Origin of the sequence: Pectobacterium parvum, from assembly GCF_020971565.1 — a bacterium.
GTDB classification, from domain to species: domain Bacteria; phylum Pseudomonadota; class Gammaproteobacteria; order Enterobacterales; family Enterobacteriaceae; genus Pectobacterium; species Pectobacterium polare.
On the sequence record NZ_CP087392.1, the window covers coordinates 4,611,610 to 4,699,601 of the forward strand.

Consider the following 87,992-nt stretch of genomic DNA (forward strand, 5'->3'; position numbering starts at 1 on the left):
AGGAATCTGCCGCACGCCGAAAGTGACGATGTTCTGCCAGCGCGACAAGATACTCTAAATCCCGAATATTCATTATTATTCTCCTTATCATGATAGCTAACAGCGATAGATAGGATATCAATGAACGATAATCCCTATCAACATCCAAAATGAATAATATATCCCACCAAAGCGTATCTATTTATTTCTACAGGAATAAAACAATATTTTTACGATTTCGGTACCACTTGGGCATACCTACACACCTTCCGCCACGCTATAACAAGCAGACTGACATCTTCAAGCGATTTGGCAGCGACAGCATTTTGTGTGTATCAGCCAACGATACTCCCGCGATCGACACTGGGAAATCTGACCAGCAGGCAAAGTCATTAACGGTATGGGAATAAGCGGAGAGAAATATAGGATTCGAATAGTCAGGGGGATGATTCATAACGCCGCCGAGCGGTCATCGTACTGTTATGAATAATAGAAACGAGTATTTATAGGAACGACTAGCGATAAAAACGGGATAAGAGATAAAAACAGGCGCTGGCGATAATCATTGAATCGGTCAGTCGCGGTCGGTCGAATTGCATGAATAGGAATCTCATCCCTGAGACTCCTCCTTTTCAGAGCCGCCGTAAGTGACGTTGAAAGGCATTCCAATACCGTTACTCTTCGTCACCGCGTTGCGGCCTCTTTCTTCCTGAAATCTTGCGTGTCGCCTCAGCGTGCTACATCAGGGCGGACACCCAGCGTATGGCAAATCGCATAGCTCAGCTCCGCGCGGTTCAGCGTATAGAAATGGAAATCTTTTACGCCTTCGCGGCTGAGAATTTTCACCATATCCATGGCGATAGACGCCCCCACCATTTTGCGGGTTTCTGGATCGTTATCCAGACCGTCAAACATGCTCGTCATCCAGTTCGGCACGCGGACGTTGGTCATCGTGGCAAATTTTTGCAACTGCTTGAAGTTCGATACTGGCAGAATACCCGGCACAATTTCTACATCAATGCCCGTCGCTACACAGCGGTCACGGAACCGCAAATAGCTTTCTACGTCGAAAAAGAACTGTGTGATAGCGCGATTCGCGCCAGCATCAATTTTGTGTTTCAGGTTAATCAGGTCAGCCTGCGCGCTTTTCGCTTCAGGGTGTACTTCAGGATAGGCGGCAACGGAAATATCGAAATCACCGACTTCTTTCAACAGGGAAACCAGATCCGCCGCGTACATGTCCGGTTTGCCACCTTCAGGAGGCAAGTCGCCGCGCAGCGCGACAATATGGCGGATACCGCTCTCCCAGTAATCCTGAGCGATTTCACGCAGCTGTTCGCGTGAAGCATCGATGCAGGTCAGGTGAGGTGCCGCTTCCAGGCCGGTACGCTCTTTAATCGTTTTGATAATGCTGTGAGTACGGTCACGCTCGCCAGAGTTCGCCCCGTAAGTCACGGAAACAAACTTGGGTTTCAGGCTGCTCAGTCGATCAATAGAACTCCACAGGGTGTCTTCCATATCGCTGGTACGCGGCGGGAAAAATTCGAATGACACATTAATGCGTCCCTGTAATTCCGCCAGACTTTGATTCAGCGCTTCCCGCTGGTTTGCGTGAAAAAAGCTCATACCTGCTACCCCGTTGACCGTGACTGTTATTATCATTCGCTACACGTCTATACGTTTAGACGTCTATATAGAAAATGACGTAATCCGCTTAAAGAGTCAACGTTTTTCAGCACGACAAGCCGTGATGATTGCTCACGCTAAATGAAAAAAGTTCATGATGGGTTTCTCGCAAAAGTGCTGTCTCTTCATCACATTGTTATGTAGGTGCGGAGACGGTTTCGTGCGTCACAATATTGCTATTCCATGCTACTTCATCGCACACGCCCGACACGGGGCGGCTCACACGCCGCTCGCCCCGTGACCCCTGGCTTTCGGCGGGAATTATGCCGCTGACGCGGTACCTTCGTCGGTATCTGGCTTTACGGACCGCTTGCGACACGTTCCCGACGTGGCGCAAGCTTTCGCCGCGTCCTGCGGCTCATCCTAATCCAGCTATCTCCTCAGCATAATTTTTTACGCCGGATAACGGCAAAACCGTCTCTCAGGCTACATAAACGAAAGGGGGATACGCCGTCAGGCGCAGGGGAAATCGTGAAAATGTACGGTATGCCCTTCTTCTGTCGTCAGGAAAATAGCGTACTGCGGAGCTTCCAGGCTGACCTCAAATCCCGGAGCGAAACGCAGTGCGGACTGGTGATTGGTGCCGCGTATCGTGCTGAACGATATGCCTCGCCAGCTGCCGCTAGCAGGCCGATGCACGTGCCCCGCAGAAATATGACGCACATTGCCGAAACGGTGACACACTTGAGACAGCGCGTCTGCTGCCTCGGGTGCCAATCGAACGCTATCCAGCGCCGGAAGCCCGATCGACATCGGAGGGTGATGCAGGAACAGGAACACGTTCTTTCCTTCCGCGGCCTGAAGCTGTTGCTCCAGCCACGCCAGCCGCGCTGAACACAGCGTTCCGCCCACCTCACCAGCCTGCAACGAGTCCAGCAGAATGACGCAATCATCCCCCACGGGCGCGACGCTCTGCACAAACCCGTTTTCATCCACCAGCGTCGGGAACTGGGCTAAAAACGTCTCCCGGTCGTCGTGATTCCCCCTCGTCACACGCCAGGGAAGCTGTAGCTCGGACAGCGCCGAGGCCAGAAACGCATAGGATGCCGCACTGCCGTCATCGGACAGATCGCCGGAGATGACCACCAGATCGGCATCGCAATGGTGTGCGTTGATATCGGCAATCGCCGCTTTCAGTTGCTGTTCCGGGTCGCGACCATGCAAATTACCGCCTTGTGCGGTCAGATGGAGGTCGGAGAGTTGAATCAGTTTCATATGTATCCTCGGTTTCACTATCGACGCGCTATCGCCTGCCAGTACCGTTATGCCGACTGGCGGCGGATGAGCGGGGCAGCCACTTTTGCTCGACACGCAGGTTCTTGTACCTGAGACTGGCGTCGATCGAGCAACGCCAACGCCTGTGCCGCCATCGTTGCGGGATCCTGACGAAACGTCGTCAACGCATAGGCATCCCACCCCGCGGCCGGAATATCATCAAACCCGATGACCATGAGATCCTGCGGAACGGCAAGCCCACACTGCTTTGCGCGATCGATCACGCCGAACGCGACTAAATCGTTAACACAGAACACCGCATCTGGTCTGACGCTTTCCGGGAGCGAAAACAGCTTCTGCCCCACCGCCAGCCCATCGTCATAATCTGTATCAGTGCCGCGCACTACGGCCACGGGCAGCCCTAACGCGCATGCCTCCTCACAAAACGCCTGCTCGCGTTCAATAATATTGGGCGTTGCCGACGCCGCTCCAGCCAAAGCCAAACGCGTTCTGCCCGATGAGGCAAACAGCCGCGCAGCCATACGCGCGGCTGTGTCATTATCGATGTGTACGCTGTCACACGCCGGTTCGTGCCGCCCAATAACAATCAGCGGCTGGCCATTTAGCTGCGCCAGTTCGACAAATTCTTTTGGCGGCGAGCCGGAAAGCACAATCGTCGCTTCCGCACGGTGACCAAACAGAATCGAACGCGCGGCGGCCATCGCTTCCCGCACATGACCAGTATTGATGAGCACAGGAATCGAACCGCGTTGGATTAACGCCTGCGACAGCTCTGCAACCAAATTGGCGCGAAACCCAACCTCGGGGTGTGTCACCACCAGCCCAACCAGACGGCTGCTGTTCGCCAGCAGGCCGCGTGCCAGATCGTTAACCTGATAGCCTAGCTCCTGCGCCGCCGTCATCACTTTGGCGTAGGTGGCAGCCGACACGCTTGCGCCGGGGGTAAAACTGCGGGACACCGCCGAGCGCGATACACCAGCCCGACGAGCAACATCCTGTGCGCTAACGTAGCCCTGTTTACCTGCCGTCATTTCCCTATCCTTGCCATTACGTCGGCTTTCAAAAAACGCTCCACCACCAGCATGAACAGCACAGAAGGAATCAGCAGCACCAGCGCGGTAATGGAAGCGATCTGATAGTTACCGCCCGCCCCCGCGGTATAGAGCAGCAGTGGCATCATCTGCACATCCGGTGCGCCTACAAAATAGCTGCCGGTAAACTCATCCAGCGATTCGAGGAAAACGAAGATGGCCGATGCCATCAACCCCGGCATAGCCAGCGGCAGGGTGATATCGACAAAAGCACGCCACGGCCCGGCACCAATTGAACGCGCCGCCTGCTCCATTTCACGCCCCACTGCCGAGAACGCCGCCGAGGCGATCCAGACCGCAAAGACCAGACCATGAACCGTGTGAACCAGCACCACGCCCAGCAGCGTGCCGTTCAGCCCCCACTGATAGAACAGGCGAGCGATGTTGACGTACACCGTCAGATTCGGAAACGCCTGCGGTATCAGGAAGATCAGCAGTATCAGGCCACGGGCGGGCAGCGGTAAACGCGCCAGCGCATACCCCGCCGGAATCGCCAGCAGCAGCGAGGCCAGCACCGTGAACACCGCTACCATCACGCTATTCCCCAGCGCTTCCCAGGCCACGCCGCGCGGTGAAAACACCCGTTCCCAGAAGGCGAAGCCCCACTCATTGGGCAGCAGGTGAGGATAGAACCATTTTTCCGCCACCGACCACAGCAGGAGGTTAGCCAGGGGCCCAAAGATCAAGAAGATCAGTGTCCCCAGAATCAGCATTCTCGGGATCCACCACAGTACGTTCTTCATGCCTTCTCCCTCATATTCAGGCGGAGATAAATCACGGCAAACAAACCGGTCATCAGCAGGGAAATCACCCCCAACGCATTCGCCACGCCATAATCGCCGTAGGCGTTAATGCGGAAGGCAATGTTGGCGGTTAGCATCGTCGGCGACTGGGCATTGATCATCATCGGTACAGACAGCACCGACATCATGGTGACGAAAGAGAGAATGAGTCCGGTGAGCAGCGTTTGCCCAACCTGAGGCACTACAATTTCACACAGGATACGCAAGCGCGATGCGCCTAAGTTACGGGCGGACTCGATCATCGTGCGATCCAGCGATGCCATCGCGCCCGCGACCAGCAGCGCCACAAACGGCGTCTGTTTCCAGACGAAGGCAAACACGATACCGCGCCAGTCCAGCCAGTTGCTGGCGCTGGCCATATCGACAATGCCGAGCGTATCCAGAGCGCCATTCAACCAGCCGTTCTTGGCCAGAAACGTGCGTGAAATTTGCCCAGTCACGATAAACGGGATAAACAGCGGCCAGCGATAGACCCAGCGCAGCAGCGCCACCATGCGCGGACTTTCCCCCAGAGTCAGGTAGCCGCCGATCATGACGGACAGCAGGCCAATCAGCAGCGTCGCGAGGCTCACAATCAGTAAGGTAAACAGAATATCGGGCAGATAGAGCGTTAATGCCGTGACAAAGTTATCAATGCCCACGCCATTTTGACTGACAAAAGCGCCCCCAACCGACAGCCCCAGCGGCGTGATAAAACAGACAGCCACCACCGCCAGCGCGGGTAGCACAAGCGCGATACCCGCCAGTCGGGAAGAGAATTGGGATACTTGCAACATGAATGTCTCCGCGCTCTGGCTTCATCCCGCCAGAGCGCATGTGGTACTAGGTGTATATACCCTAAATAATTCGAGTTGCATGAAGGCGGCAACCGCACGAGTCCCCAGGAGCTTACTCAGGTAAGTGACTGGGGTGAGTAAGGGCGGCCAACGCACAAGCAGCTTGAAGTATGACGGGTATAATTACTTCGCCATCGCCTGCTCATAGGCGTTCAGGATCGCAGTGTGATAAGGCGCGATAGGGAACGTCTTGCCTTTGCTCGCCAGTTCATCAGGCGTCACATCCGTGAACAGACGCTGCCAGACAGCGGGCTTCAACTCTGCCTCAACGTACTTGGCATCGATCCCCGGATACCAGTTAAAGCGTTCCACAATCCCTTCGGCCTGCACTTTGGCGCTGGTTGCCAGTTCGACAAACTGTTTAGCCAGATCGCGGTTTGGTGCCTGCGCAGGGATGACATAGTGCATCGGCTGCCCCGGCATACCGGGCGCAGGAAGCAGCAATTTGAAATTGTCCGGCAGCTGTCCGCTCGCTTTCCAGGAATAGAACATGTCGACCCACACCGGTCCCATCGCGATTTCGCCGCGACTCAACATATCGAGCGTGCCAGCGTTGCCCGGCGTCAGCGTCACGTTCTTGTTAAAGGCTTTCAGGCGCTCAAACGCCGGTTGCCATTTCTGTGCTTCCGTGTCATCAAATGGTCCATTCATCAGCTTCTGGGCATCGCCGCCGTAAGCATAAATCCAGCCCATGACGAAGCTGACGCCCGATGCGCCACCCTTAATGCCGTTGTAGCCGAACATCTTCGGATTCGCGGCGGCCCACTGCTGGATTTCGTCATAGCTTTTAGGCGGATTCGCGACCATGCTGGGGTTATAGGCCAGCGCCGTCTGGCTGCTGAACATCGGCATAACGTAGCCTTTCACGTCCGTGCCCATGGCTTTATCCGCTGCGGCCATGCTGACCAGCTTGCCACTGGCGATATCATCGCGATATTTCAGCAGGTCACCCTTTTGCACCATCGGGCCGACAAATTTCTCGTGCACAACCGCCACATCGGTGTCCCAGACCTTGGCACCAGCGGCCTGCTGTGCATTGAAGCGCTCAAGAATTTTCTGCGACCCCGCATCACCCGGTCCGGTGCCGACGGCGCGAACTTTTACGCCGGGATGCTGTTTCTCAAACAGCGGCCCCAGATATTCATTGACATAGTCGACCATGTTTTGGTCACCCGCCGTCAACACCGTTAATTCCTGTGCCTGTACTGCCGCCAGCGGCGTACTCATCATCAGCGTTGCAGCAAAAATGCGTTTCATATCATTGGTCTCCAATTCAGGATCAGGCCGTCAGGCCGGGAAGCGGGGAATAAAGTGAAGTGGTATCCGGTACCGCCGTCGAAGATGTCGCCTCTTCTGCCAGCGGGAAAAGAAACAGCGCCTCGGCAGGGATCTGCACCGCAACCCGCTGCCCGATGGCAAAGGGATGCGACGCATGAACCTGTATCCGCCAGGTGCCGCTGGAAATCGTATGCAGCCAGTATCCGCCGGGGTAGCTTTGTGCTTGTACCGTGCCGTAGCGCATCAACATGCCGGGCTGGATGAGCGGGACGTCCGCCGGATCGTAAAGACAAGCGGCTTCCGCACGAAAACGCGCTTCTATCGCGCCGGGCGGTAGCGACGTATTCGCTGGCACCAGCGAATGACTCTCGGCATCACCGGGAATCATCAGCGTGTCGCCGTCATAGCGCGCTTCCAGCACAAGCCGATTTTCCGCACCCATAAACGCCGCGACAAACGAGCTGGCCGGATGGTGATACACCTCTTGCGGGCTACCCGCCTGCATGATGCGACCCTGATTCAAAATCACGATGCGATCCGCCATCACCATCGCTTCTTCGCGATCGTGCGTCACGTGGATCGCAGTCAATCCCAGCCGCTGTTGCAGCGCACGGATCTCATCACGCAGCTGTAGACGAATGCGGGCATCCAGATTGGAGAGCGGTTCGTCCAGCAGCAGAATATCGGGCCGTACCGCCAGTGCACGCCCCAAAGCAACTCGCTGGCGCTGTCCACCGGACAGTTCTGCGGGCTTACGGGCGCTCAGGCCCGTCAACCCAAGCATGGTTTCCAATTCCGCCACACGGCTGGCAATTTCCGCACGCGGGACGCGGCGCAAACGCAGTCCGTAAGCAATATGCTGTGCCACCGTCATGTGCGGCCACAGCGCATAGCTCTGAAACACCAGCGCCATTCCGCGTTTCTCTGGCGGCGCTTGCGTCATATCCTGTCCGTTAACGCGAATCGCCCCCGCTCGCGGTGACGAGAACCCAGCGACAGTACGCAGTAACGTTGTCTTGCCGCACCCTGACGAGCCGAGTAACGCCACGAATTCGCCCTGCGCAATCTCCAGATGGATATCATTCAATACGGCGGTCGTGCCGTATCCAACATGTAGGTGGTCGATGACAATGTGCGGGGCTGCCGCAGAGGAAGTTGTTTTTTGCACAGCTGTGCATTCCACGATAATAAAACAATGCGCTGATTGTGCGGTGACATCGTGTCAGTGGCGTGTTGTCACTGTGACATTTCAATGACACGACTGATGGGGAAGATAGCGGTGGAAATTTTTTAGCGAGAAGGGAAACGAGGGAATAGGTCTCTTGAGTATTGGCCATCTCCCCAAACGCGGAGACGGCCAACGGTAGGTTGCGCTTACAGCAGATTTACAGTAACTGCGCCAGACGGTTTAGGTCAGATTGAAGCGCACCAGCAGTGACATCACGCCCCGCGCCCGGCCCACGGATAACCAGCGGGTTATCCCGATACCAGCGGCTTTCGATCGCAAACACGTTATCACCCGGCAACAGCGAGGCCAGCGGATGATCGGGGCGAACCGCTTCAACGCCCACGCGCGCTTTACCATTGCTGTCAAAGCGTGCGACGTGACGCAGAACCAAGCCCATTTCCTGTGCCGCTTCCAGACGACGCAGCATTTGCTCGTTCAGCGAATCGCCATTCTCGAAGAAGTAATCGACAGAACCCTGCTCACAGCCCGGCGGTACCAGCGACTCAACCCGAACCTGACTCGGTTCGATGTCATAGCCCGCTTCACGCGCCAGAATCACCAACTTACGCATGACGTCCTGACCAGAGAGGTCAACACGCGGATCAGGTTCGGTCAGCCCCTGCTGGCAAGCCTGATCGACTAGTTCGGTGAACGGTACAGTGCCGTCAAACTGCAAGAACAGCCAGGAAAGCGTGCCGGAGAAAATCCCGCTAATCGCCAGAATACTGTCACCGCTTTCACGTAAATCACGGACGGCAAAGTTAACCGGTAAACCCGCACCGACGGTCGAGTTATACAACCAGTGACGATCCGTTTTCGCGAACGCGTCGCGGATCTGGCGATAGTTATTACCGCCGGATGCACCCGCTAGCTTGTTAGCGCTGATAACGTGGAAACCATAGCTGGCGAAATCCAGATACAGATCGGCGACCGATTCACTGGCGGTGACGTCCAACACCACCAAATCATCGAAGGGATGCGCACACATCCACAGGAACAGATCTTCACCATCCCGCTCTTGCGCTTCATTTTCGAAGAAAGCCAACGCGCGACTGGCATCCAGTCCGTCATAGTTCAACAGGCTACGCGTACTGTCCACCACGCCGGCCAGTACAAACTCAAAACCGGTACGTGCAGACAGATTGCTCTGCTCACGCGCAAACAGCTCCAGCCAGCGTGAACCAATATTCCCTTTGCCAAACAGCACTAATCCGATACGTTTTTCTGCCCGGAACAGCGAATGGTGCAGCCCACGGATCAAATGCTCCGTCGGACCAACACGTAGCACAGCAACCAGACTGATGCCATCATCGGCCTGGCGAACAAATTCAATCGGCTGATCTTTCAACTGCTGATAGAAACGGTGGCTGTGCAGCGGGTTTTTACCCACGCCTGCACCGACCATCGCGACCATCGCCAGCCGATCACGCTGGTTGAGCTCAACGGGTAACGCGGCCTGTGCCAGCAGTTGCAACGCGCTATCCACTACTTCGGAGGTGTAGCACAGTTGCAGCAGGTTACGATCCTGATGAACGCCGATCGCCAGCGGTTTCAGCTGCGCACGGTTCAGAAGCTGTTCGACTTCTTTTTGCAGCAGCACAAAATCGTGTTCAGAAGGAACCTGAACTTCAATCAGGCACACGTCATCATGGCTGGTGACAATTTTGGCACCCGTCCCCGAGGCCAGCACGCGTTCAATACGCGTCGACCCTTGCTCAGGCTGATAGCTGCAACGCAGTTGCAGATCAATATCGCTGCCGGAAACGGGCTGTAAGGTACGCGTATGTAAGACTGGTGCCGCCAGACGCGCCAGTTCACTGGCTTCATCCAGACGCAGCAGCGGCAACAGGCAAGCATCTTTCACTTTGCGCGGATCGGCGCTATATACCCCAGCGACGTCGCTCCAGATGGTCACACGCTCAACGCCCGCCAGCGCACCAATTTGTGTGGCGGAATAGTCACTGCCGTTGCGCCCCAGCAACACCGTTTCACCCGCGTCATTACGGCTGATAAAACCCGTTACCACTAAACGTTGCCCTGCGTGTTGCGTCAGATATTGCTGCAACAGCGGCCAGGAACGGCCTTCATCCACCTGCGGCTGCGCAGCACGTTCCGCACAGAGAAAATCGCGCGCATCCAACCAGGCGGCATTCATATCCCGATGATTCAGCACCGCGGACATCAGGCGAGCCGACCAGATTTCACCGTGCCCAACCACTTCGGCGTAGACGGCATCCGTCATCTTGCCATCCAGCAGCGCAGCCAAACGCTCCAGATCGCGGATAAACTGAGCGGTCAGCGCTTCTGCCTCTTGCGCAGGCAGCAGCCCGGCAATCAGTTCACTGTGGTAGCGACGTAATGCCTGCTGAACCTGATGCGCCGACAGACGGTCGCTTTGGCTCAGTTTCAACCAGCTAATCAGCTGGTTTGTGGTACTGCCTGCGGCAGATACCACCATCAAATCACCGGGGTGGCTATACTCCGCCATAATACCAGCTACGCGCAGGTAACACTTCACATCAGCCAGACTGCTGCCGCCAAACTTATGCAGCTGTCGGCCCGTTACCAATGGCGCTACTCCTAATGCACTCATTCTTACCTCTTGGCTGCGGCTTGAAACGCACGATCCAGATCGGCAACCAGATCATCGCCGTCTTCAATGCCGGTGGAAATACGCAGTAATGTTTCAGAGATACCCGCCGCGGCACGCGCTTCTGGCGCCATGCCGGCATGCGTCATCGTTGCCGCATGAGAGATGAGGCTTTCCACTCCGCCCAGCGATTCCGCCAGTGTGAACAGCTCCAGCGACGCCAGAAAACGGCGCAGCGTGTCTTCATCTCCATCCAGCTCAAAACTTAGCATAGCGCCAAAGCCAGATTGTTGACGGCGGGCAATATCATGGCCGGGATTGTTCGGCAGTGAAGGATGGTACAGCGCCTTCACCAGCGGCTGCGTCTGTAAGAATTCAACCACTTGTTGCGCATTACGCTGCGCGGCCGCCATACGTGGCGATAGGGTACGCAGGCCACGTAGCAGCAGATAGCTGTCAAACGCCGCGCCTGTAACACCAATATTGTTCGCCCACCAGGCCAGTTCAGTAATGGTATCGGCGTCTTTGGCGATCACCGCACCCGCCACCACGTCAGAGTGACCATTCAGGTACTTGGTACATGAATGCACCACCAGATCGGCACCCAACTCCAGCGGCTTCTGCAACGCCGGGCTCAGGAAGGTGTTATCCACCACGCTGACCGCACCCGCTTCACGCGCGGCCTGACAAATCGCGGCAATATCCACGACGCGCAGCAGCGGATTGCTCGGGCTTTCCACCAGCACCAGCTTCGGCTTTTCTGCCAATGCTGCGTTGAGTGCATCGGTGTCACTTTGATCGACAAATTTGACGCGAAACGCGCCGCGCTTGCTCAGGCTGTCAAACAGACGATAGCTGCCGCCGTAGCAATCATGCGGTGCCACCAGCAGATCGCCGGGACGCAGGAACACCGTGCAAACCAGCATAATCGCCGACATCCCGCTGCTCGTCATTACCGCACCCGCACCGCCTTCCAGTTCGGCAAGCGCACGCTGCACAACATCACGCGTGGGGTTACCTCGACGCGAATAGTCATGTGCGCGTGGCTGGTTGAATCCGGTAAAGTTATACGTGCTGGAAAGGTGAATGGGTGGGACGACGCAGCCATACTGCTCATCATCATTTAACCCGCTGCGGACTGCGATCGTTGCCTGTTTACGCGTCATCGGCTCATTTCCTGGCTGGAGGCTGAAAAGATAGGAACTTAAGAGTAAACGCAGTTTTAATAGACGTCAACACATCTAGACATCTAAACTTCTTTGCGTATAGATTGAGCATAAGCATAATAACCGCTAGAATTGTGGCATTTCATGACAGATGCTGTCTTCATTAGATTAATTTTTAAGGTATCCCATGGCTGAGTGGAACGGCGAGTATGTCAGCCCTTACGCTGAACACGGTAAAAAAAGCGAGCAAGTCAAGAAGATAACAGTATCTATCCCATTGAAAGTATTAAAAATACTAACTGATGAACGCACGCGTCGTCAGGTGAACAACCTGCGCCATGCCACCAACAGCGAACTGCTGTGCGAGGCGTTTCTGCACGCGTTCACAGGTCAACCGTTACCGAATGACGAAGACCTGCGTAAAGAACGCAGCGATGAAATTCCTGAAGCCGCGAAAATCATCATGCGTGAAATGGGTATCGACCCGGATACGTGGGAATACTGATCGCGCTTACGCTGTCAATTTTCTAGCTAACCCCGCCCTCTCCGGCGGGGTTTTGCTATGCAGTGCATCCCGCTCGACACATCATTAACCTCTACAACCTCTAATCTCCACCGCTCGCACGTCTTCCGAACGCTTCCTCTTTCATTCATATTGTGAATCGGGATTGCATTTAATTTGTTATGTTATAACATATCATTTTTAGCCTTTGACGGTGATATACCCGCATCATGACAGAGCTTCTCTCCACTAAACCCGTGTTGCTACAGCTTCACCATGTTTCCGTTGCCGATGCCAATCGCACACCGAGGCTCAGTGATATTTCTCTGTCCATGCAGGCTGGAGAGCGTTTGGCGCTGGTTGGGCCCAACGGCAGTGGTAAGTCCACGCTGCTACGCGTGTTAACCAGCGAACTCGGCGCGACAACGGGGTACATCCAGTTGAACGGTCAGCCGTTGAACACACTCAGCCGCCATGAGCGAGCAAAGCGCATCGCGATTCTGGCGCAGAACGATGCACCAGATCTGCGCTTGCGGGTCGCGGAATACGTCGCCTTAGGACGAATTCCACACCACGGATTCAGTACGCCTGCGCAGGATCGTCAACTCATCGAAGAAGCGCTGGACGATACTGGATTATTACCGCTGCGCCACCGCCTGCTGGGCACACTCTCCGGCGGGGAACGTCAACGCGCGGCACTGGCGCGTGCTTTTGCACAAACGCCGCAACTCCTGCTGCTGGATGAACCCACTAACCATCTCGATCCGTTAGCGCGTGCGCAGTTGCTGTCTCTCGTGCGGAAACGCGGTATTTCAACGCTGGCGGTGCTGCACGATCTGCCACTGATAACCCCCTTTGCCGACCGCGTCGCCGTTTTGCAGCAGGGAACGCTACTCCGCTGGGGAACGCCCGCACACGCGCTGAGCGCCGACTGTGTTAAATCCGTATTTGGGATGGAGAGCTTTACGGTGCCGCATCCGCTAAACGGCTCGCCCATCCGCATCTTTGAAGCCCCTGAACTGCACTAAGGAACCATGATGAAAATAACGCTTCTGTCTGGACTGCTGGCATTGACGTCGTGCTGGGCGCACGCCTCTGGTTTTCCGGTCACGGTCGACAGCTGTGGGCAACCGCTCACCTTCACCCAGCCGCCGCAGCGAGCCGTTATTCATGACCTAAACATGACGGAAATGGCGTTTGCGCTTGGGCTACAAAAAAATATCGTCGGGCTGACCGGGATCACCGGCTGGTATAAGGCGCCCCCAGACTTTATCAAGCAGCAGGGCACGATCCCTGAACTGGCAGCAAAATACCCAACGTTAGAAAACCTACTGGCCGTACACCCGGATTTCTTCTTTGCTGGGTGGAACTACGGCATGAAAGTGGGCGGCGAAGTCACCCCGCAATCGCTGAAAAAATACGGCATTCAGACGCTGGTACTCAGCGAAAGCTGCGTGTTCACCGATCAACAGCAACAGCGTCCACGTGCCAGCATGGATCTGCTCTACGGCGACATGCTGAAACTGGGGAAAATTTTCGGTAAGCAGGAACAGGCTCAGGAAAAAATTGACGGCTGGAAACAGCAGATTGCCGAACTGCAAACCCGCATTAGCAATCAGCCAAAGCAGAAGGTTTTTCTGTATGACTCTGGCGACGATAAGCCCTTTACCAGCGGGAAATTCGCCATGCCAACCGCCATCATTGAGGCTGCGGGGGGCAAGAACGTGATGGACGATATGGAAACGAGCTGGGCTTCCACCTCATGGGAAAGCGTGGCGGCTCGCGAACCCGATTTTATTATTTTGCTGGATTACCAGACGGGCAACGGTGCGGATGCGTTAAGGCGCTTTCTGGAATCACACCCTCTGATGAAATTCACCCCAGCCGTACAACATCATCGCTATCTAAAGCTGCAATATGCAGAGCTTACGCCGGGACCGGCGAATATCGCCGCTATTGATAAACTGGCACGCGCACTCTACCCGGACGCCTTTAAGTGAACCCAACGTCTTCACGTTATGCCGCGACCGTCGTTATCGCGCTGCTGATATTGGTTGGGCTGATGCTGTTAAATATTGCGACAGGCAGCACGACGATTCCCCTTACGCAGGTCGCCAGCGTACTGGGGCTATCATCGGCAGACGTCTCGCCGATGACGTCACGCATCATTCTGGAACTGCGCATTCCCCGCAGCCTGCTGGCAGCGCTGTGCGGTGCGGGCTTAGCGATGGTCGGGGCCTTTTTGCAAACGGCAACCCGCAACGATCTGGCCGACCCTTTTCTATTCGGCCTGTCTGCCGGAGCCTCGGCGGGTGCGGTCGCCGTCATCACCCGCTTTGGCGAGCAACTCGGTGACTGGGCGCTGCCGATGGCGGCCTTCTGTGGCGGCATTTTATCGGCCGTCGCCGTGACGGTGTTGTTCCTGCTGCAACAGGCGCGGGGTGCAGAGCGACTGATCATCTGCGGATTGGCGATCTCGTTTCTGTTCGGCGCCCTGACGAACTATCTGGTGTTTTCCGGCGATCAGCGGGCCGCCAGCTCGATTCTTTTCTGGTCACTGGGCGGGCTGGGTCTTGCCCGCTGGGATACATTACCGTTCGCGGTGTTCAGCGTCCTGCTGCTATTCGGCCTCACCGCTCTGCGCTGGCGTGCGCTCGACGCTCTGCTGGCGGGCGGACAAACGGCGGCCTCAATGGGCGTTAATCTGTCCCGCGTACGGGTGGAAATTTTTATCTGCTGCGCGTTCGCCACGTCGCTGTTAGTCGCGCTGACTGGCGTGATCGGTTTTATCGGCCTGATGATTCCTCATCTGGCTCGCCCGTTGAGTGGCGTATTGCACAAGAAGCTGCTGCCGCTGACCGCCGTACTGGGCGCGATACTGCTGTGCGGCGGCGATTGGCTCAGCCGACAGTTGCTGGCCCCCCAGGAATTGCCCCTCGGGATTATTACAGCGGGATTGGGCGGCATTTTCGTTCTGGGGATGCTGGTAAAACGTCAGCAGGGACACTGATACGCCAAAAACAACAAAGGCACCATTCGGTGCCTTTGCAGAAAGTTACTGTACCAATTGGCCAGTAGAACTTATTTTTTAGCGCCTGGTACGGAGAAACGCTTGTTGAAGCGGTCAACGCGGCCACCGGTTGCAACATCACGTTGTTTGCCAGTGTAGAACGGGTGGCATTCGCCACAAACGTCCAGGTTCAGGTCACGGCCCACAGTAGAATGGGTTTTAATCACGTTACCGCAAGAGCAAGTTACAGTAACTGCAGAATAATTCGGGTGAATACCTTTTTTCATGGGGAAACCTCAGTTAAGGCCGTGTCGCTATCCAGCCCTGTTCCGCCAGACACCACACGAAAGTTGTATAAGTAAGTTTCATTATGCAAATGGCATAATGGCGGCGGATCATACAGAATCCGTCACCCTGATGCAATCGCATCCACACATTATCCCTCGCAGCATGTACACTAGCGCCTTGCCTTATTTTCTGCCTGCGTCGCGCATGATACAAACCGCTCGGTTATGTCATTGATCGCCACGCAAATCACGTCGACTATCACGGAGAGGTTATGTCTGTCGCTCAGGTCGCTTTGCCCGTGCCATTGGCACGTACATTCGATTATTTGCTACCCGCAGGAGGCATCGCTCCGCAGGTCGGCGCACGCGTCAGCGTCTCCTTTGGTCACCGTAAAGCGATCGGCATTATTACCGCACTGAGCGACACCAGCGAACTTCCGCTTGAGCAATTAAAACCCGTGCATGACGTGCTGGACGAACAGCCGCTGTTCCCGCCCAGCCTGTGGCGTATTTTGCTGTGGGCAGTCGAGTACTATCACTACCCGATTGGCGAAGTACTGTTCCACGCGCTGCCGATACTACTGCGCCAGGGGAAACCCGCACACCGCGCACCGCTCTGGCAGTGGTTTGCCACCGAACAGGGCCGGGCGACACCGCTCAGCACGCTCAAACGCGCGGCAAAACAGCAGCAGGCGCTGGCGGCCTTACTCCAGTCGCCGCTTTATCGCCATCAGGTAAGCGAAATCGGGCTGACGGAGACAGCGTTGCAGGCGCTGCGTAGCAAAGGGCTGTGCGAATTACAGGCCGCAGAGCAAACGCTTCACGACTGGCGTCAAAGCTTTAGCATGGCAACCGACCGCCTGCGCCTGAATACCGAGCAGGCCACTGCTGTCGGCGCTATCCGCAGCGAAGATAACCACTTTGCCGCCTGGCTGCTCGCAGGCATCACGGGTTCAGGCAAAACTGAAGTCTATCTCAGCGTGCTGGAAAACGTACTGGCGCAGGGCAAGCAAGCGCTGGTATTAGTGCCGGAAATTGGCCTGACGCCGCAAACGATCGCCCGCTTTCGCGAACGATTTAACGCTCCGGTGGATGTGCTGCACTCGGCACTCAACGACAGCGAACGCCTCGCCGTCTGGCTACGCGCCCGCAGCGGTGAAGCTGCCATCGTCATCGGAACGCGGTCGGCGTTATTTACTCCCTTTGCCCGTTTAGGGCTAATTGTGATCGATGAAGAACACGACAGCTCCTACAAACAGCAGGAAGGCTGGCGCTATCACGCCCGTGATTTGGCGGTCTTCCGCGCCAGAGAAGAAGACATTCCCATCGTCATGGGAACGGCGACGCCCGCATTGGAAACGCTGTATAACGTCCAGATCGGCAAGTATCGACGCTTGAATCTGACCAAAAGAGCGGGCAATGCCGCGCTAGCCAAGCAGCACGTCATCGATCTGAAAGGGCTGCCGCTGACGGCCGGATTATCCCAACCGCTGATCACCCGCATCCGCCACCATCTGACGAACGATAATCAGGTTATTTTGTTCCTCAACCGGCGCGGGTTCGCGCCCGTGGTGATGTGCCACGAGTGTGGCTGGATTGCCGAGTGTCAGCGCTGCGATCACTATTATACTTACCACCAACATCAGAAGATGCTGCGCTGCCACCACTGCGACAGCCAGCGTCCGGTGCCACAGCAGTGCCCCAGCTGCGGTTCGACCAATATGGTGCCGGTCGGTCTGGGTACCGAGCAGTTGGAACAAAGTCTTGCGCCGATCTTTCCCGATGTCCCGATCACTCGCATCGATCGTGACACAACCAGCCGTAAAGGGGCGCTTGAGCAGCAGCTCTCGCAGGTCAGGCAGGGGGGCGCACGTCTTCTCATCGGCACACAGATGTTGGCGAAAGGACATCACTTTCCTGACGTGACGCTGGTGGCCTTGCTGGACGTGGACGGATCGCTGTTCTCTGCCGACTTCCGCGCAGCAGAACGTTTTGCGCAGCTCTACACTCAGGTGGCGGGTCGCGCAGGACGTGCGGGCAAGGCAGGCGAAGTGGCGCTACAAACTCACCACCCGGAACACCCACTATTACAAACGCTGCTGCAACAGGGCTACGATGCCTTTGCCAGCCAGGCGCTGACCGAACGGAAAAGCGTTTTTCTGCCGCCGTTTACCAGCCATATTCTCTTCCGCGCTGACGACCACGATAATCAGCAGGCCGCGTTATTCCTCCAGCAGTTGCGTAATTTGCTGGAAGCGAGCCCGCTGCGGGATGAATCACTCTGGCTGCTGGGCCCAGTGCCCGCTTTACAACCCAAACGCGCGGGACGCTTCCGCTGGCAGCTCTTGCTACAGCACCCCTCCAGAGCGCTATTGCAGAAACTGGTCAGAACATCACTGACGCTAATCGGCACGCTGCCGCAGGCGCGTAAAGTGAAATGGATGCTGGATGTCGACCCCACGGACGGTTAGCGTTTCCTGTTAGATCATTTCGGTTTCTTGCCACTCATTTTTTGCGATCGGCGTCGAGAACACGATATTCATCACACTTTCTGTGCAAATTAAGCAACAAAACCTGCGTTCAATCTGTTATCACTGTCTGCGCAGGCCATATGCTGAGCGCGGTGCCATTCAGTTGGCTGACTGCGCCGAAAAGCGGTACCCATTATCATAGAAAGTCGGTAGACAAGGGCGTTCTACTGACAGTCAGCGCCAGTTAACGCTGACGCGAGGAGAAAAGCGTTGAAGCAGAAGAAAGGCGTCACCACGGCGACGATGAAAGACGTGGCGGATGAAGCGGGTGTTTCCACCGCGACCGTATCCCGAACGTTAATGAACCCTGAGAAAGTCTCTGCGACCACCCGTAGGAAGGTCGAGCAGGCTGTCATCGCCGTTGGCTATTCGCCTCACGCCCTCAACAGGAATCTCAAGCGTAACGAATCGCGCACGATCCTGACGATCGTCCCGGATATCTGCGATCCTTATTTCTCCGAAATATTTCGTGGGATCGAGGAAGCAGCGGCCGAACACGGCTATCTGGTGTTGATTGGTGATTGCGCTCACCAGCATCAGAAAGAAAAAACCTTCGTCGACCTGATTATTACCAAGCAGATCGACGGCATGGTGTTACTCGGCTCCAATCTGCCGTTTGACGCAGGCCAGGAAGAGCAGCGTAATCTGCCACCGATGGTGATGGCGAATGAGTTCTCACCGGATCTGGCGCTGCCCACCGTGCATATCGATAACCTGACCGCCGCCTTTGAAGCCGTACATTACCTGTATCAGGCGGGTCATCAGCGCATCGCCTGCATTGCCGGCCCAGAGCACATGCATCTGAGTCAATATCGCCTCCAGGGATATATTCAGGCCCTGCGCCGCAACGGGATGCTTATCGATAACCAGTATATCTTTCGGGGCGATTTCACCTACGAAACCGGGATTAACGGCCTGATTGCGCTGATGCAACATCCTCAGCCGCCCAGTGCGATCTTCTGTCATAGCGACCTCATGGCACTGGGCGTGCTGGCGCAGGCCAGAAAGATGGGATTGGATATCCCGCGCGACCTTTCCGTCATCGGTTTCGACGATATCGAACAGGCGCAGTACAGCTGGCCCCCGCTGACTTCTGTCGCCCAACCGCGTTATCAGATCGGACGCGAAGCAATGCTGCTACTCTTAGAGCAGTTGCAAGGCAACACGGTACAAAGCGGTTCCCGTTTGTTGTCCAGTGAGCTGGTTATACGCGACAGCGTCACCGCGCCGAATTACGCCCGTAACAGGCTTTAAGACTTCAGGTGCTGGTCAAATATTTGAGGGTTCAGTAACATGACCCCCTAATTATATTATGCCCTAAATAATTCGGGTTGCAGGAAGGCGGCAAGCGAGGGAATCCCGATGAGCTTACTCAAGTAAGTGATTCGGGTGAGTGAACGCAGCCAACGCACAGGCAACTTGAAGTATGACGGGTATATTTACCTATCAATTCACAGCGAAACGACAGTGGCACAAAAAGACTACGTGAGCCGGGGACGTTCATCAGGAACGCGTCGGAAAACGACGAATAGCTGGAAAAAAAGCAACGCTTCAGGCGCGTCCAAAACAATGGTCGCACTCGCTGTTGCCGTTTTGGTCACCTTCGCAGGCGGTCTGTATTTTATCGCCCATAATAAACCCGACGATTCACCCGTCCTGCCGCATCAGAATGTGGGAAAAGGTAACGGACTGCCACCCAAGCCGGAAGAACGCTGGCGCTACATTAAAGAACTGGAAAACCGTCAGTTGGGCGTCACGACACCAACGGAACCTTCTGCGGGTGGCAAGATTCAATCGCCAGTGCAGTTGACGGACGAACAGCGCCAGCTCCTGGAACAGATGCAATCTGATATGCGCCGTCAGCCAACGCAGCTTTCCGAAGTGCCGTATAACGACCAGACGCAGGTTCCGCGCTCGCAGGTGACGATTAAGCCACCGACCCAATCTATGCAGCAGCAGCCAGTCGTGACGACGCAGCCCACCACGCGAGCGCCTGTAGTCACGCAAACGGCGCCTGTTGTTCCAAGACAAGACATTCCAAGACAAGAAGCACCAAAACAGGAAGCGCCGAAGCAACAGCCGGCTAAACAGCCTGAAACGCCAAAAGTCGAGAAAGTCCAACGCTGGGCGATTCAGTGTGGTTCCTTCAAAACCATGGACCCTGCCGAATCAGTGAGAGCACAGCTGGCGTTTGCCGGTATCGAAAGCCGCATCACCTCTAACGGCGGCTGGAACCGTATTATGCTGGGGCCTTATAACAACCGTGCTGCCGCAGATAGCATGCTCCAACGCCTTAAAGGCGCGGGCGCATCAAACTGTATTCCTCTTGCCAGCGGGGGTTGAAAAACCCCACGCTTTCCCCCAGCTATAAAATCAATGTGCCCCGAATCATGCGGGGATCTTTTTCTTCAAACGGGGACTGACTCGTGACAACAATTGTAAGCGTACGCCGCAACGGCCGGGTGGTCATTGGCGGTGATGGACAAGCCACTCTGGGCAACACCGTGATGAAAGGCAACGTGCGTAAAGTGCGTCGCCTCTACCATGACCGCGTCATCGCCGGTTTCGCAGGCGGTACGGCGGATGCCTTCACCCTTTTTGAGCTTTTTGAGCGCAAGCTGGAATTACATCAGGGTCATCTGGTGAAAGCTGCCGTCGAGCTGGCGAAAGACTGGCGTACCGACCGTATGCTACGCAAGCTGGAAGCCCTGTTAGCCGTTGCGGACGAAAATGCCTCGCTGATCATTACCGGTAATGGTGATGTCGTGCAGCCTGAAAACGATCTGATCGCGATTGGTTCCGGCGGTCCTTATGCACAGGCTGCCGCGCGTGCTTTACTGGAAAACACCGAGCTGGGTGCGCGTGATATCGTCGAGAAATCTCTGGGGATTGCTGGCGACATCTGTATCTACACCAATCAGTTCCACACGATAGAAGAATTAGCCTCCAAGGCGTAAGGATCAACTATGTCTGAAATGACCCCGCGCGAGATAGTCAGCGAGCTCGACAGCTATATCATCGGCCAGCATAAAGCGAAACGTGCCGTTTCCATCGCGCTGCGTAACCGCTGGCGCCGCATGCAGTTGGACGAAGCACTTCGTCATGAAGTGACGCCTAAAAATATTCTCATGATCGGCCCGACCGGCGTCGGTAAAACCGAAATCGCTCGCCGTCTGGCGAAGCTCGCCAACGCGCCGTTCATCAAAGTGGAAGCAACCAAATTCACCGAAGTCGGCTACGTGGGTAAGGAAGTTGACTCCATCATCCGCGATCTGACCGATTCCGCGATCAAAATGGTGCGCCATCAGTCGATTGAAAAAAATCGCTTCCGTGCGGAAGAGATGGCGGAAGACCGTATTCTGGACGTGTTGATTCCCCCCGCGAAAAACAACTGGGGACAGGCCGAAGGCACGCAGGAGCCATCAGCGACGCGTCAGGCATTCCGCAAGAAACTGCGTGAAGGCCAGTTGGACGACAAAGAGATCGAGATCGACCTCGCTGCCTCTCCCGTTGGCGTAGAGATCATGGCTCCGCCGGGCATGGAAGAAATGACCAACCAGCTCCAGTCCATGTTCCAGAATCTGGCAGGACAGAAGCAGAAAGCCCGTAAGGTCAAAATCAAAGACGCCTTCAAGCTGTTGATAGAAGAAGAAGCCGCCAAGCTGGTGAACCCGGAAGAGCTGAAGCAGCAGGCGATTGAAGCCGTTGAGCAGCACGGTATCGTGTTCATCGATGAGATCGACAAAATCTGTAAGCGTGGCGAAAGCTCCGGCCCGGATGTTTCCCGTGAAGGTGTTCAGCGCGACCTGCTGCCGCTGGTCGAAGGCTGCACCGTGTCCACCAAGCACGGCATGGTCAAAACCGACCACATCCTGTTTATCGCGTCCGGTGCGTTCCAGGTTGCCAGCCCGTCCGATCTGATTCCAGAATTGCAGGGGCGTCTGCCGATTCGCGTAGAGTTGCAGGCGCTGACGACGGAAGATTTCGAACGCATCCTGACGGAACCGAGTGCCTCGCTGACCGAGCAGTACAAAGCGCTGATGGCAACGGAAGGCGTGAATATTTCATTCACTGCCGATGGTATCCGCCGTATTGCCGAAGCAGCCTGGCAGGTCAACGAAAGCACCGAGAATATCGGCGCGCGTCGTCTACATACCGTGATGGAGCGTTTGATCGAAGACGTTTCTTACGACGCCAGCGAAATGAACGGTCAAAGCGTTACCATTGACGCAGATTACGTACGTAATCATCTGGATGAATTAGTAGCAGATGAAGATCTGAGTCGATTTATCTTATAATCCGTTTTCGCGGATCGCACGATTAACGATAAAGTGGGAGGCGTTGGCCTCCCACTTTTGTTTCTGACGCCGCCATCACTGACTTTTCTTGTTTATAAACGGATGATTCACACCAGTGAATCGTCAATAAAATTGAAGCACACCATGACCTTATCGACCCAGAGCAGCAAAACCAAAGCCTGGCTGGATAGCCTGCGTCCAAAAACGTTGCCATTAGCTTTTGCGTCCATCGTCACCGGCTCGGCGATCGCGAACTGGCATAGCAGCTTTAAACCGGGTGTAGCATTACTGGCGTTGTTAACCGCCGGACTGCTGCAAATCCTTTCCAATCTGGCAAACGACTATGGGGATGCGATGAAAGGCAGCGATACCGAGGAACGCATCGGGCCGTTGCGTGGCATCCAGACTGGGGCGATTACGCTGACACAGTTGCGCAATGTGCTGATGGTAACCGTAGCGCTCACCATCATTTCCGGCGTGAGTCTGGTGATTCTAGCGTGTGAAAAGCCCGCGGATATCTTTGGTTTCCTGATTCTGGGGCTGCTGGCGATTTTCGCCGCCATCACCTATACCGTTGGCAACAAACCCTACGGTTATATCGGACTCGGCGATATTTCGGTGCTGATCTTTTTCGGCTGGCTCAGCGTCGCGGGATCGTATTACCTGCAAACCGGCCATTTCGACAGCATCGTGATGCTGCCAGCAACGGCCTGCGGTCTGTTGGCGACGGCGGTTCTGAACATCAACAACCTGCGCGATATCGACAACGATCGCATTAGCGGAAAGAACACGTTGGCCGTACGTCTTGGGGCGGAAAAAGCGCGCTTCTACCACACGATGCTGCTGTTGCTGGCACCGGTTTGTCTCGGTCTGTTTGCGACGTTTTATCTGCACAGCCTGGCGGGCTGGCTCTTTATTCTGGCGCTCCCGTTGCTGATTCAGCAGGCACGCTATGTGCTGCGTGAAACCAGCGCATTCAGTATGCGTCCAATGCTGGAAAAAACGGTGAAAGGCGCGCTGCTAACCAACATTCTGTTCGCCGTTGGCGTGATATTGAGTTAGTGCGGGTAAAGTGAGCCCGGGCGAAAAGCGGTGCGTATTTACTGATACGCATCAAGTTAATATTTGATGATTTTGCCAACAGCCGCCAGAAAGGGATATACTCATGATTCCGGCGGCAAACAGACGTTAATCCTATGAAATACGATACTTCCGAACTGTGCGATATCTACCACGAAGAGGTGAATGTTGTTGAGCCTCTGTTCTCTAATTTTGGCGGGCGTACTTCATTTGGTGGCAAAATCACCACGGTGAAATGTTTTGAGGATAACGGCCTGCTGTTCGATCTCCTTGAAGAGAACGGCCTCGGGCGCGTGCTTCTGATCGATGGCGGGGGCTCCGTGCGCCGCGCGTTGATCAACGCGGAAATCGCCCGGCTGGCGACGCAAAACGAGTGGGAAGGCATTGTCGTTTATGGCGCGGTGCGTCAGGTTGACGATTTGGCTGAGCTGGATATCGGTATTCAGGCGATGGCGGCGATTCCGGTCGGTGCGGGTAGCGAAGGCATCGGCGAGAGCGATATTCGCGTCAACTTCGGTGGCGTCACCTTCTTCTCCGGTGACCATCTGTATGCCGATAATACCGGTATTATCTTGGCGGAAGACCCGCTGGATATTGAATAATATCGTTGAATTTCCGCGTTTTATTGCGGTTACATCAGCACGAAAAAGGGCGATAGACGCCCTTTTTTATTTGGCTCAATCGATAAGCCGTTCCTTCGTCTGAGCCAGCAAGTCTTATTAGACTTCTTCCATTTTGCCTAACAGCGCGCGCAGGCGCTCTTGCCATACCACTTGCTCTTCTTTCAACTGCTCGTTCTCGCGCACCAGCGCTTCACGTGAACCCGCTGCCGCCTGCACATCCTGCGACAGCGCGTTGTTCTGCTCTTTCAGCTCTTCAATTTCCATTTGCAACAGCGTGATGGTATCAATCGCCTGCTGAACTTTCGCTTCCAGCTTTTCAAACACTTCAAATGACATTCTTCAAACCCCTTTTAATCGCAACAAGGCAAAGATCGGTTAACGCTGGCTTTCGGACTCTGTAGCCAACACTCAACGGTGTCGCCATCCGCCCGTAAACATAATCCTGACCGCGGGACGGCTGGCAAGACAGACCATAGCGAAATTGTATGTAGCCAACCGCCACCTGTCTAGCGCACATCCCCCACTACGCGAGTGTGGCAGCTTTTCTTACGTAACACTATCAGTACAAACTGAAAAACAGGCAGTACAAACTGAAAAACGGACGGCCGAAACGGAAAAATGAGCGGCGTAAACTGAAAACGACGCCTGTTCGCTTCCCCATTACTCCTATTGTGTTAATAAATTTAACCTGAGCGTTACTATCAACTTTGGGCAAAAAACCACTGCGAGTCATTTTATAAGCGAATACGCTCATTTTCTTGACGCACAACACACATTTCAATTTCGATATTTCTCGTTTTCGAGCATTAACGATAAATTCACATCATAAATACATTTAAAACAGAGGATGCCCCCAACAGTATCCTTAGACCTACCACTCTGTACGTTACCCAGCAGGAAAAAAATATGAGCCAAGCAGAACGTTCAACGCTAAAAGGCCAGTGCATCGCCGAGTTTCTCGGCACTGGCCTGCTGATTTTCTTCGGTGTCGGCTGTGTCGCCGCCTTGAAACTGGCGGGAGCCAGCTTCGGACAGTGGGAGATCAGCATCATTTGGGGTTTAGGGGTTGCGATGGCAATCTACCTGACCGCCGCCATTTCCGGCGCTCACCTCAACCCAGCCGTCACTATCGCCCTGTGGCTGTTTGCCTGCTTCGATGGACGTAAGGTCGTGCCTTACATTCTGGCGCAGATTGCAGGGGCCTTTTGTGCCGCCGCACTGGTCTACTGTCTGTATCACAGTCTGTTCGTGGATTTTGAACAAGCCAACAATATGGTGCGCGGCAGCACGGAAAGCCTGAGTTTAGCGGGTATTTTCTCAACCTATCCGAACCCACACATTTCTGTCATGCAGGCGCTGCTGGTTGAAACCGTCATCACCGCTATCCTGATGTGTCTGATTCTGGCGCTGACCGATGATGGTAACGGTATCCCTCGCGGGCCACTCGCTCCCCTGCTGATCGGTATTTTGATTGCCGTTATCGGTGCGTCCATGGGGCCGCTGACTGGCTTCGCCCTTAACCCAGCGCGTGACTTTGGTCCTAAGCTGTTCGCTTTCCTGGCGGGCTGGGGCAACGTGGCCTTCACCGGCGCACGCGACATTCCTTACTTCCTGGTTCCCATCTTCGGCCCCATTATCGGTGCCTGTCTGGGTGCCTTCGGTTATCGCGCACTGATTGGCCGCAATCTGCCATGTGATGTGTGCGAACCCGAGGCAGAAACTACCACGCGTCGTGAAAGCCGTTAAACTTAACGCCACGACCATCCTATTTCACGGTTAATCATTACAGGATTGGATTTATGAACCCGGAAAAAAAATACATTGTCGCGCTCGACCAAGGCACAACTAGCTCCCGCGCCGTCGTACTGGATCACGACGCCAATATCATCAGCGTTTCACAGCGTGAATTCACCCAGATCTATCCAAAAGCAGGCTGGGTAGAGCACGACCCGATGGAGATTTGGGCATCACAAAGCTCAACGCTGAACGAAGTGTTGGCTAAAGCCGACATCAGCGCGGATGAAGTCGCGGGCATTGGTATCACCAACCAGCGTGAAACCACCGTCGTATGGGAAAAAGAAAGCGGCAAGCCGATTTATAACGCCATCGTCTGGCAGTGTCGTCGTACCGCTGAAATTTGCGAAAAGCTGAAGAAAGACGGTCTGGAAGAGTACGTTCGCAACACCACCGGTCTGGTGGTCGATCCCTACTTCTCTGGCACCAAGGTGAAATGGATTCTGGATCACGTTGAAGGCTCTCGTGAACGCGCCAAACGCGGCGAACTGCTGTTTGGTACCATCGATACCTGGCTGATTTGGAAAATGACGCAAGGACGTGTTCACGTCACGGATTACACCAACGCCTCCCGTACCATGCTGTTTAACATTCATACGTTGGAATGGGATACCCGCATGCTGGAAGCACTCGATATCCCGCGCGAAATACTGCCGGAAGTACGTGCTTCTTCAGAAATCTACGGCCAGACCAACATTGGCGGTAAAGGCGGTACGCGTATTCCTATCGCCGGTATCGCGGGTGACCAACAAGCGGCGCTGTACGGCCAGCTTTGCGTCAATCCGGGCATGGCAAAAAACACCTACGGCACGGGCTGCTTCCTGCTGATGAACACAGGTAAAGAAGCGGTGCTGTCCAAACACGGCCTGCTGACCACCATCGCCTGCGGTCCACGCGGTGAAGTCAACTACGCGCTGGAAGGCTCAGTGTTCGTTGGCGGTGCCTCCATCCAATGGCTGCGTGACGAGCTGAAGCTGATCGGCGACTCAATGGACTCTGAATACTTCGCGACAAAAGTGAAGGATTCTAACGGCGTCTATGTCGTCCCTGCGTTCACCGGTTTGGGTGCCCCCTACTGGGACCCGTATGCCCGTGGCGCAATCTTCGGTCTGACCCGTGGCGTGAATGCTAACCACATCATCCGCGCAACGCTGGAATCGATTGCCTTCCAGACCCGCGACGTTCTGGATGCCATGCAGGCGGACGCCAATACGCGCCTGAAAGCGCTGCGTGTCGACGGCGGTGCGGTCGCCAACAACTTCCTGATGCAGTTCCAGTCCGATATCCTCGGCACGCGCGTGGAACGTCCAGAAGTGCGTGAGTCCACCGCGCTGGGTGCGGCTTTCCTGGCGGGCTTAGCGACGGGCTTCTGGAACGATCTGGATGAAGTGAAGAGCAAAGCCACGATCGAGCGTGAATTCCGTCCTAGCATCGAAACCGTGGAGCGTAACGTGCGCTACAGCGGCTGGCAGAAAGCCGTGGCTCGCGCTCGTAACTGGGAAGATCACGACGCGTAATCCGCCAACGAATCTATCCACATCGGGCGCGCCTGTCGCGCCCGTTTTTTCCCTATCGCTCAACCGCCCACCTCCCTCGTTGTGATAAAATCCCGCCCAAATCCTAATGTTGTTCGTTTAAGAACCGAGATACCGGGGCGACCACAGTGCGAGGTGTCCCTGCGGGAACCTCATCACCGTGTTTCCCCTAAATCCATGCTTAAGTGGCTAACATAAGGCCGCTCCTTTTCCCGATCGACAACAGACAGGTATTTATGAAACGTGAATTAGCCATTGAGTTCTCGCGCGTCACCGAAGCAGCCGCGCTGGCAGGCTATAAGTGGTTAGGCCGTGGCGACAAAAATGCCGCCGACAATGCGGCCGTACAGGCGATGCGCATCATGCTGAATCAGGTCAATATCAACGGTCAGATCGTCATCGGCGAAGGGGAAATCGACGAAGCGCCTATGTTGTTCATCGGCGAGCAGGTCGGTACCGGTCAGGGTGATGCCGTAGACATTGCCGTCGATCCGATTGAAGGCACGCGGATGACGGCAATGGGTCAGGCGAACGCGCTGGCCGTGCTGGCCGTTGGCGAAAAAGGCACGTTTTTGCACGCACCAGACATGTACATGGAAAAACTGATTGTCGGCCCCGAGGCAAAAGGCGCAATTGACCTCAACCTGCCGCTGGCGGACAACCTGCGTAATGTCGCACTGAAGCTGGGTAAACCGCTGAGCCAGTTAACGGTGACTATACTCGCTAAACCACGCCACGATACCTGCATCGCGGACATGCAGCAGTTGGGTGTGAAAGTGTTCGCGATTCCAGACGGCGACGTAGCGGCATCCATCCTCACCTGCATGCCAGACAGCGAAGTTGACGTGCTTTACGGCATCGGTGGCGCGCCAGAAGGTGTGATCTCAGCAGCCGTTATCCGCGCGCTTGATGGCGACATGCAAGGGCGTTTGCTGGCACGTCATCAGGTCAAAGGCGATAGCGCTGAAAACCGCCGCATCGGTGAAGATGAGCTGGCACGCTGCCGCCAAATGGGCATCGAAGCGGGTGGCGTCCTCAAGCTTGATGACATGGCGCGTAACGATAACGTGATTTTCTCTGCAACTGGCATCACCAAAGGTGATTTGCTGGACGGGATCGCGCGTAAAGGCAATATGGCAACGACCGAAACGCTGCTGATCCGCGGCAAATCCCGCACGATCCGCCGGATTAAATCGACGCACTATCTGGATCGTAAGGATCGTACGCTGCACGAGTTCCTGCTGTAGCAGGACACTGCCCGGCTGACTGATTGTTTCACAGTTGTTAATAAATGGCGTATCGTAGATGCACGAATATTGGCGTCGATACCCTAAATAATTCGAGTTGCAGGACAAAACGTTATCGTTTTGAACAACGTAAGACGTTGGCCCGCAGGGCGAGGACCATTTAGGGGCCTCGTAACGCGGCAATCGCGCGAGTCCCCAGGAGCTTACTCAAGTAAGTGACTGGGGCGAGTAAGGGAAGCCAACGCACATGCAGCTTGAAGTATGACGGGTACAACAGGAGCAGAAAAATATGGCGGAATGGGTGACAGGCAAAGTGGTTCAGGTAGAAAACTGGACAGAAAGTCTGTTTAGCATTCGGGTTCACGCACCCACCGATGCATTCACTGCTGGGCAGTATGGCAAACTGGCGCTGGAGATTGATGGCGAGAAAGTGCAACGCGCTTATTCCTACGTGAATGCGCCCAGCGATCCCACGCTTGAGTTCTATCTGGTGACGGTGCAGGAAGGTAAGCTCAGCCCGCATCTGCATGCGCTGCAGCCCGGTTCAGACGTCCTGATCGTCAAAGAAGCTGCCGGCTTTTTCGTGCTGGAAGAAGTGCCTGATTGTGAAACGCTGTGGATGCTGGCAACAGGGACGGGCATTGGCCCTTATCTGTCGATTCTTCAGGAAGGTAAGGCTCTGGAGCGTTTTAAGAATATCGTGCTGGTTCACGCCGCCCGATTCTCACGCGATCTGAGCTATCTGCCACTGATGCAGCAATTACAGCAGCGCTACCACGGTAAACTGCGTATTCAAACGGTCGTCAGTCGGGAAGAAGAAACGGGTTCGCTGACGGGCCGCATTCCCCAGTTGATCAGCAGCGGTATGCTGGAAGCCGCTGTAGGCCTGCCGATGGATGCGGCAACAAGCCACGTCATGCTGTGCGGTAACCCGCAGATGGTGCGCGACACGCAGCTGTTGCTGAAAGAAGAGCGCCAAATGACCAAGCACCTGCGCCGCAGGCCTGGTCATATGACTGCCGAAAACTATTGGTAACGGCAGTTCGTTGTTAATTAGCGGCGGAAACGAAACGGCTCCGCCGCTGCGCCAAAGCGATTTTCCTCTTTTGTCCCCAGAAAAACGCCACAGTCGAGCAACGTCATCACGACAATCAGGATCGGCAAGAAGCGGCCAATGCCCCACTGCCAGATGGACGAGAACATCGTCCAATTCCCCGAGACCAACATCCACGCCACCACGAGCAGCAGCGCCCACCAGCCGCTCTTATTACGGTCGTGCAGCCGTTTCACCATGATCGCCGCCGTCGGCCACAGCAATACCACCAAACCAAACGCCGTCGATTGCGTATCCAGCCAGCTTTGGCCGGATAGCGTAAACAGCACCGCCATCAGCGCGACCCAAATAGCCATCCAAAGCCAGAAATCACGACGACCGACTCGGCCTTTAAACGAGAAGCACCACTGCTGTAATGTCATTAACGATAACGCCCTGAATTGTCGGCCTGTCTGGCCGAATTAATCTGTATTTTACGCTGGCTGATTTTACCTCAACCGAGACAGTTGCCCGCAATCTTTACGCAATTTTTGTCAGCCACGTGCGATTTCTCACAACGACGTACTGTTTTTGACAACCACGTACTATTTTTGACAACGACGTACAAATGCCGCTTTAATCAAACGTATTCCGCCGTTATCGGCCTGGACATCTTCTGAAGTGGTTGACCCGAATCCCTATGACACGAAAACGCATCGCTTCACTTTTGGTTTTATCATCGCTGGTGCTGTACCAGACTCACGCGGGTGCCGATCCGACGTTCCCGCCTAAAACCTCAGCCAATGCGCCGTATCTGCTGGCTGGTGCCCCCACTTTCGATCAAACCATCACGCAGTTCCGTTCTCGCTACAATCTGAGCAATCCGACGCTGCCGATCGGTGAATTTCGGGTTGTCGATACCAGTAATATCACCAGCATGTTGACCCGCGCAGCCAGCCGGATCAACGACCATCTCTATGCTTCAACCGCGCTGGAGAAAGGCACCGGGAAAATCAAAACGCTGCAAATTACCTGGCTACCGCAGCCGCCGAGCGAACAAGAAACCGCAGTGCGTCGTAAGCAGGCCATCGACTATATGGCCGCACTGGCGCGAACATTCGCACCGTCACTGACGGAAGAACAGAGTGTGAAAAAAGTCACCAAACTGCTGGGAAAAGGCAAAGGACAGCGCTTTTACCAGCAGACGGAAGGGGCCTTGCGCTATGTCGTTGCAGATGACGGCGAAAAAGGGCTAACTTTTGCTGTTGAACCGATTAAGCTAACGCTATCTGAACCGTGATCAACACGGTAATTAATGACGAAAAACAGAGCCACGGTCACATTTCGTCTCTATACTGTGGGCAGGTTATATTGCCTGACGGCAGTACTGTTTATTCATTAATGCATTGATTCATTAACATATTGATTCATTCGCGATTCCGGCTGGAGGAAAAAAGATGCGACATCCATTAGTTATGGGTAACTGGAAGCTGAACGGCAGCACTCACATGGTCAACGAACTGATTGCGGGCCTGCGTAAAGAGCTCAGCACCGTTGACGGCTGTGGCGTAGCGATTGCACCACCTGCTATCTATCTCGATCAGGCTAATCACCAACTGGCTGGCAGCCGCATTGCTCTGGGCGCGCAGAACGTTGACGTGAATCTTTCTGGCGCTTTCACCGGTGAAACCTCTGCCGAGATGCTGAAAGATATCGGCGCGAAATACATCATCATCGGCCACTCTGAGCGTCGCACCTACCACAAAGAAAGCGATGAATTCATTGCGAAGAAATTTGGCGTGCTGAAAGACGCGGGTCTGATTCCAGTGCTGTGCATTGGCGAAACCGAAGCAGAAAACGAAGCAGGCCAGACGGAAGCCGTCTGTGCGCGTCAACTGGACGCCGTGCTGAACACGCTGGGCGCGAAAGCGTTTGAAAACACCGTTGTTGCCTACGAACCTGTCTGGGCTATCGGTACCGGCAAATCTGCAACCCCAGCACAGGCTCAGGCTGTTCACAAATTCATCCGTGACCACATCGCCAAGCAAGATGCTGCCGTTGCTGAACAAGTGATCATCCAGTACGGCGGTTCGGTGAATGCCGCGAATGCGGCCGAGCTGTTCACCCAGCCGGACATCGATGGCGCGCTGGTTGGCGGTGCATCACTGAAAGCTGACGCCTTTGCTGTCATCGTGAAAGCAGCAGCCGACGCTAAACGCGGCTAAGCTTTATCGAAAACAGACGGACGAAGGTTCGTCTAATCAAAAAGCCGGTTCACGCTATCGCGCCAACCGGCTTTTTTTATGACGGACATCCCCGTCCGTCACCCTTCTTTTAAACCGTCAGTTAACGGTTCAACCGTTACTTCACCGCAGGGATTTGCTGCGTAATGCAGTGAATATTTCCCCCGCCCAGCAGGATTTCCCGCGCAGGCACGCCGCTAATCAAGTAGCCAGGGAACATCTGTTGCAGCAGATCGCGTGCAACGTCATCCGTCTTCTCATCCAGCAGCGGGAAAATGATCTGCTGATTGCTGATCAGGAAATTCACGTAAGACCCCGCCAGACGCGAGCCGGCAAGACGTTCAACCGCATCGCCGCTGTCCACGCCCTGTGCTTCTTCTTTGGTCGCATGCAGCGGACCGGGTGCAGGCAGTTTCCAAATTTTCAGATCACGCCCTTGTGCATCGCGCGCAGCCGACAGTACCTCATAGGCCGCGACGGAGCGTGCATACTGTGGATCGTTTTCATCATCCGTCCAGTGCAGTGCCACTTCACCGGGACGCACGAAGCAGCACATGTTATCGATATGCCCGTCGGTTTCGTCGTTGTACACGCCCTCTTCCAGCCAGATAATCGTCGAGATGCTGAGGTAATCACGCATCAGCTGTTCGATTTCTGCCTTGCTCAGGTGCGGGTTACGGTTCGGATTGAGCAGGCATTCCATCGTAGTCAGCAGCGTACCTTCACCATCGACATGGATCGATCCACCTTCCAGAATCAGCGGCGCGGCATAACGCGCGACCTGATGATAATCCAACACCTGTGCCGCGACTTTCTCATCCTGACGCCAGTCTTCATACAGACCGCCCAGCTCGCCGCCCCAGGCATTGAACTGCCAGTCAATGCCCCGGCGCTCACCGGCCTGATTCAGCACGATGGTTGGACCGGTGTCGCGCATCCAGGCGTCATCGCTTTCCATTTCCACCAGCGTGACATTCACTGGCATCACGTTTTGCGCATCCGCCATGTAGCGTGCAGGCACGCCCATGATAACCGGCGTGTTCTGAGCGATAGCTTCCGCCACGCGCGCGAACGTTTTCTGCGCCGGAACGCCCTGTTCGCGCCAGTTGTCGGTACGATACGGCCAAATCATCCACACGGCATCATGCGGTGCCCATTCGGCGGGCATTGCAAAACCATCCTGATGCGGCGTGGTGAGATGAGGAGTAGCTAGCTGTGACATCACTTATCTCCGGGTCTTGCCGTCAGAGGTGGCAATCGTGCCGTACATTTCCGGGCGACGATCGCGGAACAAACCCCATGACGCACGCTGCGCAGCAATGGCTTCTAAATCAAATTCATGCACCAAAATTGCTTCATCTGTCTTGTTGGCCTGAGCCAGCAGCGCACCCGTTTGGTCGGCAATGAAGGACGAACCGTAGAACGTCATTTTCAGACCGTCGATGTATTTGCTGGCTTCCGTACCGATACGGTTGGAGGCGATCACCGGCACCAGATTCGCGGCGGCGTGACCTTGCTGAACGCGAGTCCAATGCGGCTGGCTGTCGATGTCTGGGTAAGCCGGTTCGGAACCAATTGCGGTCGGATAGAAAATCAGCTCAGCACCCTGCAACGCCAGGCTGCGGGCGGTTTCCGGGAACCACTGATCCCAGCAAATACCCACGCCGATTTTCGCATAGCGCGTCTGCCAGACTTTAAAGCCGGTATCGCCCGGAATGAAGAATTGCTTCTCCTGATACGCCGGACCGTTCGGAATGTGCGTTTTGCGATAAACGTCCAGCACGGCGCCGTCCGCGTCAATCATCACCAGCGAGTTGTAATAGGCGTTATTGGCACGCTCAAAGAAGCTCAACGGCAACACCACGTTCAGCTCCGCCGCCAGTGCGGAAAAATGCTTAATCAGCGGGCTGGTTTCCAGCTCCTGCGCCAGCGCATAGTGCTCTGGGCTTTGATCGATACAGAAATACGGTGCGGCAAACAGTTCCTGAATCAGGATAACCTGCGCGCCTTTTGCATGCGCTTGTCGCACCAGTTTTTCGGCGTTTTCAATGTTCTTAGGCAGATCCCAGGAACACGCCATTTGTGTTGCGGCAACGGTAACTTTTTTCATGCGAAAACCTCAATAATAACGATATATACTCGCCCTTTCTCACCGGCAAGTATCGGCAATAAGTGTTTCTCTCGGTCACGATTATGCATCGGCGCTAACCAGCGCGGCCTTAACGAGTGTAGGCCAACACACCTGCGCATGCCCAATAGGAATATCCTGTTAAGGTATTGACCGAAAATGACATGCGCATTATGCCAGTTAATGACCTAACGAGAATCATAAAAAATCCCGCCTTAACAGCGGGATTAATAGCATTTGTATCAACCAAAGAGCGGTAGGATCAGAACAGTTTTTTCGCTGTATCCAGCCAGTCGCCTTTGAAAGGACGCTTCATGTTCTCAATGGCATCAACGATGTCGTGGTGCACCATTTTTTCATTCTGGATACCGACACAGCGGCCGCCGTAGCCCTGCTGTAACAGTTCAATAGAGTAGGCGCCCATGCGTGAGGCCAGAATACGGTCGTAGGCAACCGGCGAACCGCCGCGCTGAATGTGGCCGAGTACGGTCGCACGGGTTTCGCGTCCCGTTTCTTTCTCAATGTATTTCGCCAGTTCGTCGACATCGCACACCAGTTCGGTGATCGCCACAATCGCGTGTTTCTTGCCTTTCTCGATCCCCGCTTTGATCTCGCAGACCAGATCTTCTGGGCTGAACGGCACTTCTGGCAGAACGATGAACTCACAGCCGCCAGCAATCGCCGCCGCCAGCGTCAGGTCGCCGCAGTGGCGTCCCATGACTTCAACAATGGAAATACGCTGGTGTGAAGAAGAGGTGTCGCGCAGGCGGTCAATCGCTTCCAGCACGGTTTCCAGCGCGGTAAAGTAACCGATGGTGTAGTCCGTACCTGCGACGTCGTTATCGATCGTGCCGGGCAAGCCAATACAAGGGAAACCCATTTCGGTCAGGCGCTTGGCACCCATATAGGAACCGTCACCGCCGATGACAACCAGTGCATCCAGACCGCGTTTCTTCATGTTTTCTACGCAGACCTGACGCACCGCTTCATCACGGAACTGCGGGAAACGCGCGGAGCCCAGAAACGTGCCGCCACGGTTAATCACATCCGATACGCTGTAGCGATCCAACTGCTCCATGCGATCTTCGTACAAGCCCTGATAGCCATCATAAATGCCATAAATTTCCAGCCCTTCCGATAGTGCAGCGCGAACCACACCACGAATTGCCGCATTCATACCTGGTGCATCGCCACCGCTCGTCAACACTCCGATTCTTCTAATCATGACAACCTCTGGACTTGTAGATGTAATTTTGCAGGATTCTTCTATCGTAAATTCACCGCCGCCATGAAACAGGCAGCAACGCCTTATGCTTTTATTAGCATATTATAACAAACACCCGAAGCTGAATTGATTCAGGTCAGGCTAAATTGTGCATAAATTTTCATGGCGTATCACGTTTTTAACATAAAATGCTGAAAATAGGGTCGGTTATGCTGTCAGCCTGCCACGCTGATTTTCCGGCACAGCAGAAACCGGATCCTGATGGATAATAATATCGGCACCCGGAAACTGTTCACGCAATGCCTGCTCCAGATCGTCTGCGATTTGATGCGCCTGAACCAGCGGCAGCGTGTCATCCATTTCCAGATGCAGTTGAATAAAGCGCGTTGGGCCGGAACGTCGGGTACGCAACGCATGTGCGCCGCGAATGCCCGGCCAGTTCACAATCACCTCAGCAATCGCGCGATGCTCGTCCTCCGGCAGTGCGCGATCCAACAGCGACTGCACAGCGTCATACCCCATGCGTAACGCGCTATATAAAATATAGCCGCCAATACCTAATGCAAACAGGGAGTCAGCGCGCGTAATTCCTTTCCAACTGAGCGCCAACGCCACCAGAATCGCGCCGTTCATCAACAGGTCGGACTGATAATGCAGCATGTCCGCACGCACCGCCTGACTGTGCGTGCGCTTCACCACCCAACGCTGGAACGATACCAGCAGCAGCGTAACCACCAGCGCAATGAGCGTCACCCATATGCCCACGTCCGGCGCGTGCAGTGTCTGCGGTTCCAGCGAATGTTGCAGCCCCGTCAGGATCAGGAACAGCGCCGAGCCAGAGATAAACATGCTTTGCGCCAGCGCAGCCAGCGATTCCGCCTTACCGTGGCCGAAGGCGTGTTCCGTATCCGCTGGCTGCAACGAATAGCGCACCACCAGCAGATTCACCAGCGACGCGGCGATATCCACCAGCGAATCAACCAGCGATGCCAGCAGGCTCACTGAGCCAGTGTGCCACCAGGCAAACACCTTCATTATGAACAGCACCAGCGCCACGGCCGTTGCGCTCACGGCGGCCAGCGTCACCAGACGCGCATAGTGTGGATTCATCATGCCCTCACGTAAAACGGAGACCTTGACGGAAAAAAGAGTCACTTGAGTCATTGCCCGTATTCAGTTCGCCAATGACGTTTTTAACACACGGGAATAGCGGACAAACGTAAAAATACAGCACACGGTTGCCAGTATCGCCATCGCCGCGCCAATGAAACCGATGTCGGGCAGGCCCAAATGGACAATCACCTGATTGCCAAGCAGCGCGCCGCCGCCGATCCCAATGTTATAAATCCCTGAGTAGAGCGCCATCGCCACGTCGGTGGCATCCGATGCCAGCGTCAACACCTTGACCTGCATCCCCAGGCTCAGCGCCATAATGGCGATCCCCCAGACGACACAGAGCGTCGACAGGCTCCAGCCGCTGAATGACAAAGGCAGCAATAGCAGTAAACACACCGCCAGAAACGCGAACGAAACAATCAGAAAGCCCGCCGGATATTTGCTGCTGTAGCGGCTGAACAGCATGCTGCCAATGATGCCGGCACCGCCAAAAATCAGCAGCAAGATGGTGGTGAAGTTTTCACTCAACAGCGCCACTTTCTGAATAAAAGGCTCGATATAACTGTAGGCGGTAAAGTGCGCGGTTACGATCATCACAGTCAGGCCGTACACGCACAGCAGCGCCGGACGTTTAAGCAGGAGAGGCAAGCTCTTCAACGAACCAGAATTGCTGCTCGGCAACACGGGCAGCAGTTTCATCAGACCCAGCATAATCCCTGCGGCGAGCAGGCCAATAATGACAAACGTCACACGCCAGCCCAGATACTGCCCGACCACACGCCCCAGCGGTAACCCCAGCACCAGCGCCAGCGCCGTGCCAGTCGCCAGCAAGCTTAATGCCTGCGCTTTTTTGTCCGCCGGTGCCAGACGCACTACCAGCGATGCCGTAATCGACCAGAACACCGCGTGAGCCAGCGCCACGCCGATACGAGCAATCACCAACACCCAATAGTTCCAGGCCAGACCGGACAACACATTGCTGACGGCGAACAGGATAAAGATTTTGATCAGCAGGCTGCGTCGTTCCATATCGCTGGACATCAGCATGCAGGGCAACGACATCAGCCCGACCACCCAGGCATAGATCGTAATGATCAGCCCGACCTGCGCGGCGCTCATGGAAAAGCTGGCGGCAATGTCTGACAGGAGCGCAACGGGGGCAAATTCAGCGGTGTTAAAAATGAAGGCCGCCAGAGAAAGACTGACGACGCGTAACCAGGCGGTCGAACGGGAAGAACGGGTCATGGTATTGATATCAAAAGTTAAAATAAAAGAATGCGCCCCCTGTCGTGGCAGAGGCTAACGCGATGAAGCAATGGTACAGGGAAAGTATGACATCGCCGTGTAATCGGCGAGCGGCCAAGGGTATTTCAGCGTGCTTTTATGAGGATGTCAGCCAAAAGCCTGAAGACAGGTAAGGGAACATTCATGAGCATCATTTTTGGTGCTCACATTCTACGCTTTACCACTCCCTTACGCTGTCTTTTTCGTACCCTTATTATTCCGCTTCTAACCCGCTCTCTGTCAGGAAAGGCGCTACGCAGATGACGCTTGGCGTAGTACAATCGGTAACCCGTTTTGGAAACGCTGGAGCCTGTCGCAAAGAAAGACGAGCTGCAGCAGGCTATCCACTTCCGGCTGGGGCTGCGCTAAATAGTGCGACAACGCATTTTCAACGAGCGTTAAACCCAGTTCATTGGCCGTTTTCATACCGTGTTGCAACTGCTCTCTTTGCGTTGAGGTTAAATGTCGACGTCCGGTGCAGGCCTGCGCGTCCAGCACATCAAGAATCGGGCGACAAACCCGCTGTGCCAGCGTGGGCAAGGGACGCTGCACCGCTTTACGCTGCTTTCTCTCCGCAAACATCGTTTGAATATGGCTAATAAAACTGGGCACGGTTTTCTTGGTCTTGATGGCCTGAAAATCCAAACAAAACGCGGTCACCGCGCTGCCATCGCTCACCAGAAGAGAATAAGGATGGAGATCAATGTCATTCCCACGGCGACGGGGCTGAACCAACACCGCCACAATCGTCCACTTTTGCTGAGTCGCCTGTTTGAGCCTGTCTATGCGCTGATGCTGCGTTTTTTCCCAGTTTAGGCTCAGATACAGCGCATTGTCCGCGTCATCAAAGACCGGCCAGACCACGCGCTGCTCCACCTCATTCCAGACGACGGATTCATAACGATGCACATGCAGTAGCAGAGGCTGGGGGTAATCCTGATTCTCTTGCTCAAAATAGTGAAACAGCTGCGACCAGTCGGCAATGCCGCACGTCGATTTACACTGCGCATAGGCGGCGGCAGGCCACGGCGTGCCCTCAAGGTTCGCGTAACTGTCGCCACCTGCGGCCAATTTCCCGTCGTCAGAAAAACGCGGGTGGTGCAGCGTAAAGGGCGCGCGCATGATGTGCTCGCCCAGCTGTTTCCACATGGCCTGCCCCTGCCACACGCCCTGCTGGCTAAACGTCACATCATGGTAATCGGCGCGCGCTTGCGTGCAGTGCAGTAATTGCTGATTTTCACTGTCCCAAAACGAAAAGGTGGCACCACGCGCACCGCCTTCGGTGACCCACCACTGCGCGCCCAAAGGTACAAGCGATAAGGCTTCAGGCTGTTGTTGATACTGCCGCCGCACCTGCCCACGCAGGTGCAGCAAGCGCTCAGGTGTCGCCTGCTCAAGCTGGTATAAATAGGCCGACAGACGGGCAATGAACAGCAGTACATCACGCTCTTCCAGACTGTAATGCCTGTCTGCTAATAGGCTGACCTGCCCACTCACATTACGCAGATAGCCCGCCAGTCGTGGGAGCCCTTCCGCACGCGCGGACATATTCAGCAAGTGAAGCTGTCGCGCACTGCTTTTACTGATATGCGACAGCCCCTGGTTCAGGATGTCCTGAATAAACGTGTGAAGCGTAGCAATCAGCGCACGCTCATCGGCATGTAGCGCCCGCACCTGTGTTTCCTGAGTCAGACAATCCTCGGGCCACGGCCAGACGCGCTGATTGGCTTCAAAGAGGCAGGCAATGGCAGCAAGATGCAAGGCTGGTTGCTTATCCCGTAAGAAATCCGACAACATGCCAGCAAATCCCGCCCCAGCCAGATAGATAACGGGGCTTTCCAGCGTCGGCAGGTGAAGTTTAAGCTGGTTGGGCAGTGATTCCGTCCTCACCGATTCTTCCGCCCACATCTGAACAAATCGCGCGGCATGCCGCGTTTGCCCTTTGCCGACCTGCTTCATTAACGCCTCAGGATCAAGCTGTAAGATCTCGGCAAGCACGTCTATCGGTGGTGCGGTGGTTTCCTCAGCGAGGGCCGTGGTCTGCTCCGCGCCGCCTTCAGCATGGGCTTGTAGCCACAGCACAGCCGCCAAGATGTGCTTACAGCAGCCCGACGCTGGGCAGTCGCACTGCGCAGTTTGTATCCCCTGCGCATTCAGCACCACCTGCTGACCATCGCTGACAAAATGCCCTTCTTGCCCAGCGTCAGTCACTAATTTCACATTGTCGCCAGCCAGATCTTTTTTGGCCCGACGCAATAAACCGACATTCGCAAAAACGCCCAGCGCATCGTCATCATAATTCAGGTAGAGGGATTGCCAGCTCATCGCATCACCTCCGCCAGCCATTGCGCAAAGTGCTCCGGCGTCAGCGCCGCAACGTGCATGCCGCGATCGGCCAGTTTTTGCCCGATTGCGGTGTCGTATACCGGCTGTGCAGCATCATCAAGCGCCGCAAGCCCTAACAGCGTGATCTGCTGACTGTGCATACGCTGCACGAAGCTGAGCAGGCGATTCAGCGCGCCGCCTTCTTCAAAATCGCTGATTAACGTCACGATGGTGCGTTTCGGGTTTTGTACTCGCTGTTCGCAGTACTGCATGGCTTTCGCAATATTTGTCCCGCCTCCTAGTTGCACCGTCATCAGCACCTCAACCGGATCGTGGGCAAGATGCGATAAATCAACCACCTGTGTATCAAATACAATCAACGAAACCCGTACCGCCGGCAACGCCGCCAGAATGCTGGCGCAGACCGCCGCGTACATCACCGAGCTGGACATTGAAGCACTTTGGTCGACGCACAAAATGACATCCCACGGCATATGCCGCTGCATACGTGAATTAAAATGCGGTGTTTCAATGACCAGCCGGTTCTTATCACGATCAAAATGCTTAAGATTGGCCGCAATCGTGGCACGCCAGTCGAAATTTTGACTGCTGGCGACAGGTGAACGTCGGAATCGATTCCGGCGGCCGGTAAGCGCATTCGTAAACGTCGGCCTCAGCGTGCGTAATATCTCATCGACCACCTTACGAATAATGTCGCGCACCGCTTCACGCGTTTGTTCATTCATCCGGCCACGCAAGCTCAATAACGCCTTAGCCAGCGCTGGCGTGGGTTCCATCGCTTGCAGAGCCTGCGGATCGTTGAATAAATGCGAGATTTCATAGCGTTCAATCGCTTGCGACTGCATTCGCTCAAACGTGCTGCTGGGGAACAATTTACGCGCCTGATTGAGCCAGTTAACCGCCGTCAGCTGAGACTGATCCAAAGAGCCGTGCCGCCCTCCTTCCTGCTTAAGCCCACGACGCTGATATTCCCGGCGATAGAGATAATCCAGAGTACGCTCAACTTTCAGGTCTTGTGCGTCAAACGTCGCGTTACCTAATGCCTCGTCAGCATAGTGGCCCAGAATCAATCGCCAGCGTTTACCGTTTTTTTCTTTATCATCAGACTGCGGATCTTGCGCACTCATCGGGCTGCACCCTTCTCTTTTTCATACCATGACAGTAAATCGTTTTCCGCCAGTTGCTGTTTCAGCTTTTGGTTTAACTGCATCGTCTGTAACAGCTCCTGCTGCGTGAAGTCCGTTTGCCAAAGATGCATTTCCGGCTCAGAGAAACCGCATTGCTCAGCGATGTAGCTCGCTAACGTCGCATTCTGCTTCGGCGTGAGTTGGCTGAAGGCAAAACGCAGGTCGGGCAACACATGCAGAAAACGATCATCATCCCACTGCGACATCAGCGCGTTTAACTTATCGACCAAACGCGGCGTTTTGATAATCAGCTCAGGGGCGGCACGCATTAATCCCACAAAATAGCGAACCGCCTGCTCGGGATCGCTACCCTGACTAAAGACGTTCGATAGATTGTCATCAAGCGTGCTCTCATCAATGTCATCACCGAGATAGCGCAGCGCATCAACCGCCCCTTTTAACAACGGCACGTCCTTTAACTCTGGGGCGATCTGCTGTAACTGGTGGTAAAAATCACGACTGACGGTACTAGAGGGATCGAGCGTGGGAATAAATTCAATCAGCTCACGCAAGGCAAGCAATGCGGTGAAATGTTCTTCCTGCTGTGATTCATCACCCGCAGCGATGGTCGGTAAACAAAACAGTGCCTGTGGAACCAGCTTAAACAGCAGCTGAGTTAACTCAGGCTGATTGCGTAAGCCAAGAAAATCACGCCCGCGCCAGAGATGAATCAGACTATGCCCGCATTCCACGAGCGAACTTAGCCGAAAATCGTTGTGTATATCGTCATGCAATAAGCGGAATAGCCCGGCTAAACGCGACTGTAACCCCAATAGCGCCGCCTGAATCAGCACCTGCACCGCATTCTTGCTCGACCGATTCTGCCCCTGTTCCTCTAACTGCTTTTCCAGATAGAGTAATTTATCGATGGCAATCGCTTCGAGCTGGCTTCCCTTCTCCGAAAGCGTAATCAATCGCCCTTCTACTGACGGGGTCCACGCATAGTGCCACTCTTCAAATAGCAGATCGAGATTGTGGCCGCTCAAAAAATCAGGGCCATTGCTGCGCGTTGCAAAGCCCACCTCAAGGAAGCTCAGCAGGTGAAGAAAGCGGCTGCGGGCACGATGCTGCGGGTTGCGATAGATATCCAAACGGCTCAGTTTGACGAGCGTGTCATCAAGTTTAAAGCGATGGTATTTCGCTAATCGATAGGTTTCATCAACCAGCGGAGGCGTTGCGCTGCCTGCTGGGATCTGCCCTAACGCATGGCCGGAGAACGCCTTTTTAATCTCAAGCCACAGATCGCGCTGCGCATCATCGATACTGCCTTTGATAAAACTACTTTGTAGCCCATCCAGCAGGTCATAACGACCAGGGCCTTCATGCCCGCGCAATGCCGCTAAGCGAACACTCTGCTCGACGGCATTTTTTACCGTGATATAGCTGGGCGGATCGTCAAAAGATTTAATGCGGAGCAGGCTGGAAACCTCAGACAGAAAACGCATTCCCATGTTATTGCGGTGTTCCTGAGTCGTGAGCCCCTGCCCCGTTTCCACCAGCCGCTCACCCCGCTGTGCCATGAGCATCTGCCAACTTCGCTGATAGTACGCAGGCGCAGGCATGCCAGACGCATAGCCATTGAGCGCATCTAATCTGTCAAAGCTGTAGCGGATGAGCCACGCACTGTCGTTTTCCGCCTGCTTAAGCTGTTTTTGGTACAGCTTCTTCGCGGCATCCGTGAAGGCATTGAACGATTTCCCGTCGTGAGACAGCCCTTCGAGCAGCGCCAGCGAATGAAAACCGCCGGTGACGACCAGAATTTTCCCCGTTGGGTTTTCGGCACGAACCTGCATGACAGCGGCGAGCATATGTGCCTCACGCTGTGCAGATCCCTCGGCTTCCAAAACCTGAGGCTCATAATCCAGTCGCGCCAACGCGCACCAGACCAGCGTATCGCGGAAAAGCTGTTGCCAGTCGGTCAGCGCCTCAATCGAACGTAATTCAAATAAATGCTCCCACAAATCATCGTGATCGCGGCAATAGCATTTTTTTGCGAGTGCCGAGATGAACTGGCTGTGGGCGAGATAGCGTTCCTCTTGCAGGCTCTGGCTGGCATCATTCTGACGTTCCTCAATCGCGATTTGCTCAACCCACGGCAAATCAATAAAGCGCAGTGTCGCGTTGTGACGATGCCCCGCATGCAGCGCAACCCATTCCGGCGAGTAGTCACAAAAAGGGAAAAAAGCGCTGCGCGTGGTCGCTTGCGGCGTTTCGCCCTCTTGCGGCTCGCGGGATTGAAAGTCAGCCTGTCCCATCACCGCGATAGGCGGCTTCGCGTCAGGGTGAAGCAAATCTGGCAACAGGTGATTAAAACTGACCGGTGCCTCAATCAGAATGTGATCGGGCTGGATATCGTCAATCAATGACAGCAGGCCATAGGCGCAAGCTGGGCTATGGTGGCGAACCGGCGCAAAATAGATCTGCTGCGACTGCAAAAAATCCCATGTTGCCAGCGCCTGTTCCATTCGTGCAGGCAATACGATGTTCGAAAGACTCACCAGCGCGTTTCCTCATGAAAAAGTGTCCGTGAAATCATCAACAACAATTGGCCACGGCCTTACTTCCAAAACTGTCGTGAGGCATCATAAAACGCTTTCCAGTCATCGCTGCTTTTTGCCCGCTCGCGCGCCACGTTATCAACGTAGTAGCGCATACGTTTGGCATCGTCAGGGTTATCTTTTAAGACCACGCCGATAATCTGGCGGGCGATGGCGCCCGCATTCAGCGTGCTATCGCCCAGATAATGCGCCTCAAGCGCGGAGGCATAGGCAATGTTGACCGCTTCCGCACTCGACATCACCGCATCCGGCGTTTTGATGGTGCCGCCATCACGCGTATTGCCCGAGCGCAGTTCCTGGAATGTGGTCACCAGCAGTTCAATGACGCTCGGCGGCACGGTGACCAGCGCGGCCAGATCGCCCAGTTCACGCGTAAGCTGCGTTTGAATAAGCGCAATCTCGAATTCAGGGTCTTGAATCGGCCTCACAGTCTCAAAGTTAAAGCGCCGCTTTAATGCCGCTGACATTTCATGTACGCCGCGATCGCGCAGGTTAGCCGTGCCAATCAGGTTAAAACCGGGCTTAGCACTGATCCGCCCTTGCTCACCCATTTCAGGAATCATCAGCTGTTTTTCTGACATCAAAGAGACCAGAACATCTTGTATTTCCGGCGGGCAGCGGGTGATTTCCTCAAAACGGACAATCCTGCCCTGCATCATCCCCTGATAGAGCGGCGAACCGATCAGCGCGCGCTCGGTGGGGCCTTCGGCAAGCAGCAGCGCATAGTTCCATGAATACTTGATATGATCTTCCGTCGTTCCCGCCGTGCCTTGAATGGTCAGGCCGGAATCTCCCGATATTGCCGCCGCAAACAGCTCAGACAGCATCGATTTCGCGGTGCCGGGCTCGCCAACCAGCATCAATCCCTGTTTCCCCAGCAGCGTTACAATCGCCCGATCGACCAGCGCGTTATCGCCAAAAAATTTCGCGGAAATATCTAAGGCCTCGTCACCCAGAATAAACTGGCGCACCGCACGGGGTGAACGCAGCCAGCCCTGCGGCTTCGGGTTATTTTCGTCCGCTTTGGTCAGGCGGGCTAATTCATCAGCAAAGCGGATTTCAGCATGTTGACGCAGCACATCGTTGGCTGCCGGTGAGTGTTTTTCCATGTTCGTGTCTCTGTTCGCCACAAAATAATGAACGAAGCCAGCACAGGGCGTACTGGCTCCATAAGCGGATTACCAAGGCGTTTTGCTTTCCCAGTCGGCATCGTATCCCGAGCAGGCTTCAGCGACTTTCAGGTAATCGGCATAGCTTTCTGCCAGTAAAATGGGCGGGACATCCTGTAATGTCAGACTGTTGCGATCCCAATAATTTTGCTGATTTTTCTCAAAGCTCAAATCAAACAAGACCGCCGGAATATTTTCTTCTGGCACGTAGCTACCGCTAAACCCAATATTGACGTACAAATTCAAGCTACTGAAATGCTTGTAATAATGGCCAAACGACCCACCATCTTCCGCTGGCGCACGCTGGTATCCCATCTTGGTCAAGACGCCGCGCAGCGTGAACGTATCGCTCAACCACCCTTTCTTGTCCTCAATTTCAACCAGTTTACGATCGAGTTCAGGCAGCGTATTCACCATCTGCGAGAACAAAAACGTCACTTTATAATCCTTAAAGTGTGCGAGCCAGGCTTTACGCGTGTCGTTATCGACAATGGCGGCATGTGCAAGCTGAATCACCGAACCGTTCGATAATTCAACCTCATCGTCATCAAGATTGATTAAACAACCATCATCCGTTGGCCTGAAGGTATTGATCACCTGCTCATCTTTCACTTCTTGCCACACCAATCGCTCGATTAACGGTCGCATCACAGGATGAGCCATGATGTACGTCTGCCAGTCCTCACTCGACCATTGGCGCTGAGCACACATCGATTCATACAAACGTGCGGTTTGCAGGTCGATCACTTGTTTCAGCTCTTGTTTGCTCGATGAGAACAGCTTTTTCGCTTCTTTTATCTGCTCTTCGTTATCCGTTTTACGCGCCGCAGGCAGGGCTTTAATCTCTTTGCCTTCCGGATTCAGCAGCACCAACTTCTGTTTGTTGTCCATGCGTGCAGTAAAGATCCGCTCGCCGTATTCCAGCACCAGCGTGCCCGTTTCATCCAATCCCGCCGTCGGGATCGTGCGATCGGCCAGCTCATCAGCGCTCCAGCCATTGCGGTCGGCAATATCTTTGACTAGCTCACGCGCCTTTTCCTGAATCGCCGCGGTACGGTAGCGGCGTGAAAGGGAGAGTAACAATTGGATAATGAGCGGGTCGTCGCTAATCGCCATCGCGCTGATCATCGCTTCAATCTGTGAACGGCGCTGATAATGGTCACGCGTGTAATTGCGTAATGCGGAGACGGCAACATGGCCCTCGATACGACCAATCAACGCCAACATACCTTTATCCGCGATGGCAGAACCTAAATAGCGCCGCAAGACTTCATTCTTTATTTCCTCAGTCGCCTGTTCCAGCGTGTAATGCTCATATTTTTGGTAATACTCAGGGTAACGTTCAAGATAATACTGATACGTTTTTAAACGTGCAGGTGCATCCTTATGCGCTTCCAACATCGCGTCTTCCAGCGACGGGTTTTTTACATCCTGCGTGATAAACGCATGTAGAATAAAGTGGCCCAGCTTATGCTGGCTCTCTTTGGCTAATAACCCGACATAGCGTTGCAATAACGTGTTACCTGCGGGCATTTTTAATTTCACCGCCAGAATGATCCACCATTTGATAATGTCGGCATCGACGGCCTTACCGTTTTCCCATTTCAATGGCGGTATCGCGTTATAGTCAAACCAGCTCATGCTCGCAGGCGGGCTTGCTTTCAATCCCTTCAACGCTTCGTCACGCAATACCTTTTCGGACAAATACGGCGAAATATCCTCACCAAACTGCTCTAACGCCGCCAACAATGCGGCTCGGACGGTTTCTCTCTTCTCTTTTTTTAACAGTGCATAAAGCGGCGCGATGCTATCTTTATGTTTTATCCGCGCAAGCCATTCAATCGTAGTAATACGAATTTCTTGTTTCGCGGAATGTAGGCTTTCCTGCGCATTCACATGCACGTTCGGCAATTTTTCAAGCAACTTCTGCGCACTCACGCGGAACGTTTTATTCTCGCCTAACGCCAGTTCCATAATGCGTGGAATAAACTGCGCGGGGATAGAAGGGAATTTATCAAGCAGCTCAAAGGCCTGACCCAATTCAAATTTGCGGTATTGGCTGTCACTCTTATTCGGCAATAGCCCCAACGCTTCGGCGATATAGTCTGGATGTTGAGAGAAAAAAGGCCAGAGCTGTTCCGGTTTAGGGAATAGCCTCAACCCATGGTTATAAGACTCTAAACATAACGAGGCGGCGATCCGTGCAGGTTCTGGACATGCCAGCGCCTGCAAAACACCTTCAATCTGTCGTAATTCCAATCCAGCGACAATATGAGCGGGTGCTTCATGTTCTATTCGAGCAGTGCTTAGATTGAAGTGTGCATACATGTTGCCAAAAATAATTCTCATAGCATGGTAAAACGTAAATTCAGGAAGATTGCTAATACGTTTTTTATATTTAATAATGCTAGTATCTTCACTAGATAATTTATGATTACCATGATTAAGCTTATCAACCAAAGTACGGCAATGCTCAGCATTCAATTTTTTTAATTTAGCATAATGATCTTGCGCCCATTTGTATTTGTACGCATTCGATTTATTTTGCTCTATTTCTTTTTCCGCATTTACTCTTGCCGTTTCCACCATCTCGATCAGGTTTTCGACAAGAATATCTTTTGCGCTTTCAGGCAACGGCGTATCAGCCAGCAGCGTGAGTTCGGGTAATTCAGGGAGTGTCACATCCTGTGCCGTATCAACAACGTCAAAACGAGTAATAGCACTTTCGATACTTTTTATTACTGCCTTACTTTTTTCTAACTGTAACGCCTGTTCTAAAATATCTTTATTTTCGCCTTGACGGGCAAAGAGATCGGCAGCCTGAGATCGCTGTTTTGGCGTGCCGTTAAATAAGATATCACTCAGGTATTTTTTGACATCATTAGCGGGAAGCGTATTCAGCAGCGGTTCAGCTTCGCTGCGCACTGTTTTTTTCTGATCCATTGCTAATTTAACAATGACATCTGAGAAAAAAACACGCAACACTTCACGATCGGACAAGTATTTCAGGAACTGAATCAGGCCGAGTGCAGAAAGTTTGTCCACTAGCATCGTGCGGACAAACTGTGCATGACTTTCGATGTATGTCTGCAAATCAGGGAGTTCAAAGAAAAGCGCTAACTCCGAGCTATAGTATTCGCCTATTTCCTTCCGATCAAAAATAGCAAATAAAATATTCTCGCCGTTCTCATCATGCTGTTCACTAGCAACCAGGTCAGCGAGAAGTTGAACACTCCAGTCAGCACGGTGCTTTAATTTCAGCTTTTCATTAGATGTGCTTTTCAACGTAGTGGCCAGCGCATCACAGAGCAAATAAACCATCCAATTTGGTACTTCGTCAGTTATTATTTTTATATTTTTATTCTGACATGCCGCAGCTAATACTTTCGCAAAGCGTACCGTTTGTTCGTTTGTTAACCCTTGGCCTACCATGGAATAGAGTTTATAACGTGCATTCCTTGCCTGCCTGATTATTTTACTATATTCACTGGAATTAAAACTATTATTTTGAACATAGTACCAGTCAACCGAACCCGGCTTGTCCAGAAGGACGATTGTTTTATCAGAATCTAACTGATTTAAGGCATAAAGAACCTCAGGTTCGGTGCCCGCCATGACATAATGGAATATTTTCTTCGGCAACGTTTTATCAAGTTCTGCAAGCGGTAAGAGAGATTCTTGCAACAAATTTTCCGTCGGCGTTACTTTCTTATCACCAAAAATCGGCAACAGATCGAATAATTTTTTTATCATGTCAGCACCTGGTTATGTATAGATAAACAGTAATTTTTTAACATGATTTGTGATTATTCTCAATTTCAAAATTCATCTTTTTTTACAAATTTTAATTTCGCTTATTGTGATTTACATAGTGAATAAATCCAATTTATTTGAATCTTATCCAAAATTTTAGGTGAAAATAGAATTGGTTGAAAATATCGCAATATTAATGAAAACATCAGAAATTACGTGGCTATTTTCAGATAAAAAAACCCGCCGAAGCGAGTCGCAGCAATACAATCAAAGGATCATTTGCTCTGGGCGGCAGTGATAAATCTCAGACAATTTCTCTCGGGTTTTTTTCTGAGGTCGTGAGTCTTTCGCTTCCCATTGCGAAACCGCTGATTGCGTTGTCCCTAGCTTTTCAGCTACATCATATTGTGATAATCCGCGATGGATACGCCATGCCGCAAGCAAGCTAACATCATCACGGAACATGATTTCTACCACATCATTAGGCACAGTTTCGTTGTCATACTCATCGGCAACATAAGGAATATCCTCATAGCCTGAATCGCTATCAGACAGCAGCTTTTCATACTCGCTGATAGGTAGAACAACAAACTGAGGCTTGCCGTTCACGTCATTGATAAATTGTGGTTTTGACATAATTTCATCCGGGTGTCAGTGAGTCGCGGTGTATGTCATCAGGAAACTGGCGGATTACCCAGCCTGATAGTTAGTAAGTCGTTGAGGTTCTGCGTTTGACCGCTTGAACCTCACAGATAACGGGCTCACCTTGAACAATCTCGAAAATTACTCTGTAGTCTCCCACTCGTAACCTGAATTTTCTCGCTTCACCCTTCAACGCCATAATGTCCAGGTTTACGGCAGGAAAACTACGTAGTTCAGCAACTTTCTCACTTATGGTGTCCTGATATCTGCGGTCTATCGTTAAACGTTGCTTCAACGCCTTCCTTGTCCAGATGACCTTTACCATCAGTTTCCTTGATTTTTTAAAGTGCATATCCGCTCAGAATGAACAATAAGACAATTAACTAATCAAGGCAACAAATACCTAATTAAAACCTTATCATTAAGCGTTCATATCTATCCTCATCACAGCGAGCCATTTCGCTGGAGCGGAAAATCATCTATATAAAGTCAAAGCACGCTATTTGCTTTAAAAAATCCCAAAAAAAAACCCTCCATCATGGAGGGCAAAAAGACAGGGATGGTGTCTATGGCAAGGAAAAACAGGGTGTGTACCTACTACACATTACTACTCGGACTGCACTACGCTTACTACAGACTACTTACTACACTAGCGCTACTACTCGGGATTCTTTGTCTCGGCATGGCTTGTCGTGCCTGGTGCTGGCGCGGCCATCTGGTTAAACATGGATATCTGTTGCTGCATCTCTTTCATGCGTTGCTTATGCTTCAGCTCTAATATCTCTTTCTGCGCTGGCGTCAGCAGGTTATACATTTGGTTGCGCACTCGGGTCATCTGAATCTGACGCTCAAGCTGCACACTCATCATTCGGGTTATCTGCGCTCGCACCGCCGCTTCATCAAACGTTTCTGCCGTCACCAGCTTATGCATGGCTTTAACATCTTCGGCATTAAACGCCGGTTTGTCTTGACGACTCTGGTGCATCAAATCACGCATTTGCTGACGCTGTTGCTCAGTCAGCCTCACGCCATCGAACATACCTTGCTGGCCGGGTGCGCCTTTTGTGGCGGAATCATCGATATGCCAGCCGCTCGCCGGGGCGTCTCCACTTTCTGCTGCAAAGGCGGTAAAAGTGCCTAACATAAGCAGTGAAGCAAGAGATAAGGTTGCGAACTGTTGCATCAATAACTCTCCAGTGCGGTACGTCATTTTGTGAATCAATGAACAGGAGTCTACGCATCTTGCTGCAAACATGCGTCAGAGGATGTAAAACTACGTAAAGTCATGGAATAGCGCTAATCTATGTCGTATTTTGCCCTTGGAGGTAGAGAAAACATGAATAAAATTCTGCTGGTTGATGACGATAGAGAGCTAACCGCTTTACTGAAAGAATTGCTCGAAATGGAAGGTTTTAACGTCGTTGTCGCCTACGACGGCGAGCAGGCGTTACAGATATTAGATAACACCATTGACCTGTTATTACTGGATGTGATGATGCCGAAGAAAAACGGTATCGATACATTAAAAGAACTACGACAACAGCATCAAACACCGGTCATTATGCTGACCGCCCGCGGCAGTGAATTAGACCGCGTTCTTGGCTTGGAACTGGGTGCCGATGATTATCTGCCGAAGCCCTTTAACGACCGGGAACTGGTGGCGCGAATTCGCGCGATTCTCCGCCGTTCCAACTGGACCGATCAACAGCAGGCGTGTGATAACAGCGCTCCGACGCTGGAAGTCGACGGCTTGCGTCTGAACCCCGGACGGCAGGAAGCCAGCTTTGACGATATCGTGCTGGATCTGACGGGCACGGAGTTTACGTTGCTCTATCTGCTGGCACAGCGGCTGGGACAGGTGGTTTCACGCGAACATTTAAGTCAGGAAGTACTGGGAAAACGGCTTACACCGTTTGACCGCGCGATCGATATGCATATCTCGAACCTGCGACGTAAATTGCCAGAACGCAAGGACGGTCTGCCTTGGTTTAAAACGCTGCGTGGACGAGGCTATTTGATGGTATCGGCTGCATGATCAATAGTTTGACCGCTCGTATTTTTGCCATTTTTTGGTTAACGCTGGCGCTGGTACTCATGCTGGTTCTGATGGTGCCCAAGCTGGACTCGCGCCAGCTTACCGCCTTGCTGGAAAACGAGCAGCGGCAGGGCATCATGCTGGAACAGCACATTGAAGCGGACCTCGCCAACACGCCAGCCAACGATCTGCGCTGGTGGCTACGGCTGTTCTGGGTATTGGAGAAGTGGGCTCCGCCGGGACAGCGCCTTTTTCTGGTCACCAGTGAAGGCCGGATCTTCGGCGTAGAGAAGCATGAAACCCCGATTGTGCGTAATTTTATCGGGCTATCAGATAACGCCGATCATCCGCAAAAGAAAAATTACGGCCGCATTGAGCTTCTCGGTCCTTTTGCGATCCGCGATGGTGATGACAACTATCAGCTTTACCTGATTCGTCCTGCCAGCAGTCCGCAGTCCGATTTCATTAGTCTGCTGTTTGACCGTCCTTTGCTGCTGCTAATCTTCACCATGCTGATCAGTTCACCGCTGCTGCTCTGGCTTGCCTGGAGTCTGGCCAAACCCGCACGCAAGCTCAAACACGCGGCCGACGAAGTTGCCAAAGGCAATTTACGCCAGCACCCTGAGCTGGAGTCTGGCCCGCAGGAATTTCAGGCAACGGGCGTCAGCTTTAACCAGATGGTCAGCGCGCTGGAGCGAATGGTGACCGCACAGCAACGCCTGCTGTCGGATATCTCTCATGAGCTGCGTACGCCGCTGACACGCTTGCAACTGGCGACAGCGCTGCTGCGTCGGCGTCAGGGTGAAGGCAATGAACTGAACCGCATCGCGACGGAAACCCAGCGGCTCGACAGCATGATTAACGATCTACTGGTGCTCTCACGCAATCAGCACAAGAACGAGCTAACCCGTGAGTTCCTGCGTGCCGATGAACTGTGGGGCAATGTGCTAGACGACGCCGCCTTTGAAGCCGAGCAGATGGGGAAAACGCTGGAAGTGCCCTATCCTCCGGGGCCGTGGACGCTCTTTGGCAACCCTGCTTCGCTCGACAGTGCGCTGGAAAATATCGTGCGCAACGCGCTGCGTTATTCTCACAACCACATCGAAGTGGCCTTCTCGGTGGATAACCAGGGCATCACCATCAAAGTGGATGACGATGGCCCCGGTGTGAGCCCAGAAGATCGCGAACAGATTTTCCGTCCCTTCTACCGTACGGACGAAGCGCGTGACCGCGAATCTGGCGGCAGCGGTTTAGGGCTCGCCATCGTGGAAACCGCCATTACGCAGCACAAAGGCTGGGTAAAAGCGGAAGACAGTCCACTGGGCGGATTGCGTCTGATCATCTGGCTACCGCTGCATCAGCGGTAATCAGGCGAGACATTTTCCCACCACCAAATTTCCTTCTATAACACGCTCTCAGGTGCCCGACATGGGCACCTGTCACTTTCTGTTTATCTTCTCAAGGTTATACTGGATTGAGTTTTTTAGGCGATTGCGTAGAGTGATCGCCACTCATGCCGAAAACAGGCAAGACCCGTGTTGAATGAAGGATACAAACCATGAAAGGAGTAACGCTGCTGGCTGGCGTACTGACCGCGTTAATGAGCAGTCAGGCATTCAGTTCCAGCGATGGAGTGTGCGGCTTTTCCGACTCGGAATGTGGCATGTCTGCCCTGCCCTATTTGCAGCCGGGCAACGACACCCGTGCTAACCTGATGTTGCTGCAAAGCCGTCTCCACAGCATGTCGCTTCCGTTACCCCATCCTTTACCCGATCAAACACGTTCACGTATCGACCCTTTTACGGCCTACCGGGTTATGGGGATTGCCGCCACAGAAGGAGTCCCACCTTCCGATTCTGGGGAGGATGTCACGGCAGATGCGCCTTATCTTTCAACGCTGAATAAAGCGAAGCAGCTTAACCTTCCTTTAGCCGTTCAGGGCACGATCTCCACGTTTTCGCCTGACGATAACGAAGGACGCCATATTTCCAATGAGCTTTCCACGCTGGAAGCATTTTTCGACGTCCTGCTGGCTGACACGCAGCTCACCAATGAACAGCGTACGCTGCTGGCACATCAGCGGGTGAATCTCCTCAACCCGCTGTATACCAAAGACGCGTTGAACGAAGGTCTTGCAAGCCTACCGGACGAAGGACATGCCGGTGCACTCACGCAGTATCTGTTCGCGGCGCTGGCGTTTTATCAGGGCCACTTCGATGAGGCGGAAAGCGGCTTTCAGGCGTTAACGTCTTCACCGCAGCCGTGGGTCGCGGAAACATCGCGCTATATGTTGATTCGCGTAGCGATCAATAAAGCGATGGAAAACGCGCTCGATGAATACAACATGTTTGATGCCAGCAAAGCCGATAAAGCGGCTGCACAGCTAGCCATTCAGCATATTGGCGACTATCTGAAACAGTATCCAGACGGGCAATACATCGAGTCCGCTAACGGGCTGTACCGCCGCGCGTACTGGATTATGGATGATGTGAATGCCTTAGCGACAACGTACCAACACGAGCTGGACAACACCGCCGACGTCGAAGCACTCCTTGAGTTGAGCGACGAAATCGACAACAAGCTGCTGGAAAATCGGCAGTTCACCAGCACGCCGGGCAGCCCGCCGTTGACGATGGTGCAAGATCTCAAGCGCTTGCGTTCAGATGACGGCTGGCTGGCATTACCCGCCTTATCCGTTGACGAGCTGGTCGCGCAGAAGCCGCTGTTTGCGCAAGACAACATGCAGGACGCGTTCAGCTACCTTCAGGCCGCACAGCTGTTTTATGGTCAAAAAGATTACGCCGCCGTGGTTAACCACGTTCCCGCAACACAGGCGAACGATCTGACCGATACCGTGCGTTTCAGCCTGCAAGTCTTACGCGGTCGGGCGCTGGTGCGTCTGGAGCGCTGGGATGAGGCAGAAACGCATTGGCGTCAGCTGTTAACGCGCAATATGTGGTACACGCAAAATCAGTTCCTGCAACTGGCGCTGGCGGAAACGCTGGTCAAGGCCGGTCATCCAGAGCGGATTTTTGCCGCCGACAGCCCAGTTAAAAATCTGCGTTTCCGTTCCGCCGTGCTGAAAATTAGCGCCAACGCCGATCTGTTGCGTCAGCAAACGGGCCCGCAGCAACCCCATGAAGAACGGGCTATCGCGCTGCATACGCTGTTAACCAAGTCGCTGACCCACGGTGATTACGCCAGCTATCTCAAAGATGTTCAGTTGAGGAAAGACATTGCGCCGCTAGTCAGCAGCGAAAATCAAAGCTGGAATCAGGAAGATTTAACAGCATTTGACTGGGACGGCAGCGACACCGAAGAAGACTATCAGTGTCCAGCGCTGAATGACGTGGTCACGACGCTGAATCAACGCCCTAATGACGCCCGTTCGATTAACTGCCTCGGCGAGTTTTTCCTGCGTACCAACAACAGCGTGGGCTTCGACTGGGGTGAAGGCAGCATGTTGAGCGGACTCACCAACGTGCCAACACAGTTCGTCGGCACCGAATATAACCGTTTGGATGGGTATATGCGGGTGATTGCCGACCCGAAAGCGCCGCCAGAAGACAAAACCTATGCCCTGTATCGCGCGGTTAACTGCTATGCGCCAAGCGGCTATAACGACTGTGGTCCGCAGGACATCAGCAAGGCAACCCGCAAAGCCTGGTTTACCCAACTGAAAACCAAGTACAAAGGCAGCGTATGGGCAGACAAGCTCGATTATTACTGGTAACGCCGTTAGTCGTGTTGGCCGGCCTGTTTTCATTCTGCACGCAGGCCGCTTCCGTTAACGTTGCACCTTCAACCGCCAACGCGGTGCCTGCCATCGTTGATGCTACGCGCTATCAGGATTTCTGGCTGTGGGCGGCGGTAAGACCGCAGCCGATTCTGCATCAGGCACAGATGCTGTACCTGCATCAGGGTGAAGTGGCGCGCCGTCAGGGTAAAGTCGTGTTCCTGCGTCAGGGGATCCCGCCCAGCCAATTGCGCGTTAACCGCGTCTGGCTGGCTTTCCGCATGACCACGCTGGAGCTTTCCGATCGCCACCTGAACCGGATAGTAAAGTTACGGGAAAAATGGCAGCGTCGGGGGAATCAAGTTGCTGGGATTCAGATCGATTTTGACGCGAAAAGCTATCAGTTGGCAGGCTATGTCGCATTTCTGACGCAATTACGCGAGCGTTTACCCGAAGATTGTCAGCTCAGTATTACGGGGCTGCTCGACTGGTCGAAAACTGGTGATGTTGCGGCGTTGAACCGCTTACAGGGCAAGCTGGATGAGGTGGTGGTGCAGACCTATCAGGGGCGCAGCACCATTACCAACTATGCCGAGTACCTGCCCGCGCTGATGAAGCTGACCCTACCTTTCCGGGTCGGGCTGGTACAACACGGCAAGTGGGAACCGCAGTGGCAGCAGCGCCTTGCCACTTCACCGTATTATCGCGGGGAAGTGGTGTTTCTGGTGAATCCGCCACTGAAAAAATCCGCCAACGGCAGGCTGTAGAAAGCTATGGCTACAGGCAACCACCGAAGCCATTTTGCCGCCAGGCTTCATAGCTGATGATCGCCACGGCATTCGACAGATTCAGGCTACGGTTATTAGACTGCATGGGGATGCGGATACGGAAATCCGACTCAAAGCCGTTACGAATTTCGTCTGGCAGGCCGGACGTTTCCGATCCAAACAGCAATACATCACCTGGCTGGTAGCTCGGTTGGTCATACGGGCGGCTGCCTTTGGTGGTACAGGCGAAGATACGTTTGCCGGGAATCGCAGCCAGAAAATCCTGATAGTTTTTATGACGGCTGACGTTCGCCAGATCGTGATAATCCAGTCCCGCACGGCGCAGCTTTTTCTCTTCAAAATCAAAACCCAGCGGTTCAATCAAATGAAGCGTACAGCCGTTGTTGGCCGCCAGTCGGATAATATTGCCGGTGTTCGGTGCAATTTGAGGCTCATAGAGCGCGATATGGAACATGAGATAGCGTCAACCACGAAGAAAAATTCCGCCGCAGTATAACGCATTCCCACAGGGCAGCCCAAAACCTGTGCACGCAGGATTGCGGATTACTCTGCACGACGTTTTCATCCACAGCGATTACACTTAAGTGAATACATCAGGATAATGTGCTGATGAAAACACGATGCGGGCAGAAGGCCTGTGTGGAGGTTTAATGAAACACCCTAAGACACTATTGGCCTGTGCTGCCCTGCTCGGCCTGCCGCTTCTGGCAAGTGCCAATACGCCGCAAGCGCCCACGCCTCAGCAGCAGTTTGAGAGCGGAATCAGCAGCCAGAAACAGTTGCAGCAAAATATGCAGCAGAACCAGAAATTACAGCAACAGCAGTTGAATAATCAGCTCCAGCAGCGCAACCAGCAGTTGCAGCAACAACGCCAGCAGCAGCTACAGCAGGATTTACAGCGGTCACAGAGAACCACGCCGCCACCGCCAATTAAGCAGAATCCCTGATACGATGGCGGCCTTATAGCCGCACACCCATCAGCGTTAAAATCAACGGCGTGGTTAACGCCGCCATCGCCGTTGATAGCAGCAGGCTTGATGCCACCGGGCCACCCAGCACATCGAACTGGCGCGACATCAGATAGACGTTGACGCCCACCGCCATCGACCCCAGCAACACAACCGCACGCGTTTCCATTTCCGGCAGGCCGAGCGCGATAGCAATTCCCCAGATCACCAGCGGCTGTACCAGCAGTTTGATCGTACAAATCGCCGTGCTGATCTGCCAGCCGTCACGCACGCGGTATTCCGCCAGCCCCATTCCCAGCGCTACCAGCGACAGCGGTGCAGCAATCTGCCCCAGCATGGCCAGCGGTTGGTCAACATACGACGGCAGCGGCAGGCCCGTCAGGCTGAATAAGGTCCCTGACAGAATGCCGATGATCAGCGGGTTCTTCAGCACGCCCAGCGCGGTTTTGGTAAAGCCCTGTAGCGACAGCGCCCCGTTACGCGCCCATTCCACCGACACCGTCACCAGCGTCCACAAAATAAGCCCGTTAAACACCACCACCAGCGCAACCGAAGGGATTGCCTCTTCTCCCAGCATCAACGTAGCAATCGGCAGCCCCAGCATCACGTTGTTGGAGAAGATGCCGCTCAACGCAAACAGCGAACCGGAGACGCCATCAAGATGAAAGACTTTGCGCGCCACGATGCGGCCTAGGACAAACACCAGCAGGCAGCCGCCGAAAAAGGCGATCAGCAGTCGAGCATCCACCACCGGACGTTTGGAAAAATCCGACATCAGGCGAAACAGCATGGCGGGCATGGCGACGGAGAAGACAAAGCGCGTCATGCCATCGGTCACGGTGGTCGGCCATTTACCGTAACGAATCAGGCTATAGCCGAGCGCGATAAGAACAAAGAGGGGTAACGACAGAAAAATCTGGTGCCAAAGTGAAACAATAAATGCGGGCATGACGCCACTTCCTTATTACCGGCATCAAGTCAGAAAGAAGGTCCCCGCATTATATTTTCTTGCAGCAATATCAACATCGCCGCAGCTTGAAGTATGACGGGTATAGAGGCAGACCTCAGCCGGTCGCGAAGTTAGCCCCGATTAAATCTATCCGGTCAGTACAGATACAGTCAACGCCCCAATCCAGCAAAGTTTGCGCGCGATCGGGTTGGTTGACGGTATAAACCAGAATGCGCAAACCGGCGGCTTTCAGATCCGCGACGCGTTCTGCCGTCAGCAGTTTGTGATTCAGGTGAATGGACACGCATCCCAAACGCTGCGTTAACGCCAGCCAGTCCTCTTCCCACTCATCCAACAACAGCCCACGCGGCAGTTCCGGTGCGGCCTGCTGCGCCGCTTCAAGCGCATTGATAGAGAACGATGACAGCAGCGGCGCGACCGGATGGTCGGCCCAGAGCTGGCGCGCCGCCAACGCAATCACCCGCCCGGTTTCTGCTTCATATCCGGTGGTGGGTTTAATTTCGATGTTGGCCGCCATGCCGTACTGCACGCAGCGTTTTGCCACTTCCGATAGCAGCGGCAGGCGTTCGCCGACAAATTTATGCCCGTACCAGCCGCCGACATCCAGCCCGACCAGCTTGTCCCACGGCAGTTCGCCTGCAATGCCCCAACCGTTGCTGGTGCGCTCAAGCGTGTCGTCATGTAAGAGGAAAATCTGGCCGTCCTGCGACAGCTTGGCGTCAAATTCGATCATCTTGTGACCGAGGCTGGCACCGACATCAATCGCCGCCAGCGTGTTTTCCGGTGCCAGTGAACCGCCGCCGCGATGGGCGACAATGCTCGGGTAAGGCCAGATTGTTTCCATTATTCCATCCGTAATCCGCTTTGCGAATCAAACAGGTGCCATGATGACGTCGGTAAATGCAGCCAGAGCGTTGAACCGATCGCGGGGCAGTGTTCATAAGAGAGCCGTGCAATCACGTTCTGCCCGCCCCACTTGCCGTGCGCTAAATTGTCCGCGCCCAGCAGTTCGAGTGTTGAAATCTGCAACGGGATACCGCCAGTTTCACTCATCGCCAGCTGAATATGCTCTGGTCGAACCCCCAGCGTCAATGCTTTACCGCGCCATTGCGGCTTCGGTTCAGGCAGCGCCAGCGCGATGTCGCCATCGATTTCAAAGCGGCAGCCGTCATCGCTAATGCGACCTGACCACAGGTTCATGGCCGGTGAGCCAATAAAGCTGGCTACAAACAGCGATGCTGGGCGGCGATAAATCTCAGCCGGCGCACCGATTTGCTCAGCGATCCCTTTGTTCATGACGATCACGCGCTGCGCCAGCGTCATGGCTTCAACCTGATCGTGCGTGACGTACAAGCTGGTGGTTTTCAGGCGCTGGTGCAGCTGTTGTAATTCGAGCCGCATCTGTACGCGCAGCTTGGCATCCAGATTCGACAACGGTTCGTCGAACAGGAATACCGCCGGTTCACGCACAATCGCCCGCCCCATCGCCACGCGCTGACGTTGGCCGCCCGATAGCTCACGCGGTTTGCGTTGCAGCAGCGGCATCAGCTCCAGAATTCGCGCCGCATCTTCCACGCGCTCGCGGATCTGCGCCTTGCCGAAGCCGCGGATTTTCAGACCGTAAGCCATGTTGTCGAACACGTTCATATGGGGATAAAGCGCATAGTTCTGGAACACCATCGCAATACCGCGATCTTTCGGTTCCAGATTGGTGACTCGCTCGTTATCAATATAGATATCACCGCTGGTGGTGCGTTCGAGGCCTGCCACCATACGCAACAGCGTCGATTTGCCACAGCCTGAGGGCCCGACCATCACGACGAACTCGCCGTCAGCGACGTCCAGATCGATAGGTTGGATAATCTGTGTTTTGCCATCGTAAGACTTAGTGACGGCCTGAAGTTTTAAACATGCCATAAGCGTTTCCGAAATTCGTCTCGATAAATCGCTGCTAAACCTGACGAGCGGTGCGGTGATAATGGGTAGATCGTAAAGACGCTGTGAATACATCCCTGTACGCTCGGATTGCGCCATCCCTGGCGCAAACGCTTTACTCTTCTATCCCATTATCACCGTTCCCATTCTATGAAGGGGTTTACCAACGGTATGACCTATTTATTTTTCGCTGTCGACCAGACCGCGAACGAACCAGCGCTGCATCAGTAACACGACCAGCAGCGGTGGCAGCATGGTCAGCAGCATCGCGGCCATCACCTGATTCCACTGAGTCGCCCCATCGCCGGACGCAATCATGCTTTTAATCCCAGCAACAGCGGTGCCCAGACTGGCATCGCTGACAATCAGCAGCGGCCACAGATACTGGTTCCAGCCGTAGATGAACGTGATCACGAACAGCGCCGCCAGATTGGTCTTCGACAGCGGTAACACCATGTCGAAGAAGAAACGCATCGGGCTGGCACCGTCGATACGCGCCGCTTCCATCAGCTCATCCGGCAGCGTCATAAAGAACTGGCGAAACAGGAAAGTGGCGGTCGCCGAGGCCATCAGCGGCAGCGTTAAACCGGTGTAGCTGTCCATCATGTCCAGCCGTGCGATCACTTCCACCGTCGGGAAAATACGTACTTCCACCGGCAACATCAGCGTCAGGAAAATCATCCAGAAGAACAGGTTGCGCAGAGGAAAACGGAAATAGACGATGGCGTAAGCGGACAGGATCGATACGGTGATTTTGCCTATCGTAATCGCCAGCGCCATCACGAAGCTGTTGAGCAACATCAGTCCAAACGGCGTGGTGTTGTTGCCCGCACCGTGCAGCCAGATATAACGCAGGTTTTCCCACAGGTGAGAACCGGGGATGAGCGTCATCGGAGCCTGAAAGACTTCCTGATTATCCAGCGTGGCGGCCACAAACCCCACGTACAGCGGAAACAGTACGGCGAGAATGCCGACAATCAGCATGACGTGGCTGAAAATATCTAACCCGCGACGATTCTCAATCATTAGCATTGACCTTGTAGATTCATCTTCATTGGTAATTCACCTTCCGCTCAACAAAACGGAACTGAATCACGGTCAGCCCGATAACCAGTATCATCAGTACCACCGACTGCGCTGCCGAACTGGACAGATCCAGCCCTGCGAAACCCTCACGATAAATTTTGTAGATCAGCGTGGTTGTCGACTGCACCGGCCCACCGGCCGTCGCAGCATCGATAATCGGGAAGGTATCGAAAAAGGCGTATACCAGATTGACCACCAGCAGGAAGAAGCTCACCGGTGAGATCATCGGCAGCACCAGATTGAAGAAGCGCCGCACGGGGCCAGCACCATCAATCGCGCCCGCTTCCACCAGCGAACGGGGGATCGATTGCAGCGCCGCGAGGAAGAACAGGAAGTTATAGCTAATCTGTTTCCAGACCGACGCCAATACAACTAAAAACATCGCCTGACCGCTGTGCTGCGCGTGGTTCCACGTATAGCCCAGCAGCCCGAGAAAGTGGGTGATCAGCCCCAGACCGGGGTTAAACAGGAACATCCACAGCACGGCAGCAACGGCGGGGGCCACGGCATACGGCAGAATGATCAGCGTCTGATACAGGCGGCTGGCACGGATCACATAGTCCACCAGCGCGGCCAGAAAGAGTGAAATCAGCATGCCAAACCCTGCAACCAAGAAGCTGAATATCAGCGTGGTGTAAAACGAGTCGAGGTAATAAGGGTTATTAAGCAGCTGTCTGAAGTTTTCCATGCCGACAAATTCGCTGGATAGCCCAAATGGATCCAGGTTCTGCACCGAATACCACAGCGCCTGACCGGCAGGCCAGATAAAGAAAATCACGGTAATCAGCAGTTGGGGCAACACCAGCACGTAGGGCAACCAACTACTGCGAAAAACGGGGCGGGATGATGTCATGCGGTAACTCATTGCAAACAGAAAAGAAACAGGCCGATTCCCTTCGGCCCGATATTACTCAACAGAAGCGTATTACTTCGTTGACTGCTCGAAGCGACGCAGCAGCGCGTTACCGCGTTCTACTGCGCTATCCAACGCCTGTTGTGGCGTCTTCTTATTTGTCCATACGCTTTCTAATTCTTCATCCACAACGGTACGAATTTGCGGCATGTTGCCCAAACGCAGACCTTTGGTGAACGGCAACGGTGGCTTGTTCAGCATCTGACGCGTGGCGATATCCGCACCAGGATTTTTCTCGTAGAAGCCCTGCTTCTGCGTCAGCTCGTACGCCGCAGTAGTGATCGGCAGGTAACCGGTTTTCTGGTGCCATTCAGCAGCATTTTCCGGCTCGGCCAGGAACTTCATAAACTCAGCGACACCTTTGTAGGTCGCGGCATCTTTTCCGCCCATCACCCACAGGCTGGCTCCGCCGATAATGGCGTTCTGCGGTGCACCTTTCGCATCGGCGTCATACGGCATCATACCGACACCGTAGTTGAACTTGGCGTGTTCCCGAATGTTCGCCAGCGAACCGGAAGAGGCAGTCGTGATAGCACAGTCGCCGTTGTAGAATTTCTCAGTCGGCTCATCCTTGCGACCGAAATAGGTGAAATCACCCTTCTTGTTCATGTCCTGCAACAGCTGAATGTGTTTAACCTGCGTTGGTTTGTTGAATTCCAACACGGCATCGGTGCCATCAAAGCCGTTATTCTTGCTCGCAACTGGCAGACCGTGCCAGGCGCTGAAGTTTTCAATCTGAATCCAGCCCTGCCAGCCGCTGGCGTAGCCGCACTTCATCCCGGCTGCACGCAGTTTGGCGGTGTACTCGGCCATCTGCTGCCAGGTTTTCGGCGGCTGTTCTGGATCTAAGCCAGCCTTCTTGAAGGCATCTTTGTTGTAGTACAGCACCGGCGTAGAGCTGTTAAACGGCTGCGACAGCAGGTGGCCGCTCTTCGCATCGGTGTAATAACCGGAGACGGTCGGTACAAACACCGACTCATCGAAATTAATGCCAGCATCTTTGAAGACTTCATAGACTGGCTTGATGGCTTTACTTGCCATCATGGTCGCCGTACCGACTTCATAGACCTGCAAAATGGCGGGGGCATTCCCTGCGCGGTAGGCAGCAATCCCGGCAGCCAGATTCTGTTCGTAGTTGCCTTTATAGACCGGCACAATTTTTACATCGCTGTGCGCTTTGTTAAAACGGTCAGCCAGAGAATTAACTTCTTTCCCTAATTCGCCTTCCATGGAGTGCCAGAAAGGAATTTCTGTCGCGGCCTGCGCACTGGCGCTCATCAGCGCTAATGCCACACACGCCGCGGCGGTGCGAATAGCATGTGTTTTACGAATTGTGTTGTTGAACATGCCTGTCTCCTGCAATCAATTAAATGCGCCATCATCACGGCGTTTTTTATGCGAAGGTAAACATGACATGAGCGCATGACAGAAAAATAACTGGAAGATGACAAAAGAATGACAGAGAAAAGACAAAAAGCATTTATTCAACAAAGCCGACATTACTCAGAATGTATATTTTTTCTGATATACGCTAAATAATTCGAGTTGCAGGAAAAAACGTTACCGTTTTGAACAACACGAAGTGTTGACCCTTTTGAAGTATAACGAGTACATCTGTCGCGGCTATGGTTATAGCGAGTGGTCGAATCGTGGGGCAGGTGTTCCTTTGCCCCAACCGTATTTCGTTTAATGACGCGTCTATTTTTTGTGGCGAATTAGCCTTCCTGCATCGCCTTTTCCACTTCTTCCGCCAGAATCGCAATACCGCGTTCAATTTTTTCCGGCTCCGGCACATAATTCATGCGCATGCATTGGTGAGCGTGTGGCCAGTCCTGCTCTAAGCCGGGGAAGAAGTAATGACCCGGCACCATGAGGACGCCGCGTTTTTTCAGGCGCTGGTACAGAATTTCTGTCGTAATAGGCAGATCCTTAAACCACAGCCACAGGAAGATCGCGCCTTCCGGCTTATGAATCAGACACTGCTCAGGCGACAGGTAGCGGCGAATGATCGCGATGGTTTCCGTTACGCGCTGCTGGTAGAACGGGCGTATGACGTCGTTAGATAAGCGCAGCAGGTCGCCACGCTGAATCATCTCATGCGCCAGCGCCGGGCCGACCGCGCCCGGAGACAGGCTAATGATGCCGTTCATGTTGCCGATCGCGGAAATCACTTTTTCATCCGCAATCACGATGCCGCAGCGTGAGCCGGGTAGACCCAGTTTGGACAGGCTCATGCACAGGATGATGTTCGGGTTCCACAGCGGCGTGGCATCGCTGAAGATGATGCCGGGGAAAGGCACGCCATAGGCGTTATCAATCAGCAGGGGAATGTTGTGCTGCTGCGCCAGAATATCCAGACGCATCAGCTCGTCATCGGTCAGCACGTTACCGGTCGGATTGGTCGGGCGGGAGACGCAGATCAGCCCGATCTCATCGGTAATCGACAGATGATCGAAATCGACGTGATATTTAAATTGCCCTTCGGGCAACAGTTCGATCTGTGGACGAACGGAGACGAACATGTTGTCGTCCAGCCCGGAATCCGAATAGCCGATATATTCCGGTGCCAGCGGGAACAGCACTTTTTTCAGGCTGCCATCGCTGTGGCGACCGGCAAATAAGTTAAATAAGTAGAAAAACGCACTCTGGCTGCCATTTGTTAGTGCAATGTTCTGTGGTCCGATCTGCCAGCCTAATTCATTACTCAGGAGTTCTGCCAGCGCCTTAAGCAGCGTATCCTTGCCTTGCGGGCCATCGTAGTTGCATAGCGCTTCCGTTAATTTCCCTTGTTCCAGCATATCCTGACACAGCTGTTTGAAGTAGTTGTCCATCTCCGGAATATGCGCCGGATTGCCACCGCCCAGCATGATTGCGCCTGGCGTACGCAGCCCTTCGTTCAGGTCGTCCATTAATTGTGTGATGCCAGCGTGGCGCGTGAATTTCTTGCCGAAAAGAGAAAAGTTCATAGTTTATTTATCAGTGGTCGTATACAGGTTACCGGCAACCATAGCGCTTGCGCCAATAGGGCGCAATGTGGTCAAAAAAAATCCGGTAGTTTTTTATTCCGTTAATCTTTCAAATGCTAGCATTATTTTCTAATGAAAATGAATGGGGAGACGGTTTTCCAATATCCGAGACTGCTATGTCTGTGGTCTACGCCAATATCGTTTAAAATTCTATATACATACTGACTTTCACGAAATATAAAAAGCCTATTCTCAAACTGAATAGAAAGCATATCCAACAGGTAAGTGATTCGGGTAACTAAACGTAGCCAACGCACATGTAGCCTGAGGTATGACGGATATAGATATTGTATTAATTACTCTTAACCTCTTATTTTTGGTTTTCCCACAGGAGCTTCGACTTCATTTCTTGTGGAACTACTTCAAAAAAATATGTGCTATAATTTCTTTTTGTCCACTATAAGCTATTGAAATTTCATCGCTATAATTTTCAATATAATATTTCACCTGGTTATTTATAATAATAGATATCATGATCTTCAAAATCTGGCGTCAAGGTCGTGTAAGCGAGGTTATGGACAAGTTCCGCCTCTGATAGCATCAACGATCGGTTATTCCCTCATGTGACTGTACGTTACGAATGTAAGGGATGGCGAGAATAAGCATTTTAACGTAGATTTCATTTTTTCCATGGTTTTATTATACTAATGCATGGTTTTAAAATCAGGAATTTTATCCGTAATACAAGTTTTTTTGAATAAATAATTTTTGATAAACAATAAAGCCACTTCCCCGCTTCTCTGGCAATGCGTACACTGTCCGGCATACCCTGCAACGTCATGATATTGAGCGCTTTCACTAACGTCATCGCTTCGCCTACCGGTGTATCGTAGTTCCGCAACGTCCGCCGCACAACTTGTTTACCCGCGACATTGCCGTTTCCACCACTGAGTGCAAGTGATAACCCACTTTCTCTTTCCATGATTTGCTGCTGCCTGTCAGATGCGGATTCACCACCGTCTCATTCCGCTCCAACGACCAGTATTTCCCCTGTTGCCGGAGCGCGTCGTTATAAGTTTTCCAATCGGTGATTTTGAACTTCTACTTTGCCACGCGCTGTCAGATTTGAGAAGGATATGCGCCTGTTTCCCGAGGAATATTCGATTTATTCAACAAAGCTGCACACACATTGAATACTTTTATTAACAAACAGTAATAAACTGACTATGAGCGATAATTTAATGTAATTAACATGGGGGACGTGTAAATTTATTTTTAATAAAAAAGGAAATTATTTCATGAATAATGGAATCTTAACTAATACACCCCATAAATTATCAACTTTAAATATCAATAGCAGCGAGGATAAGGTTAGAAGGCCGAACAGAAGTAGCAATGTATCATCTGGCCTGACATCCCAATTAAAATATATCAATAACAGTTCTGAACAATTATATCATGGTGTAAAAAATGAAATTCCCACTAAACGATCAACTCACCTTTGGAATTATTTATGGTCATTTAGCAGAGATCGATCTGCTGAATTAAATGATGATGTAGAAGATGATCCACTAACGGAAATACTTGCTGAAGGAGAGTTTATTCGTCTGCAAGCAGAGTCACTCAAGGATTCAAATAATAAACAAGAATTTTACCGTAGGTGGAAAGGAAGTTATTTAAAACGAGGCCTAGTGGGGATGGGGTTATTGACTGGGGCAGGTGTTATTGGGGGAATATGGCATTATGCAGGAAGGCATGGTTATAATGAAAGTAAGGGCGATTTTGTATTTCCGACATCAATAACCCCTCTCTCAAATTTCGTCGCTTCTTGCCATGATTTTCAGATGCCTTTTGACAGAACGACACTACCCTCTGACTTATTTATTTCTAGAAATTGCGAATATAACTTAGAAATGGATTTTATTAAAAATATGGTTACACAATCACTTGATTTCATTCCAGAGATTAATCCAAGCATCAGAGAAAAGCGTTCAATCCCTGTAAATAATATAAATATTCCTTATCTAATTCTTACTATCGTCCAGGATCAGACGATCGACTGGCGCATGCGAAATGAATTTGATCTTATTTTTCGTCAAGCAGACACTTCACCAGATGTCAGACATGCAAAATCTTCAGAGGAGAAACATATTAAGCTGCTTCTTAAAACCATCCAGATAACCCAACAATGTATAGATAATAATAAATATGGGTATGTTAAATACAACTCATTCGAATCGTTTTCAGATATTCTAAAAAAACTCTGGACTACTGCAAATAACTTGCCTGATCTTTATAGTAAGAATGCGGTGGAAAAATTTAAAGAAAATTATGGTGATATATCTACTACGACAGAACCTCATAATTCATCAGATGCCTCTCACGGGACGACAGTTCCTATTCCCATAACAGAGCCTCGGATTATTGATAATACGGTGGGAAATGATACCTCTGTTGGTGCCGTAAGTATTGCTGTAGATTTTGTCGGAAGTGCTGCCGAAGATGCGACCGAAAGTGCTACCAAAGATGCGGCCGAAAGTGCTGCCAAAGATGCGACCGAAAGTGCTACCGAAGGTGCTACCGAAAGTGCTACCGAAGGTGCTACCAAAGGCGCTGTCGGAAGTGCTGCCGAAGATGCGACCGAAAGTGCTGTCGGAAGCGCCTCCAAAGGTGCCAAAGATGCTGCTGTAGGTCTTGTCGTAAGTGCTGTCGTAAGTGCTGTCGTAAGTGCTGTCGGAGGTGCTGCCGGAGGTGCTGCCGGAGGTGCTGCCGGAGGTGCTGCCGGAGGTGCTGCCGGAGGTGCTGCCGGAAATGCTGTCGGAAATGCTGCCGAAGGTGCTGCCGAAGGTGCTGCCGAAGGTGCTGCCGAAGGTGCTGCCGAAGGTGCTGCCGAAGGTGCTGCCGAAGGTGCTGCCGAAGGTGCTGCCGAAGGTGCTGCCGAAGGTGCTGCCGAAGGTGCTGCCGAAGGTGCTGCCGAAGGTGCTGCCGGAGGTGCTGCCGGAGGTGCTGCCGGAGGTGCTGCCGAAGGTGCTGCCGGAGGTGCTGCCGGAGGTGCTGCCGAAGGTGCTGCCGGAGGTGCTGCCGGAGGTGCTGCCGAAGGTGCTGCCGAAGGTGCTGCCGGAGGTGCTGCCGGAGGTGCTGCCGGAGGTGCTGCCGGAAATGCTGTCGGAAATGCTGCCGAAGGTGCTGCCGAAGGTGCTGCCGGAAATGCTGCCGGAGGTGCTGCCGAAGGTGCTGCCGGAGGTGCTGCCGAAGGTGCTGCCGAAGGTGCTGCCGAAGGTGCTGCCGGAGGTGCTGTCGGAAATGCTGCCGAAGGTGCTGCCGGAAAGGCTGCTGAAGATGCTATAGGTCTTGTCGGAAGTGCTGCCAGAAGTATTATCAAAAATATTATCAGTGTTGCCAGAAGTATTACCGAAGGTGTTGTTAGTGTTTCCAAAAATGCTGCCAGTGGTACCGAAGATGTTGTCAAGGTTGTTGTGGGTGTAGGGAGTATTAGTAGGGTTTATGATATAGGGGATGGGTATGTCGAAAAAGAATATAACGGTAGCGTTGATAAGCAACATCAATCCAGACTTATTTCGGCAAAGAATAATGTAAACGGTTTTGATAGGATGTATGGAAAGGGGGCGGGTGAGCTTATCATTCATGAGAGAAATGGGGTTTTATCGGTCTCAGCAAAATTAATTAAGATTGAAGGCTATGCATTAAATAATATTCAGTCAATATCCAGTAATGATCTTTTGAATGAGATGAAATCAGCTATTGAGGATAATGATATATCAACACAACTGGCTAATTCTTTACAAAAAAAAGGGATTACTCATCATGACATAAATAAAGGTAACATTATATATGATAACAAAGAATTTTTTATTCTGGATTTTGATTCTGCAAATATTTTGCCAGAAGGTGAAATGGTGAGCCTCCAACAGACTGAGGCGATGAAAAATAAGTTTGAGTATGTTTTTTCGGATGTTTTAAGGGATATCAAAAAAAAATTGAGTGAGCATGATACTGATAGCCTAAAAAAAAGCAGTGACATTGATGGTATAAATTTTGATAAAACAATGGTGAAGCTAAACTTGCGTGAATGGAATGAGTTACCATCCCATAATGTCAAACCACCTAAAATTGATTCCGAAGAAAATGAAATTCCACAAATATGGCCTAGTACAGGCATGCATGATGGGATTGATGCTAATATTGATGTTGGTGTGGGTTGCATGGAAACTGTCACAGATTCTACAACTATACTGTCCACGGGTGGATTAAGCGATTGTTCAGCTTTAATAGTATTATCGGACTGGAATGCGGTTTCTTATGGGAGTCGCACTCTAGTGCATCTAAACGGTAGTAATGTTTCATTTGGCCTGAAATATGGAGCCGATGCTAGCGGATTGATCTCTGAGCTCCGTAATAAAATCGTCGGAGGCGGAAAAGTTATCTTAGTTGGAGGGGATCAGAGTCAGTCAGATATGAGCCTTAGTTTTATCATAGCTCAAACTAATAAGTTGGGAGAAAAACCTTTGTATGAACTTGTTAGTACCCTCGGCATATCTTTAACTATTGCTAGTTCTGCACAAGTTACTGTTTATCCAGATGGAACATTCAACCTTGGAGATATAGAAGACAGAAGAGGTGTGCTAACCAAGGAAAATGTTAGCGATATACTATCTTACGTTCGGATATTGGAACCAGAGCTACAGCCAGACGCGAATCCTTCATGACAAAAGACAAAATGCTGGCGGACGGTTTGCCGATGTGACGATATTGATGTGAGTCCGGCAAAATGGATTACTATCTGGGCAGGCCGTTGCGCTGTCCGGATAGCAAGCAGGGCAAGTCAGTAAAAAGTCGATTAATATTAAATCTAGTCGTGTTTTTTATAAATTATTAAATAAATTAAATTGATTGTGCTGTTGTGACAAGGTAAACATTAAGTTTGTATCATGCTGTTTTTAATCCTCTATGAGAATGGGATTTACCCATCTCTGTATAGAGATGGGCTGTATATCGTTGCTTTTGCGAAGTTAGCCTCTCAGAGGCGGTGTTTTTTCAGACAGCCCCTGAACAGCAAATAGATATAGCATCTCGGCATTAATGCCTTTTTGGGATTGAGTATCTCGCTTACTCATTTTTGAGTCTCCAGTATAGAGATCGAGGATTATCCTCGTGAGTGAGTCAGCATTGTTGATGAGGAACTCTCCTCTTACATCCGCGTTGTTATTGAAAAGTCTGGTGGCTTGTTCTCTGGTTCTTTCTAAGAGAGGAAATGTTATTCCTGTTGCACGAGTATTGAGAATACCTTCGATTTCATCTGTTGACATATCGCCAGCAGATAGTTGTGCCACCTTTGTCTCAAGGGGGCTCTCCTGGGACAAATAAAAGGAATCAATAGTATCAGCCCCAGCGTGAGATGCTTCATGGACAATTGTTGGCATGTCACCCAGCTTTGGTTGAATGGACTCTGGTTGAACGGAACAGCGTAATTTACAGGAAGTATTTATTCTCCTGTCTTGTATAAATGCATCACTATTTTTTAAATTTATATACATGCGATGAAGTGGGTCACTTTTATATACTAAACCATAATTATTTTTTTCTTTATAATCGACTAACCAAATTCTATTGTAATCATCATTAATATGTTCTTCAATGTTGTTATAGGTTTTAGATATTTTATCAATTAACATTTCTTGTATGTGATTGGATGGTGACCCATAATTATCCGTGATTCGTATTTTCTGTAAATACGCTGTAACATATTTTTCATTTTCACTACTAAGAAGCATATTTCTTACTGATTTAATTATTTCCCTTGAGCGAGCTACGTCGTATTTTATGTCTGCGGCCACTCTTTCATACTTGATGTTTTTAGATATTTCCGATTCGTTTAAACCATAATAATAAATTTTATTACTACTTTTTTTCATATTCCTATCTACTATTCTTATTTCTTTGTACTCTTCAAAACTCGTCCCCCTGAATCCTTCTCGATAACTTGTTAATGTTTTTTTATGGTTAAATTCATTTATTAAACGAGAGTGGGGTCTGTATGCTCTTTGATGGTCTTTTTATTCAACAAATAATCACCTTCCTTGATGGTGCGAAATTTATGATGATTTTGATCAAAATAACAAAGTATTTTTTTAGACTGTTCTGGTCCTAGCTCAAAAATATTATCGTGATTATTGCTTTTCCTTATTCTTAAATAACCTTCTTTTAGCTTTAAATATCTTTCTCCATGATTTAATTTTACAATCCCTTTACTGTCTATCGGTTGGCAGTTACGCAGATCTATATCTTCGTAGAAAGTTTTAGAGATGGAGCGATGAAGTTTTTTTGAAACGTGTTTATGTGAATTAAGATTAGGATCACCTTTCATTAATTTTGTGATTTCTTCACCAAAATGCCAGTTCTTGTCTTCTCAAAAATATACAGGATAACCCGATTTATCGGGTTTATTATAATCATACACCTCATGTCCCCCTATATTTTTACTTTCAGATCTCATCGGTATAAATTTTTCATCTATTTTTATAGATACTAATGATTCTCCATTTGGCCCTTTTGTATGATACGATTCATAGCCTTTTATTTCATTAATTACTTTATTTTTTCCATTTTTTATGGATAAATGTGATAATAAATTTTTCGTTTTTATTATGTTGTACACTTCTTTTTTACCGAAGAGAGTACGCTCTCTTTCTAATTTCCATCCTTTACCCTTTCTCGAGTATTGCCATTTTTTTTCTCTGTTGAGTAGATAACTTCACGTTCTATATTATCTTTTTTAATAAGATATTTTCCTTCCTTGTATGAAATCTCCCATTCTTTATTTTTTATTTTTATGTAATTCTTATTATTTCTAATAATGAATTTTTCTGGTAAGCTGATTCCATTTTCTATAACCATGCCCTCGCTGTTTTTAGGATTTGAGTCAACGATGAGTTTGGCCATAAAGGTAGACTGACCGATTAAATCTTGCATATCATCTTGATTGAGGTCTCTGTCCTCTAGGTTATCGGCTATTAGTCTTAGCAAAGGGCCGCCTATATTTTGTAATAATACTATATGGTTAGGTACAGGTATTAATGATATTATGGTGGTAATTACTTTATCTGCAAGTAAGGTTTTTTTCTTAAGGGTTTCGACTTCTTCTTTTGAAGCACATCGGCCAAATTTTTCGTAATGATGAATTACCTGAATTTCTTGTGATAATTCACTTACAGGATGCGATAGTGTGTTTCCTATTTTTCTTAAAATTTTTCCTAGCGTCATATTTTCTCGTTCCTCCAGGCAGGAGAAATCTATTTTTTCTATTTTAACATCATCTTCTTCTTCTTTCTCTATAATGATTTCTTCGGTTTTTTTTATGTGATTTAATGCTGTAAATTTAAAATAACCTGATGTGGATTTATTTTTTATAAAAACATCATTTTTTTTGTTATATATTAAGGCCTTTCTATGCTCTTTGATGAGCGCGTCTACTGCTTTTATGAAAATTTTGTTTTTCAATCCATATGTATCCACCGTAATTGGATCGACTGGTATGCTTTCATCTATTTCATTGAATGATTCCTGTTTTTTATTTTTTCTTCTATGCCTATGGATTACTCCCATTTTGAATTTTTTCTGTTCAGGTAACGTATCATTTATTGCTGTATAACTAAGATTATTACTCTTCTCTGATGACTCTATGTCTTTGTTTGTGGCCAATACAGTGTCTGTTGGCCGAATAAAGCTAAATAGCAGTGCTAACTGGAACGCTGTGGAAATGGCATTTTTGGGGAATATAGGTGAATAGCGTTGAGTTCTCAATGTAATAGGGGTGTTTTCGGCATAGTTAACTAGTAAATTCGTATTGTATATATCCTTCTGCTCTTCTGATTTTTTTCTGTTCGAATTTTTTGCATGAAAAATATTCTCTCTATTTTTTTTTGAAAGTTATTCTGGTAAATTCCAGTTGACTCACGATACTGAGTAAGAGATTTTAGCATTATTTTCCCTTTCTTATAAAAACTAAATATATACAATTTTCATCCCAGTATACTATAAAAAAATAATCATTTTTAAATCTGTTGGTTCAGTTATTTGGATCTTTTTTTACATATTAATATGGGTATCGCCATCAATGATGGGATAAAGTTTTTTTGCCTTCGATACGTCATGATGAGCTGGTGCTAAACGTCAATAATCGGTTTACTGAGGCGTTTGTTGCATGGATGAAAAGTTGGTAATACGGTCTTGGTAACCAGAGCTGTTATGAGAGCATGATAGAATTCGGGCTGTGCTTGTGGTGTGAGAATGGTACGCAGGTCTTCCGATCAGGCTAATCCACCCTTCTGAATGTTCTGTAGAAAGGATATTTTCATTTTATATTATTGTTTTTATTGTGTTTTTTAGTGTCGGGTAAGAAAGCTCTTCTTTTAGCCGTTTTTTTCCAATTCTTGTATGAAATAACTCGTTACTTTTCCTTACTACCCTCATAATGTTGATCGCCATTTACATGCAGCAAAATAATGTTTAGTAAAAACAATGTTACGGCTAAATAGCGTGTTTACGGCATTTTCATTATGAATCAATAACAGGGCGTTGCTCGGGTTAATGGATTGTCACTAAGGGATAGTGTTATGAATAAAAAAGTCGTTCTTTGTTCTGTATTCATGTCAGCTGCGTTATTGAGCGGATGTGCCACAGAGTCTTCCCGTACCGTAGAAGCACAAAAAGTTACTTCTTACAGTACGCCTTATCAGGGTGTTCGCAGCCCGATTTCTATCGGAAAATTTGAAAACCGCTCTAACTATATGAACGGTATTTTTTCTGATGGCGTTGACCGTTTAGGTAATCAATCCAAAACCATTCTCGTTAGCCATCTCCAGCAGAGCGGCCGTTTTAATGTGTTGGATCGTACCAACATGGAAGAACTGAAAGCGGAAGCGGGTATTAAAGGACAAACGCAGACGCTGAAAGGCGCTAGCTATGTTATTACCGGCGATGTGACCGAATTTGGCCGCAAAGAAGTGGGTGACCATCAGCTGTGGGGTATTCTGGGTCGCGGTAAAACACAGGTCGCTTACGCAAAAACTACGCTGAATGTGGTGAACGTACAAACCTCTGAAGTGGTGTATTCCGTACAGGGTGCGGGCGAGTACACCTTGTCCAACCGTGAAATTATCGGTTTCGGCGGCACGGCCAGCTATGACTCAACGCTGAACGGCAAAGTGCTGGATTTGGCGATTCGTGAGGCTGTTAATAATTTGGTTACGGGAATTGAAAGTGGTGCCTGGCGCCCAGCGAACTAATGGAATAGGAATATAACAATGTTATCTCATAAGAAAATTGTCCTGCTACTGGCAGCGACAGTATTAGCAGGCTGTGCATCCGCGCCAAAAACGATTTACAGCTGGGATAAATACCAGCCTGCACTTTATGATTATTATCAACAGGATAAAGTCGGCCCTGATCAGCAGATTCTTGCTTTGAATGAATCGATCGAAAAAGCGAAAGCCGCAAACAAACCTGTCCCGCCGGGACTCTATGCTCAACTTGGGTTGCTGTACGCCAATACTGGCCGTGATAGTGAAGCTCGCCAACAGTTTGAAACTGAAAAAGCGAAATTCCCTGAATCAGCACCTTTTATGGACTTCCTGTTGAGTAAAAAGAAAGGGAGCATTAAATGAATCGTTTCTTAGGATTATGTGGTCTGGTTTTTGCGCTGGTGCTGACCGGCTGTGCTAAACCCGTGCCTTATGACTACACGGCATTTAAGCAGAGCAAGCCTAAGTCTATTCTGGTATTGCCACCGGTTAACCATTCCCCAGATGTGAAAGCGAGCTATAGCCTGCTTTCTCAGGTCACCTATCCGCTGGCGGAGTCGGGATACTACGTATTCCCTGTCGCGGTTGTAGAAGAGACATTCAAGCAGAATGGTCTGGTGACGGCGTCGGATATTCATGCGCTGAGTACCGCGAAGCTGCAACAAATCTTTGGTGCTGATGCTGCGCTGTATTTGGACGTAAAAGAGTACGGCACGTCATACATCGTGATTAATAGCGAAACCCGCGTTTCTGCGGATGCTCGTCTGGTTGATCTGCGTACCGGAAAACTGCTGTGGAGCGGGAGCGCAACGGCGTCCAGCAACGAGCAGCAATCAAACGCTAACGGTGGCATCATCGGTATTCTGGTGCAGGCTGCGGTAAACCAGATTGCGCACACGATCTCTGACAAAGGCCACGATATTGCTGGTGTGACTAGCGCGCGCCTGCTGGCAGCGGGAAATTCACGCGGTATGCTGTACGGACCTCGTTCACTGCAATACGGTAAAGAAACCTACTAAGTTTCCAGGTAGTACATCGTTACCTTGTAGTACGTCGTTATAGTGTAATACGTCGCTAAATCATCAACGCCGTTCGTAATTGAACGGCGTTTTTTATTGTCTTAACCGATGAGTCGGTGGTGTTATACATCAGCGGCTTGATGACGATGCGGTTTATTATGGCGGGTTGTCCAGACGAAGGTTGCGGTCAGCAGCAGGATCAGCGTTGCCGCGGCCAGCACAATGGAAAACCCGGAATCAAAGGCGGAATGGGCCTGTGTGGTGAGTATCTGCCGCATATTTTCCGGTAAGGATTCGGCAAAAATTAACGCCTCGTCCAGACTGTCATACGCGGTGTCCGGTGCGGCAAACCCAGCGGACAGCATAAACGTTGCGGAATAAGCGAAAGACAGCAAACTGACCATCAGCGTCACGCCCGTTGCGCCGCCTAATTCATACGACACTTCTTCGATTGATGCCGCCATACCCGCTTTTGACGCTGGCGCAACCTGCATAATAGTGCTCGATGCGGCCGTCATGGTGGAGCCCACGCCTGCGCCAATAACGGTCAGGCTGATGATTTGGATAATGGTGGGTGCATTGTGCAGCAGCAGATAGCTTCCCATTCCAAGCCCCGAAATCAACAGGCCAGCGGCTAGCATTGTCCCGCTATTCACGCGCGGCAGTATCTTTCCGGTTAACGGGCCAGAGATAAAGGATGCCAGCGACAGCGGTAAAATGAACAGCCCAGCCTCTAGTGGAGACAGTCCGACGACTAGCTGCAATCGCTGGGTGAAAGCCAGCTCCATTCCGATCAAGGCGGCAGCGGCTACGATAGCGGCAGCCACAGCAGCGCTGAAAGGCCGCAGGCGGAAGAGAGAGAAATCGACCAGAGGATGCTTGCTGTTACGCTGACGCCGAACGAACAGGGTAATGAAAGCCACGCCGATAAGCAGAGCGATTAGCGCATCTTCATAAGACGGAATCCGCTTGCCCAGCTCTTTTATGGCATAGGTGACACCAATCAAACCCACCATAATTAATAGGGATCCGATGAAATCCCAGCGGTGGGAGGCGTTGCCTGGCCGGTGTGGAATCACGGTGATTCCCATGATGAGCGCAAGCAAAACGACCGGCACGTTAATGAGGAAAACCGATCCCCACCAGAAGTACTCAAGCAGTATCCCCCCCATTACGGGGCCAAACGCCGCGCCGCCGGAGGCCACCGCAGCCCAGATACCGATCGCCAGTGCGCGTTCTCGTTCATCAGTAAAGGTCAGACGAATAATCGACAGTGTGGCGGGCATCATCATTGCGGCACCGACTGCCAGCAGCGCGCGAGCAGCGATAAGCATACTGGGTGTCGGCGAATAAGCGGCAAACAGTGACGCTGCACCAAAGACCACCAGTCCGGAAATAAATAGAGGTTTATGGCCCAGCTTATCGCCCAACGTACCCATCCCCAGTAGTAAACCGGAGGCAACCAGCGCATAGATATTAACGATCCACAGCTTTTCCGATGCAGAGGCGTGCAGGTCGTGAGTCAGTGTGGGGAGTGCGGTGTACAGCACCGTCATGTCGATAACAATCAGGAACAGTGCGCTGGAAACAATGGCCAGGGTCAGCCACTTTTTTGGTGATTGCATAGCAGGATCTCTACCTTGAACTTCTATTTTTCATCTGTTGGATAGCGTTCTGATGATATAGAATTACCTTTTAAATACAAACGTATTTTAAATACGGGGGAAGATATGGGGCGTCATAAGAGCATTAATCGTGCATGCGTGTTGGATGCGGCAGAGCAGATTGTCCGCACGCAGGGAACGGCTGCGCTGACTATCGATGCGGTCGCTAAAGCGGCGGGCGTGACGAAAGGCGGTATTCAGTCGTGCTTCGGGACGAAAGATGAGCTGATTCACGCGATGTATCAGCGCTGGGAAGATGAGTTTGATGAGATGGCTGCCGTGTGCATCGGTACGGATGATAGTCGGGAAGCCAGAGTGCGTGCGCATGTTGACATCACTTATCGGACGGATGCCGCAGAAGGCGATCGGGCGGCGGGCATGATGGCCTCGTTGTTGAATACGCCTGAGCACCTTGCTAGATCGCAGGCGTGGTATGACAGCCAGTTGGCTGGGCTTGATCTGAATTCACAGGAAGGGCGAGATGCTCGGCTGGCGTTTCTGGCATCCGAAGGGGCATTCCTGCTGCGCTATTTTGGCTTTATGACGGTCGATGACGAGACCTGGAAAGCCATTTTCTCTGATATTTCCCGCCTGCTACCCGAGCGCACTGCTTCCTGAGTAAGCACCTCTGCCCATGAGGCATATTAATTGATTATGGTTTGGTGGATTATTGTTCGCCTGACTGCTGTGCCGCCATAATGTCGTCCAGATTCCCTTCGACCCATATCGCCAGCTCTTTTACCCGCACACCCACCTCTCTGCCTAATGGGGTGAGGCTATACTCAACATGTGGCGGGACAACCGGATAGGCCGTTCGCAGGACAAAACCATCACTTTCCAACCATTGCAGGGTCTGCGCCAGCATGCGCTCGCTCACGCCGCCAATCCGTCGACGCAGTTGACTGAAGCGATGCGTATCATCAAGTAATGCGATCAGAATCAGTACACCCCAGCGGCTGGTGACGTGGTTAAGTATCTGGCGAGATGGACATTTCTCAGCGAAGACATTGCCGGTTGGCAGAATGGGTGGCAATAAATCGATGGGCGTTTTGGGTTGACTCACTATACTTACCTTTATGTATGTACTTACTTAAAATTAGCTTTGCCGATATTATGCCAGCCAGTCTCTGTTAATAAAAGACGGTTAACAAAAGACGGTTAATAAAAGACAGTCAACAAAAGGAGCTCGAGATGATTGCTGTTACTGGTGCATCTGGCCAACTGGGCCGTTTGGTTATCGCACAACTGTTAGAGAAGGTTCCGGCGAGCGACATCGTGGCGCTGGTGCGTGATGTCAATAAAGTGGCCGATCTGTCTGCAAAAGGCGTGCAGGTGAAAGCCGCGGATTACAATCAGCCAGAAGCGCTGGCTTCCGCACTGCAAGGTGTGGATAAGGTGCTGATGATCTCTTCGAGCGAAGTGGGTCAGCGTGCGGTACAACACCGCAATGTCATCGATGCGGCGGTGAAAGCCGGTGTGAAACTGGTGGCTTATACTAGCCTGCTGCACGCGGATAAATCGCCTCTGGCGCTGGCGGCAGAACACCAGCAGACCGAAGCGCTTCTGAAAGCATCTGGCTTACCGCATGTCCTGCTGCGTAACGGCTGGTATACCGAAAACTACGCGGCCAGCATCCCTGCGGCGCTGGAACACGGTGTGTTTATCGGTAGCGCAGGTGAGGGGAAAATTGCCTCAGCAACGCGCGAAGATTTCGCTGCTGCTGCGGTCGCGGTGCTGACGCAGGACGGGCAGGCTAGTAAGGTTTACGAACTGGCTGGCGACGAGCCTTACACGCTGGCAGAGCTGGCCGCAGAGATCAGCAAGCAGTCTGGCAAAAATATCGGTTATCAAAATCTGTCCGAAGCAGAGTTTGCTGGCGTGCTGGTTTCAGCCGGGCTACCTGAGGGTTTCGCGCAGATCATTGCCGATTCCGACACCAGTGCATCCAAAGGCGGTCTGTTTGATGACAGTAAGCAACTGAGTCGCCTGATCGGTCGCCCAACCACGCCGCTGTCAGCCGTCGTGAAAGCGACGCTGAAGTAACACTTAAAAAGTAACGCCTAAAAAATCGGCCCAGAGATCATTCTGGGCCGATTGCTTTTAAATAAATGGGAGTTTATTGCCTGATGTCATTCGCTTATACCCGCAATGTATCTATCATCATTCGCAGCGCTGGTGACACATTACGATGGTGATAATACAGGTGTAATTCAGCTAGACGGTGGCTATAACGTGTAAGCGTGCCACGCTCCAGATCTTCTCTTACCAGCTCCTCTGGAGCATAGGCCAGTCCTAGCCCCTGTCTTGCCGCAGCGGCCTCCATGTAGCTATCGGAAAACACCCACTGCCCTTGTGGACTATGTTTTATCTGATTGCCTTCCTGCTGTAGTCCCTCCGGTTTTTAGTACCACCGCTAAATCGGCTGGCGTTTGTGGAAAGCCGTAATGGAAAAAGTGGTCTGGTGTTGCGACGACAACCATCTCCATACTAAATAGCTGCGCGGAATAGTAGATCACTTTGAGGGAACTCAGCCCGGATTGTGCGATCTGATCAATCGCCAAATCAAAACAAATCACCAACCGGACTGAGCAATGCCGATCATAGCACCCATTCCTCGCGACGAGCGACGCCTGATGCAGAAAGCTATCCATAAAACGCGCGATAAAAATCATGCCCGCAGACTCACCGCTATACTGATGTTGCACCGAGGAGACCGTGTCAGCGATGTCACCAAAACGCTCTGTTGCGCCCGTTCATCCGTCGGACGCTGGATTAACTGGTTTACGTTGTCGGGTGTTGAAGGCCTGACATCCTTACCCGCAGGGCGCTCCCGTCGCTGGCCTTTTGAGCACATCTGTACCTTATTACGGGAACTGATAAAGCACTCTCCCGCTGATTTTGGCTATCAGCGTTCACGCTGGAGCACCGAACTTCTGGCAATAAAAATCAATGAGATAACCGGGTGCCGGTTACACGCCGGAACCGTCCGTCGCTGGCTTCCGTCAGCGGGGCTTGTGTGGCGCAGAGCCGCGCCTACATTGCGTATCCGTGACCCGCATAAAGATGAAAAAATGGCGGTAATCCGTAAGGCTCTGGATGAATGTAGCATTGAACATCCGGTGTTTTACGAAGATAAGGTGGATATCCACCTTAATCCAAAAATCGGTGCAGACTGGCAGTTGCGTGGTCACCAAAAGCGTGTAGTTACGCCGGGGCAGAATGAAAAATACTACCTGGCCGGAGCGTTGCACAGTGGTACGGGTAAAGTCAGTTACGTTGGCGGCAACAGCAAGAGTTCGGTACTGTTCATCGGCCTGCTGAAGCACCTGAAATCCACTTATCGACGGGCAAAAACCGTCACGCTTATAGTGGATAACTACATCATCCACAAGAGCCGTGAAACACAGCGCTGGCTGAAAGGTAACCCGAAGTTCAGCGTAATTTATCAGTCGGTCTACTCGCCGTGGGTGAACCACGTTGAGCGTCTATGGCAGGCGCTTCACGACACGATAACCCGCAACCATCAGTGCCGTTCGATGTGGCAGTTACTGAGAAAGGTTCACCATTTTATGAAAACTGTCAGTCCATTCCTGGGAGGTAAACATGGGTTGGCAAAAGTGGAGCGGTATTAGGCGCAGCTATTTAGGCGCAATGCGCACGGCAATCATGCCGTCATCAACTTCGCCACCCAACCGTACGCCCGTATCGAACCGTTCATTGATGATGTCGACAAAGCGACGTTCACTAATGAGTTCCAGCCGAATATCGGGATAACGCTGCATGAATATCGCCAGTTTGGGCAACAGCACCTTATCAATCGCGTGCTGGCTGGCGTTAATCCGAACGGTGCCTGAAGGGGTATCACGGAAATGAGCAAGCGTAGTCAGGCCGATATCCAGTGATTGGAAACTGGTCACCGTGGTTCGGTAAAGCTGCTCACCCGCTTGAGTCAGCAACAGCTTGCGGGTGGTCCGCGTCAGGAGTTACACGCCCAGACGATTTTCCAGATTGCGTATTGTGCGGCTGATACCAGACTGAGCCAAACCAAGCAGGCTTGCTGCTTTGGTAAAGTTGTCTTCACGCGCAACCAGCATAAACACGTAGAGATCGTTGTAGTTTTCTCGGCCTGTCATGTTCATCCACACCCATACGTTCAGATTGGAATTGTATTGCTTTTGAGCGTTTCACTACGAATATTTATAACATAAATGCATTAATATTATCTAATTTAAGTGTCTAATCATCATCATTTGTTCTAACTACAATGAAGTTTATGGGTCATAAAACCATCAAACCCATACCAAATAACCACGAATCAATACTCTGTTTTTAAAGGAAATTTATCATGAATGTCCTTCCTAAGAAGCTGACAGTCATCGCGTCTGCTTTGTTACTGAGTGTCGCGTTAACCGGAGTTTCCACTATGACGTATGCACAAAACACCAATCCTAATCAGCCCGTTTCTATGGTGACGCAATGGGATAAGACGTTTGCTCAAAGCAATAACGTCGACCACCGTAAGGTTACCTTTCAGAACCGTTACGTGTAGCGGCTCGCAATCCACGCTACCTGGCTCACGATAACTGCCTGTGGAAATTAAATAGAGATCACTTACTTTTGATGATATCAATATAAGTGATATTGTGATGAGGATCATCATATATGCTCTTACTAAATCCCGTAAAATCATTAAAGAGGTTGCTTAATTCTTGTTGATTACGATAAACAAGATGCCAGTCCATTATCAATTCAAGGTAGCCACGTCCTGTGCTCGTAGGACTAAAATTTCCGACAACGAGCCGTCCTCCTGGTTTTAGCATTAATTTTAGAATCTTACTTAATTTCAATGCCTGAGCTTCAGGTAAATAATCATACAACCCAGAGGAATAAATTAAATCAAATTTTCCTAACCCAGGCTGTAATGAGCCCCATAGATTTTTTACTCCTGAAATAATAGTTTTCACTCTACCATGATAAACAGAATCAACTTCTGAACATGAAACCGCATCCTGATCGAGTGCAATAATTTCTCCTTTATAAATATCAGAAAGAGCAATACTTCCAGACAGTTCCCGACAATGGCCAGAAGCAACAGATAATATTCGTGCAGACTGGTTTTTAAGTACAGTATCATTGATATATGCAGTGAGTAATGTTCGGCGTAATAAAACTGATAAACCCATAGAACTTCGTGTTGTACACTCAAAAATGCCATGTCCATGCTGCGTTGTCTGAGGTGGTACTATTCCGGAATATACATAATCCAGCATTACTGCATCCCCAGCATAACCACGTGGTTTAGTGAATGCTCGGTTAGTATAAGGGTCCTGTTGACAAATATTAAAAACAGGATGATTTCTGACAATATCACGAATATTTTCTAAATCATTTATATCAACATTATTATATAACCGAGTTAATTTCTCACTGAAATTTTGAAAAGCGGAAAAATAGTTCCCTTGTTCACAAAAAACATGTGTGCATTTAGAATGTGGAGTAACTTATTTTGGTATTTTTTATTACTTTCCATATACATAACCTCATCATATAGCTTTAACAGTACAGACATATGCTGATAAAGAGAGTATAGCATTACTGAATTATTTTACTATTACCCTGTTTATTTGTAACTAGGTTGTTTTAATTTATTGGATTATATAATTTTTTTATTTTAGGTGGCTTTGTGCAGCGTGTTTAAGTGGCAAAAGTAGGGCACTTAACTATTTAAATCAATTTATGATAATGAGTCATTTTTCTTATTTGGCCTCATAAGCCTTCTCAAATTTCCCGATAACCACCTTTCGCCCTCCTCAATCTGCGCATCAACAAAGTCAGCCCATGACTGAAGCATCTCCCGGCGCTGATTTAAGTACTGTGCACGGTTGTAGACGCTACGAACGCCACCGATCTTATGTGCCAGACATTTCTCCACCCAATCCGAGCTATAGCCCTGTTCATGTAGTAGCGTGCTGGCAGTATGCCGGAAATCATGAATAACAAAATCTCTGCCGTTCAGATCCAGCGTACGCACTACGCAGTTAAGTGTTGTTTTGGAGATTGGGCATCGGTAGTCGTTACAGCTGCTGGGGAAGGAGTATGGAGAATCTCCGGCCAGAAATTTTAGCTCTTCGAACATCACTAGCGTCTGTTTTTACAGCGGAATTATATGTGGATTATCCATCTTCATGCTTTCGCCGGGAGTACGCCATTCCAGCGCATTGAAGTTTACTTCACTCCACTTTGCCTCAATCAACACTTTTCCTCCCTTTGGGAGTATCTCAATCATCAGGCTATCTCTATCAGCTATTTACCAAGGATGATCTTTTGGAATTAATGAACGGAGTTTTGTATCTGAAAGCGACATTTTTCACCTCTTTGCTGTGCCTATGAGGTGTGATTTTTAGCTTAAAAAATGAACATTAGCACTGCGATTTTTTTGCTATGGGCACAAAAATCGCGGATGTATCCGCACGACTACGTACTAGTATGTATAATAAAAACCCGCATTAACAGTAAGTTAATGCGGGTTGGTGAATGTTCACGGACGACTAGGACTAAAACTTACTTCCCAATACAAAAACTCGAGAAAATACGGCCTAGCAGGTCGTCAGAGGTGAATTCACCGGTGATTTCACTCAGAGACTGCTGTGCCAGCCGCAGTTCTTCTGCCAGCAGTTCGCCTGCGTAGGCGCTTACCAGCTGTTCTTTCCCCTGAATCAGATGCTGTGCAGCCAGTTCGAGTGCTTGCAGATGGCGACGTCGAGCCAGAAAACCACCTTCCGTGTTACTGGTGAATCCCATGCTTTGCTTGAGGTGGTCGCGTAGCGTATCGATGCCTTCACCTGTACGGGCGGACAGGCGGATAAGTGAGTGAGTATTCACTTCTTCAATGCCAAGCGTTTCGCCAGTCACGTCAGCTTTGTTGCGTACCACGGTAATCGGCAGCGTTTTTGGCAGGCGCGCCATAAATTCTGGCCAGATCTGATCAGGCTCAGTCGCCTGCGTGGTGGTGCCGTCTACCATGAACAGCACGCGATCGGCCTGTTCGATTTCCTGCCATGCACGCTCAATACCAATGCGTTCGACTTCGTCGCTGGCATCGCGCAGCCCGGCGGTGTCGATGATATGCAGTGGCATACCGTCGATATGGATGTGCTCGCGTAATACGTCACGCGTGGTTCCCGCGATATCCGTCACAATGGCGGCTTCACGACCGGCTAACGCATTGAGTAAGCTGGATTTACCGGCATTAGGACGACCCGCAATCACGACCTTCATCCCTTCCCGCAGCAGGCTACCTTGATGTGCTTCGGCTCTGACGGCATCCAGATCGGCCATCACGCCATTGAGCTGTGCTTCAATTTTGCCATCGGAGAGGAAGTCGATCTCTTCATCTGGGAAGTCGATGGCAGCTTCGACGTAGATTCGCAGGTGAGTGAGTGCTTCCACTAACTGATTTATACGGGTGGAAAATACGCCTTGCAGAGAGTTTAGCGCTGAGCGGGCAGCCTGTTCCGAGCTGGCATCAATCAGGTCGGCGATGGCTTCCGCCTGCGCGAGATCGAGTTTGTCGTTCAGGAAGGCACGTTCAGAGAATTCACCAGGACGCGCAATCCGCACGGTAGACAGCGTCAGAATACGTTGCAGGAGCAAATCAAGAATAACCGGACCGCCGTGACCCTGAAGCTCCAATACGTCTTCACCGGTAAAGGAGTTTGGGCCGGGAAACCAGAGGGCGATACCTTGATCGAGCGTGGTGCCGTTGGCATCACGGAACGGCAGGTAATCGGCGTGGCGCGGCTTGGGGAGCTTACCCAGAACGGCATGCGCCACGTCTGCGGCCGCCTGTCCTGAAATGCGTAAAATACCCACGCCTCCGCGTCCCGGTGGCGTGGCTTGGGCGACGATGGTGTCGGTATTACTCATAATGTTCTCTCTGCATTGATGCCTGTCTGGCAGGCTATTCTACGTATCGTTGGCTGATAAAACAGCCATTAAAAAAATAAGGCGGTCAATGACCGCCTTATGCTTTCTATCGGTTAGCCATCAACCGGATTATTTTTTCTCGCGGCTATGCAAGCCACGTTTTTCCAGACCGCGGTAGATCAACTGCTGCTGGAGAATGGTAACCAGGTTGCTGACGATGTAGTACATAACCAGACCTGACGGGAACCACAGGAAGAAGACGGTAAAGATGACCGGCATGTAGGTCATGATCTTCTGCTGCATTGGGTCGGTCACGGTGGTTGGTGACATCTTCTGAATGAAGAACATCGTCACGCCCATCAGGATCGGCAGAATGTAGTACGGGTCTTGTGCGGACAGGTCATGAATCCACAGAGCGAACGGCGCGTGACGCAGTTCAACGGAGCCCATCAGCATGTAATACAGTGCCAGGAAGATCGGCATCTGAATCAGCAGTGGGAAGCAGCCGCCCAGCGGGTTCACTTTCTCTGACTTGTACAGCGCCATCATTTCCTGACTCATGCGCTGTTTGTCATCACCAATACGTTCACGCATCGCTTGCAGTTTAGGCTGCAGCAAGCGCATTTTCGCCATAGAGGTGTATTGCGCTTTCGTCAGCGGATACATGATACCGCGCACGATAAAGGTAATGGCAATGATGGAGAAGCCCCAGTTGCCGATAAAGCTATGCAGGAATTTCAGCAGCTTAAACAGCGGCTGAGAAATAAACCACAGCCAGCCGTAATCTACAGTCAGGTCTAGATGCGGTGCGACTGCAGCCATCTTGTCCTGAATTTCTGGGCCAACCCACAGGGTGGTCTTCAGATCCTGCTGGCTACCTGCGGCAACCACAACCGGAGCGGATTTGAAGCCAATAGCGGCCTGACCGTTCCCCAGCTTGCTGGTATAGAAGGTGTTAGCGCCTGCTGTCGTCGGGATCCACGCGGTTGCGAAGTACTGTTGCAGCATCGCTACCCAGCCACCGTTGGTGGTGATGTTCAGGTTTTCGTCCATGTCGCTGAAGCTGTACTTTTTGTACTTGTCTTCGCTGGAAGAGAACGCCGCGCCACGATAAGTGTGCAGTGCAAAGTTGCTGCTGCCGGTATCGCGGTGCTTAGGCAATTCCATAGACTGCTTTAACTGACCAAACAGCGTGAGTTCCAGAGGCTGAGCGCTGGTGTTGTTGACGCTATAGTCAACGTTCAGCGCATAGTCGCCACGTTTCAGAACAAACGTTTTGGTGTAGGTGACGCCGTCAGCTGCGGTGTATGTCATCGGGATACGCAGTTCGCTCTGACCATCCGCCAGCTCGAAGCTATCTTGCGTTGTGGTAAACAGCGGACGCGGGCCGTTAGCTGGGTTGTCCGGGCCGTTTTTGCCAGTCAAACCGCTCTGAGCCTGATAGACAAACTCGGATGTAGTTTCCAGCAGATGGAAAGGTTTATCTGAACCCAATGTGTCCGGGTAAGCCAGCAGATGCGCTTGCTCGATGTCGCCGCCACGCGTGTTGATTGTCAGCGACAGCACATCGGTTTTCACTGTGATCAGTTTGCCTTGACCGCTGGCTGGTACGCCCTGGTTGGTAGCATCACCGGTCACTGCGTTCGTCGCCTGCTGTATGGCCTGCGTGGTTGCTGGCGGATTTTTATCCGTCTCCCAAGCCTGCCAAAGCATAAAGGTTACGAATAGCAGAGCGATGAGAAGAAGATTGCGTTGCGAATCCATCGTTAATGTTCTCTGTTATTGTCGGTTTTTGGCGGTACGGGATCATCACCACCAGGGTTCAAAGGATGGCATTTTAATACGCGTTTAAGCGTCAACCAACAGCCTTTTATCATGCCGAACCTGCGTATTGCTTCAATACCATATTGCGAGCACGTTGGCCGGAACCGACAATGCGGCCCGAGCAACGGGCTGATAACGAGTTGATAACCGCGTATCAACCCGATCAGGAGTCGGGAGCCAAACGACAATGCCGACGCCATAGTTTTTCCAATGCTTCCGTCAGGGTACGGTTATCCAGTTCAGACACCCCTTTTTTCACGAGCACGACAAAGTCCATTGAAGGCAATGAATGTTGGTGCAGGCGAAAGCTTTCGCGCGTCAGGCGTTTAATCCGATTGCGTTCATGAGCACGTTTTACATGCTTTTTGGCGACGGTAAGACCGATGCGGGGATGCCCCAGCGAGTTCAGGCGGCCGAGAATGGTGATATGCGGCGTGCCAGCCCGTTGTGGTTGCTGGAAGACGAAAGTGAAATGACTGGGAGTTAACAAACGTAACTCCCTGGGAAATGCTAGCTTAACCACTCGGTGGGTTAGCTTTTATTACTTAGAAACAGACAGACGAGTACGGCCTTTCGCACGACGGCGGGCCAGAACTTGACGACCATTTTTGGTGGCCATACGAGCACGGAAACCATGGCTACGGTTACGCTTCAATACGGACGGTTGGAAAGTGCGTTTCATGGCGATTTCTACCTAAACTTGGAAAATTATAACTTCACAGTAAACGCGTTTGGCTGTTCGGCGTGAAAAAATGACCGACGCCTCAATCGCATATCACAGCTATATAACGGAAAGAGGCAGGATTGTAATAATTGTACAGTCCTGAGTCAATTAACATCACACTTAAACACGCCAGCCATTCCGATTATTTTTGGAATTTCTGCCTGCCAGAGCACAGAAAAGGCGTAGACGCGCGGGCAGGGAATTATACGGACTCTGTTGCAAAGCGCAAGGATCCTCCAACGATCTGTCCCAAAAGATCATGATCGATGTCACCGTAACGATCGTGTCTCCGAGGGTATGCTTGGGTGCGCCTTACCGTAAGCGGCTAAAATGTGTGCTAGCCGCCCCACTGCCGTGTTGCGGGGTGTGGCGATAAGAATAGCCTGTGGATAAAAAGGATCGAAACTGTGCAGAAGGGGAAGATCTCTTCGGCGGATTAGGTTATGATCCGCGGTTCCGTTAGCGATCCTTTTGACGGGATCGTCGGAGTAAACCGCCGCGCTACGTGGTGTGTCTGCTGTCTGAATTGTGAATGAAACAATCGTGGATGACGCAGGCGCCAAAAAATCATGAGTCACATAAATAACGTCTTATTCTTTTCTTTTTGATCGTTCTTGTTCGAGTGGAGTCCGCC

At 51.7% G+C, this 87,992-nt stretch carries 76 protein-coding genes and 4 pseudogenes (1 of these 80 running past the window's edge); 30 read left to right on the forward strand and 50 right to left on the reverse strand.

Translation table 11 applies throughout. The annotated features are described in order from the left end of the window. The 10 genes from oxyR to metB all read right to left on the reverse strand — a co-directional run. Positions 1–73 carry the start of a DNA-binding transcriptional regulator OxyR gene (gene oxyR, locus LOZ86_RS20815; protein WP_230242725.1) on the reverse strand. Its footprint begins 836 nt before the window's first position, so 73 of the gene's 909 nt are visible here — the first part of the coding sequence; its start codon is at positions 71–73; its stop codon lies off the left edge, out of view. A gap of 635 nt (positions 74–708) precedes the next feature. Further along, positions 709–1,605: a methylenetetrahydrofolate reductase gene (gene metF, locus LOZ86_RS20820; RefSeq protein ID WP_039486828.1), complete on the reverse strand. Its 897-nt coding sequence runs from the start codon at positions 1,603–1,605 to the stop codon at positions 709–711. A 513-nt stretch (positions 1,606–2,118) separates the two neighbouring features. Further along, positions 2,119–2,880: a phosphodiesterase gene (locus tag LOZ86_RS20825; protein ID WP_230242726.1), complete on the reverse strand. Its 762-nt coding sequence runs from the start codon at positions 2,878–2,880 to the stop codon at positions 2,119–2,121. Positions 2,881–2,927: 47 nt separating this feature from the next. Continuing rightward, entirely contained in the window at positions 2,928–3,932 is a 1,005-nt protein-coding gene (locus LOZ86_RS20830; protein WP_039486824.1) for a LacI family DNA-binding transcriptional regulator, read from the reverse strand. Then, the gene (locus LOZ86_RS20835) at positions 3,929–4,735 is read right to left on the reverse strand and encodes an ABC transporter permease (RefSeq protein ID WP_039514083.1); all 807 of its coding nucleotides are present in this window, start codon (positions 4,733–4,735) and stop codon (positions 3,929–3,931) included. The genes LOZ86_RS20830 and LOZ86_RS20835 overlap by 4 nt, the downstream gene beginning before the upstream one ends. Beyond that, positions 4,732–5,571, reverse strand: coding sequence for an ABC transporter permease (locus tag LOZ86_RS20840; protein ID WP_230242733.1), 840 nt, complete (start codon positions 5,569–5,571; stop codon positions 4,732–4,734). Before LOZ86_RS20840 ends, LOZ86_RS20835 begins: the two co-directional genes overlap by 4 nt. A 183-nt stretch (positions 5,572–5,754) precedes the next feature. Further along, positions 5,755–6,888, reverse strand: coding sequence for an extracellular solute-binding protein (locus LOZ86_RS20845; RefSeq protein WP_039486817.1), 1,134 nt, complete (start codon positions 6,886–6,888; stop codon positions 5,755–5,757). Positions 6,889–6,910: 22 nt separating this feature from the next. Beyond that, on the reverse strand, positions 6,911–8,077 hold the full coding sequence (locus tag LOZ86_RS20850) for an ABC transporter ATP-binding protein (RefSeq protein ID WP_039514084.1): 1,167 nt from the start codon (positions 8,075–8,077) through the stop codon (positions 6,911–6,913). 217 nt (positions 8,078–8,294) lie between these two features. After that, a complete protein-coding gene (locus LOZ86_RS20855) occupies positions 8,295–10,730 on the reverse strand; it encodes a bifunctional aspartate kinase/homoserine dehydrogenase II (RefSeq protein ID WP_039514087.1) in 2,436 nt (811 codons plus the stop codon). A gap of 2 nt (positions 10,731–10,732) precedes the next feature. Beyond that, on the reverse strand, positions 10,733–11,893 hold the full coding sequence (metB, locus tag LOZ86_RS20860; protein ID WP_039281157.1) for a cystathionine gamma-synthase: 1,161 nt from the start codon (positions 11,891–11,893) through the stop codon (positions 10,733–10,735). A 187-nt stretch (positions 11,894–12,080) separates the two neighbouring features. Between metB and metJ the strand changes: the two genes are divergently transcribed. The 4 genes from metJ (at position 12,081) to LOZ86_RS20880 (ending at position 15,405) form a co-directional block, all read left to right on the forward strand. After that, positions 12,081–12,398 carry a met regulon transcriptional regulator MetJ gene (gene metJ / locus LOZ86_RS20865; protein ID WP_005973355.1) on the forward strand — a complete coding sequence of 106 codons (318 nt, stop codon included), beginning with the start codon at positions 12,081–12,083 and terminating at the stop codon, positions 12,396–12,398. 227 nt (positions 12,399–12,625) lie between these two features. Then, positions 12,626–13,423, forward strand: coding sequence for an ABC transporter ATP-binding protein (locus LOZ86_RS20870; RefSeq protein WP_010299273.1), 798 nt, complete (start codon positions 12,626–12,628; stop codon positions 13,421–13,423). 9 nt (positions 13,424–13,432) lie between these two features. Then, positions 13,433–14,395, forward strand: coding sequence for an ABC transporter substrate-binding protein (locus LOZ86_RS20875; protein ID WP_111778569.1), 963 nt, complete (start codon positions 13,433–13,435; stop codon positions 14,393–14,395). Beyond that, on the forward strand, positions 14,392–15,405 hold the full coding sequence (locus LOZ86_RS20880) for a FecCD family ABC transporter permease (protein ID WP_230242735.1): 1,014 nt from the start codon (positions 14,392–14,394) through the stop codon (positions 15,403–15,405). Before LOZ86_RS20875 ends, LOZ86_RS20880 begins: the two co-directional genes overlap by 4 nt. A gap of 71 nt (positions 15,406–15,476) precedes the next feature. On the opposite strand, the gene rpmE is transcribed toward LOZ86_RS20880, so the two are convergent. Next, on the reverse strand, positions 15,477–15,692 hold the full coding sequence (gene rpmE, locus LOZ86_RS20885) for a 50S ribosomal protein L31 (RefSeq protein ID WP_010281510.1): 216 nt from the start codon (positions 15,690–15,692) through the stop codon (positions 15,477–15,479). A 272-nt stretch (positions 15,693–15,964) separates the two neighbouring features. On the opposite strand from rpmE, the gene priA reads away from it, so the two are divergent. The 7 genes from priA to rraA all read left to right on the forward strand — a co-directional run bounded on the left by priA (position 15,965) and on the right by rraA (position 24,203). Continuing rightward, complete coding sequence (gene priA, locus LOZ86_RS20890; protein ID WP_111778571.1) at positions 15,965–18,163, forward strand: primosomal protein N'; 2,199 nt, start codon at positions 15,965–15,967, stop codon at positions 18,161–18,163. A 270-nt stretch (positions 18,164–18,433) separates the two neighbouring features. Then, complete coding sequence (gene cytR, locus LOZ86_RS20895) at positions 18,434–19,477, forward strand: DNA-binding transcriptional regulator CytR (protein WP_039486805.1); 1,044 nt, start codon at positions 18,434–18,436, stop codon at positions 19,475–19,477. A gap of 213 nt (positions 19,478–19,690) precedes the next feature. Further along, the gene (gene ftsN, locus LOZ86_RS20900) at positions 19,691–20,566 is read left to right on the forward strand and encodes a cell division protein FtsN (protein ID WP_072012428.1); all 876 of its coding nucleotides are present in this window, start codon (positions 19,691–19,693) and stop codon (positions 20,564–20,566) included. Positions 20,567–20,649: 83 nt separating this feature from the next. Then, entirely contained in the window at positions 20,650–21,180 is a 531-nt protein-coding gene (gene hslV / locus LOZ86_RS20905; RefSeq protein ID WP_039486803.1) for an ATP-dependent protease subunit HslV, read from the forward strand. Between the two features lie 9 nt (positions 21,181–21,189). Further along, positions 21,190–22,521, forward strand: coding sequence for an ATP-dependent protease ATPase subunit HslU (gene hslU / locus LOZ86_RS20910; RefSeq protein WP_039514089.1), 1,332 nt, complete (start codon positions 21,190–21,192; stop codon positions 22,519–22,521). A gap of 144 nt (positions 22,522–22,665) precedes the next feature. Continuing rightward, the gene (locus tag LOZ86_RS20915) at positions 22,666–23,583 is read left to right on the forward strand and encodes a 1,4-dihydroxy-2-naphthoate polyprenyltransferase (protein ID WP_230242736.1); all 918 of its coding nucleotides are present in this window, start codon (positions 22,666–22,668) and stop codon (positions 23,581–23,583) included. A gap of 134 nt (positions 23,584–23,717) precedes the next feature. After that, on the forward strand, positions 23,718–24,203 hold the full coding sequence (gene rraA, locus LOZ86_RS20920; protein ID WP_039486799.1) for a ribonuclease E activity regulator RraA: 486 nt from the start codon (positions 23,718–23,720) through the stop codon (positions 24,201–24,203). A 117-nt stretch (positions 24,204–24,320) separates the two neighbouring features. On the opposite strand, the gene zapB is transcribed toward rraA, so the two are convergent. Further along, positions 24,321–24,560: a septal ring assembly protein ZapB gene (gene zapB / locus LOZ86_RS20925; protein ID WP_010281529.1), complete on the reverse strand. Its 240-nt coding sequence runs from the start codon at positions 24,558–24,560 to the stop codon at positions 24,321–24,323. A 570-nt stretch (positions 24,561–25,130) separates the two neighbouring features. Between zapB and LOZ86_RS20930 the strand changes: the two genes are divergently transcribed. From LOZ86_RS20930 to fpr, 4 genes are all read left to right on the forward strand, one after another. Then, entirely contained in the window at positions 25,131–25,970 is an 840-nt protein-coding gene (locus tag LOZ86_RS20930; RefSeq protein WP_039486797.1) for an MIP/aquaporin family protein, read from the forward strand. 53 nt (positions 25,971–26,023) lie between these two features. Beyond that, on the forward strand, positions 26,024–27,535 hold the full coding sequence (gene glpK, locus LOZ86_RS20935) for a glycerol kinase GlpK (RefSeq protein WP_039486795.1): 1,512 nt from the start codon (positions 26,024–26,026) through the stop codon (positions 27,533–27,535). 254 nt (positions 27,536–27,789) lie between these two features. Then, a complete protein-coding gene (glpX, locus tag LOZ86_RS20940) occupies positions 27,790–28,800 on the forward strand; it encodes a class II fructose-bisphosphatase (protein ID WP_039486794.1) in 1,011 nt (336 codons plus the stop codon). Positions 28,801–29,089: 289 nt separating this feature from the next. Next, on the forward strand, positions 29,090–29,836 hold the full coding sequence (gene fpr, locus LOZ86_RS20945; protein ID WP_039486793.1) for a ferredoxin--NADP(+) reductase: 747 nt from the start codon (positions 29,090–29,092) through the stop codon (positions 29,834–29,836). 17 nt (positions 29,837–29,853) lie between these two features. Here fpr and LOZ86_RS20950 read toward each other — a convergent pair whose 3' ends face one another. Then, positions 29,854–30,276: a DUF805 domain-containing protein gene (locus tag LOZ86_RS20950; RefSeq protein ID WP_039486792.1), complete on the reverse strand. Its 423-nt coding sequence runs from the start codon at positions 30,274–30,276 to the stop codon at positions 29,854–29,856. Between the two features lie 257 nt (positions 30,277–30,533). Here LOZ86_RS20950 and LOZ86_RS20955 point away from each other — a divergent pair, with 257 nt between their 5' ends. Then, positions 30,534–31,133 (forward strand): YiiQ family protein, encoded by a 600-nt coding sequence (locus LOZ86_RS20955; RefSeq protein ID WP_039486791.1) that lies wholly within the window; start codon positions 30,534–30,536, stop codon positions 31,131–31,133. Positions 31,134–31,290: 157 nt separating this feature from the next. Continuing rightward, the gene (gene tpiA / locus LOZ86_RS20960) at positions 31,291–32,058 is read left to right on the forward strand and encodes a triose-phosphate isomerase (RefSeq protein WP_012822001.1); all 768 of its coding nucleotides are present in this window, start codon (positions 31,291–31,293) and stop codon (positions 32,056–32,058) included. Positions 32,059–32,194: 136 nt separating this feature from the next. On the opposite strand, the gene aguA is transcribed toward tpiA, so the two are convergent. The 13 genes from aguA to cpxP form a co-directional block, all read right to left on the reverse strand. Then, a complete protein-coding gene (aguA, locus tag LOZ86_RS20965; protein ID WP_039514093.1) occupies positions 32,195–33,298 on the reverse strand; it encodes an agmatine deiminase in 1,104 nt (367 codons plus the stop codon). Positions 33,299–33,301: 3 nt separating this feature from the next. After that, complete coding sequence (aguB, locus tag LOZ86_RS20970) at positions 33,302–34,186, reverse strand: N-carbamoylputrescine amidase (RefSeq protein WP_039486787.1); 885 nt, start codon at positions 34,184–34,186, stop codon at positions 33,302–33,304. Positions 34,187–34,466: 280 nt separating this feature from the next. Further along, the gene (gene pfkA, locus LOZ86_RS20975; RefSeq protein WP_039486786.1) at positions 34,467–35,429 is read right to left on the reverse strand and encodes a 6-phosphofructokinase; all 963 of its coding nucleotides are present in this window, start codon (positions 35,427–35,429) and stop codon (positions 34,467–34,469) included. A 207-nt stretch (positions 35,430–35,636) separates the two neighbouring features. Beyond that, positions 35,637–36,539: a CDF family cation-efflux transporter FieF gene (fieF, locus tag LOZ86_RS20980; RefSeq protein ID WP_230243178.1), complete on the reverse strand. Its 903-nt coding sequence runs from the start codon at positions 36,537–36,539 to the stop codon at positions 35,637–35,639. A gap of 63 nt (positions 36,540–36,602) precedes the next feature. Beyond that, the gene (locus tag LOZ86_RS20985) at positions 36,603–37,790 is read right to left on the reverse strand and encodes a sugar transporter (RefSeq protein ID WP_039514095.1); all 1,188 of its coding nucleotides are present in this window, start codon (positions 37,788–37,790) and stop codon (positions 36,603–36,605) included. A gap of 291 nt (positions 37,791–38,081) precedes the next feature. After that, the gene (locus LOZ86_RS20990; RefSeq protein ID WP_039514107.1) at positions 38,082–40,154 is read right to left on the reverse strand and encodes an SWIM zinc finger family protein; all 2,073 of its coding nucleotides are present in this window, start codon (positions 40,152–40,154) and stop codon (positions 38,082–38,084) included. After that, the gene (locus tag LOZ86_RS20995; protein ID WP_111778573.1) at positions 40,151–41,302 is read right to left on the reverse strand and encodes a VWA domain-containing protein; all 1,152 of its coding nucleotides are present in this window, start codon (positions 41,300–41,302) and stop codon (positions 40,151–40,153) included. Before LOZ86_RS20995 ends, LOZ86_RS20990 begins: the two co-directional genes overlap by 4 nt. Beyond that, positions 41,299–43,860 (reverse strand): DUF5682 family protein, encoded by a 2,562-nt coding sequence (locus LOZ86_RS21000; protein ID WP_039486781.1) that lies wholly within the window; start codon positions 43,858–43,860, stop codon positions 41,299–41,301. The genes LOZ86_RS20995 and LOZ86_RS21000 overlap by 4 nt, the downstream gene beginning before the upstream one ends. A 59-nt stretch (positions 43,861–43,919) precedes the next feature. Then, positions 43,920–45,029, reverse strand: coding sequence for an AAA family ATPase (locus tag LOZ86_RS21005; protein WP_039486780.1), 1,110 nt, complete (start codon positions 45,027–45,029; stop codon positions 43,920–43,922). Positions 45,030–45,098: 69 nt separating this feature from the next. Beyond that, positions 45,099–48,842, reverse strand: coding sequence for a DUF4132 domain-containing protein (locus LOZ86_RS21010; protein ID WP_230242737.1), 3,744 nt, complete (start codon positions 48,840–48,842; stop codon positions 45,099–45,101). A 267-nt stretch (positions 48,843–49,109) separates the two neighbouring features. Beyond that, on the reverse strand, positions 49,110–49,478 hold the full coding sequence (locus LOZ86_RS21015) for a helix-turn-helix domain-containing protein (protein ID WP_226292566.1): 369 nt from the start codon (positions 49,476–49,478) through the stop codon (positions 49,110–49,112). A 70-nt stretch (positions 49,479–49,548) separates the two neighbouring features. Beyond that, positions 49,549–49,809 (reverse strand): type II toxin-antitoxin system RelE family toxin, encoded by a 261-nt coding sequence (locus LOZ86_RS21020; protein ID WP_039474855.1) that lies wholly within the window; start codon positions 49,807–49,809, stop codon positions 49,549–49,551. Positions 49,810–50,142: 333 nt separating this feature from the next. Continuing rightward, positions 50,143–50,667 carry a cell-envelope stress modulator CpxP gene (gene cpxP, locus LOZ86_RS21025; protein ID WP_103943770.1) on the reverse strand — a complete coding sequence of 175 codons (525 nt, stop codon included), beginning with the start codon at positions 50,665–50,667 and terminating at the stop codon, positions 50,143–50,145. Between the two features lie 153 nt (positions 50,668–50,820). Here cpxP and cpxR point away from each other — a divergent pair, with 153 nt between their 5' ends. The 4 genes from cpxR to LOZ86_RS21045 all read left to right on the forward strand — a co-directional run bounded on the left by cpxR (position 50,821) and on the right by LOZ86_RS21045 (position 56,022). Continuing rightward, positions 50,821–51,519, forward strand: a complete 699-nt coding sequence (gene cpxR, locus LOZ86_RS21030) for an envelope stress response regulator transcription factor CpxR (RefSeq protein ID WP_039486773.1) — start codon at positions 50,821–50,823, stop codon at positions 51,517–51,519. Beyond that, entirely contained in the window at positions 51,516–52,886 is a 1,371-nt protein-coding gene (cpxA, locus tag LOZ86_RS21035) for an envelope stress sensor histidine kinase CpxA (RefSeq protein ID WP_039363412.1), read from the forward strand. Before cpxR ends, cpxA begins: the two co-directional genes overlap by 4 nt. A 191-nt stretch (positions 52,887–53,077) precedes the next feature. After that, positions 53,078–55,252, forward strand: a complete 2,175-nt coding sequence (locus tag LOZ86_RS21040) for a PA5441 family protein (RefSeq protein ID WP_230242738.1) — start codon at positions 53,078–53,080, stop codon at positions 55,250–55,252. Then, on the forward strand, positions 55,222–56,022 hold the full coding sequence (locus tag LOZ86_RS21045) for a DUF3142 domain-containing protein (RefSeq protein WP_039486771.1): 801 nt from the start codon (positions 55,222–55,224) through the stop codon (positions 56,020–56,022). Before LOZ86_RS21040 ends, LOZ86_RS21045 begins: the two co-directional genes overlap by 31 nt. Before the next feature lie 10 nt (positions 56,023–56,032). Here the strand turns inward: LOZ86_RS21045 and LOZ86_RS21050 are convergent, their stop codons facing one another. After that, entirely contained in the window at positions 56,033–56,497 is a 465-nt protein-coding gene (locus LOZ86_RS21050) for a tRNA (cytidine(34)-2'-O)-methyltransferase (RefSeq protein WP_039486769.1), read from the reverse strand. 196 nt (positions 56,498–56,693) lie between these two features. Here LOZ86_RS21050 and LOZ86_RS21055 point away from each other — a divergent pair, with 196 nt between their 5' ends. Further along, positions 56,694–56,990: a hypothetical protein gene (locus LOZ86_RS21055; RefSeq protein ID WP_105879855.1), complete on the forward strand. Its 297-nt coding sequence runs from the start codon at positions 56,694–56,696 to the stop codon at positions 56,988–56,990. 13 nt (positions 56,991–57,003) lie between these two features. On the opposite strand, the gene LOZ86_RS21060 is transcribed toward LOZ86_RS21055, so the two are convergent. The 8 genes from LOZ86_RS21060 to LOZ86_RS21605 all read right to left on the reverse strand — a co-directional run bounded on the left by LOZ86_RS21060 (position 57,004) and on the right by LOZ86_RS21605 (position 65,863). Beyond that, complete coding sequence (locus LOZ86_RS21060; protein WP_010303205.1) at positions 57,004–57,960, reverse strand: AEC family transporter; 957 nt, start codon at positions 57,958–57,960, stop codon at positions 57,004–57,006. 115 nt (positions 57,961–58,075) lie between these two features. Next, positions 58,076–58,825, reverse strand: coding sequence for a glycerophosphodiester phosphodiesterase (gene ugpQ / locus LOZ86_RS21065; protein ID WP_039486766.1), 750 nt, complete (start codon positions 58,823–58,825; stop codon positions 58,076–58,078). Next, complete coding sequence (locus LOZ86_RS21070; RefSeq protein WP_039514102.1) at positions 58,825–59,898, reverse strand: sn-glycerol-3-phosphate import ATP-binding protein UgpC; 1,074 nt, start codon at positions 59,896–59,898, stop codon at positions 58,825–58,827. The genes ugpQ and LOZ86_RS21070 overlap by 1 nt, the downstream gene beginning before the upstream one ends. Positions 59,899–60,096: 198 nt before the next feature. Then, on the reverse strand, positions 60,097–60,942 hold the full coding sequence (gene ugpE, locus LOZ86_RS21075) for a sn-glycerol-3-phosphate ABC transporter permease UgpE (RefSeq protein ID WP_039474832.1): 846 nt from the start codon (positions 60,940–60,942) through the stop codon (positions 60,097–60,099). Positions 60,943–60,967: 25 nt separating this feature from the next. Beyond that, positions 60,968–61,855 carry a sn-glycerol-3-phosphate ABC transporter permease UgpA gene (ugpA, locus tag LOZ86_RS21080; RefSeq protein ID WP_039486837.1) on the reverse strand — a complete coding sequence of 296 codons (888 nt, stop codon included), beginning with the start codon at positions 61,853–61,855 and terminating at the stop codon, positions 60,968–60,970. 72 nt (positions 61,856–61,927) lie between these two features. Further along, a complete protein-coding gene (gene ugpB / locus LOZ86_RS21085) occupies positions 61,928–63,262 on the reverse strand; it encodes a sn-glycerol-3-phosphate ABC transporter substrate-binding protein UgpB (protein WP_039486765.1) in 1,335 nt (444 codons plus the stop codon). A 368-nt stretch (positions 63,263–63,630) separates the two neighbouring features. After that, a complete protein-coding gene (locus tag LOZ86_RS21090) occupies positions 63,631–64,881 on the reverse strand; it encodes a valine--pyruvate transaminase (protein WP_230242739.1) in 1,251 nt (416 codons plus the stop codon). 679 nt (positions 64,882–65,560) lie between these two features. Next, positions 65,561–65,863 (reverse strand): hypothetical protein, encoded by a 303-nt coding sequence (locus tag LOZ86_RS21605; RefSeq protein ID WP_072012426.1) that lies wholly within the window; start codon positions 65,861–65,863, stop codon positions 65,561–65,563. Between the two features lie 316 nt (positions 65,864–66,179). On the opposite strand from LOZ86_RS21605, the gene LOZ86_RS21100 reads away from it, so the two are divergent. Beyond that, positions 66,180–69,608, forward strand: a complete 3,429-nt coding sequence (locus tag LOZ86_RS21100) for a hypothetical protein (RefSeq protein ID WP_230242740.1) — start codon at positions 66,180–66,182, stop codon at positions 69,606–69,608. A 303-nt stretch (positions 69,609–69,911) separates the two neighbouring features. Here the strand turns inward: LOZ86_RS21100 and LOZ86_RS21105 are convergent, their stop codons facing one another. The 4 genes from LOZ86_RS21105 to LOZ86_RS21120 form a co-directional block, all read right to left on the reverse strand. Continuing rightward, positions 69,912–70,814 (reverse strand): hypothetical protein, encoded by a 903-nt coding sequence (locus LOZ86_RS21105; protein ID WP_039514232.1) that lies wholly within the window; start codon positions 70,812–70,814, stop codon positions 69,912–69,914. Between the two features lie 101 nt (positions 70,815–70,915). Continuing rightward, positions 70,916–71,266 carry a hypothetical protein gene (locus LOZ86_RS21110; protein ID WP_039514233.1) on the reverse strand — a complete coding sequence of 117 codons (351 nt, stop codon included), beginning with the start codon at positions 71,264–71,266 and terminating at the stop codon, positions 70,916–70,918. Positions 71,267–71,308: 42 nt separating this feature from the next. After that, positions 71,309–71,557 carry a hypothetical protein gene (locus LOZ86_RS21115; RefSeq protein WP_131522970.1) on the reverse strand — a complete coding sequence of 83 codons (249 nt, stop codon included), beginning with the start codon at positions 71,555–71,557 and terminating at the stop codon, positions 71,309–71,311. 32 nt (positions 71,558–71,589) lie between these two features. Next, positions 71,590–72,600 carry a hypothetical protein gene (locus tag LOZ86_RS21120; protein ID WP_052237808.1) on the reverse strand — a complete coding sequence of 337 codons (1,011 nt, stop codon included), beginning with the start codon at positions 72,598–72,600 and terminating at the stop codon, positions 71,590–71,592. A gap of 914 nt (positions 72,601–73,514) precedes the next feature. Between LOZ86_RS21120 and LOZ86_RS21125 the strand changes: the two genes are divergently transcribed. Genes LOZ86_RS21125 through LOZ86_RS21135 form a run of 3 tightly spaced genes read left to right on the forward strand, consistent with a single transcriptional unit; the run spans position 73,515 to position 75,220 of the window. Then, positions 73,515–74,186, forward strand: a complete 672-nt coding sequence (locus LOZ86_RS21125; RefSeq protein WP_039488062.1) for a CsgG/HfaB family protein — start codon at positions 73,515–73,517, stop codon at positions 74,184–74,186. Positions 74,187–74,204: 18 nt separating this feature from the next. Next, complete coding sequence (locus LOZ86_RS21130; RefSeq protein WP_039488060.1) at positions 74,205–74,564, forward strand: DUF4810 domain-containing protein; 360 nt, start codon at positions 74,205–74,207, stop codon at positions 74,562–74,564. Then, complete coding sequence (locus LOZ86_RS21135) at positions 74,561–75,220, forward strand: DUF799 domain-containing protein (protein ID WP_039514235.1); 660 nt, start codon at positions 74,561–74,563, stop codon at positions 75,218–75,220. Before LOZ86_RS21130 ends, LOZ86_RS21135 begins: the two co-directional genes overlap by 4 nt. 122 nt (positions 75,221–75,342) lie before the next feature. On the opposite strand, the gene LOZ86_RS21140 is transcribed toward LOZ86_RS21135, so the two are convergent. Continuing rightward, positions 75,343–76,845: an MFS transporter gene (locus LOZ86_RS21140; protein WP_230242741.1), complete on the reverse strand. Its 1,503-nt coding sequence runs from the start codon at positions 76,843–76,845 to the stop codon at positions 75,343–75,345. A gap of 105 nt (positions 76,846–76,950) precedes the next feature. Here LOZ86_RS21140 and LOZ86_RS21145 point away from each other — a divergent pair, with 105 nt between their 5' ends. Next, positions 76,951–77,502: a TetR/AcrR family transcriptional regulator gene (locus LOZ86_RS21145; protein ID WP_039514237.1), complete on the forward strand. Its 552-nt coding sequence runs from the start codon at positions 76,951–76,953 to the stop codon at positions 77,500–77,502. A 49-nt stretch (positions 77,503–77,551) separates the two neighbouring features. On the opposite strand, the gene LOZ86_RS21150 is transcribed toward LOZ86_RS21145, so the two are convergent. Next, the gene (locus LOZ86_RS21150; RefSeq protein WP_106389091.1) at positions 77,552–77,947 is read right to left on the reverse strand and encodes a winged helix-turn-helix transcriptional regulator; all 396 of its coding nucleotides are present in this window, start codon (positions 77,945–77,947) and stop codon (positions 77,552–77,554) included. Positions 77,948–78,075: 128 nt separating this feature from the next. Between LOZ86_RS21150 and LOZ86_RS21155 the strand changes: the two genes are divergently transcribed. Next, positions 78,076–78,927, forward strand: a complete 852-nt coding sequence (locus LOZ86_RS21155; RefSeq protein WP_039514239.1) for an SDR family oxidoreductase — start codon at positions 78,076–78,078, stop codon at positions 78,925–78,927. 94 nt (positions 78,928–79,021) lie between these two features. Here the strand turns inward: LOZ86_RS21155 and LOZ86_RS21160 are convergent. Then, positions 79,022–79,370, reverse strand: a pseudogene (locus tag LOZ86_RS21160) (LysR substrate-binding domain-containing protein); the annotation flags it as partial. Positions 79,371–79,475: 105 nt separating this feature from the next. On the opposite strand from LOZ86_RS21160, the gene LOZ86_RS21165 reads away from it, so the two are divergent. Then, positions 79,476–80,516, forward strand: a complete 1,041-nt coding sequence (locus tag LOZ86_RS21165) for an IS630 family transposase (RefSeq protein WP_230242742.1) — start codon at positions 79,476–79,478, stop codon at positions 80,514–80,516. Between the two features lie 12 nt (positions 80,517–80,528). On the opposite strand, the pseudogene LOZ86_RS21170 reads toward LOZ86_RS21165, so the two are convergent. After that, positions 80,529–81,017, reverse strand: a pseudogene (locus LOZ86_RS21170) (LysR family transcriptional regulator); the annotation flags it as partial. 212 nt (positions 81,018–81,229) lie between these two features. Between LOZ86_RS21170 and LOZ86_RS21175 the strand changes: the two are divergent. Further along, positions 81,230–81,427, forward strand: a pseudogene (locus tag LOZ86_RS21175) (alpha/beta hydrolase); the annotation flags it as partial. Between the two features lie 64 nt (positions 81,428–81,491). On the opposite strand, the gene LOZ86_RS21180 reads toward LOZ86_RS21175, so the two are convergent. From LOZ86_RS21180 to rpmH, 7 genes and pseudogenes are all read right to left on the reverse strand, one after another. Continuing rightward, positions 81,492–82,154: a class I SAM-dependent methyltransferase gene (locus tag LOZ86_RS21180; RefSeq protein WP_156890177.1), complete on the reverse strand. Its 663-nt coding sequence runs from the start codon at positions 82,152–82,154 to the stop codon at positions 81,492–81,494. Positions 82,155–82,640: 486 nt separating this feature from the next. Further along, positions 82,641–83,137 (reverse strand): annotated as a pseudogene (locus LOZ86_RS21185) (tyrosine-type recombinase/integrase); the annotation flags it as partial. A gap of 308 nt (positions 83,138–83,445) precedes the next feature. Then, positions 83,446–84,810: a tRNA uridine-5-carboxymethylaminomethyl(34) synthesis GTPase MnmE gene (gene mnmE / locus LOZ86_RS21190; protein WP_039485127.1), complete on the reverse strand. Its 1,365-nt coding sequence runs from the start codon at positions 84,808–84,810 to the stop codon at positions 83,446–83,448. Between the two features lie 129 nt (positions 84,811–84,939). Then, complete coding sequence (gene yidC / locus LOZ86_RS21195; RefSeq protein WP_039485128.1) at positions 84,940–86,574, reverse strand: membrane protein insertase YidC; 1,635 nt, start codon at positions 86,572–86,574, stop codon at positions 84,940–84,942. A gap of 2 nt (positions 86,575–86,576) precedes the next feature. Beyond that, positions 86,577–86,834, reverse strand: coding sequence for a membrane protein insertion efficiency factor YidD (yidD, locus tag LOZ86_RS21200; RefSeq protein WP_010281237.1), 258 nt, complete (start codon positions 86,832–86,834; stop codon positions 86,577–86,579). Beyond that, positions 86,798–87,157, reverse strand: coding sequence for a ribonuclease P protein component (rnpA, locus tag LOZ86_RS21205; protein WP_010281235.1), 360 nt, complete (start codon positions 87,155–87,157; stop codon positions 86,798–86,800). Before rnpA ends, yidD begins: the two co-directional genes overlap by 37 nt. Before the next feature lie 18 nt (positions 87,158–87,175). Further along, complete coding sequence (gene rpmH, locus LOZ86_RS21210) at positions 87,176–87,316, reverse strand: 50S ribosomal protein L34 (RefSeq protein WP_005976668.1); 141 nt, start codon at positions 87,314–87,316, stop codon at positions 87,176–87,178. Between the last annotated feature and the right edge of the window lie 676 nt (positions 87,317–87,992).

Coding starts and splice junctions, on each gene's coding strand:
- LOZ86_RS20870 (WP_010299273.1), top strand. CDS start 12,626: ATGACAGAGCTTCTCTCCACTAAACCCGTGTTGCTACAGCTTCACCAT.
- LOZ86_RS21165 (WP_230242742.1), top strand. CDS start 79,476: ATGCCGATCATAGCACCCATTCCTCGCGACGAGCGACGCCTGATGCAG.
- LOZ86_RS21015 (WP_226292566.1), bottom strand. CDS start 49,478: ATGTCAAAACCACAATTTATCAATGACGTGAACGGCAAGCCTCAGTTT.
- LOZ86_RS21060 (WP_010303205.1), bottom strand. CDS start 57,960: ATGCCCGCATTTATTGTTTCACTTTGGCACCAGATTTTTCTGTCGTTA.
- LOZ86_RS21010 (WP_230242737.1), bottom strand. CDS start 48,842: ATGATAAAAAAATTATTCGATCTGTTGCCGATTTTTGGTGATAAGAAA.
- LOZ86_RS21125 (WP_039488062.1), top strand. CDS start 73,515: ATGAATAAAAAAGTCGTTCTTTGTTCTGTATTCATGTCAGCTGCGTTA.
- LOZ86_RS21135 (WP_039514235.1), top strand. CDS start 74,561: ATGAATCGTTTCTTAGGATTATGTGGTCTGGTTTTTGCGCTGGTGCTG.
- ugpE (WP_039474832.1), bottom strand. CDS start 60,942: ATGATTGAGAATCGTCGCGGGTTAGATATTTTCAGCCACGTCATGCTG.
- LOZ86_RS20950 (WP_039486792.1), bottom strand. CDS start 30,276: ATGACATTACAGCAGTGGTGCTTCTCGTTTAAAGGCCGAGTCGGTCGT.
- LOZ86_RS20830 (WP_039486824.1), bottom strand. CDS start 3,932: ATGACGGCAGGTAAACAGGGCTACGTTAGCGCACAGGATGTTGCTCGT.
- LOZ86_RS20915 (WP_230242736.1), top strand. CDS start 22,666: ATGACCTTATCGACCCAGAGCAGCAAAACCAAAGCCTGGCTGGATAGC.
- rpmE (WP_010281510.1), bottom strand. CDS start 15,692: ATGAAAAAAGGTATTCACCCGAATTATTCTGCAGTTACTGTAACTTGC.
- LOZ86_RS21005 (WP_039486780.1), bottom strand. CDS start 45,029: ATGGAAAAACACTCACCGGCAGCCAACGATGTGCTGCGTCAACATGCT.
- fieF (WP_230243178.1), bottom strand. CDS start 36,539: ATGAATCCACACTATGCGCGTCTGGTGACGCTGGCCGCCGTGAGCGCA.
- yidC (WP_039485128.1), bottom strand. CDS start 86,574: ATGGATTCGCAACGCAATCTTCTTCTCATCGCTCTGCTATTCGTAACC.
- LOZ86_RS20840 (WP_230242733.1), bottom strand. CDS start 5,571: ATGTTGCAAGTATCCCAATTCTCTTCCCGACTGGCGGGTATCGCGCTT.
- priA (WP_111778571.1), top strand. CDS start 15,965: ATGTCTGTCGCTCAGGTCGCTTTGCCCGTGCCATTGGCACGTACATTC.
- cpxA (WP_039363412.1), top strand. CDS start 51,516: ATGATCAATAGTTTGACCGCTCGTATTTTTGCCATTTTTTGGTTAACG.
- LOZ86_RS21040 (WP_230242738.1), top strand. CDS start 53,078: ATGAAAGGAGTAACGCTGCTGGCTGGCGTACTGACCGCGTTAATGAGC.
- LOZ86_RS20875 (WP_111778569.1), top strand. CDS start 13,433: ATGAAAATAACGCTTCTGTCTGGACTGCTGGCATTGACGTCGTGCTGG.
- LOZ86_RS20955 (WP_039486791.1), top strand. CDS start 30,534: ATGACACGAAAACGCATCGCTTCACTTTTGGTTTTATCATCGCTGGTG.
- LOZ86_RS20845 (WP_039486817.1), bottom strand. CDS start 6,888: ATGAAACGCATTTTTGCTGCAACGCTGATGATGAGTACGCCGCTGGCG.
- glpX (WP_039486794.1), top strand. CDS start 27,790: ATGAAACGTGAATTAGCCATTGAGTTCTCGCGCGTCACCGAAGCAGCC.
- hslU (WP_039514089.1), top strand. CDS start 21,190: ATGTCTGAAATGACCCCGCGCGAGATAGTCAGCGAGCTCGACAGCTAT.
- LOZ86_RS21100 (WP_230242740.1), top strand. CDS start 66,180: ATGAATAATGGAATCTTAACTAATACACCCCATAAATTATCAACTTTA.
- tpiA (WP_012822001.1), top strand. CDS start 31,291: ATGCGACATCCATTAGTTATGGGTAACTGGAAGCTGAACGGCAGCACT.
- ugpQ (WP_039486766.1), bottom strand. CDS start 58,825: ATGGAAACAATCTGGCCTTACCCGAGCATTGTCGCCCATCGCGGCGGC.
- LOZ86_RS21055 (WP_105879855.1), top strand. CDS start 56,694: ATGAAACACCCTAAGACACTATTGGCCTGTGCTGCCCTGCTCGGCCTG.
- mnmE (WP_039485127.1), bottom strand. CDS start 84,810: ATGAGTAATACCGACACCATCGTCGCCCAAGCCACGCCACCGGGACGC.
- aguB (WP_039486787.1), bottom strand. CDS start 34,186: ATGAAAAAAGTTACCGTTGCCGCAACACAAATGGCGTGTTCCTGGGAT.
- LOZ86_RS21110 (WP_039514233.1), bottom strand. CDS start 71,266: ATGAAAGGTGATCCTAATCTTAATTCACATAAACACGTTTCAAAAAAA.
- cpxP (WP_103943770.1), bottom strand. CDS start 50,667: ATGCAACAGTTCGCAACCTTATCTCTTGCTTCACTGCTTATGTTAGGC.
- ugpB (WP_039486765.1), bottom strand. CDS start 63,262: ATGTTCAACAACACAATTCGTAAAACACATGCTATTCGCACCGCCGCG.
- LOZ86_RS21070 (WP_039514102.1), bottom strand. CDS start 59,898: ATGGCATGTTTAAAACTTCAGGCCGTCACTAAGTCTTACGATGGCAAA.
- LOZ86_RS20930 (WP_039486797.1), top strand. CDS start 25,131: ATGAGCCAAGCAGAACGTTCAACGCTAAAAGGCCAGTGCATCGCCGAG.
- fpr (WP_039486793.1), top strand. CDS start 29,090: ATGGCGGAATGGGTGACAGGCAAAGTGGTTCAGGTAGAAAACTGGACA.
- LOZ86_RS21155 (WP_039514239.1), top strand. CDS start 78,076: ATGATTGCTGTTACTGGTGCATCTGGCCAACTGGGCCGTTTGGTTATC.
- LOZ86_RS20855 (WP_039514087.1), bottom strand. CDS start 10,730: ATGAGTGCATTAGGAGTAGCGCCATTGGTAACGGGCCGACAGCTGCAT.
- LOZ86_RS21180 (WP_156890177.1), bottom strand. CDS start 82,154: ATGCTGGATTATGTATATTCCGGAATAGTACCACCTCAGACAACGCAG.
- LOZ86_RS20835 (WP_039514083.1), bottom strand. CDS start 4,735: ATGAAGAACGTACTGTGGTGGATCCCGAGAATGCTGATTCTGGGGACA.
- LOZ86_RS21050 (WP_039486769.1), bottom strand. CDS start 56,497: ATGTTCCATATCGCGCTCTATGAGCCTCAAATTGCACCGAACACCGGC.
- aguA (WP_039514093.1), bottom strand. CDS start 33,298: ATGTCACAGCTAGCTACTCCTCATCTCACCACGCCGCATCAGGATGGT.
- LOZ86_RS21130 (WP_039488060.1), top strand. CDS start 74,205: ATGTTATCTCATAAGAAAATTGTCCTGCTACTGGCAGCGACAGTATTA.
- zapB (WP_010281529.1), bottom strand. CDS start 24,560: ATGTCATTTGAAGTGTTTGAAAAGCTGGAAGCGAAAGTTCAGCAGGCG.
- cpxR (WP_039486773.1), top strand. CDS start 50,821: ATGAATAAAATTCTGCTGGTTGATGACGATAGAGAGCTAACCGCTTTA.
- rraA (WP_039486799.1), top strand. CDS start 23,718: ATGAAATACGATACTTCCGAACTGTGCGATATCTACCACGAAGAGGTG.
- glpK (WP_039486795.1), top strand. CDS start 26,024: ATGAACCCGGAAAAAAAATACATTGTCGCGCTCGACCAAGGCACAACT.
- metJ (WP_005973355.1), top strand. CDS start 12,081: ATGGCTGAGTGGAACGGCGAGTATGTCAGCCCTTACGCTGAACACGGT.
- LOZ86_RS20995 (WP_111778573.1), bottom strand. CDS start 41,302: ATGAGTGCGCAAGATCCGCAGTCTGATGATAAAGAAAAAAACGGTAAA.
- LOZ86_RS21105 (WP_039514232.1), bottom strand. CDS start 70,814: ATGAAAAAAAGTAGTAATAAAATTTATTATTATGGTTTAAACGAATCG.
- metF (WP_039486828.1), bottom strand. CDS start 1,605: ATGAGCTTTTTTCACGCAAACCAGCGGGAAGCGCTGAATCAAAGTCTG.
- LOZ86_RS21605 (WP_072012426.1), bottom strand. CDS start 65,863: ATGGAAAGAGAAAGTGGGTTATCACTTGCACTCAGTGGTGGAAACGGC.
- LOZ86_RS20985 (WP_039514095.1), bottom strand. CDS start 37,790: ATGACCCGTTCTTCCCGTTCGACCGCCTGGTTACGCGTCGTCAGTCTT.
- ugpA (WP_039486837.1), bottom strand. CDS start 61,855: ATGACATCATCCCGCCCCGTTTTTCGCAGTAGTTGGTTGCCCTACGTG.
- LOZ86_RS21090 (WP_230242739.1), bottom strand. CDS start 64,881: ATGAACTTTTCTCTTTTCGGCAAGAAATTCACGCGCCACGCTGGCATC.
- LOZ86_RS21045 (WP_039486771.1), top strand. CDS start 55,222: ATGGGCAGACAAGCTCGATTATTACTGGTAACGCCGTTAGTCGTGTTG.
- LOZ86_RS20990 (WP_039514107.1), bottom strand. CDS start 40,154: ATGAGCTGGCAATCCCTCTACCTGAATTATGATGACGATGCGCTGGGC.
- LOZ86_RS21140 (WP_230242741.1), bottom strand. CDS start 76,845: ATGCAATCACCAAAAAAGTGGCTGACCCTGGCCATTGTTTCCAGCGCA.
- yidD (WP_010281237.1), bottom strand. CDS start 86,834: ATGGCGTCGGCATTGTCGTTTGGCTCCCGACTCCTGATCGGGTTGATA.
- LOZ86_RS21145 (WP_039514237.1), top strand. CDS start 76,951: ATGGGGCGTCATAAGAGCATTAATCGTGCATGCGTGTTGGATGCGGCA.
- rpmH (WP_005976668.1), bottom strand. CDS start 87,316: ATGAAACGCACTTTCCAACCGTCCGTATTGAAGCGTAACCGTAGCCAT.
- LOZ86_RS21020 (WP_039474855.1), bottom strand. CDS start 49,809: ATGGTAAAGGTCATCTGGACAAGGAAGGCGTTGAAGCAACGTTTAACG.
- pfkA (WP_039486786.1), bottom strand. CDS start 35,429: ATGATTAGAAGAATCGGAGTGTTGACGAGCGGTGGCGATGCACCAGGT.
- metB (WP_039281157.1), bottom strand. CDS start 11,893: ATGACGCGTAAACAGGCAACGATCGCAGTCCGCAGCGGGTTAAATGAT.
- LOZ86_RS20825 (WP_230242726.1), bottom strand. CDS start 2,880: ATGAAACTGATTCAACTCTCCGACCTCCATCTGACCGCACAAGGCGGT.